Origin of the sequence: Enterobacter cloacae (assembly GCF_013375935.1) — a bacterium.
Lineage (GTDB): Bacteria > Pseudomonadota > Gammaproteobacteria > Enterobacterales > Enterobacteriaceae > Enterobacter > Enterobacter pasteurii.
In genome coordinates, this window is sequence record NZ_CP056117.1 from 4,644,505 (window position 1) to 4,758,934 (window position 114,430).

Sequence of the window (114,430 nt, forward strand, 5' to 3'; positions counted from 1 at the left end):
CCACCTCCCAGCCGCTGCCCGCTTTTTTCACCTCCACCACCGACACGCCCATCGCGTTCTGCCCCTTGCGGGCCTTGTCGAGGCTCCAGTTCGCCGTACCGTCCGTAAACAGCATCCCGTTGTCGATGTATTCATGGTTCATCGCCAGCAGGCCATGATCCGGGTTTTGCTCCCCCTGCGGCAGGCTAAACCACGCCATGCCGTCGTGGTGCATGCCCGCCTGCACGGCCTGCTCGTCCGTGGTGTTGCTGGCGTCCGGCCTAAACGCCGGCATGCTGTTTTTGATCCCCGTCGGGTCACCCCAGCGATAGAACGGGCGGGCAATATAGCCTTCCGGCACTCTGACCGTGTCTTCCGTTGAGACAGCGATACTGGTGAACCCAAGGGAAACCGCTTTTGCCAGCGCGGACGGTTTTGAAACCGCGGCAACGGCATTTTCGGGTTTGATCAGAAAGGGGAATGAAACGGCGGCACCCGCAACGGCGCCCATCTGGAGAAAACGGCGGCGGGAGAGGAACACCTCCGCCACCTCGGAGAATACCGGGTTAGCGCTGCGGTTAGCGATATCGTCTTGATGTTCTTTTTTAAATACGGATTTGAGGGGTCTGCCCATAGCGGCTTCCTGTCATTGGCCAAGAGGTAAGGAGTTGGCGAACAGTGTAAGAAGCTTTTATTACAATTTTATAACACGATACGGAAGGATGGGGGCATCCCTGCCCCGGATAACGAGGTGGAACGCTTAGAACTCGTAGCCCACCGAGACCTTAAAGGTACGCGGTTCGCCCTGAGTGATGTAGGTGCCGGAATCGTCCACGCTTGACCAGTAGTTTTCGTTAGTCACGTTGTCGATGCCCGCGCGCACCGTCATCTGGTTTTCATTGTGGTTCACCGCGAAGCGATAGCGCATGCCCAGATCCAGCGTGGTGTAGCTGTCCAGCTTTTTGGTGTTCGCGAGGTCGGCATACTGCGCGCCGGAGTGGTTAACGCGCGCGGTAGCGGTCAGGCCCTCAATCGGCCTGATGTCGTACTCTGCGCCCAGCACGGCATAGAAGTTCGGGATACCGATCGCGTCGTTGCCCTGGTTCACGCCGTTTTTGGTTTTGGTCAGCTCGGCCTGAAGCCAGGTGGCGCTGGCGTTCAGACGCATCCCGAGCGTTGGCTCGCCGAAGACGTTCAGCTCCACGCCACGGTTACGCTGTTCAGCGTCCAGGCCGTAGTGGCCGCTGTCGTCGAGGATCGCCGACGGCATTTTGATCTCAAACAGCGCCAGGGAGCCGCCCACGCGGCCAAAGTCCGCCTTTACGCCCACTTCATTCTGCTTAGAGTGAACGATACCGGTGCTCTGGCCGTAGTTGTTCGCTGAGCGAGGCGCGGTTTCACCGGGCTGTAACGCTTCGGTATGGTTGGCGTAGAGCGAGATTTCCTCCCACGGTTTATAAACCACGCCATAGGTTGGCATCCAGCGGCTGCCGTCAAAACCGTCCGCGTCGTTTTCCGCACCGGTAATTTTGTTGTACCCGCGAATCACCACTTTCTGATGGCGTGCGCCTGCGGTAAACAGCAGTTTGTCGTCCAGCACGCCCAGGGTATCGCTCAACAGCCAGCCCTGCGTGCGGGTGCGCCCGCTGGTCAGCGGATCGCTGTATTTGCCGCCTGAGCCGTTGAAGTTAGAGCTGTCCGGCATCGCGACGCCGGTGTTGTGGTAAATGTTGGTGGTCGGGTTATCCGCCGTCGCCGACATTTTCCAGGCGATTTTTTCGTTTTTGGTCATCGCGGAGTACCCGACGTTAACCTTGTGCGATACGAAGCCGGTAGTGAAGTTACCGCGAATGCCCGCCATGCCGCTGACGGAATCGCTGATACGGTTGGTATCAAGACGGCTGACCGTCGCATTTCCGCTTTTATCCATCAGCTTCGGCGCGCTGTAGATCCCTTCTTCGTGCGCGTGCTGCGCGCCGAGGCCGGTATAGGCCGTCCAGCTATCGGTGATGTCGTACTCGCTGCGCCACATCCCGAACTCGTTTTCGATATCGCTGTAGGCCCACTTCTGCGAGAAGTTGCGATCGTTCTTCGGTGGTTCAGGCACGAAGTCCACCGCCGAGATGTTGACGCTGGTCGGGCTGCCGTGGAAGGTTTTTTTCTGATAGCCCAGATCCATGGAGGTGCGGAAACGGTCGGCGTTGTAATCCAGACCGGTAGAAAGCAGCGTGGTGCGGCGGCGGTCGTTCGGCACGCCGGTTTCGCCTTCACGATGCACAAGGTTCACCCGCGCGCCAAACTGGTCGTTATCGCCAAAGCGGCGGCCCGCATCCAGCGTGGTGCCAATCTGGGAATCCGAGGTGTAGTCCACGCCCACTTTCGCCTGCGGGACGTCGCCCGCGTGTTTTGGCTCAAGGTTAATCATTCCGCCCACGCCGGAGCTTGCCGCGCCGTTCATCAGGGAGTTTGCCCCTTTGAAGATCTCGATGCGGTCGACCATCTGGGCATCCACCACCTGACGCGGCAGCACGCCGGACAGGCCGCCAAAGGTCATGTCATCGCCGTCAAACTTCAGGCCGCGAATGCGGAAGGTTTCGGCGCTGTTGCCGTACCCCTGAACGAACTGCACGCCCGCGTCGTTAGCGACCACGTCGGCAATGGTTTTTGCCTGCTGATCTTCCACCAGCTTCGAGGTGTAGCTGATGATGCTGAACGGCACGTCCATGGCGTTCTGCTGACCGAGCATCCCCATGCGGCCGCCGTTGGCCACCTGACCGTCGAGGAAGGCGGGTACCAGCTGGTCGCCGCCGGGCGTAAAGTCACTGGCCGGAGACGACTGAACAACAATGGTCTCCTCTTTTTTCTCCTCCGCCGCGAAAGCGGAGTGTGTCACCGCGCCAACGGCAAGCGCCAGCAGCGTTTTGTGCATTGTGGTGTTGTTCATAGTGAGCTCTTAAAGTGCGCGCAAAAATGGCCCGTCGTCGGGCCTTAGAATTTAATAGATGAAATGCAAATGAGAACTATACGTATTATCTATGCGTTATCAAGCGTCGCTGCGCATTTATGGATGAGAAAAAAGTTTAAGCGTTGAGAGGGGCCGGGGAGACGGGTAAACGTGACGCGCAACCACCCCGCGCGCGGGGTGATTGCTAAGTTATTATTTCTTCTTGTAAATATCTGCGGTGCCGTGAATTTTGTTGTTCGTGTTACCGGAAGTCAGCACCAGCACGTCTGCGCCTTCTTTATCGGCTTTCTCGATCAGCTCTTTTTTCGCGTCATCAACCGAGACTTCATTAGACGTATTCACCGTGCCAATTTTTTCATACTGTGATTCTACTTTCTCGAAGTCATTTTTTGTCATCAGTTCAGCGGCAAAAGCGTTAGTGGTGAACAGAAACGCGGTTCCCAGCAAAACAGCAGTCGTTTTTTTCATAACATTTTTCCTTGAGATTAAGCAGCAATTACGAAAAGCCCCGCTATTCAGAGCGAGGTAGTATGAGCATGGTAGAGGAACGGCAGAATTGCCATAGCCTAAGGAAAATACTGTTATAACAGACAATTGTGCTGTCAAAAATGCGCGGTAACTCTATTTTCGGGTAGGGCGTCCCAAATATGTCACTTAAGAGAAATGAGGAGGAAGTAAAGCAGGCGAAATGCTATGAAATTTAATGGCACGCCCTGTAGGATTCGAACCTACGACCTACGGCTTAGAAGGCCGTTGCTCTATCCAACTGAGCTAAGGGCGCACGGAGAAGCGTGTACTTCGCGGTGATGAAACGCCTGGAATTATACGGTCAATGCGTAGTGAGTCAATGCCTTTTCCGTCTTCTCTGCCGATAATAACTAGCTGATTGTAAATACGGCTGTTTTTTCAACATTTACCCCCCTTTCTCCTGCTGCGAAAAGGCTTAGCCGCTTTTAAGTAACGCCTGCTGTTTTCCTGTTTGCTTCGCCTTCACACTGTCCTGCGGTATCCCGGCCGCCAGGAGGCCGGAATAAAACAGGACGACGGAGTGACGGCGCCAAATCAGACATGTTTCCCCTCGTGCGTGCAGCACATCTCACGCGACATTACCAGCATCAAGCTTGAACCCATTGTCGCCCTCTCCTCTTCACGCACCGTGGGGGCCGAAGTGCTCAGCGTGCTGTCAGGGCATCAGCAAAGTGAAGGATTTTTCCGCAACTGGTCCGCAGCCCGCGCGCTTATGCTGCTGGAAGCGCAGATCGCCGCGTTAAAAAACCCCTTTCCCTGTGACAACCTTTTCATAAATTTGCCGATAACAGTTCTGATCATCCCGGAAATGTTCCAGCGTTTACTGGAACTTAACAGCCCGCCGCTGAACATTGAGCTCACAGAGCCAGCCACGTTCTTTTCGCTCTCAGAAACGACGCGTCTGAGGGTGGTTTGTGCGCTTGAGCAGCTGACCGCGCGGGGGCACCGGATCTGGCTGGACGATATTGACGAGGCGTCGGGTCGCGCATTTTTACCCTGCCGTCTACCGTTAAGCGGGATAAAAATCGATAAAATTGCTTTCTGGCGTTTACGTACAACGCCGGCGCTGACGGAGTTGGTCACTCTTTGTTCGAAAATCGCTGCGGATGTCCTTATCGAAGGCATTGAAACGGAAAAGGATCGTGCGTGCGCGCTTCAGGCTGGCGCGCGCTTCGGTCAGGGATATTATTGGCCATCCTGGAGATGGCAGGAGGACTGAACGGTCATCGCCAAGAGGGAAGCTATGCGAATGACAGTACGCCGTTACCGGCGGCGTCGGACAGGAAGTGATTCACTGGGTTTTACGCACTCGCCTTTTGCTCTCCCATTTTTTGATCGTCTCGAATATTTGAGCCAGTCAATCAACCAGACCCGCAAAACCGATGCTCCCTTTATCATTCTGGTCACGCAGGATAATTTTTTCCGTTCCGGTTTTCTGAGCGGACAGTCGCCTCTCAGCAACTGCTGTGACTATCCCACGCTGGAAGCCGCCCTCAGCGATTTAAATCACTGGCCTTCTTCACGTCTGGTGGTCGACATAGAGAGCCGCGCCTCTCCGCTAATCGATCTGCTGGACCGATTAAGACGCCACAGCCTGTTCCCGCCCTACCTGACGCCCTACCTGCTTATCCGCGCTGACGACTACGACACACGCCTGTTTTGCAAAGCGGCCGGCCCTTTCCACGTGCTTGAACGGCAGCTCACGGCCCCCGCCATGCAGCAAGTGCTTCTCGAAACGCCTGCGCCTCCCGGCCAGCGAAAAGAGTGGTTTTCGCGTGAGGAGTGGCCCATCCTCCAGGCGCTGTCGCGGGGAAATTCCCTGCGGCAGATCGCACAGTTACAAAACCGCCCCTACAGCCGCATTATTTACCGTCTCAGCTGCATTCTGGCGAAACTAGGGCTGAATCATCGGCACGAGTTGCTACATCTTCTCAACAACTTATCAGATTTCACGTATTAACGTATTCAGTAACCCTATAATTCCTAAAGGGCTTTAGGAATTTACTTAGGATATATGTTAAATTTATGTTATTTTTAACATAGGTTTCGATTTTATAACTATTCCTAATTTCTCCGTTTGAACCATGTAAAATGCTGCATTTATAAAAAACGCCAGGGCTTTAATCCATGCGTTAAGGATTTGGCGCTTGCGTTAACAGGATGATAATGGTGTAAAAACAATCGATTCAGCTGTAAAAGAAGCCCATGTGACGGTCAGAGAACAGCAGATCCTGCTGTTGAGGTTCCTCAGGCGTCCAGTTGGGATCGGATCTAAAAAAGGGAGAAAAAGCACGCGGGACGGCGGCACTGAAGGGTGTTAAACGTCCGAGGAGGAGGCTATCAAAGCGCCATTTCTGTTAACATTTTTGCAACACACAGGAAGATCGTTTATTTTTTGTTATTACATAAAGACGAAAGCGTGTGGTAAATGCAATATCAGGATAATTTTGCTAATTTTAAAAAATTAGCGTTTCAGATCCAGAAGATAATAATCAGCAATACAGCGATATTAATTTACAGGCTTTTCGGACAATACTTAAGCGGTATAATAAGACGTGTTTGACACACGAATAAGAAAAATCATTTTGCCCTGACCAGCCTTATGAGATAACTGCGCTGAGGCATTGATATCACACTACGTAAACAAGGATGCTTTCGCTCTTCACCGGGACATTTACCGTAGAAGGATCTGCGCAATTATCCTTCCGGCTTTTCGAGAGTTTTTACAAAACTCAGCATAACGCTTTTAACAATCTGAGGCATAAAAAATGAAACCGGCATCCGTTATCATTATGGACGAACATCCTATCGTCAGAATGTCGATAGAAGTCCTGCTACAGAAAAATAAAAATATCCAGGTAAAGCTGAAGTCAGGCGACAGCCACGAAGTGCTTGACTGTATACGTAACCACCCTATCGACCTGGTCATTCTTGATATTGAAATGACAGGCACGGACGGGTTCGTTTTACTCAAAAGAATCAGGAACTTAAACAAAGATATTAAAGTGCTTTTCCTCTCTTCAAAATCGGAAGCCTTCTATGCCGGCCGCGCCATTCGCGCCGGGGCCAACGGTTTTGTCAGCAAGCGAAAAGATTTGGGAGAAATTTATAACGCGGTGGAAATGATCCTGATGGGCTATTCTTTTTTCCCGTCAGAAACGTTGAGCTTTATAAATCATCTGGGCTCCCGAACAGGTGCCGCTGCGGATATGCCATTATCGAACCGTGAGGTGACGGTGCTGCGATACCTGGCGAACGGATTATCAAATAAGGAGATTGCAGATCAATTATTACTTAGCAACAAAACAATTAGTGCCCATAAGTCTAATATCTATTCCAAGCTGGGCGTGCAAAGTATCGTTGAATTAATTGATTACGCGAAAGCGCACGAATTACTCTAACCGGATCCTCTCCCTGCAGCGAATAACCGTTACAGGGAGAGCTGACGTGATTAATTATAATTAATCATAAAGGTTGCATCCGCGTCGGCGCGGCCCGGCTGCGGGTTATCTGCCGTGGCGATATAATTGGCATAAAACGACAGCTCAGCATTTCCCTGCGCATCGATCGCTACCGGCTGGCTGGCCTTCTGCATCGCGAGGCGCGTCTTATCCCTGTCACGGATCTCCACCGCAACGTTGCTGGCCGCGCTGGCATCATTTAACGCGAGCAGGCTGCTGTCGCGCCCGTCAACCTTACCCGTAAACGTTACCGACGCCGCCCCGGGCGGACAGCCGGTTAGCTTAAGGGTGAACGGCACGGGCTGCGTTCGGCTGCCCGTGGTGCTGAGCTGTTTCGTCGGCCAGGTGCCGAGCGTGACGGTTTTATTGCTGTCGTCCCCCTCCGCCACGCAGGTAAAATCCACAATATTGCCGTAGAGCTGAATGTTAATTTCCCCAAGCGCCGTCTCTGCCTGCGCCTGCGCGCAAAGCGTCAGGAGCGCCAGAGAGATATACCGCATCCCGTTTCGCATACCTGCTCCTTAGTCGTAATCGACGCGCAAATAGCCGCGAGAGGTGAAGCGTCCCTCGGCCGGTTTTTTACCCGTGACGCTGACGGGCCACGCGCGGATCCCCACCTTTGCCTGAGCGCTGTCGTCCAGGCGGAACGGGATTTTGCTGGTCAGGTTGTTTGGCGTCAGCGGTACGCCATTTTCATTGGCTATCACAAATCCCACGTCCGCGTTATCGGAGACCAGCGTACTGCCCGACACCTTCTCCGCTTCGACGTGCATCGTGAGCATGGCGTTCGCCTCAACGTTGGTGCATTTGATGGCGATGGTTTTGCTCTGCGCCGAGACCCCCTCCGGCTTGTTCCCGATGCCCGCCTTGCTGAACAGGGACGCGCCAATATCGCCAAAGTCGAACTCCACCACGTTCCCGGCATTAATTTCACAGCTCTGCGGCACCTGAATGATGCCGCTGTAGCTGATGGTATAAACCGGCGTGGTGAGCGGATCCGAGGCCGTCGTGGTGACGTAGACCCGGAACATGGTCGCATGCGGAATAACCACCATATTGATAAAGCGCCGGGTTACCTTCAGACGGAAGACGAGGCTGGAATCCTGTACGCCAAATGGTCTGTTTTTGGAAACATTCGGGTGGCCACCCATCTGAATATATTTTTTTGGGGGGTAAAAGACGCCAGCGTAGCTGTCGGTGATTTTCATGGCCCCGTCAAGATAGTCGTTAAGCTTCAGATACTGGTAGCCGTCGCTGGTGCTGGTGATCGGGTAATCGGTAACGTAGCTGCGCTTGGTGGTGTTGCCTGACGTTCCCTTGGGGCAGACGGCGTTGACGCCCACCCACTGGGATTTCTCGCTAAGCGTGACGACCTGCCCCACCTGGTTATTGGAGCTATTGAATTTGTCCGTCAGGTCGTAATGCACCTCGGTTGGCACGCCTTTTTCATTGACGCAGACGGTGGCGAAGGCGCTAGCTACGGGCATTAACGCCAGAAGGGATAACCCCAGATAACGGATTTTAATCACAGCGGATCCCCTTAAGTGTGATCGCCTGTTGCAGGCTCTGTTCCGGCAAGCTGTAGGGCGCACGGCACTGGGACTGCTTTCCGTCTCCCCACTGAATCAGCAGTTCCCCTTCCAGCGGCAGCCCGCTCAGGTAAATCTGCCCGTCATCTCCCACCATGCTGGTTACGCCGCTTTGCGTCTCGCGCACCACGGCGCCAAACGGCACGGGCTGGTTATCGCGCTTCACGGTGAGCAGCGCGCGCACGCCGATGCGGGTATCGAAGCTGGCGCGCACCAGCGCCCCGTTCGTCGGCACGACGCTGGAGACGTTATTTTCAATGTCGGTATTGTTGCTCATGGTGTTGGTGTCGAGCGCCACGCGGTTGTAGCGGTACACCGTGGCGTACGGCATCACCGCATAGCCACGCCAGTCCGTTTTGACCCCGGTCTGGTTTTCAACGCTTACCCCTGAGGCGCCCGGCGCTTTGATCAGCACGTTGGTATCCCCCAGCGGCTGGCTGAACGTCACGCCGTCTGCGTGCCCCACCACGCCGCCGGAAAGCTGCCAGTTGAAATCGTGACGGTCGCGGGAGTAGTTGTAGCCCGCGCCCAGCGTGCCGTACGTTGCCTGCCAGCTGGCGCTGGCGCTGCCGCTTGCGCCGTTGTTGCTGGTGTGGCCCTGCGTGACGCTGTAGTTCAGGTTACGATCGTCGAGCAGGGTGCCGCTCACGCCGGTCTGCCAGCTGGTATCGCCGTCGCTGCTACGGCTGGCGGAGGCGGTGGCATAGGCCCGGTCGATCGCGCTATCGCGGCGGTAGCCGTGACGGGTGAACAGGCTGAACGGTACCGAGACATTGAACGAGGCGATACGGTCGGTTCCGTCAATCCCGACGGCCTTGTTCCACGACCACGACAGGGAGTAGTTGACCCCCTTCACCCCGCCCGCATAGCCGAGCTGGTACCAGACGTTTGACTCGCTGGTGCCCCAGTAGCTTTGCTGGCTGCCTGACACGTAAACCGAGCCGTAATCCCCGAGCGACTGAGAAATGTTGAGCTGGAAACGTCCTTTTTTATTCAGCGTCAGGTTATGGTAGCTCTGCACGTCCGGCACGCCGTCATCATCCCGATCGTCACCATACTGATAGCCTTCCATAGAGCGCCAGGCCACGTCGTCGAGGGTATAAAAACCTTTGGTGGAGTAGCGGTACCCCAGCAGCTGGAAGTTGGTGCCGAATCCGTTAAGGGATTTGGCGTACAGGAAACGCAGGGACTGCCCTTCATGGCGGCTGTCGTCTGCCAGCTGGCTGCGGGCGTGGGTAAGATCGAGCGAGACCGCGCCCCAGTCACCGAGGTTTTTCCCGGCACCAATGGCAATCGCCGTATACCGCGAGGCCAGCTGCGTCCCGCCGTACAGCGTGTAGCCGTCGGCAAGGCCCGCAATCATTGCCCCCTGAGCGAAGAACGGGGTGTCCTGCTCGCTGTTACCGCTGCGATAGTCCCCCGCCACCAGATCGTACTTCCAGCGTCCTTCACGCTGGAGCAGCGGAACGGTGGAGTACGGGACGGTGTAGCGCTGCTGGCTGCCGCCCTTCTCTTCTACCGTCACCTCCAGGTCACCGCTTGAGGAGGTCGGGTTAAGATCGGTAATGGCAAAAGCCCCCGGCTGCACGTAGCTCTGGTAGATAACGTATCCGTTCTGGCGGATGACGACCTTGGCGGGGGTGCGGGCGATCCCGCGCACGGTAGGCGCGTAGCCCTGAAGGCTGTCCGGGTACATGCTGTCGGACGAGTAGAGTCGCCCGCCGCGAAAACCGACGCTGTCGAAGACGTCGTTACCGGTGTTGCTGTCGCCGAGCACCAGCTCGCTTTTCAGCGGAATAACCGTACGCTGCGCCCAGGTGCCGATATTTTGCCAGCTGCTGTGCCGCTGGCCGTTACTTTCGGTGTAGCGCCACGCGCCGTTGTTGCGTAAACGCCACGCACCGTAGTTCAACCCGCTTTGCAGGTTCAGATAATAGCTGTCGTCGTCGCTGCCGCGGTTGCCGGTAAAGCTGTAGTTTACCAGCGCGGCAGGAATGCCTTCATCCCACTGCTCGGGCGGGATGTAGCCCCGGGCGCTGTTTTGCATCGCCACCTGCGGCAGGCTGACGTTCAAACGCTGCGACGCGAAGTTGAACGCCGTTTCGCTGCCGGGAATAGCCGTGGCAAGCGGAACGCAGGTGTCGCCCTGCACGTTGCTCAGCTCCGGGAAGGCGGCGATATTGACGCCAAAGCGGTCGAGCATCGCGCGCGTAATACAGGGCGCCAGGCCGCCCGCGACCGGCGGCGTGTTGTCGGCTTGCTCAAAACGCACGTCCTGGGTGCCGATAAACTCATCGTTACGCCAGATATCGACGCGATAGACGCCCGGAGCCTGCTGGTGGCCCTTTTCAAAGCGCGACAAATCCGCCACGCTCGCCGCGTCATCGGAGAGAAACGCCGGGTTAAAGTAGCTCTCGCCCCAGCCGGCATGCGGCCAGAGCGTTGCCATCAGTGCCAGTGCAACCGGGCAGTAACGCCATTGAGTGTTCATCGCCCTGTCTCTGCTCACAGGCTGACGCTACGCGCCGGCGTAATGGCGCCATAGTCGTTCACGCTCTGCCAGGAGAGCGTGCCGCTGGCCGCGGACGGCAGCACCTGCTGGGCCGAGCTTTTCGGCGCGACCATCAGGTTGTCCAGCGTCTTACCGCCAAGCTTCAGATTGACCAGCGTGACGTAATACGGCGAGGCATTGCTCACCTTAAGGTGGTTGCCGGCGCGCTCAAAACGCAGCTGCGAGAGCGCCTCTTCTGGCGGCATCGCCAGGTTAGCCGGGCGAACAAACAGCTTGATGCGTGACAGAATGGCCAGCTGCAGTACGTTGTTGCCGTCCTGATTTTTTTTGCTGACGGACGGAATCGCTTTGACGTTCATGTAAAAGAGCGATTCGCGATCGGCGGGCAGCGCCGGGCCGGCGTAAATAATGCGCAGCGTGTTTTCGCTGTCCGGCTCGCTGACAAACAGCGGCGGCGTGACGGCAAAGGTTTTTTCTTTTTGCCCGTTCGCATTTTCAATCCACGCGTTAATTAAATAGCGCTCTTTTTTATTGCTGTTGGTGATCGCCAGCGACGTTTGTTTTGCATCGGCCGGATAAATAACGCGCGTCGCGCCCAGCGCAATTCCGCCGGACGCATTCGCGCTGGCAGAGATCGTCATCAAAATAAAAGTTAAAAACAGTCCAGGTTTAATCAGGGTGTTCATCACAACCGTACCTTTAATAATGGGTTCGCAGGCGTCAGGGATAAATCAGCGTAAACCAGACATTCGACTGAATATTGCCTGGCACAAGGTGTTCGGAAATTACGCGGTAGCGGGCGCTAAAATGAAATGCCAGCTCCGGGGCGTTAACGGGTAACCAGCTGACCGCCGTCGCGTTCGGGATGATCTGCCGCTGTTGGTCGTCAAAAAGCGCCAGCCCGACCCCGCTGCTGACCGCGTTTTCTCCCGGCCGCGATGTCGCCAGGAAAACCTGCGGATCTTCTGCGGGCGTCACCCCCTGGAACTGGATCCCCACGGTGTGGGAGACATCCACGCTGCAATCCAGCAGTCTTACGGTGAAGGGCACGTTAACCGTGGAAAAACTGCCGACGCCGGAAAATGAGTTTGTGCGGTATTGCCCCATATCCACGCGCATGTTCTGGCTGTCCGGAGCCACGGCGCAGCCGCCGTTGACCAGTTCTCCTCTGAGGTGCACTTTGCCGCCGTCAATCACAACGGTATGTGCGTTTACCGCTGGGGCAATCGCAAGGGCAAACAGCAGTATCCCAGTCCTTGTCATCCTTCGCTCCCGGTATCAGCGATTAAAAGACCTCCTCCCTGAGGCCAGCCACGTCCCTGTAAACTGGCATTACTCGTATTTCATTACGAAAGTAGCGTCCGCGTTTGCCTGGCCTGGCGCGGTGGTCGCAGCCGTAGCTTTATAGCGCGCGGTGAAGTTCAGGATGTTGGTTCCTTCGATCAGGCTCTGCGCCGCAGAGAAGGAGGAGCCGTCTGGAGTCAGCGTGGTGGATTTGCTGTCGAGGATCTCAATGCCCACGCCTTTCGCGGAGTTGTCGTTGTTACCGGAGCTTACCGCTAGCAGGGTTTTGTCGGTTGCGTCGATCTGACCGGTGAACGCAACAGCAGCGGTTTTCGCTACCGCAGGATCGCAGTCGTTCAGCTCGATGGTGAACGGAACGTTGGAAGAGGTATCACCGACTTTGGTGAATTTCGCGGTACGGTACTGGCCGAGCTTAACCGTCTGCTCGGAAGAGTCAGTATTTACTGAACACGCGGCATTCACTAATTCACCTTTAAAATGCACGGTACCACCGTTAACGGTGACAGGGGTAACAGGATCTTCTGCGTGAGCGGCACCCGCGACCAGGGCCAAAGTTGCAATAACAGTAGAAGCAATGTTGCTGAGTTTCATGTCTATTCCTTTAAAATGTAAATAACCCTTCCCGTAAACGATCGGGAATAAGAAATACGTTCAATTAAAAAATTGAAGGCTTATTTCGGAGGAAACAAAGTAGCTCAGGAATGTATTTTGTAATATGTCAAAACGCTGCCATTTAGCCAGGTCACATCCTAATCCCGGCTAAGAAATTGACCATGCCCCAGGAAGGGATTTTGCGGTTCGTTGATGAAATCTGGCAAAGGGTGACTGACAGCGGCCCTCGCTTCTGACAAAATACGGGCAATCCCCCCTTTCTAACGTTACAGACGGAATCTTCTCTCTGATGGCAGCAACGATTATTGACGGTAAAACGATTGCGCAGCAGGTGCGCTCTGAGGTCGCGGAAAAAGTGAAGGCGCGTAAAGCGGCCGGATTTCGCGCGCCCGGGCTGGCCGTTGTGCTGGTTGGCAGCAACCCGGCTTCGCAAATTTATGTCGGCAGCAAGCGCAAAGCGTGTGAAGAGGTGGGCTTCGTCTCCCGCTCTTACGATCTGCCGGAAACCACCAGCGAAGCGGAACTGCTGGAACTTATTGACACCCTGAATGCCGATAAAGCAATCGACGGCATCCTGGTTCAGCTGCCGCTGCCTGCGGGCATCGACAATGTGAAGGTGCTGGAGCGCATCGCCCCAGACAAAGACGTTGACGGTTTTCACCCGTATAACGTCGGCCGCCTGTGCCAGCGCGCGCCGCGCCTGCGTCCGTGCACGCCGCGCGGCATCGTAACGCTACTGGAGCGCTATAACATCGACACCTACGGCCTGAACGCCGTGGTGATTGGCGCCTCCAACATCGTGGGTCGTCCGATGAGCATGGAGCTGCTGCTGGCGGGCTGCACCACCACCGTCACCCACCGCTTCACCAAAAACCTGCGCCACCACGTTGAAAACGCCGATCTGCTGATCGTCGCGGTCGGCAAGCCGGGCTTTATTCCGGGCGAGTGGATCAAAGAGGGCGCAATCGTCGTGGACGTGGGCATTAACCGTCTCGAAAACGGCAAGGTGGTCGGCGACGTAGTATACGAAGATGCCGCCGCGCGCGCGTCCTACATTACCCCGGTCCCGGGCGGCGTAGGCCCGATGACGGTAGCAACACTCATTCAGAATACCTTGCAGGCGTGCGAGGAGTATCACGACGTAGAGGACGCGTAATCATGGCAACTTTTTCTTTAGGTAAACACCCGCACGTTGAGCTGTGCGATCTGCTGAAGCTGGAAGGCTGGAGCGAAAGCGGCGCGCAGGCGAAAATCGTGATTGCCGACGGTCTGGTGAAGGTCGACGGCGTGGTGGAAACCCGCAAGCGCTGCAAAATTGTCGCGGGCCAGACCGTAAGCTTTGAAGGTCAGAGCGTGACGGTTACGGCCTGAGCCGTCTAATGCCCTAACCCTAACCCTCTCCCACAGGGAGAGGGGATAAATATCCCCCCACACTCATCACGGTTAATTATCGATCAACTTCAAATAATCACTTTTCCCTCTGGCGAAATGTGAAAATTAAGTTGCACGATTTTCAGACTTTCCCCACGATAAGTAGAACGTTCTACTAAAACGTTCTACTTGCAATAACGGCGCTAAAAAAGCGCTACTCGGGGGAAGTCAGCATGAGTCTGATATCAGGGTTTGTTAAATCGTTGTCTAAGCTATCGATGATTGGTCGCGCCTTAATGCTGCCAATTTCACTGCTTCCCGCCGCTGGCCTGCTGCTGGCCTTCGGCGACAAGTTCCACCTGCCGCTAATGATGAACGCTGGCGGGGTTATTTTTGATAACCTGCCGATGCTCTTTGCTATCGGCTCTGCCGTGGGCCTGGCATCGGAATCGGGCATCGCTGCCCTCTCTGCGGCGGTCTCGGTGTTTGTCACCAACATCACCATTAGCACGGTGCTGAGCATTACGCCGGAAATGGCCGCTCAGGGCGGGAAATACGCCATGGTGGTCGGGATACCGACCTTGCAGATGGGCGTCTTTGGCGGGCTGATCTGCGGTATTCTCGCCGCAGGGTGCTATAACCGCTTTCATACCATGCAGCTGCCGGAGTTTCTCGGCTTCTTCTCCGGCAAGCGTTTTGTGGCAATTGCGACGGCGTTTCTGTCGTTCCTGCTTGGCCTGCTGCTGCCGTACGTCTGGCAGCATATTCAGTCCGGGATAGACGCCCTGTCCGTAGTGGTGAATGGTGATAACCAGGCGGCCTCGACCTTTATCTTCGGATTCGTGGAGCGCGCGCTGATCCCGCTCGGCCTGCATCATATCTGGTATCCGTCCTTCTGGTACTCGTTTGGCGATTACACCACTCAGGCGGGACAGGTGATCCACGGCGACCAGACCATCTGGTTCAAGATGCTTGAAGAGGGGGTGAAATCGTTCAGCAGCGACACCTACCAGAACGCCGGTAAGTTCATGCAGGGTGAGTTCCCGCTCATGCTGTTTGCGCTCCCTGCGGCGTGCCTGGCGATGTACCACGAAGCGCACACTAAAAACAAAAAAATCGCGGCCGGTATTCTGTTCTCGGCGGCGCTGACCTGCTTCCTGACGGGGATCACCGAGCCGGTAGAGTTCACCTTTATTTTCGTGGCCCCGATCCTGTACATCTTCAACGCCGTCATGGCGGGCCTGGCGTACATGACCATGTACCTGATGCACGCGCATATCGCCAAATCCTTCTCGGCGGGCTTTATCGACTACCTGTCGTTCGGGATCCTGCCGTCGTTTAACGGCTATCAGACCAACTTCCTGAACGCCATCATCATCGGCATTCCGATGGCGCTGATCTACTACTTCACGTTCCGCTTTGTGATCCGCCGTTTCGACGTAAAAACACCGGGTCGTACCGAAGTGACCGCTAACGTGAATGACAAGTCCGATTCCGAACTTGCCACCGAAATCATCACACTGCTTGGCGGCGCGCAGAACATCGACTCCGTCGGCGCCTGTATCACCCGCCTGCGTCTTGAAGTGGCGAAGAGCGAGGCGGTGGATAAGGGTGGTCTGAACGGGCTTGGCGCGCGCGGCGTGGTATTCGTCGGCGACAACGGCATACAGGTGATTTTCGGTGCCAGAGCACAGTTTATCGCCCAGACCATGTCCACGATGATTGGCAAATAATAAGATGCCTGAAGGAGGCGTCTCCTGTACGCTGGGGGACGCGTCTTATCCGGCTGATATTCGGTACATTTCAGGGAGCGGTTTTGAAGAAAGTCAGCATTATTGATGTTGCAAAGCATGCGGGCGTGTCGGTCTCCACCGTCTCGCTGGTGCTGCGCCAGAAAGGAAAAATCTCAGAAGCGACGATCGGGAAGGTCAATGCTGCCATCGATACGCTGGGCTATGTTCATAACGTCGCCGCTGCCAACCTCCGCGCCAACACCTCCAACGTAATCGGCCTGATCCTGCGAGACTTTAGCGACAGCTTTTCCATCAAGGTGATGGCGAGCATCGTCCAGGAGCTGGAGAAGCAGGGCTATATGGTTTTTCTCGGTCAGCCGCTGAACGACGGTGAACACCTTGAGCGGACCCTGCTCTCTTTTAAGCAGCAGGGCGTGGCGGGTGTTATCTACCTGGCGTCGGATACCCGCACCGCAGCGCTGCCGGAACACATTCGCCAGTGCCCGCTTCCGCTTGTCGCGGTGTCGCAGTCTTTGCTGGACGAGAAATGCAACCTGGTCATGCGCGATAACCGCCAGGCGGCGAGCCTGGCCGCTCGTTACCTAATCGGGCGCGGGCACCGCAACATCGCCTACATCGGGGGGCGCGACGGCTGCCGCATCCGCGAGGAACGTCTGCTCGGTTTTCGCAGCGCGATGACGCAAAACGGGCTGGTCTGGCGTGACGACTACTCCCCGGCCTGCACCGACGACACGCGGGCGGCTGCACTGGTGACTCGCCAGCTGCTGGAGAAGAACAATACGATTACCGCCCTGCTCTGCCACTCGCCTGATGCAATGATCGGCTCGATAACCGGCATTCACCAGGTGGGGCGTACGGTGGGGAAAGATGTCTTCTTGACGCAGCAGGTGGCGCTGATTGGTTTTGAAGATATGCTCCACGTGAACCTCACGTCACCGTCGTTTACCTACGTTTCGTCTGCCAGTGAAGAGACGGGCCGCCAGGCCGCGGGGTTGATGATCCGCAAGCTAAAAGCACCTGAGCTGCAAACCCAGCGCATTACCCTCTCCGGGCAGCTTATCGCGCGCGAGTCGGCGTAAAATCAGAATTTAGCACGGGTTTGCCGGAAGGAAACTGCTGCTATATTTCCATGATTTGCCATGGATAAATGCAATGCCTACCGTTATCACCCACGCCGCTGTTCCCCTGTGTCTGGGCTTAGGGCTCGGAACAAAAATCATCCCTCCCCGCCTGTTGTTTGTCGGGATCGTCCTCGCCATGCTGCCGGATGCCGACGTGCTGGCGTTTAAATTCGGCGTTGCCTACGGCAATATTTTCGGCCACCGGGGCTTTACCCATTCGCTGCTGTTTGCCTTTGTGGTGCCCATACTCTGCGTGCTGGCGGGTCGACGATGGTTCAGGGCCAGCCTGACGCGCTGCTGGCTGTTTTTAACCGTGTCGCTGCTGTCGCACAGCCTGCTGGATTCTGTTACCACCGGCGGGAAAGGCGTCGGCTGGCTGTGGCCATGGTCAGATGAACGCTTCTTTGCGCCGTGGCAGGTCATAAAAGTCGCGCCGTTTGCGCTGTCGCGCTATACCACGCCGTACGGGCATCAGGTCATTATTTCGGAACTGCTGTGGGTGTGGCTGCCGGGGGCGGTGCTGATGGGATTGCTGTGGTGGAAGCGGAGGTAAAAGCAAAACGGCAACTCACGTTGCCGTTTTTAGTGTTTGCACCCTCTCCCTGTGGGAGAGGGCTGGGGTGAGGGCATCAGCGCGCACCAGACTTACTTACGACGCCAGGTGGTACCCTGCGGGCCGTCTTCCAGAATAATACCCATCTCGGTCAGTCGGTTACGCGCCGCATCCGCTGCCGCCCAGTCTTTCGCCTGACGCGCCTCGAAACGCGCCTTAATCAGCGCTTCGATTTCCGCCACTTCGCCGTCGTCCGCCTGCGCGCCGCTTTGCAGGAACACGTCCGGCTCCTGCTCCAGCAGGCCGAGCACGGAAGAGAGCTTACGCAGATGAGACGCCAGCGCATTGGCCGCTGCCATGTCCTCTGACTTCAGGCGGTTCACCTCACGCGCCATGTCGAACAGCACCGAGTAGGCTTCCGGCGTGTTGAAGTCGTCGTTCATAACCTCAATGAAGCGGGCTTCGAACGCCTCGCCGCCTGCGGCCGGAACAGACCGGTCGGTGCCGCGCAGGGCGGTGTACAGACGCTCGAGCGCAGAGCGCGCCTGCTTCAGGTTCTCTTCGCTGTAGTTCAGCTGGCTGCGGTAGTGGCCGGACATCAGGAAGTAGCGCACGGTTTCCGCGTCGTAATACTTCAGCACGTCACGCACGGTGAAGAAGTTGCCCAGCGATTTAGACATCTTCTCGCGATCCACCATCACCATCCCGGAGTGCATCCAGTAGTTCACGTACTCGCCGCCGTGCGCGCAGGTAGACTGCGCGATTTCGTTTTCGTGGTGCGGGAACATCAGATCCGAACCGCCCCCGTGAATGTCGAAATGGTTACCCAGCTGTTTGCAGTTCATCGCTGAACACTCAATGTGCCAGCCCGGACGGCCTTCGCCCCACGGGGATGGCCAGCTTGGTTCGCCCTCTTTGGACATCTTCCACAGCACGAAGTCCATCGGGTTACGCTTCACGTCAACCACGTCAACGCGCGCACCGGCCTGGAGCTGCTCCAGATCCTGACGGGAAAGCGCACCGTAGGTTGGATCCGTCGGCACCGAGAACATGACGTCGCCGTTGTCCGCCACATAGGCGTGACCGCGCGCGATCAGCTTTTCGGTGATCTCGATAATTTCATGAATGTGGTGGGTTGCGCGCGGCTCGCTGTCCGGGCGCAGAATATTTAAGGCGTCAAAGTCCTTGTGCATTTCAGCGATCATGCGATCCACCAGCGCCACAAAGCTTTCGCCATTTTCATTAGCGCGCTTAATGATCTTGTCGTCGATGTCGGTGATGTTGCGCACATACTTCAGGTTATAGCCCAGGAAGCGCAGGTAGCGTGACACCACATCGAACGCGACAAAGGTACGGCCATGGCCGATATGACAGAGATCGTAAACCGTAATACCACACACGTACATGCCGACTTCCCCGGCATGGATAGGTTTAAATTCCTCTTTTTGGCGCGTCATTGTATTAAAGATTTTTAACATCGAAGATTCCATGTAAACACGTGTGTGGATTGTTTGTTCCTTATAATACCCATAATTGGGAGCACGGTCAGCACACAATGCAAGGTGATCGTGTCCTGTGGTTATGCTATAACAAGCCCCTATATGTGACCCGAGCACGGGTCGACGCACCACAATAACGGAACAGGATGCAAAAATGGTTACTTTCCACACTAATCATGGCGATATCGTAATCAAAACCTTTGATGACAAAGCGCCTGAAACAGTTAAAAACTTCCTGGACTACTGCCGCGAAGGTTTCTACAACAACACTATCTTCCACCGTGTGATCAACGGCTTTATGATCCAGGGCGGCGGTTTCGAGCCTGGCATGCGCCAGAAAGAGACCAAAGAAGCGATCAAAAACGAAGCGAACAACGGCCTGAAAAACACCCGTGGTACGCTGGCAATGGCCCGTACTCAGGCCCCGCACTCTGCAACCGCACAGTTCTTCATTAACGTGGCGGACAACGACTTCCTGAACTTCTCTGGCGAAAGCCTGCAGGGCTGGGGCTACTGCGTGTTCGCCGAAGTGGTTGAAGGAATGGACGTGGTCGACAAGATCAAAGCCGTTTCTACTGGCCGCAGCGGCATGCACCAGGACGTTCCTAAAGAAGACGTTGTGATCACAAGCGTGACCGTCAGCGAGTAATTCGTGGCGACACTCTTTATTGCGGATCTGCATCTGCAAACGGAAGAACCGGCGATTACCGCCGGTTTTCTGCGTTTTTTACGCGGTGAAGCGAAAAGCGCCGACGCGCTGTACATTCTGGGCGACCTGTTTGAAGCCTGGATCGGCGACGACGATCCGAACCCGCTGCACCGTGAAATGGCAGCCGCCATCAAAGCGCTGGTTGATAACGGTGTCCCCTGCTATTTCATTCACGGCAACCGTGATTTTCTGATCGGCAAACGCTATGCCCGCGAGAGCGGCATGCTGCTGCTGCCGGAAGAACAGGTGCTCGACCTCTATGGCCGCAAGGTGTTGATCATGCACGGCGACACGCTTTGCACCGACGATACCGGCTATCTGGCGTTTCGCGCCAGGGTCCACACCCCGTGGATCCAAAAACTGTTTCTCGCTCTGCCGCTCTTTATCCGCAGCCGCATCGCCGCCAGAATGCGCGCGGGCAGCAAAGCCGCCAACAGCAGTAAGTTGATGACCATCATGGACGTTAACCCGCAGGCGGTGGTTAGCGTGATGGAGAAGCATCGCGTCCAGTGGCTGATCCACGGTCATACCCATCGCCCCGACGTGCACTCCCTTGTCGCCAACGGCGAGCCCGCCCATCGCGTGGTTTTAGGCGCGTGGCATAGCGAAGGATCAATGGTAAAAGTCACGCCGGAAGGTGTGGAGCTGATCTCCTTCCCGTTTTAACGGCTTCTCGTCTTTTCGCCCATTTCTCAACCACGCAACCGTTTTCCTTGCCGGTATTACATGCTATTCTCTGTGCCCTCGAAAGCAGTGTGTTCCGCACCACAGGAGTTTTAAGACGCATGTCTTCCCGCAATAATCCGGCGCGTGTCGCCATCGTGATGGGGTCCAAAAGCGACTGGGCTACCATGCAGTTCGCCGCCGAAATCTTTGAAATCCTGAATGTTCCGCACCACGTAGAAGTGGTTTCCGCACACCGCACGCCGGACAAACTGTTCAGCTTCGCCGAAAGCGCCGAAGAGAACGGTTACGAGGTGATCGTTGCCGGTGCGGGCGGCGCGGCACATCTGCCGGGCATGATTGCCGCTAAAACGCTGGTGCCGGTACTGGGTGTGCCGGTACAGAGCGCCGCATTAAGCGGAGTCGACAGCCTCTATTCTATCGTCCAGATGCCGCGCGGCATTCCCGTCGGCACGCTGGCAATTGGCAAAGCGGGTGCGGCAAACGCCGCGCTGCTGGCGGCGCAGATCCTTGCCACCCACGATAAAGACCTCCACCAGGGCCTGGCGGACTGGCGTAAAGCCCAGACCGATGAGGTGCTGGATAACCCGGATCCGCGGGGTGCGGCATGAAGCAGGTTTGCGTTCTCGGTAACGGTCAGCTTGGCCGTATGCTGCGCCAGGCCGGTGAACCGCTGGGTATTTCCGTCTGGCCGGTCGGACTGGATGCCGAACCGGAAGCCGTGCCGTTCCATCAGAGCGTGATCACCGCCGAGATTGAACGCTGGCCGGAAACCGCCCTGACGCGTGAACTGGCGCGCCATAACGCCTTTGTAAACCGCGACGTGTTCCCGATCGTTGCCGACCGCCTGACGCAAAAGCAGCTTTTCGACAAGCTCGGGCTGGCAACCGCGCCGTGGCAGCTGCTGTCCGATAAAAGCGAGTGGAGCGACGTCTTCGCGATGCTGGGCGAGCTGGCGATTGTGAAGCGGCGCGTCGGCGGCTACGACGGTCGCGGGCAGTGGCGTCTGCGCGCGCACGAGACCGCAGAGCTGCCGGATGACTGCTACGGCGAGTGCATCGTTGAGCAGGGGATTAACTTCAGCGGCGAAGTGTCGCTGGTTGGCGCGCGCGGCCACGACGGCCGTACGGTTTTTTATCCCCTCACGCACAACCTGCATCAGGACGGCATTCTGCGCACCAGCGTCGTCTTCCCGCAGGCCAATGCTGACCAGCAGGCGCAGGCGGAGGAGATGCTTTCAGCCATCATGCACGAGCTGGGCTACGTGGGCGTTATGGCGATGGAGTGTTTCGTCACGCCGTCGGGTCTGCTGATTAACGAACTGGCCCCGCGCGTACACAACAGCGGCCACTGGACGCAAAACGGCGCCTCCATCAGCCAGTTTGAGCTGCACCTGCGCGCCATTACCGACCTGCCCCTGCCGCAGCCGGTGGTAACCAGCCCGTCGGTGATGATCAACCTGATCGGCACCGATCTGAACTACGACTGGCTGAAGCTGCCGCTGGTGCACCTGCACTGGTACGACAAAGAGGTTCGCGCGGGCCGTAAGGTGGGCCACCTCAACCTGAACGACACCGATACCGATCGCCTGAGCGCCACCCTGGAAGCGATTGTCCCTCTGCTGCCGCCAGAGTACGCGAGCGGCATTGTCTGGGCACAATCAAAGCTCAGGTAAGCCCTATCTGCGCCGGGGAGTTGACCTTCCCCTTCCCCGGCGTACAATTCCCGCCCATTGCTGCTCAGTTTTCTTCTGGAATCACCATGAACGATGGAACGGACTATCGCGCGATCCTCGCGTCTGATACCCCATTAATCGACGTTCGCGCGCCGATCGAATTTGCCCAGGGTGCGATGCCTGGCGCACTCAACCTGCCCTTAATGAACGACGACGAGCGCGCCGCCGTCGGCACCTGCTACAAGCGTCAGGGTCCCGACGCCGCGCTGGCGCTCGGCCATAGCCTGGTAAACGGCGAAACGCGTGAGGCGCGGATCGGCGCCTGGCGCGAAGCCTGCCTTGCTCACCCTGAGGGCTACCTGTGCTGCGCGCGCGGCGGCCAGCGTTCACATATTTCACAGGCCTGGCTGAAGGAGGCGGGTATCGACTATCCGCTGATCCGCGGCGGCTATAAGGCCCTGCGTCAGACGGCGATTCAGGTCACCGCCGAGCAGTCGCAAAAGCCGATGGTGCTTATCGGCGGCTGTACCGGAAACGGAAAAACGCTGCTGGTGAAGCAGCATGCGCAGGGTATCGATCTGGAAGGGCTGGCGCACCACCGCGGCTCATCGTTTGGCCGCACGCTCACGCCGCAGCTTTCACAGGCGAGCTTCGAGAATCACCTTGCCGTCGCGCTGCTGAAAAAAGACGCCGCGCGCTGGGTGCTGGAGGATGAAGGCCGGATGATTGGCTCTAACCACCTGCCGGAATGCCTGCGTGACCGCATGGCTGAAGCCCCTATCGTGGTGGTCGAAGATTCGTTTGAGATCCGTCTTGAGCGCCTGCGCGAGGAGTATTTCGACCACATGTGGGCAGATTTTTCTGCCGCCTACGGGGATGAAGCAGGATGGAAGGCGTACAGCGAGTATCTCCACCACGGCCTGTTCGCCATTCGCCGCCGGCTCGGGCTGCAGCGCTTCGCGGAGTTTACGGCGCTGCTGGACGCAGCCCTAGCCGAGCAGCAGCGTACCGGCAGCACTGACGCGCACTTCAGCTGGCTTGTGCCGCTCCTGAACGACTATTACGATCCGATGTACGGCTATCAGCTGGAGAAAAAGGCGGAGAAGATTGTCTATCGTGGGACGTATGGCGAGGTCGCTGACTGGCTTAATCGCTAAAAGACGGCAACCACGTTGCCGCTTTAAGCGTTTGTTCCCTCTCCCCGTGGGAGAGGGCCAGGGTGAGGACATCAGGCCGCACCCTGTGGTTCAACCTTAGAAGTCGTAACGCAGACGCACCAGGTTCATATCGCCCAGGTTGTCGGTGCTGGACGTGAACACGTGTTCGTAATCCACGCGGAAACCGTAGTCCAGCTGGAAGCTGATGCCCACGCCGTTATCGGTGCGCTGGTAGTTACGGCCGTTCACGTACTCAATGCGGTCGCCCATGAAGTACGGCTGGATGGATTTCACCGCGTACTGACCGACCGGGAATTTATAGCCGGCAAAGTATTCAATACCCCATGCGTCACCGGCGAAGTAGTCGTTAACCGACACTTTTTTGCTGGTCATAAAGTTCTGATACCAGCCGCCGCCCGCGGAGAAGGTCCAGTTATCCGGCGTCCAGCTCAGCGCGGTACCGAGGATATTCTGGTCGTAGGTTTTGCTGTCGCCGTTGTCCGGGTTACGCATGTCGGCACGGGTGTAGTTCCACGCGGCGCCCCAGGTCAGATCGGTGGTCAGGTGGTAATCGATACCCAGTGAACCGCCGCCTTTACGCTTGTAGCGCAGGCCGTTGCCCGGCAGGTATTCGCTGTCCTCAAACAGGTAAGAGGCATAGATATCTGCATCGCCGACGGTTTTCTTGTATTTCAGCATCTGACGTGAACGATAAGAGCCGTCGTAGTCGCCGTTGATCCCGTTACCCGGTGCCTGACCGATCATGTCGTAGTCCCAGATATCGGTTTTTGCGCCCACCACGTCATAGTACACGCTGTTCTGCTGGCCGAAGGTCAGCGTACCCCAGGTGTCGCTTTTCAGGCCGGTATAGAGCATGCGGCGAGAGGTGTCGTGCGCGCCGTCGGCGTAGTGATTATCCCAGTTAAACTGTGCCGGAATGTTCACACCCAGCTCGTAGTAGGTGATCCAGCTGATGTCATCGAACAGGTAGTAGTCCGCTGCGAAACGGAAGCGGGTGCCGCCGTCAAAGCCGTTACGCTTGTAGCTGTTTTTGCCGTCATCGCCGGTCATGTTCTGGAACTGTGGACGGATACTGCCGCCAACGGTGAAGTTCAGTCGGCTCAGCGGGTTACCCGCCTGCGGATCCTGTTTCAGAATGGTGATTTCCGCCTGAGATGCGAAAGAAGCCAATGCCACTGCTGCGCCGATCGTTGTCGCCAGCGCTGTTTTTCTTATAGTCATTATTTTTCCTTGATAGACACGCTGCTAAATATTTAGCTGGTGAATATTAACCGGAAATATTCGCACTGTGTGGGCGGGTTTTTAATGTTTTGTGCTACTAAACGTAGGGTGATTAACGATTTGTGCCGTTAAAGGGTTACGCACCAGCACATACGCCGGCGCGTAACCATCACGAGGGTAAACTAGCTCACAAACTGGCGGAACAGCGCTTTTCCTTTTAACAGGCGCGTACCGAGCCAGCCGCCGCACAGGGACAGCAGAACGGCGCCGCAGACAGGCAGCGTGAGCCACAGCCGCCAGTCAGGCTGCCATGGGAAATCGAACACTTTCGACTGGAGCACCGCCAGCGCGGTTTCCGCGCCGATGGCCGCCACCAGGCCCGCCACCAGCCCAAGCAGGGCGAACTCGCTCCAGAGCGTGGCGCGCAGCAGTCGCTTGCCTGCGCCCAGCGTGCGGTAGACCACCAGCTCCTGGTGACGCTGACGCATGCCGACCTGCACCTGCGCCAGCAGCAACAGCACGCCGCAGATCGTCACCAGCACCACCATCACCTCCAGCGCTCGGCTCACCTGCTCCAGCACCTGCCCGACCTGTCTGAGGATCGCGCCGATGTCCAGCAGGCTCACCGTCGGAAACTCCCGGTTAAGCTGCGTCAGCATGCCGTTGCCATTTTCCCAGCGGAAGCTGGTCAGCCAGCTCTGCGGCTGCCCGTCCAGCGCGCCCGGCGGGAAGATGAAAAAGAAGTTAGGCCGCAGGCTTTCCCAGTCGACCTTGCGCAGGCTGGTAACCCTGGCGCTGAAGTCCTGCGTGTCGCCGGTAAAGGTCACGGTATCCCCCAGCTTCACGTTCAGGCGCGTCGCCAGCCCCTCCTCCATTGAGACTTCTCCCGCTTCAGGCGGCCAGCTGCCGGCGACAATCGGGTTGTGGTCCGGCCGCTTCGCCTGCCAGGTCAGGTTCAACTCGCGGTTGAGCGACTCATCTTTATTTCCCTCCGTCGACTGGCCGTTGATCTGCGTCAGCCGGGCACGCACGATCGGGTAGAACGACTCGGGGATAATGTGGTGCTCGGACAGGAAGCCCTTCAGCGGCGTCACCTGCTCAGGAGCGATGTTGATCAGGAAATAGTTCGGGCTTTCCGGCGGAAGCTGCTGCTGCCAGCGGTCCAGCAGATCCCCGCGCAGCACCAGCAGAAGCGCCAGCAGCATAAACGACAGCGAAAACGCCGAAAGCTGGCTGAGGGTGGACCACGGCTGATGCAGCAGACGGTTCACCGCCAGCCGCACGGGCAGCGATTTCACGGTCAGCTTTTTGAGCAGGCTGAGCAGCAGCCAGCCCAGCGCGCCGCACAGAAGCGCCAGCACCACCGCGCCCGCCAGCACCGCCCACAGCAGCGTGCTGCCGCCCATCAGCCAGGCCAGCAGCCCGACCGCCACCGCAATTATCACCGGCAGGTAAAACTTCAGCGGCCAGACGTTCGCCACCACATCGCGGCGCAGCACGCGCAGCGGCTGCGTTGCGAGCAGCAGCCGGTACGGGCGTAACCCCACCAGCAGGGAGATCACCGTCATCGCGCCGATGGCCCAGAGCCACGGCCAGAGGCTTGCCGGGGGCAGCGCGGCGGGCAGCACCGGCTTGAGCAGCACCATCAGCAGCTTTTCAAACAGCAGCCCTATCGCCCCGCCGGTAACGGCCGACAGCGCCAGCACCATCAGCCACTGGCCGACGATCAGCCTGCGCAGCTGCGCACGTCCCGCGCCGAGGGTTTTGAGGATCGCCACCAGATCGTAACGGCTGCGGCAGTAGTGCCCCATCGCCACCGCAACGGCCGCTATGGCCAGCAGCAGGGTCAGCAGTGCCGACAGCAGCAGGAACTGCTGAGAACGTTCGAGGGATTTGCCGAGCGCCCCTTCATCCTGCTCCAGCCCGTACCAGCGGTGTTCCGGCTTGAGCTGCGGCTGGAGCCATTTTTCATACGCCTCCAGCTGCGCAGGCGTGCCGCCAAACTTATAGCGCCAGGTAACGCGGCTTCCCGGCTGAACGGCACTGGTTTTCGCCACGTCAGCGGTGTTCATCAGCAGACGCGGCGCGAGCTGAAACGGGTTAAACCCGGAGTCGGGCTCCTGCACTACCTCCCCGGCAATTTTGAGGGTTGCGTCGCCAACGTCGATACTGTCGCCGGGTTTGAGGTTCAATAGCGCCATCAGGCGCGATGCCAGCAGCACCGTACCGGAGGTGGGTTTTAGCCCCGGCGGGCTGGTTTGTAATTCACCGTACATCGGATAGATGTCGTCCACGGCCTTCACGCTGGCAAGCTGCGGCGTATCACCGGCGAAGGTCATGGTCTGGAAGGTGATCTGCTCCCCTACCTTCAGCCCCTCCTTGCGCGCTGCCTCGATCCAGCCCGGCGGCACGGGGCGAGAGCTTTGCAGCGTCCTGTCCCCGGCCATAAACTCCCGGCTCTGCTGGCTGAGCCCTTTTTCCATGCGGTCGCTGACGCTGCCGAGCGCCAGCACGCAGGCTACCGCCAGGCTTAACGCCAGCCAGACAATCAGCAGCGAGGGCGAGCGCCATTCGCGCCAGAACCAGCGGGCAATCATGCTTCCTCCTGAAGAATACCGTTCACCAGCCGCAGGCGGCGGTCGCAGCGGGCGGCCAGCTGCAGATCGTGGGTGACCAGAATCAGCGTGGTGCCGTGCTCGCGGTTGAGCGAAAACAGCAGGTCGGCAATTCTGTCGCCGGTTTTGCGGTCGAGGTTGCCCGTAGGCTCATCGGCAAACAGCACGTCCGGGCGTCCGTTAAACGCCCTGGCCAGCGCCACGCGCTGCTGCTCACCGCCGGAAAGCTGCGCCGGAAGGTGGTCGAGACGTTTCCCCAGCCCCAGCTGTTCCAGCAACGCTCTGGCGTGGTCGCGGCTTTCACGGGTATTTTCACCGCGCAGCAGGCCCGGCAGCTCGACGTTTTCCAGCGCGTTCAGGGTTGGGATAAGCATGAAGGACTGAAACACAAACCCGATATGCCGGGCACGCAGCGCGGCGCGCGCCTCTTCATCCAGCGCATGAAGGGGCTGGCCGACAAGGTTCACTTCCCCACTGCTGCCGTCGTCCAGACCGGCCAGGATCGCCAGCAGCGTGGACTTGCCGGAACCGGATTCACCAATGAGGGCGATGGTTTCGGCACGTTTGACAACGAGTTCAACTCCGGTGAGGATGGAAAGCTCGTGTTCTCCCTGACCGACGGACTTCTTAAGACGATGAACTTCAACAATGTTTTCCGCTGGCATTTGCCCTTCCTGTTTTTGATGCTGATGACCTTCCGCGCGGCGGCTGCGGACACGTTATTGATTCTGGGCGATAGCCTGAGCGCGGGCTATCGCATGGCCGCCAGTGCGGCCTGGCCCGCCCTGCTCAATGACAAATGGCAGTCCCGGACGTCTGTCGTTAACGGCAGCATCAGCGGCGATACGTCGCAGCAGGGCTTATCGCGCCTGCCTGCCCTGCTTAAGCAGCATCAACCGCGATGGGTGCTGGTTGAACTGGGCGGCAACGACGGCCTGCGCGGCTTCCAGCCGCAGCAGACGGAGCAAACGCTGCGTACCATTCTGCAGACGATTAAGGCCGCTAACGCCCGGCCGCTGCTGATGCAAATTCGCCTGCCCGCTAACTACGGTCGTCGGTATAATGAGGCGTTTAGCGCTATCTATCCTAAGCTTGCCAAAGAGTTTGATATTCCGCTGCTGCCATTTTTCATGGAGGAGGTCTACCTCAAGCCCCAGTGGATGCAGGACGATGGTATTCACCCCAATCGCGATGCCCAGCTGTTTATTGCCGACTGGATGGCAACCCGGCTGGCACCTTTAGTAAAACATGACTCGTCAAACAGCTGAGAACCTGACAGGTAAAGTTATGCAAAAATCGGTCTTAATAACAGGATGTTCCAGCGGAATTGGCCTTGAAAGCGCCCTTGAACTGAAGCGTCAGGGGTTTTGGGTGCTGGCAGCCTGCCGCAAACCCGATGATGTGGAACGCATGAGAGGGCTAGGCCTTACCGGCATCCTGCTGGATCTGGATTCGCCAGAGAGCGTGGACCAGGCCGCCGATGAGGTCATCGCCCTGACCAACAATCGTCTTTACGGCCTGTTCAACAACGCGGGCTACGGCGTGTACGGTCCGCTACAGGCCCTCTCACGGGAACAGCTGGAGCAGCAGTTCTCCGCTAACGTCTTCGGCGCGCATCAGCTCACCATGCGCCTTCTCCCCGCCATGCTGCCGCACGGCGAAGGGCGCATCGTGATGACCTCCTCGGTCATGGGCCTGATCTCCACGCCGGGCCGCGGTGCTTACGCTGCCAGCAAGTATGCCCTTGAAGCGTGGTCCGATGCGCTGCGCATGGAGCTGCGCCACAGCGGGATCAAGGTCAGCCTGATTGAGCCTGGTCCCATCCGCACCCGCTTTACGGAAAACGTTAACCAGACGCAGGCGGACAAACCGGTCGAAAACCCCGGTATTGCCGCGCGTTTTACGCTTGGGCCGGAAGCGGTTGTCGCCAAAGTGCGCCACGCTTTTGAGAGCGACAACCCAAAAATGCGCTATCCGGTCACGCTGGTGACCCATGCCGTCGGCTGGTTAAAACGCCTGCTGCCGGGACGGATGATGGACAAAATTTTGCAGGGTTGAGTTGAAGCGACGACGCTTACCCCCATGTAAAGAGTAAACCGACAAAAGAGAATGCCGCATGTCCGTACAGAATATCGTCAACATCACTGAAGCTAACCTGCAACAGACGCTCGAACAGTCGATGACTACACCGGTGCTGTTCTACTTCTGGTCTGAACGCAGCCAACACTGCCTGCAGCTGACGCCAGTCCTGGAAAGCCTTGCAGCGCAATACGGTGGTCAGTTCATCCTGGCGAAGCTGGATTGCGACGCCGAGCCGATGGTGGCCTCCCAGTTTGGCCTTCGTGCGATCCCAACCGTCTACCTGTTCCAGAACGGGCAGCCGGTCGACGGCTTCCAGGGGCCGCAGCCGGAAGAAGCGATCCGCGCCCTGCTGGACAAAGTCCTGCCGCGCGAAGAAGAGCTGAAGGCGCAGGAAGCCATGGCGCTGATGCAGGAAGGTAAATACGACGAGGCGCTGCCGCTGTTAAAAGACGCGTGGCAGCTGTCGAATCAGAACAGCCAGATTGGTCTGCTGCTGGCTGAGACCCAGATTGCGCTGCACCGCCCGGAAGACGCGGAAGCGGTGCTGAAAACGGTGCCAATGCAGGATCAGGACACCCGTTATCAGGGGCTGGTGGCGCAGATTGAACTGCTGAAGCAGGCGGCCGATACCCCGGAAATTCAGCAGCTCCAGCAGCAGGTGGCGGATAACCCGGCGGATGCCGCGCTGGCAAGCCAGCTTGCGCTCCAGCTGCATCAGGTCGGCCGCAACGAAGAGGCGCTGGCCCTGCTGTTCGGCCATCTGCAAACGGATCTGGCCGCCGCAGACGGGCAGGCGCGTAAGGTATTCCAGGATATCCTGGCCGCGCTCGGCACCGGAGACGCGCTGGCGTCGAAGTATCGTCGTCAGCTGTACGCGCTGCTGTACTGATGCCGGATGCCCGGTAGCGCTCGCGCTTACCGGGCCCCCCTCACCGCTCGTTTTTCAACGATGACGCCACAAGCTGGTGACGTGAGTTGTAGAATTTCCGATAGGTTAAGTAGCAGGCAACGATCGTCGACAGGCTCGCCGTTGCGAGCAGCATGAACGTCACCATAATCTGATACTTAATCGCTTTGACCGGATCGATGCCGGCAAAAATCAGCCCTGACATCATCCCCGGTAAGCTCACCAGCCCCACCGTTTTTGCGGAATCCACGGTTGGGATCAGCGATGAACGAATGCTGTCGCGCATCAATTGCGCCGAGGCCACCTTCGGCGTTGCCCCCAGGCTCAGCTTTTCCTGAAGCTGCTGCTGCTCGCTGCTGAAGCGCTGCCCCAGGTTGTTGTAGCACAGCCCCACCGCCACCATCGCATTACCCGCAATCATCCCGGTAATGGGGATCACCTGCATCGGGGTAAACTCGATCGATCCGGACAGTACCAGCACGGCCAGCGTTAATGCGGTTCCGGTAGTAATGGCGATAAGCGAAGAGATAAAGGCTTTATCGATGTATTTACTGCGCTTTTGCGCGTTCCACGCCGCGTTAAAGCAGATAAACAGCACCATCAGCAGGGTCAACACCGCATGGTTGACGTTGAAGATGTATTTCAGCACATAGCCAACGATGATGAGCTGGATCACCGCGCGGGCGATACTCCACAGGATGTCTTTTTCCAGCCCCAGCTTTTCCCGGTAGCTCACTACAATCGCCACCAGCACCAGCACCATCGACAGCGCCAGCGATTCGTTCGTTATATTATGCTCACCCACGGCCAGCCTCCTGCATTTTTCCGCCCTTCGGCACGAGCGTGATGACGTCATCCGCATGGGTAATTTCGTTAGAATCGTGCGTCACCCAGAGTACGGCAATATGCTGTTCCCGGGCGTAGCGATGAATAATGTCGTTGACGTTGCGCTTGTTGGCGTCATCCAGCGCGCTGGTGATCTCGTCCAGCAACAGCACCTTCGGCAAGAACTGCAGGTTACGGATCAGCGATACGCGCTGCTTTTCCCCGCCCGACAGGTCATTGATCGATTTGGTCAGCGTCTCCTTCGAAAGCCCAAACCGGGCCAGATCGGCGGTAAACTTCTCAGGTTCAGGCGTTTGGCTGCGGATTTGCCAGGGAAAAATCAGATTGTCGTAAACCGTATTGCCAAACAGCGACGGCGTTTGCACGCAGTAGGACACCTGCTGGCGATAGCGTTCCGGTGAAAGCGTAGCAATATCCTTGCCTTCAAAAAGGATCGTTCCCTCCGTTGGGCTCAGTAACGACGCCACAATTTTGAGGAGCGTACTTTTGCCGCAGCCGGATGGCCCGGTAATAAGCTTGAACTCACCCGGTGAAAGGCAAAAATCGACGTGCTGAAGGATCGTATTGTCCCCCACGCGAAACCCAACGTCCCTGATATCCAGAAGATTTTTTTTATTATCCATTCCGATTCCATTAACCGCTTTTGTATGAACAGCCTGTAGCATAATCCTTTCAGGTTCACAGTGCGAATAGCCTTAAGCTATGGCTAGTGTTAAACTTTTTGTTTGCTAATTGTCACCTCTATCACTACAGGTAGTAAGCCGCATGACACATATCTTTTACGAGTTTTCTTCCCTGAAGCCAGGCGTTCCTGATGTCGAAACATTAATGGAAGTCATCAATTCTTCGGAACTCACGCGTTTTGTTATGGGTGCAGAGGTGGTCGATTTTGTTAAGAAGGCGCTCATCGTCAACACCACGATTGGCAGCTTTAAGAACTGCTATTTTGCTTTCGATGACGGGGCCTACTTTCTGGAATTTGACGGCAAGGGTAAATCCAGGCGTTTTACCGACGTGCCGGACTGGTTCGTCACGCCTGCGGAATTTGCCCGCTCCCAGTGGCTGATCAACCATGACCTGGCCGAGGTAAAGGCGACCGAGTTTATCGAGGTGCTGATGTCCTACCCGCTCAAAGAGCGCCGCGCGCACTGCAACCTGCTGTTTGGTCTGGACCTGCATAAGGTCAACGTGGTGCCGGCACCCGCGGCGCCTGCCGGAAAAATGGGGAATAAAAACGGCAAAACCACCAAGCCTCGCGTTACGGATCTCGGCTCATTCGAGCTTTTCACCGCGTTCTTCGCGCGTATGAAAGCGGCCGTTAACGCTAACGAATTTCCGACCCTACAGGTGCTGACCGGCCGGGAGGATCTCGCCAGGGCACCGCACAGCTTAAAGCAGGGGATCAGAACCTGGTTTAAGGCGATCGCGGGGGATCTGCCGCCCAATAACAAACGCGTCGGCGCGGGTAATGCAATCCTGTTTTGCACCCCCATTCGTGAGCAGATCCGGCAGATAGAGGCCATCGGGCTGGAAAAATACTATCAGGGGTTATCGAAAGCCATCGCTGACGCCGGTGACGGGTTTATCACCGACTTCAGTTACACCCACTCAGAAAACTAATATTCTGCGCCCTGCTCTCCGGGCGGGGCGTTTTATTTTTACCAGTCCGGTTCCCACCTCTTTACAGGGGCGAAATCCAGCCCGTTAGCCGATATACTTACGTTCAACAATTACGCCGTTTTTCTCGTTACAGCATGCAAAACAGGAGGTTTTTATGCTCATCGTTATACCCGTACTTATTTTCGTTGCGCTGGTTATCGTTGGCGCAGGCGTCAAGATTGTTCCGCAGGGTTACCAGTGGACCGTTGAGCGCTTTGGCCGTTATACCACCACCCTTCAGCCTGGGTTAAGCCTGATCGTCCCGTTCATGGACCGAATTGGCCGCAAGATCAACATGATGGAGCAGGTGCTGGATATCCCTTCGCAGGAAGTCATTTCGAAGGATAACGCCAACGTCACCATCGACGCGGTCTGTTTTATTCAGGTCATTGACGCGCCGAAAGCGGCCTATGAGGTGAGCAACCTGGAGCTGGCCATCGTCAACCTGACGATGACCAACATCCGTACCGTGCTTGGCTCGATGGAGCTGGATGAGATGCTCTCCCAGCGCGACAGCATTAATACCCGCCTGCTGCATATTGTCGATCAGGCAACCAATCCGTGGGGGATTAAGGTCACCCGCATTGAGATCCGCGACGTGCGCCCACCGGCAGAGCTGATCGCCTCCATGAACGCCCAGATGAAGGCCGAGCGTACCAAGCGTGCCTATATTCTGGAAGCCGAAGGGGTGCGTCAGGCCGAGATCCTCAAAGCGGAAGGGGAAAAACAGTCGCAGATCCTGAAAGCCGAGGGCGAGCGGCAGTCCGCCTTCCTGCAGGCGGAAGCGCGTGAACGTTCCGCAGAAGCAGAAGCGCGCGCCACGCAGATGGTGTCAGAGGCGATCGCCGCCGGGGACATTCAGGCGGTGAACTACTTCGTCGCGCAAAAATATACCGATGCGCTGAAGGAGATTGGCTCCGCGAACAACAGCAAGGTGGTGATGATGCCGCTGGACGCCAGCAGCCTGATGGGCTCTATCGCGGGGATTACCGAACTGATCAAAGACAGCGGAAACGAGCGTAAAAAATGATTGAGTTCATCGTTGCACATCCTCATGCGTTCTGGCTAAGCCTTGGCGGCCTGCTGCTGGCCGCCGAGATGCTTGGCGGCAACGGTTACCTGCTCTGGAGCGGCGTTGCCGCGGTGATTACCGGGCTGCTCGTCTGGCTGCTGCCTGTCGGCTGGGAGTGGCAGGGCGCCCTGTTTGCCGGCCTGACGCTGGTGGCCGCCTGGCTGTGGTGGCGCTGGCTGAACAAACGGGTACAGGCGCAGAAACCGGTCGATGCGCATCTCAACCAGCGCGGGCAGCAGATCGTGGGTAAACGGTTTACGCTCGATACCGCGCTGATCAACGGACGCGGCCATATGCGCGTGGGCGACAGCTCGTGGCCGGTGATGGCCGACGATGACCTCAGCGCCGGAACGCGGGTTGAGGTCATTGCGGTGGAAGGGATAACCCTGCGGGTTAAGGCCTGTTAAGCATGCGTTTTACGATGGCAGCAGCCGGAAAGATTATCGATAATCGGGCATTCGGCGCTGTCGTCCCCCGGGCAGGATTCAGCCAGCTGCAGCAGCTGTTCGCGCATCGCCTGTAGCTCGATGATGTGGCGTTCAATCTCCGCGACCTTTTCCAGCGTGCGTTTTTTCACGTCCGCACTGTGGCGCTTCGGATCGTTAAACAGGTTAACCAGTTCGCCGCACTCTTCGAGGTTAAACCCCACCTGTCTTGCCTGGCGCAGTAACGTCAGTTCATCAAGGTGCAGTTGCGTATAGCTGCGGTAGCCGTTCTCACTGCGCAACGGTGGCGTCACCAGCCCTTTTTCTTCATAAAAGCGAATCGCTTTGCTGGTTAAGCCGGTTTTTTTCGCAACATCACTGATATTCACATTTCCCCCCTTGACCTTCCCCTTGATGGAAGGTTTAACCTTCATAACAGTTAGCGAAAAGCGTTACTCCGGTCAACAACTGACCAGACTATTATACGGGAGTTTTGTTATGTCTCACACTATTGACCTGACGCTGGATGGCCTCTCCTGCGGCCACTGCGTCAAACGCGTTAAAGAAAGCCTGGAACAGCGTCCTGACGTCGAAAGCGCAGAGGTGACTATCGATCGTGCCGCCGTAACCGGCAGCGCCAGCGCCGACGCGCTGATTGATACCATTAAGCAGGCCGGTTACGGGGCGGAGTTAAGCCACCCAAAGGCTAAACCGCTGGCAGAGTCATCATCCCCGTCGGAAGCACTGACAGCGGCCACTCCTGAGCTTCCGGCAGCGGATGATATTGATGACAGCCAACAGCTGCTGATCAACGGCATGAGCTGCGCCAGCTGCGTTTCACGCGTACAGAATGCCCTTCAGGCGGTTCCGGGCGTCGCACAGGCACGGGTAAACCTTGCGGAGCGCACCGCGCTGGTGATGGGCAGTGCCTCCGCCGCAGATTTAGTGCAGGCCGTAGAAAAAGCGGGCTACGGGGCTGAGGCCATCGAAGACGATGCCGAGCGCCGCGAGCGCCAGCAGGAAACGGCTATTGCTACCATGAAGCGCTTCCGCTGGCAGGCGATTGTCGCCCTGCTGGTGGGTATCCCGGTGATGGTGTGGGGCATGATGGGTGACAACATGATGGTCACCGCTAATAACCGCACGCTGTGGCTGGTGATTGGCCTCATTACCCTTGCGGTGATGGTATTTGCAGGCGGCCATTTTTATACCAGCGCCTGGAAAAGCCTGAAAAACCGCACGGCGACGATGGATACGCTGGTCGCGCTCGGAACGGGCGCCGCCTGGCTGTACTCGATGAGCGTAAACGTCTGGCCCCAGTGGTTCCCGATGGAAGCCCGCCATCTCTATTATGAAGCCAGCGCGATGATTATCGGCCTGATTAACCTGGGCCATATGCTGGAAGCGCGCGCTCGTCAGCGCTCGTCGAAGGCGCTGGAAAGATTGCTCGATTTAACCCCGCCGACGGCCCGCGTGGTGACGGACGACGGGGAGCAAAGCGTGCCGCTCGCCCAGGTACAGCCGGGTATGACGCTGCGCCTGACCACCGGCGACCGCGTGCCCGTTGACGGTGAAATCACCCAGGGCGACGCGTGGCTTGATGAAGCGATGCTGACCGGGGAACCCGTTCCTCAGCAGAAATCGCAGGGCGACGCGGTGCATGCGGGTACGGTGGTGCAGGACGGCAGCGTGCTGTTCCGCGCCAGCGCCGTCGGTAGCCACACTACCCTGTCGCGCATCATTCGCATGGTCCGCCAGGCCCAGAGCAGCAAGCCGGAGATTGGTCAGCTTGCCGATAAAATTTCCGCCATTTTTGTGCCGGTGGTAGTCGGTATTGCCCTGCTGAGCGCGGCAATCTGGTATTTCTTCGGCCCGGCACCGCAGATTGTCTACACCCTGGTAATCGCCACCACGGTGCTGATCATCGCCTGCCCCTGCGCGCTTGGCCTGGCAACGCCGATGTCGATTATCTCTGGCGTCGGGCGCGCCGCCGAGTTTGGCGTGCTGGTCCGTGATGCCGATGCGCTGCAGCGGGCGAGCACGCTGGATACGATTGTCTTTGATAAAACCGGTACGCTGACCGAAGGCAAGCCGCAGGTGGTGGCGGTAAAAACCGCTGGCTTCCCGGAGGCTGACGCGCTACGCCTTGCCGCCGCGCTGGAGCAAGGTTCCAGCCACCCGCTGGCCCGCGCCATCGCGGAGAAGGCCGGAACTATCCGCCTGCCGCAGGTAAGCAACTTCCGCACGCTGCGAGGTTCAGGCATCAGCGGTGAAGCCGAAGGGCACGCGCTGCTGCTGGGTAATCAGGCGCTGCTGAATGAAAACGGTGTTGATACGTCCGCGTTAGAAGATGAGCTGAACGCGCAGGCTTCTCGGGGCGCGACGCCGGTTCTGCTGGCGATTGATGGTCAGGCGGCGGCGCTGCTTGCCGTGCGCGACCCGCTACGCCAGGACAGCGTGGACGCCCTTCAGCGCCTGCACCATGTGGGCTACCGCCTGGTGATGCTGACCGGCGATAATCCGACCACCGCTAACGCCATCGCCAAAGAAGCAGGCATTGACGAGGTAATCGCTGGCGTACTCCCGGATGGGAAAGCGGACGCCATCAGGAAGCTGCAGGACGAAGGTCGTCAGGTGGCGATGGTGGGTGACGGCATTAACGACGCTCCGGCGCTGGCTCAGGCTGACGTGGGAATTGCCATGGGTGGCGGGAGCGACGTCGCCATTGAAACCGCCGCGATAACCCTGATGCGCCACAGCCTGATGGGCGTGGCGGATGCGCTGGCGATATCGAAAGCCACGTTGCGCAACATGAAGCAAAACCTGCTCGGCGCGTTCGTCTATAACTCGCTGGGCATTCCGATTGCTGCCGGCATTTTGTGGCCGCTGACCGGCACCCTGCTGAACCCGGTGGTTGCGGGTGCGGCGATGGCGCTCTCGTCAATTACCGTGGTGAGTAACGCCAACCGTCTGCTGCGCTTTAAACCGAAGGATTGAACCTTGTTCTCCTACGCGCTAGCATGAACCTTTCCGTTCATGGAGCGCGTATGGGTCTGTTTAATCGTATAAAAGCATCGTTTCGCGCCCTTTTCCCTCGTCGCTATCCCTGGCCCGGTATGGATGTCTCTCTTCCCGGCGGGCAACATCTGCACCTCGTTGGCAGCATCCATATGGGCACGCAGGACATGTCCCCGCTGCCAGCCGGCCTGATAAAACTGCTCAGGAATGCCGACGCGCTGGTCGTTGAGGCCGATATATCGGGTCATGAGTCACCGTTTGCGGGGCTGGAGAGCGACCGCCCTCTTGCGGAACGCCTCAGCGAAGCGCAGCTTAGCGAACTGACGCGCCTCGCGGACGAAACCGGGGTCTCGCTCTCCATGCTCGACACCCTGCCCCTGTGGCAAATTGCCATGGTGTTGCAGGCGACACAGGCGCAGCGCCTTGGGCTACGCGGCGATTACGGAATAGACTATCAGCTGCTTAACGCGGCAAGGGCGCGCAACCTCCCGGTCATCGAACTGGAAGGCACGGACAGCCAGATCGCTCTCCTGCAACAGCTTCCCGATGACGGCCTGATGCTGCTGGATGACACCCTGACCCACTGGCACACCAACGCGCGTCTGCTGCAAACCATGATTGGCTGGTGGCTGGATGCACCGCCCACGGGAAGCAGGCTTGCGCTACCGTCGACGTTCAGCGAATCGCTGTATGACGTACTGATGAACGCGCGCAACCGGGCATGGCGGGAAACGCTGCACGCCCTGCCTGCCGGTCACTATGTTGTCGCGGTTGGCGCGCTGCATTTGTACGGAGAAGGGAACCTGCCGTCGCTGCTGAAATAAAAAAATGGCCAATATCGCTATTGGCCCGTCAAAGAGGAATTTCATCGTTTTTATTATGCCGAAGTGACCTTCGGTTGAGCCGATTGTCGCTCAAAGTGACCATCACTGCCAATACTATTGCGCAAGATGGTGCTATTTTTTAGACAAACGTCAGGCGTATGCTGCTGGCATTAATCGTCTGTCGCAGGAAGGATAGCCATGACTCCCGCCGTTAAATTACTCGAAAAAAACAACATTACTTTCCGGATCCACACCTACGATCACGATCCGAACGAAACCAACTTTGGTGATGAAGTGGTGCGCAAGCTGGGGCTGAACGCGGACCGGGTTTATAAAACGCTGCTGGTCGCGGTGAACGGGGACATGAAGCACCTCGCCGTGGCGGTAACGCCCGTCGCCGGACAGCTTGACCTGAAGAAAGTCGCCAAGGCGCTGGGTGCGAAAAAGGTGGATATGGCGGACCCGACGGTTGCGCAACGTACCACCGGCTACCTCGTGGGCGGCATCAGCCCTCTGGGGCAGAAAAAACGCCTGCCGACGCTGATCGATGCCCCTTCACAGGAATTTGAGACGATCTATATTTCTGGCGGCAAACGCGGGCTGGATATTGAGCTGGCCGCCGGCGATCTGGCGAAAATGCTGGACGCGCAATTTGCGGATATCGCGCGCCGGGATTGAGAACGTTGCCCGGTGGCGGCGATTGAGCCGCCATGGCACGTTCACAAGTCATGCCGTTAAAGAGTAGCAAGGAATTTAAAGTGAACGGAATTACCTCTACAACCATATGTTCCCCCTCACCCCAACCCTCTCCCTCAAGGGAGAGGGAGTCCTCCGTGCAGGCATTATTTTGTGGGGATCCCTCAGCCCGGTGGGCTGAGGGTTGGAGTGAGGGCATCAGGCCGCACAACGCTACTGCCAGCTCACCTCGCCCTTCGGCTCGTACGCGTTCACGTCAATCGGGGAATTTTGCTGGATATACTGCTTCAGCACCTCCGCATCGATAAACCCGGTATTCACGTAGCCCGGTTTGTTATCAATATGCGGATAACCATCGCCGCCGGTGGCGTTAAAGCTTAGCGTTGCCAGACGGTAGGTTTTCGCCGGATCGACCGGCTCGCCTTTGATTTTGAGATCGTTGAGCTTGCCGTCCTTCGCCACGAAGCTGACGTTAGCGAACTGCGGATACGCCCCGGAGTCCGGCTTCATCTGCGCCACGGCGGTGAGGTAGTCAATGACCTCTTTCCCGCTCATATCCGCATACACCACCACGTTGCCAAACGGCTGCACTTTAAGCACGTCTTTGTAGGTGATGTTTCCGCCTTCGATGGAATCGCGGATACCGCCGCCGCTCATCACGGCGAAGTCCGCATTCGTGCGCGCCATTTGCGCGGCCAGCACCAGATGCCCCATGTTGGTCTGCACAAAGCGAACTTTGCTGCGATCGCCCTCCAGCCGACCGTTAAGCGTACCGATCTTTACATCCAGCTGCGCTTTACCCTTGCTCTGGAACGGCGTCAGCAGGGAGAGCATCTGCTGGTTTTCAGCGATTTCCGGGGTATAAAGCACGCGCTCGCTTTTGCCGTCCGGGTAGGTCACTTTTTTCTTCAGATTGACCGGGATAAGCTGATAGTGCACCAGCTTCATCTTGCCGTTACGGAACTCGAAATCCGCGCGGCCAACGTATTTGCCCCACTCGTGGGCCTGCACAATCCAGATCCCGTTCTGACGATCCGGCGCGCACGGCGTGCCCGGCACATAATCCACCTGCTTTTTGTTCTCAGAGGCCATACAGACCGGATCCTGAGAGTGACCGCCCACAATCATCGCCAGCGAGCCAGCCGGGAGGCTGCGCGCCATCTCCACGTCGCCCGGCGCGTTAGAGCCGTGCTGACCGTTGTCGTAGTGCCCCATGTGGGTGGTGGCGATAATCACGTCCGGTTTTTCATTCTGCTGCAATTCCTGAATAACCAGCTTCGCCTCGTCCGCCGGTTTACGGAATTCGATATCGGTAAAATATTCAGGGTTGCCAATTTTAGCCGTGTCGTCAGTCGTTAATCCGATAACCGCAATCTTCAGATCCTGACGCTTGAACAGCGCCCAGGGCTTAAACAGGCGTTCGCCGGTGCTTTTCTGATAAATATTGGCGGAGAGGAACGGGAATTTGGACCACTTCTCCTGCTGGCGCAATACGCTCAGCGGATTATCAAACTCGTGGTTTCCGACGGCCATCGCGTCGTAACCGATTAAATTCATGCCGCGGAAATCAGGCTCCGCATCCTGTAAGTCGGATTCCGGTACGCCGGTATTGATATCCCCGCCCGAGAGCAGCAGCACGCTGCCCCCCTGGGCCGCCACCTCTTTGCGAATGCCGTCCACCAGCGTTTTTTGCGCCGACAGGCCATATTCACCGTATTCGCTGCGCCAGAAATGGCCGTGATGATCGTTAGTATGCAGAATGGTTATTTTATAGGTTTTATCTTTTTCATACGCCTGAGCGGGCAGGCTTGCCAGCCCCCATGCGGCGATGAGCGCCAGCGCGACGCCACGCTTCATTAACTTCATCTTCTCTCTCCCTGACCAATAGACAAACGCAAAAATTACAGTGACTCACAAGAATAGACAAATAAGTTTTCAGAATTGCGACTTTCTTCAAATGTCACGGACGGGTATGTTAGTCGGATAATAATTACACCCTGCATCTCTAATAACAAATCGACGTGGTATTTATGGCAATCAGTGAATCAACCCAGCCCGTCCAGGGCGCTCCGGCGTCGCGCACTTCCTTTAAGGTCTTAGGCGCCATCAGTCTCTCACATCTGCTCAACGACATGATCCAGTCGCTGATTCTGGCGATTTATCCGCTGTTGCAGTCCGAGTTTTCCTTAACCTTCGTCCAGATCGGCATGATCACCCTGACCTTCCAGCTCGCCTCTTCGCTGCTGCAGCCGGTGGTGGGCTACTGGACGGACAAATACCCGATGCCGTGGTCGCTGCCCATCGGCATGTGCTTCACCCTGAGCGGGCTGGTGCTGCTGGCCATGGCGGGCAGCTTTGAGGCGGTGCTGGTTGCCGCGGCGCTGGTGGGAACCGGTTCATCGGTATTCCACCCGGAATCGTCCCGCGTGGCGCGGATGGCCTCCGGCGGGCGGCACGGGCTGGCGCAGTCGCTGTTCCAGGTGGGCGGCAACTTTGGCAGCTCCTTAGGCCCCCTGCTGGCGGCGGTGATTATTGCCCCTTACGGTAAAGGCAACGTCGCGTGGTTTGTGCTGGCCGCGCTGCTGGCGATTGTCGTCCTGGCGCAAATCAGCCGCTGGTATGCCGCACAGCATCGCGTTAACAAGGGTAAGCCGGTGGCGAAGGTCGTCAATCCGCTCCCGCGCAATAAGGTGATCCTCGCGGTCAGCGTGCTGCTGGTGCTGATTTTCTCCAAATATTTCTACATGGCGAGCATCAGCAGCTATTACACCTTCTATCTGATGCAAAAATTCGGATTATCGGTACAAAACGCTCAGTTTCACCTGTTTGCCTTCCTGTTTGCGGTGGCGGCAGGCACGGTGATTGGCGGGCCCGTGGGAGATAAAATTGGGCGTAAATATGTGATTTGGGGCTCTATCCTCGGCGTTGCGCCGTTTACGCTTGTTTTACCGTACGCCAGCCTGGAATGGACCGGCATTTTAACGGTGATCATTGGATTTATACTGGCATCGGCCTTCTCAGCCATTCTGGTTTACGCGCAGGAGCTGCTGCCGGGACGTATCGGTATGGTTTCCGGGCTGTTTTTCGGCTTCGCCTTTGGCATGGGTGGCCTTGGAGCCGCTGTGTTAGGGATGGTGGCGGACCATACCAGCATCTTCCTGGTTTACAAAATCTGCGCTTTCCTGCCACTTCTGGGGATGTTGACCATATTCCTGCCTGACAACCGTCATAAAGCGTAGTTTCCCGGCTGCCAAAGTTAAACTTTGGCAGCCGGATAACCTGATGCCATAAGGCTTTCCTCTCCCTCCCCTCGGCAAATTTACCAAAACCTGCCCTTTTTCACGCTTATTGCTCTTTTATTCTGATTTCAACAATTATTCATAAACATAAGCGTAAAAATTGTCATAAACTATTACTCGGCTTTTTGGTATTTACGCCAAAAATGGATCACTCACCACGAAAGGAGACGGAATGCACCACGCCACACCGCTTATTACCACCATTGTTGGTGGACTTGTGCTCGCTTTTATTCTCGGCATGATTGCCAACAAACTGCGTATCTCCCCTCTCGTCGGCTATCTGTTAGCGGGTGTACTGGCGGGGCCCTTCACGCCCGGTTTCGTGGCAGATACCAAGCTGGCACCTGAACTGGCGGAATTAGGCGTGATCCTGCTGATGTTTGGCGTAGGTCTGCATTTTTCACTCAAGGATCTGATGGCGGTAAAGTCGATCGCCATACCGGGAGCCATCGCCCAGATAGGGGTAGCGACGCTGCTGGGGATGGCGCTTTCCGCGGTGCTGGACTGGTCGCTGATGACCGGTATCGTATTTGGGCTGTGTCTTTCAACCGCCAGTACCGTGGTGCTGCTGCGCGCGCTTGAAGAGAGGCAGCTGATAGACAGCCAGCGCGGACAAATCGCGATAGGCTGGCTGATTGTGGAAGATCTGGTGATGGTGCTGACGCTGGTGCTGCTGCCCGCCGTCGCCGGAATGATGGAAAAAGACAACGTCGGCTTCGCCTCGCTGGCGCTGGATATGAGCATTACCATCGGTAAGGTTGTCGCGTTTATCGCCATCATGATGCTGGTGGGCCGCCGTCTGGTGCCGTGGATCATGCCCCGCAGCGCCGCCACCGGTTCGCGTGAGCTATTTACGCTCTCCGTCCTTGCGCTGGCGCTGGGTATTGCCTTTGGCGCCGTAGAGCTGTTTGACGTCTCCTTCGCGCTGGGCGCGTTCTTTGCCGGGATGGTGCTGAACGAATCCGAGCTGAGCCACCGCGCCGCGCATGACACCCTGCCGCTGCGTGATGCGTTTGCGGTCCTGTTCTTTGTCTCCGTCGGGATGCTGTTTGACCCGATGGTGCTTATCCAGCAGCCGCTGGCCGTGCTGGGCACGCTGGCGATCATCATCTTTGGTAAGTCCGCTGCCGCCTTCTTCCTGGTGCGGATGTTCGGCCACTCGCCGCGTACGGCGCTGACCATTGCCGCCAGCCTGGCGCAGATTGGCGAGTTTGCCTTTATTCTGGCCGGTCTGGGTATGGCGTTAGACCTGCTGCCGCAGGCGGGACAAAACCTGGTGCTGGCGGGGGCGATCCTCTCCATCATGCTCAACCCGGTGCTGTTTGCCCTGCTGGAGAAATACCTCGAGAAGACCGAAACCCTCGAAGAGCAGACCCTGGAAGAGGCGATCGAGGAGGAAAAGCAGATCCCCGTGGATATCTGCAACCACGCGCTGCTGGTCGGTTTTGGCCGCGTCGGCAGCCTGCTGGGTGAGAAGCTAATCGAGCAGGGTATTCCGCTGGTGGTCATTGAAACCTCCCGTACCCGCGTGGACGAGCTGCGCGAGCGCGGTATCCGTGCGGTGCTCGGCAATGCGGCGAACGAAGAGATTATGAATCTCGCGCACCTCGACTGCGCCCGCTGGCTGCTGCTGACCATTCCGAACGGCTATGAGGCCGGCGAGATTGTGGCCACGGCGCGAGAGAAATGCCCGAATATTGAGATTATTGCCCGCGCCCATTATGACGACGAAGTGGAGTACATTACCGAGCGCGGCGCGAATCAGGTGGTGATGGGCGAGCGTGAGATCGCGAACACGATGCTGACGCTGCTGGCGAAACCGCCGGTTGCTGAGGCGGTGACGGGTTAAGTTTTGCGGCGGATCCCCTAACCCCGCCCTCTCCCCACAGGGGCGAGGGCGAAAAGACGGCTCTGTGCTATCCCCTCTCCCCTGTGGGGAGTGTTAGGGTGAGGGGTCAACTTTTACCTGTCCCAGTACGCCTCTTCGAGGCTGTCTTCCCGCTCCGGCAATCCGCGCGTTAAGCGCGGCGAATGCTGGTTCAGCACCTGATAACTCACGCGGTTCGCGTACTTACACACCTGCGCCAGCGAGGAGTAGGTCAGCCAGCTGAACCGGTGCTTGCTGGAGTTTGGCACGTTAGTTTTGTGGTAGGCGTTAGCGGTAATGTCGTGCAGCAGCGCGGCCAGCGCGCCATCGCCCGCGCCGTTGGTGTTCATGATCTTCTCAGGTCCGCCCATATACGGTGCGATGTGGGAGAAAATGCGCAGCGGGTTGATGCAGTCTTTATGACGCATGGCGCGGCTGAACTCGTACTGGTTAAATTCGGCAATCGCTCCCGGCAGCAGCGGATGCTGGGTTTTGCGTTTGCTCTCCTCTTCCGTGAAGCCCGCCATGTACAGCCCGACCGGGCCGGCAGTGCAGAGCACCAGATCCACCCAGTCCAGCGCCTTATCAGACGCCAGCAGCGGATCGCTCTCGCCGGTCAACGCTTCGGCTTCTTCTTCGTTCATCGCCAGAATGGAGACGTGCTCTTTCAGGAAGGCCTGCCACCACTCCGGGTTGTCGGCGATGACAAATTTCGTGCCCAGCGTCAGCACCACCGGCACGTTGTATTTCTTCGCATACTCTACCGCCTTCATGGTCGCTTCCGGCATCGGCTCGCCCGGCTTGCAGCGCACCAGATAGGAGGTCAGCACCAGTGCAGACGCGCCCGCAATCACCTCTTCAGGAATGCTGTCAGCGCACAGCTGGTTCATATGGCCCGGGCTGATGGCAAACGTACGTTCGCCAGAATCGCTAATCAGCGTAAAGCAGCGGCCAATCGGCCCGTCAACGCCCTGCAGATAGTTCAGATCGGTACGGCTGGAGGTATTGCACAGGTAGCGGTAGGCATAGCCACCGATTTCGATATTGCTGCACATCACGCCGAGCAGGACCGAGCGGTCATCAGCCAGTACGGAATAGTTGTGCATGGTGTTGCCGATGGTTCCGCCGGCAAACTGGTGGGTAATGAGATTTTCGCGCACCAGCTCCTGGTACAGCGCCTCGGCAACGTCGTCCTCAATCACCAGCGAGTGCCCGGCGCTCAGACCGTAACGTGCGACAAACGCATCATCCACTTTGGCTTCAATATCCACCAGCGTCTGATCGATACCGACCACCCAGGCAGCGCTGGTTTCGCTTTCTGGCTGAATTTGCTGAAGCAGCGGATCGCGGGCATCGACAGGGAAATAGTGTTTGGACTTGCGTTTACCGGGAAATTTCATGGTCTGAACTGTGCATTGAATACGGGCCGGGAATGGTAGCACAAACCCGGCCGTTAACGCGATCAGCGGCTGGTGGTGACCAGCGACACCATCATGTCAATGTGTTCAGGGGAGTCGTTAAGCGCCGGAATATACTCGTATTTTGTTCCGCCAGCCTCCATGAAGAACTCTTTGTTCTGGACGGCAATCTCCTCCAGCGTTTCCAGACAGTCCGCCGAGAAGCCCGGCGACATCACCTGAATATGCTTCACGCCCTTCTCGCCCAGCATCTTGAGGGTTTCATCGGTGTACGGGGTTAGCCACGGCTCGCGCCCAAAGCGCGACTGGAAGGTCATCATCACCTTCTCCGGCGGCAGGCCGAGGGCGGACACCAGCTCGCGGGTGGTATCGCGACAGCGCTGGGGATAATCATCCCCTTCGTTAGCGAAACGCTGCGGAATGCCGTGATAGGAGAGCAGCAGCAGATCCGGCTCGCCGTGTTTTTCAAACGACGCGCGCGCGCTGCTGGCAAGGGCTTTAATATACAACTCGTTATCAGCGTAGTCGCGAATAAAGGTAACCCCCGGAATACGGCGACGGGTCGCCAGAATGCGGGCCAGTTCGTCCCAGACTGCCGCTACCGTGGAGCAGGAGTACTGCGGATACAGGGCCAGCACCACAATATGCTCTACGCCCTGGGCCAGCAGCGTGTCTACGGCGCTCTCCAGGGAGGGCTTGCCGTAGCTCATGCCGAGGGCTACGGGCATGTCCGGCAGGCGGGCGGCCAGCGCTTTCTCCTGACGACGGCTGTAGACCATCAGCGGCGAGCCCTCTTCCATCCACACGGACTGGTAGAGCTTTGCCACGCGCGGCGAACGAATCGGCAGAATGACACCGCGCAGCAGTGGCCACCACAGCAGCCTTGGCGTATCCACGACGCGCGTGTCGCTTAAAAATTGTCGCAGGTAGCGTTTTACCGCCGCTGGAGTAGGTGCTTCTGGGGTACCCAGATTGGCAAGCAGGATGCCGGTTTTCGCCTGACTCATTCACGCCTCTTAACCATTTGATAGGTTGTCAATTGTAGCGGAAATGCGTTTAAACGAAACCCATTGCTGTAATAGGTAAGATGAGAATTTTTCTCACCCGGGAGTCCGGGTGAGAGGGATGCCGTTAGCCGAGGATCTTTTCCAGCTCTGCACGTACGTCAGCCACGGCTTTGGTGCCGTCAACTTTTGCGTATTTGGTGTTACCCGCCTGCGCTTCTTTGGAGTAGTAGCCGATCAGCGGAGCGGTCATCTGATGGTATTCCACCAGGCGCTTACGCACGGTCTCTTCCTGATCGTCTTTACGGGTGGTCAGCTCTTCGCCGGTCACGTCGTCTTTGCCTTCAACCTTAGGCGGGTTGAATTTGATGTGGTAAACGCGGCCAGAGGCAGCGTGCACGCGGCGGCCAACGATACGGTCAACGATCAGCTCGTCCGGCACGTCGAACTCCAGCACGTAGTCCACGTTGATGCCCGCTTCTTTCATGGCGTCAGCCTGAGGAATGGTGCGCGGGAAGCCGTCCAGCAGGAAACCGTTGCGGCAGTCTTCCTGCGCAATGCGCTCTTTAACCAGCGCGATAACCAGTTCATCGGTTACCAGCTTGCCTGCGTCCATGATGTCTTTAGCTTGTTTGCCCAGCTCGGAGCCAGATTTAACAGCGGCACGCAGCATGTCACCGGTAGAGATTTGCGGAATACCGTATTTCTCCATGATGAACTGAGCCTGAGTTCCCTTACCCGCGCCCGGAGCGCCAAGCAGAATAATACGCATTGCGAAAATCCCCTCAAATGTCGATTCAATTTTTCAAAAGCGCTAAACAATACCACCAGAACGGGTATCGCTCAAGGAAGGCGGGGAAGCTGAAACGGTTAACGGGGGGAGATTATTTGGGGGAGTGCGAGAATGCCCCCTCACCCTAACCCTCTCCCCAAAGGGGAGAGGGGACGATTATACCCTCTCCCCTTTGGGGAGAGGGCCAGGGTGAGGGGCAGGTGTTGAATTACGCCAGCAGCAGCGCATTCACGCGTTTAATGAACAGGTTAGGATCTTCCAGCGTGCCGCGCTCGGCCAGCAGAGACTGATCCAGCAGCAGTTCAACCCACTCGGCTAAGCGCGCGTCGTCCTGGGTATCCGCCGCGCGTTTCACCAGCGGATGATCCGGGTTCAGCTCGAAGATATATTTCACTTCCGGCACCGCCTGGCCCGCCGCGGCGAACAGTTTCGCCATCTGGGTGCTCATTTCATCCGCATCGGTCGTGACGATGGCCGGGGTATCGGTCAGACGGTGCGTGAAGCGCACCTCTTTAACGCGGTCGCCCAGCAGGGTTTTCACGCGCTCAACGAACGGCTCCAGCGCCTTCTCGGCTTCTTTCGCGCTTTCATCCACCTCGTCCGCCAGCTTGTCGATAGATTCGTCGGCTTTGGCAACGGACTGGAAGGATTTACCGTCGAACTCGGTCAGGTAGTTCATCATCCATTCGTCGATGCGGTCAGAAAGCAGCAGCACTTCGATGCCTTTCTTACGCAGCAGCTCCAGATGCGGGCTGCTCTTCGCTGCCGCGTAGCTGTCGGCAGTGATGTAGTAGATCTTCTCCTGCCCTTCCTTCATGCGGGAGACGTACTCTTCCAGCGACACGGTCTGCGCGGATGAGTCGTTGTGCGTAGAGGCGAAGCGCAGCAGCTTAGCGATAGCCTCCACGTTCGCGGTGTCTTCCGCCGGGCCTTCTTTCAGCACCAGGCCGAACTGTTTCCAGAAGGTCTGGTATTTTTCCGCATCGTCTTTCGCCAGTTTTTCCAGCATCTGCAGCGCACGTTTGGTCAGGGCGTTACGCAGGTTACGGGTGACGGTGCTGTCCTGCAAAATTTCACGGGAGACGTTCAGCGGCAGATCGTTGGAATCTATCAGGCCACGTACAAAGCGCAGGTAGTTCGGCATGAACTGCTCGGCATCGTCCATAATGAACACGCGCTGCACGTACAGCTTCAGGCCGTGCTTGTGATCGCGGTTCCACATGTCCCACGGCGCCTGCGCAGGGATATACAGCAGGCTGGTGTACTCCTGCTTGCCTTCCACGCGGTTGTGGCTCCAGGTCAGCGGATCGGTAAAGTCGTGGGCGATGTGCTTGTAGAACTCGTTGTATTCTTCGTCTTTAATCTCAGACTTGCTGCGCGTCCACAGCGCCTGGGCCTTGTTGATTTTCTCCCAGGAAACCACGGTTTCACCGTCTTTTTCTTCCTGTTTTTCAATCTCTACCGGCAGCGCAATGTGGTCGGAATATTTGCTGATGATGGAGCGCACGCGCCAGTCGTTCAGGAAATCATCTTCGCCTTCACGCAGGTGCAGGGTGATTTCGGTGCCGCGATCCGCTTTGGTGATGTCATCAACGGTGTATTCGCCTTCCCCTTTGGATTCCCACAGCACGCCGTTCTCGGCGCTATCGCCCGCCGCACGGGTCCGCACGGTGACTTTGTCCGCCACGATGAACGCCGAGTAGAAGCCAACGCCGAACTGGCCGATCAGCTGGCTGTCTTTCGCCTGGTCAGAGCCCATGGACTCGAGGAACGCTTTGGTGCCGGATTTAGCGATGGTCCCGAGATGGTCGATCACCTCGTCGCGGTTCATACCAATACCGTTATCGGCAATGGTCAGGGTGCGGTTCTCTTTATTGAAAGAGACGCGCACGCGCAGCTCGCCGTCGCCTTCATACAGATCCGGGTTGGACAGCGCGCGGAAGCGCAGCTTGTCCGCCGCATCGGAGGCGTTGGAAATCAGCTCGCGCAGGAAAATTTCTTTGTTGGAATACAGGGAATGGATCATCAGATGCAGAAGCTGTTTTACTTCTGACTGGAAACCACGGGTTTCTTGTCCTTTCATCTAAGTCGACCTCAACAATGCCATTTAATGGGGTTGTAAAACGTTGAGTGAGAGATGGGGATAAGGGGGGAAATTTTCAAGCGGAGGCCGCGCGCGCAGCCTCCGTTTGGTCAGAAAATAATCTTGTGGCGTCCGGCCAGAGAGTGCGACAGCGTGGTGCCGTCGACCATCTCCAGCTCACCGCCAACCGGCACGCCGTGGGCGATGCGGCTGGCGTCAACGCCGTACTGCGCGCACAGCTCGGCGATATAGTTGGCCGTGGCTTCCCCTTCCACCGTTGGGTTGGTGGCGAGAATCACCTCTTTGATCGTTTCCGATTCAAGGCGCTGTTCCAGGCGATCGAGACCGATATCGTCCGGGCCGATGCCGTCCAGCGGGGAGAGATGCCCCATCAGCACGAAATAGCGGCCGGAAAACTGCCCGGTTTGCTCAATGGCGTAGATGTCCGCCGGACTCTCCACCACGCAAATCTGGCCGTTTTCCTGACGGCGCGGGTTCGTGCAGATGTTACACACGTCCTGCTCGGTAAAGGTACGGCAGTCCGCACAGTGACCAATTTCTGACATGGCGCGGGTCAGAGCCTGCGCCAGGCGCATCCCGCCGCTGCGGTCGCGCTGCAATAGCGTAAACGCCATGCGCTGCGCCGACTTCGGGCCAACGCCCGGCAGGCAGCGCAGCGCTTCCATTAACTGCGTGAGCAGCGGACTGGTTTGCATCAGAATGGCATCTTAAAGCCCGGCGGCAGCTGCATACCGCTGGAAACAGAGGCCATTTTCTCTTTCTGGGTTTCGTCGATACGGCGAGCGGCATCGTTGAATGCGGCTGCAACCAGATCTTCCAGCATCTCTTTGTCGTCTTCGAGCAGGCTTGGGTCAATTTCAACGCGACGGCAGTTGTGCGCACCGTTGATGGTCACCTTGACCAGACCGGCACCGGATTCGCCCGTGACTTCCAGCTGAGCGATCTCTTCCTGCATCTTCTGCATTTTTTCCTGCATCTGCTGAGCCTGCTTCATCAGGCCACCCAGACCGCCTTTTCCACCAAACATAGGCTTCTCTCTTCTTTCACGTTAAGGATTACAACCGTAAGTCAGACTCACGATCAAATGGGGCGAATACTCTCTTCATCCAGGTCCGCGTCGAAGAACCGTCGCAGGGTCTGGATGTTGTTATCCGCGATAATCGACTCGCGCGCCTGCGCGAGCTTCTCTTCATAAATGGCCTGTCGCCACTCCAGCGGCGTGCGCACCGCCGGATTATCATCTTCAATGATAGTCAATTCAACCGGCGAGCCCTGCAATGTGGCGAGCGCCTCGGCCAGCGCCTTTTGTGCGCCGGGGGAATTGAGGTGCCGCTGGCCCGGGCGCAGGTGCAGACGCACCTGATTGCCGTCCTGCTCTTTCCAGGCGTTCAGCGCGACCTGCTCCACCAGCTTCGGCAGCTGAAGTTTACTGACCTCAGCGGCCCAGGCGTCGCGCTCGATGGACTCTTCGGCCAGCTTCGCGGACAGCTCCGGCGTTTTTTCATGCTCCAGCGCCTTTTTCAGCGCCTTCGGCGTGGCGACCACTTCCTTGACCGTTTCAACAACGGTGGTCGCCTTCCAGCGGTAAGCCTCTTCTTTTGCCGGGGCTTTCTGCTCGAGCGCGGACGGCGCCGGACGCGACTGCACGCGCTCCGTTACCGAGGCCAGTCGTTCAAGCGCGGCGTTGTTCACCGGCCGCGCTCTTCCTGGCGCTGCCGGTTCACTCTTTTTTGGTTTGGTTGCTCCCTGCGCACGCTGCAGCTGGCTTCGTGCGGCAAGCACCGAACTGGTGGCATCCGACAGCGGCACGTTTTGCGGCGGAGGCGGCGTCGGCTGCGGTGGCACCTGCTGCGGTGACATCACCGCGGTCGGGGCGACCGGCGCAAAAGACTGCCTGGGAGCTTCCGGCTCCGGCAACGGCATGCGCGGATGGAAGGCCAGCGCGCGCAGCAGCGTCATTTCAACGCCCATCCGGCGATCCGGTGCAAACGGCAGCTCTTTGCGGCCAATCAGCAGCGTCTGATAATAAAGCTGTACGTCAGCCGGCGGCACGGTTCGCGCAAGTTCACGCATCCGCTGTTCAATGGTCGCCATGTCCGCGCCGATGGCCGACGGAGACAGCTGCAGCATCGCCACGCGGTGCAGCAGGCTGAGCATCTCGACCAGCAGCGCTTCCCATTCAACGCCACGGGCAGCGGCGGCGTTGACGAGCGACATCACCCGCTCACCGTTGGCGGCAATCATCGCTTCGATAAGCGAGAGCGCCTGGTCGTCATCCAGCGTGCCGAGCATGGTGCTGACCGCGTCGGTAGAAAGTTTACCGTCACCGCTGGAAATGGCCTGGTCGGTGAGGCTCAGCGCATCACGCAGGCTGCCGTCAGCCGCGCGGGCCAGCAGCTGAAGCGCGCGCGGCTCGTGGACAATCTTCTCTTCATCGAGAATGTGCTCAAGCTGAGCGCGGATCTGCTCGACGTCCAGCGCCTTCAGGTGGAACTGCAGGCAGCGCGACAGGATCGTGACCGGCAGCTTTTGCGGATCGGTGGTCGCCAGCAGGAACTTCACGTGCGCAGGCGGCTCTTCCAGCGTTTTCAGCAGGGCGTTAAAGCTGTGGCGCGACAGCATGTGCACTTCATCGATCAGATAGACCTTGAAGCGGCCGCGCGCCGGGGCGTACTGCACGTTGTCGAGCAGATCGCGGGTGTCTTCCACCTTGGTGCGCGAGGCGGCGTCAATCTCGATCAGATCGACAAAACGCCCCTGCTCGATCTCGCGGCAGTTATCGCATACGCCGCACGGGGTGGCGGTGATCCCGGTTTCGCAGTTCAGACCTTTTGCCAGCAGGCGGGCAATAGAGGTTTTACCGACGCCGCGGGTGCCGGAAAAAAGATAGGCGTGATGGATGCGACCTAGCGACAAGCCGTTCGCCAGGGCCGTCAGCACATGTTCCTGACCGACAACGTCAGCAAAGGTTTGTGGTCGCCATTTACGGGCTAACACCTGATAACTCATGGGCAGGCTCTGCAACGCTGGAAGGTGAATTAATGGAGGGGAATGCTATCACAACCTCACCCATTGAGCGAGGTTGTGAGAAACGGGATTAATGACCCGGGAATGGCACCAGGCTGTAGCTGGTAATGCCCTGTTTTTCCAGGCGCTGTTCGCCGCCAAGATCGAACAGGTTGATGATGAATGCCGCGTCGGTCACTTCACCACCCAGACGACGGATCAGCTTCACGGTCGCTTCGATAGTACCGCCGGTTGCCAGCAGATCGTCCACCACCAGCACTTTGTCGCCTGGCTTGATAGCGTCAACGTGGATTTCCAGCTGATCGGTGCCGTACTCCAGCTCGTAGCTCTCAGCGATGGTTTCACGCGGCAGTTTGCGCGGCTTACGCACCGGCACAAAGCCCACACCCATTGCCAGCGCAACCGGAGCGCCAAACAGGAAGCCACGGGCTTCGGTACCTACTACTTTGGTGATCCCGGCGTTTTTATAACGCTCGACCAGCAGTTCAATGCTGAGCGCGTACGCTTTCGGGTCTTCCAGCAAGCTGGTGACATCGCGGAAAAGAATGCCAGGTTTCGGATAGTCCTGGATACTTTTGATGCTGTTTTTCAGATATTCAAGCTGCTGTGCAGTTGCGGTCATCGGTTTGTGCCTAAATGAAACAGTGTTACTCACGGCGCGCGACGAGTCGGTCAAAGTAAAAGTTGTTTAACCTTTGACCAGGCGCACCTGTGCTCGAAAACGGTCGAATTTACTGGCTGTGCGCCATAATTGCAACAGCCATGATGAGGCTTCAGTGCTTTTGTTGCTTTTCATCAACCACCGGGATCCGCCACATAAAGATCAGCAGACATGCCAGGATCGCCAGCAGCAGAATGCGTACCCACATCATTTTCACCAGCCATAGCGAGACGGCGAAGGTGATAAGTATGAAGACAATGGCGCGCGGCTTGGCTCCGGGCGGCATTGCCCGGTGTTTTTGCCAGTAGCGCAGGTAGCCGCCAAACCACGAGCGGTACAGCAGCCAGTGGTGAAAACGCGGCGACGAGCGGGCGAAGCACCAGGCCGCCAGCAGGATAAACGGGGTGGTCGGCAGCAAGGGCAAAACCACGCCCAGCGTACCCAGCACTACCGCGAGCCAGCCAATGATGATTAAAATAGTACGCTGCATAATGCGAATCGTTATCAAACTGAACGGCTACTTTACCACTGGAGAGCGCATTGAAAACAGCACTGCTTCTTGAGAAGCTGCAAAATCAGCTGATCGCTCTGCGCGCGCAGGCCACACCGCTGATGGGACATGCCACGCTGAAACCGCGCTTTGACCGACAGCTTTTCCGCACCCGCAGCACCGTCCTTCAGGATTACCTTGCTGAGGCGCAGACGAGCCTTGACGAGCTTCGCCATGCGGTTGAGGGTGAACAGCGGGAACAGGTGGCGTGGCTTGCGGAGCATCTGGCCGAGCAGATCGCTGCCCTGCATCGCGAAATCGCCGCCTGGTCGCTACGCGCCTGGGACAGCGCCTCGCCGGGCCTCGGCAAATGGCAGCGCAGGCGGCTGGAAAACCAGGAGTTTGAGCGCCGTTTGTATGAGATGAAGCGCGAGCGCGAATCCCGACTGAACGACAGCGAAACGCTGGAAGAGCAGCAGTTATTAATGCGTGAAATCAGCGCGCTGGAAGGCCGCATCGTCCGCTGCCGCCAGGCGCTGGATGAGATTGAACGCGTGATTGAACGCCTGACCCGTTAACAGGAGCCACACTGATGTCACTGGAAAATGCACCCGACGAGGTCAAGCTGGCCGTCGATTTAATTATGCTGCTGGAGAATCATGAGATCCCGGCGGAGACGGTGCTTAAAGCGCTGGAGATTGTGCGGCGCGATTTTGAGGGAAAGGTGAAGGCCGGTTGCCCTCACCCTAACCCTCTCCCACAGGGAGAGGGAAAATAGTTCAGGCGGGAGTCGGATCGTCACCCTTAATCTCGCGCTTCACTTCCGTATGTTCGTCACCTTTTTCGTTACGCAGGTGAACCTCCAGCTGGTTGAAGGCGATATTAATGTTGTTTTCACGGCACAGACGGTCAATGGTGCGGTTCAGCTCATCGACGGTATAGCTGCGGTCGCGCAGCTCGCGCACGTATAGGCGCAGCTCATGATCCAGCGTGCTTGGCCCGAAGGTGGTGAAGAACACGTCTGGCGCAGGATCGTGCATCACTTTCGGGTGCGTATTCGCCGCTTTCAGCAGTACCTCTTTGACCTTGTCCAGATCTGAGCCGTAGGCTACCCCAAGTCGGATCACCACGCGGGTGGTGGTGTCAGAGAGCGACCAGTTGATCAGACGCTCGGTCACAAAGGCTTTGTTCGGGATGATCACCTCTTTGCGATCGAAGTCGGTGATGGTGGTCGCACGAATACGGATCTTGCTGACGGTCCCGGAGAAGGTGCCGATGGTGACGGTATCGCCAATACGCACCGGACGTTCGAACAGGATTATCAGGCCAGACACAAAGTTACCGAAAATCTCCTGCAAGCCGAAGCCCAGGCCCACCGACAGCGCGGCCGCCAGCCACTGGAGCTTATCCCACGAGACGCCGAGCGAGCCGAATACCGTCATCGCCCCAACGATAATAATGACGTAATTAAGGATGGTGGTAATGGCATACGACGCCCCCTGGCGCAGGTTCAGCCTTGAGAGCACCAGCACTTCCAGCAGACCCGGCAGGTTGCGAATCAACGCCCACGCAACCACCGACGACACCAGCGCAAAAAGCAGGCTGCCCATGGTTACGCTTTTCATTACCGCCGCGCCCGCTTCGGTACCGTTGTACTGCCAGAGGGTAATACTGTCGAGATAGGCGAAGACGGTAATTAGATCAGACCAGATAGCCCAGAACATCACCGCAAACAGCGCGATCATCACCAGCATGGTGATACGCAGGGTTTGCTGGTTGACCTGCTCCAGCGCAATGGTCGGCTCCTCCTGCGGCTCGGCCCCTTCCGCCCCCTCTTTCACCTGATTCTGACGACGCGCAACGGCGCGGCGATAGGCGATACGGCGCGCCGCCACGCTCAGGCCGCGCAGTACGGTCTGGTAGAGCAGGTTCCAGATAATGACCAGATAGACGGTTTCAATCCAGCGGCCGGACAGGCGCAGCGTGGTATAGAAGTAGCCCGTTGCGGTGAGCACCATCAGTGCCAGCGGAACGATCGCCAGCACCGTCACGGTGAGCAGGCGAATATTGTGCGACTCTTTATCGCGCCAGCTGTCGCGGCACATCGGCCACATCAGGACGGCAATCAGCAGCAGGTTCAGCATGATCGCCAGCTGGCCCAGCACGTCGTCCATTAAATGCAGCGGAGAAAGCTCCGCAACCACGGACCAGAAGTGCAGCGGCAGCAGCGCGAGGCTAATGCGCACAATCTGGCGACGCCAGTGGCTGGTGAGTTTCTCCGGCATGTTGAAGTGGCGAACGGCGACCCCGTCTTTTTCGAGCACTTTCCAGCACACGCCAAACACCAGCCAGAACAGCGCCAGCTTCTTGCTGAACGCCCACAATAGATCGCTGATATTAAGCTGCATGGTCAGCAGGATCAGCCCGGCGGCAAGGATGAGCAGGCAGACCGGCAGGGCTCGAACGAGATCGATAAGGATCGCTTTCGGCGTGTGCAGCTGGCTGTCGTTACGCAGCTGCCCCACTTCCGAGGCCAGCTTCGCCTGGTACTGCTTCAGCCACTTCAAACGCCAGCGAATTAATCCGGCGATGAGCAATAGCGGCAGGCCAGCAAGGAAGGCAATCATCACCGCAGGCCAGGCTTTCTCCCAGTTCACGGTGATTTTCATGCCCTGGATCTGGGATTTCAGCGTTTCAGGGAAAGATTTAAACCAGTCCCAGTCCATCGGTTTATTGCTGTTCACCCAGAAAATCTGCTGGGTCAGGATCTCCTGCAAGCTTTTGGAGACGCTCACCAGCTGCTGCTGGTTTATTTGCAGGTTGATCGCCATCATCAGCTGGTTGCCCAGCTGCTTGTTGAGCTGATCCAGCAGTTCGCGGCGCATATCCACCACCTGCAACAGCGCGTCGTGAACCTCTGCGTTCACTTCACCTGAATGGCCCTCCTCCACTTTGGCGACGAACGCGTCGGTCTGGAAAAGCGCATCGCGCTGCTGGTTGATGTCAAACTGTTCAAGGCGCAAATCCGCAATGCGGTTGGTCATGTCTTCCAGCTCGTCGGCGGACGGCAGCGTCTGCTGCTGCTGGTAAAGAATACGCGACAGCAGCAGGCTGCCCTTCAGAACGGCAATCTGCTCCTTAACGTTGCGCTCGGCCTGCAAGGCGCGATCCAGCCAGTTTTTGACTTTGATATTCTGCTGCACCAGGGTGCTGCCGTTTTCCGTCGCCTGAATCAGACGCTCGCTGAGCTGATGGTTAATCTCCAGCTCCTGCTTCACCAGCGGGTTGGCCTGAATGCGCGCCGTTTCATCCGGCGAGACCGCCTCCTGCGCCGTTTTTTCTGTGAGCGTCAGGCGCTTGCTGTTCACCGCTTCCTGCAGCAGCTGGAGCTGATGCTCAAGCCGGTTGATGTTAGCGGTCACGTAGTCACGCTGCTTTTGCAGCGCGTCCTGCAATACGGTATTGCCTTCCAGGCTCTTACGCTGCTGTTCAATCTCAGCATTGAGCAGCGTTTGCTGAATGGTCAGCAACGTTTGCTGCGTCGGGCGGAGCGACCCTTCCCCAACGGTGGTGCCGTTCAGACGGTTACGAATTTGCTGTAGCTGCTGCGACGCGGAATACATCGCGTTCTGCACGCGCTCCGGCTGGGTTTGCAGGGAAACCAGCTGGCTGTTGTAGGTTGAAAGATCGGACTGGGCCGTTTGCAGATCGTCCAGCAGCTGCGCCACGCGCGACTCAAGCTGGCGCAATGACAGCGTGGCGAGCGTTTTCCGGGTCTCTTCGTCATTATCGACGTCGCTGAGCGCGCTTAGGGCCTCGGTGGCCTTGCGCATGTTTTCCGGCGCCTGAGCAACCTTCTGGCGCAGCTGGGCCGTTTCGGTTTTTATGCGTTCGATCTTATCAAGCGTATCCAGAGTTTCCGTCAGATCCTGCTGAACGAGTTTGTCCTGGGCGGTGAGATCTTTCTGCTTATTCAGGGTGTCGAGTTGCGACTGGACCTCGGCACGGGTGGGAACGTCACTGCCGTTGTCTGCACGGGCGTATGAATGCGGTGCGGCTGCAAAGAAAAACAGCAGGATCAAAAAAACGGCCAGAACAGGATGTTTCGAGCGATTGGTGTGCAGCATAGTCGTGAATGTGATCTGAGAAATGACCGAAAATAGTCGGGCGTGAAGAATATCACGCCCGACTGAAGCAGAATAGTACGACGGAAAGGGTCTGCGAATTTTCTCAGGCGCGATCAGGCAGAATGCTGAGGATGCTTGCCCTGAAGGGTCGGACAGAGCCGGCACATCTCCAGGAATATCTCGACGTAGCTGCGCGCCTCCGCGTGCAGATCGAACGACTGCGGCGCGAAAAGCCAGTTTTCCATCAGGCCGGAAATATAGCTGCGCATCAGGATCGCTGCCCTGCGGGTCAGCAGCGTGGCGGGAAGCATGTCGGCCTGCATGCATTCCGTGAGAACCTGCTCGATGCGATCGTAGCTTTCCAGACACAGGTCGCGCTGCGCCTGCTGGACCACCGCCATTTCGCCAACGAACTCACATTTATGAAAGATGATTTCCATCATCAGACGGCGACGCTCTTCAACAACTGTCGCTTCAAGGATATATACTAGAATTTCTCTTAGCACTGAGAGTGGATCATGAGGGAATTTTGCCCGATACTCACTCTCAAGATCGCTAATGCTGGACTCTGAAAGCTCCCAGATTTCACCGAACAGATCTGACTTGTCTTTAAAATGCCAGTAAATCGCTCCCCGCGTGACGCCCGCGGCCTGAGCAATCTGTGCCAGCGAGGTTGACGAAACACCCTGCTGTGAGAACAAACGCATTGCCACATCCAGAATGTGTTGTCGGGTTTCCAGCGCTTGTTGTTTGGTTTTTCGTGCCATACGTTGATGAATTTACAGGAGTCAGATTTACATACATTTATGAATGTATGTACCATAGCATGACGATAATATAAACGCAGCAATGGGTTTTTAGACTCAGGACCCTTGATCAATTTGAAATCGGACACTCGAGGTTTACATATGAACAAAAACAGAGGGTTAACGCCTCTGGCGGTCGTTCTGATGCTCTCAGGCAGCTTAGCGCTTACAGGATGTGACGACAAACAGGCTCAACAAGGAGCGGAGCAGGTGCCAGAAGTTGGCGTCGTGACGCTCAAATCCGAACCTCTCCAGATCACAACAGAACTACCGGGCCGCACCAGCGCTTACCGCATTGCGGAAGTGCGTCCTCAGGTGAGCGGCATCATCCTGAAACGTAACTTCACCGAAGGCGGTGATGTGAAAGCAGGTGAGTCTCTGTATCAGATTGATCCAGCAACCTACCAGGCGTCTTATGAGAGCGCTAAAGGCGATTTGGCGAAAGCAGAAGCGGCAGCCAAAATTTCGCAGCTGACGTTGAATCGTTACAAGAAACTGCTCGGCACGCAGTACATCAGTCAGCAGGATTACGATACTGCACTGGCCGATGCACAGCAGACCAATGCGGCCGTTGTGGCAGCGAAAGCGGCGGTAGAAACCGCGCGCATTAACCTGGCCTACACCAAAGTGACCTCCCCTATCAGCGGTCGCATTGGTAAGTCCGCCGTCACCGAAGGTGCGCTGGTACAAAACGGCCAAACCAACGCGCTGGCCACCGTGCAGCAGCTTGACCCGATCTACGTTGACGTCACGCAGTCCAGTAACGATTTCCTGCGTCTGAAACAGGAACTCGCCAGCGGCCAGCTGAAACAGGAAAACGGCAAAGCCAAAGTTGAGCTGGTTACCAACGACGGTATCAAGTTCTCACAGACCGGCACACTGGAATTTTCTGATGTGACCGTCGATCAGACCACCGGCTCAATCACTATCCGGGCCATTTTCCCGAATCCGGATAAAACGCTGCTGCCGGGTATGTTCGTACGCGCCCGCCTTGAAGAAGGGACTAACCCAACCGCACTGCTGGTTCCTCAGCAGGGTGTGACCCGTACGCCACGCGGCGATGCGAGCGCGCTGGTTGTGGGTGCCGATAACAAAGTCGAAACGCGCAATATCACTGCAACGCAGGCGATTGGCGACAAGTGGCTGGTGACGAAAGGTCTGAAAGATGGCGATCGCGTGATTATTACTGGTTTGCAAAAAGTTCGTCCTGGCGCGCAGGTAAAAGCGCAGGAAGTGAAATCTGACGACAAACAACAAGCGTCTGCCGCTGGCCAGTCAGAACAAACCAAGTCTTAACTTAAACAGGAGCCGTTAAGACATGCCTAATTTCTTTATCGATCGCCCCATATTTGCGTGGGTGATCGCCATTATCATCATGCTGGCCGGGGGACTTGCGATCCTGAAGCTGCCTGTTGCGCAATATCCAACGATTGCGCCACCGGCGGTTACGATCTCCGCAACCCACCCGGGTGCTGATGCGAAAACGGTGCAGGATACCGTCACGCAGGTTATCGAACAGAACATGAACGGTATCGATAACCTGATGTACATGTCCTCAAACAGTGACTCAACCGGTACGGTACAAATCACCCTGACGTTTGAATCCGGTACGGATGCGGACATTGCGCAGGTTCAGGTGCAGAACAAACTGCAGCTGGCGATGCCGCTGCTGCCGCAGGAAGTACAACAGCAGGGTGTGAGCGTCGAGAAATCGTCCAGCAGCTTCCTGATGGTTGTCGGCGTAATCAACACCAACGGCACCATGACGCAGGAGGATATTTCCGACTACGTGGGCGCCAACATGAAGGACGCCATCAGCCGTACGTCTGGTGTGGGTGACGTTCAGCTGTTCGGTTCCCAGTACGCGATGCGTATCTGGATGGACCCGAATAAGCTGAACAACTTCCAGCTGACGCCGGTTGACGTGATTAACGCCATCAAAGCGCAGAACGCCCAGGTGGCAGCCGGTCAGTTGGGCGGCACGCCGCCGGTGAAAGGCCAGCAGCTTAACGCGTCCATCATCGCGCAAACGCGTCTGACCTCGGCGGATGAGTTCAGCAAAATTCTGCTGAAGGTGAATCAGGACGGCTCTCAGGTCCGCCTGCGTGACGTGGCGAAAGTGGAGCTGGGCGGCGAGAACTACGACGTTATCGCGAAGTTCAACGGCAAACCGGCTTCTGGTCTGGGTATCAAACTGGCGACAGGCGCTAACGCCCTGGACACCGCGACGGCTATCCGTGCAGAGCTGAAGAAGATGGAACCTTTCTTCCCGTCAGGTCTGAAAATCGTTTATCCGTATGACACCACGCCGTTCGTAAAAATTTCGATTCACGAAGTGGTAAAAACGCTGGTTGAGGCGATTATCCTCGTCTTCCTGGTAATGTACCTGTTCCTGCAAAACTTCCGTGCAACGCTGATCCCAACCATCGCCGTGCCGGTGGTACTGCTCGGGACCTTCGCGGTTCTGGCGATATTTGGCTACTCGATAAACACCCTGACGATGTTCGGGATGGTGCTCGCCATCGGCCTGCTGGTGGATGACGCCATCGTGGTGGTTGAAAACGTCGAGCGTGTGATGGCGGAAGAAGGCCTGCCGCCGAAGGAAGCAACCCGTAAATCCATGGGCCAGATCCAGGGCGCGCTGGTCGGTATCGCGATGGTACTGTCTGCGGTATTTATCCCGATGGCCTTCTTCGGGGGGTCAACCGGTGCGATTTACCGTCAGTTCTCAATCACCATCGTTTCAGCGATGGCGCTGTCGGTGCTGGTTGCGCTGATCCTGACGCCAGCCCTGTGTGCAACCATGCTGAAGCCGATTAAGAAAGGCGGTCACGGCGAGCACAAAGGGTTCTTCGGCTGGTTTAACCGCATGTTTGACAAGAGCACGCACCACTACACCGACAGCGTGGGTAATATCCTGCGCAGCACCGGTCGTTACCTGCTGCTCTACATCATCATCGTGGTGGGAATGGCCTTCCTGTTCGTTCGTCTGCCAAGCTCGTTCCTGCCAGATGAAGACCAGGGCGTGTTCCTGAGTATGGCCCAGCTTCCGGCAGGTGCGACGCAGGAGCGTACGCAGAAAGTGCTGGATGAGATGACCGACTACTTCCTGACGAAAGAGAAAGACAACGTTGAATCCGTGTTTGCGGTTAACGGCTTTGGCTTCGCGGGTCGTGGTCAGAACACCGGTATTGCCTTCGTTTCTCTGAAAGACTGATCTGAACGTCCGGGCGATGAGAACAAAGTTGAAGCCATCACCGGCCGTGCAATGGCTACCTTCTCGCAGATTAAAGACGCGATGGTCTTCGCCTTTAACCTGCCAGCGATTGTTGAGCTGGGTACGGCGACCGGCTTCGACTTCCAGCTGATCGACCAGGGCGGTCTGGGCCACGAAAAACTGACCCAGGCGCGTAACCAGCTGTTTGGCGAGGTGGCAAAACACCCTGACCTTCTGGTGGGCGTGCGTCCTAACGGTCTGGAAGATACGCCGCAGTACAAGATCGACATCGACCAGGAGAAAGCTCAGGCGCTGGGCGTTTCCATCAGCGACATCAATACCACGCTGGGCGCAGCCTGGGGCGGTAGCTACGTCAACGACTTCATCGACCGCGGTCGTGTGAAGAAAGTGTACGTGATGTCTGAAGCGCAATACCGCATGTTGCCGAACGATATCAACAACTGGTACGTTCGCGGCAGCAATGGTCAGATGGTGCCGTTCTCCTCCTTCTCAACCTCGCGCTGGGAATACGGTTCGCCGCGTCTGGAGCGCTATAACGGCTTGCCGTCCATGGAAATTCTCGGTCAGGCGGCTCCGGGCCGAAGCACCGGTGAAGCCATGAACCTGATGGAAGAGTTAGCCAGCAAGCTGCCAGCGGGTATCGGCTATGACTGGACCGGCATGTCCTATCAGGAACGTCTGTCCGGTAACCAGGCCCCTGCCCTGTACGCCATTTCACTGATCGTGGTGTTCCTGTGTCTGGCAGCGCTGTATGAGAGCTGGTCGATACCGTTCTCCGTTATGCTGGTGGTGCCGTTGGGGGTTATCGGTGCGCTGCTTGCCGCAACCTTCCGCGGGCTGACCAACGACGTTTACTTCCAGGTGGGCCTGCTCACAACCACTGGCCTGTCGGCGAAGAACGCGATACTTATCGTTGAATTCGCCAAAGATCTGATGGAGAAAGAAGGTAAAGGCCTGATTGAAGCAACGCTGGAAGCGGTTCGTATGCGTCTGCGTCCAATCCTGATGACGTCCCTGGCGTTTATCCTCGGCGTTATGCCGCTGGTTATCAGCTCAGGCGCAGGTTCCGGCGCGCAGAACGCGGTAGGTACCGGCGTAATGGGTGGTATGGTCACCGCGACCGTTCTCGCCATCTTCTTTGTACCGGTGTTCTTCGTGGTGGTACGTCGCCGCTTTAGCCGCAAAAATGAAGATGTGGAGCACAATCATTCGGTAGAACATCACTGATACCGGTTTCACATGATAAAAAGGCCGCATTTGCGGCCTTTTTCATTTTCAGAAAAATTCATAAAATAGACTTATTGTGGTTTTATTTATTTTCACCCGTCCTGATAAGTCTTATCATAATAATCCGATAAGCTAATCGTAGAATTCAGCGTTGTTTTATTATCAATTCATCGCCTAAAATATTCGGACAATTCCTAAACCATCGTAAATACCGAAGATATCTGAATCCGGACTTCAAATGAAACGTTGCGCTAACTCAATGAATCTTAAGGAACGGATTAAAAAAAGTGTTTTCTAGGATAAAATTGTTCGCGTTAGTGGCCACATTTGCGTAAGCGCTCGCAGGGTAACGTTTTAATTGTAATTTTTCGTAATAGCGCGATGAAATCTTGATCAGAGTGGCTTATAGTTAGAGTTATCAGGAACACAGCACCCGTGTGGCTAAGTAAGTTGTATCCATCCCGACATGATGTTCGGTGAGTAAGAAATCACTCAAAAGGGGATGCGCTATGGACGAGTACTCGCCAAAAAGGCATGATATCGCGCAGTTGAAATTTCTCTGCGAATCCTTGTACCATGACTGCCTCGCCAACCTTGATGAAAGTAACCATGGCTGGGTGAACGATCCAACGTCTGCTATCAACTTACAGCTAAACGAGCTGATTGAGCATATCGCGACCTTCGCACTTAATTATAAAATTAAGTACAATGAAGATAATAAGTTGATAGAACAAATTGATGAATACCTGGACGACACCTTTATGTTGTTCAGCAGCTACGGCATTAACGCACAGGATTTGCAGAAATGGCGTAAATCAGGAAACCGTCTATTTCGCTGCTTCACGAATGTCAGCAGAGCTAATCCGGTTAGTCTTTCCTGTTAAAATTATTACAAATACTAAGGTGAATTTATGTCTGATAAACCATTAACTAAAGTCGATTATTTGATGCGCCTGCGACGCTGTCAGTCAATTGACACGCTCGAACGCGTTATAGAAAAAAATAAATATGAGCTGTCTGATAATGAACTGGCTGTATTTTATTCAGCCGCCGACCATCGTCTTGCAGAACTGACGATGAATAAACTGTATGACAAGATCCCCTCTTCGGTATGGAAGTTTGTCCGTTAATCCCTGAAGAGGCAGCAAAGGCATTACGACCATTGTTAAGCTGAATTTACCTTTCGAATTACGCTTCACGTGCAAAAGCCAGGCTCCCGTGTAAAACGTCTGTACCCGCAATAATGTTGTGACTTCCGTCACAGCCATTTTTAGGGAACGTTCCCTTTCTGGTTAATCCTCATTACGCTACGTAAAACGATCCCAGAGAGGTTTCCCATGAGTGAAGAAAAACAGAAGATGATTGCGGGTCAATATTACCGCCCTGGCGATAACACGCTGAGGTCAGACCGTTTACGCGCGCGTCATCTTGTTCACCGCTATAATCATACCGCGCCCGATCAGAAAGCCGAGCGTAGCGCGCTGCTGGCCGAGCTGCTGGGGCAAAGTGAAGGTGCCTACATCGAGCCGAGCTTCCGCTGCGATTACGGCTATAACATCTATCTGGGTAAAAATTTTTACGCCAACTTCGACTGCGTCATTCTCGACGTCTGCCCTGTTCATATTGGTGATAACTGTATGCTCGCGCCGGGTGTCCATATTTATACTGCCACCCATCCTCTGGATGCGGCCGAACGCAACAGCGGGCTTGAGTACGGTAAGCCGGTCACGATTGGGCATAACGTGTGGATCGGCGGGCGTGCGGTTATTAACCCGGGCGTGACGATTGGTGATAATGCGGTTGTGGCCTCCGGGGCCGTGGTGACCAAAAGCGTGCCGGCCAATGCCGTCGTGGGCGGGAATCCGGCGAAAATCATAAAAATGCTCTAAACGTTCCCTGAGTAACTGTTATGCATTTTCCCGGCATAACTGTTACTTTCTTCGCGCAGATCCCTCTCATAAAATAGGCAGATCACCTGTATTTTCAACAATCATAAAGGCAAAAAATGACCGAGATACAGCGCCTGCTCATCGCCACCATCGACGATCTTAATATTCGCGAAAAACGTGACAACCGCCCGCGCTTTAGCATCAGCTTTATTCGTAAGCATCCCGGTTTGTTTGTCGGCATGTATGCAGCCTGGCTGGCAACGCTTATCGTGATGCTGAGGTCCGACACGCTGGCAGATTCCGTCTGGCTGCTGGTTGTGCTGTTCGTGGTGTTTAACGCGTTCTTCTTTTTCGACGTCAATCCGCGTTACCGGTATGAAGACATCGACGTACTCGATTTCCGCGTGTGCTACAACGGGGAATGGTATAACACGCGCTATGTGCCGCCTGAACTTATCGACACCATAATGCGCTCACCTTCAGTCGAACCCGGTCTTAAGGAAAAGCTGAAAAAAATGGTTTCGACCAAAGGTGAACTCTCGTTTTATGACGTTTTCACGCTCTCCCGCCCTGCCAACGGCTAGCGGGACCCTCCCTGGAAGAGGCGCTAAGCGTTCGTTTAGCGCCTTTTTTTACCCCCCTGAACCGCTTTAAAGCGCGGGTTGGATTTGCAAATAACGTACAGACGCCCTTTGCGCTTCACGATCTGACAGTCAGGATGGCGCTGTTTTGCGCTGCGCAGCGAGTTAAGTACCTGCATGGCTAGCCTCGCTTCGCGTCAAGAAAACCGCCAAAACGCTTGCGGAAGCGTGCCGCGCTACCGTCCGTCGAAAAGGTCTTCTGCTTCCCGGTATAGAACGGATGTGACTTTGACGAGACGTCAAGGGTGACGTAAGGATACGTGTTGCCATCGAGCTCAATCTCGCGGTCTGTCTTAATCGTCGAACCGACCTTAAAGAATTCATTGGCCGTGGTGTCGTGAAACACAACGGTACGATAGGTTGGATGGATATTGGGTTTCATTTCAGGCTCTCATGTATTGTTATAACATAACAAAATACTATCCGAGCCTTGATGCAAAAACAACCCTTCTGATAATGCAGCGGATCGCGGTATTTTTATGAAAGGCTTATCCGAGTACCTGCCTGAGAATTTCGCATGCTATAACTATATCATTTAGCGATAAAATCTTTCTTCACTGGCGAGCAGACTCAGAGCCTCCGGCGGGCAGATAAGAAGGAAACAGCAGCATGAAAACCCGACACCTGGTCAGTCTGGTAACAGGCGTACTGATCTTTTCTGTGCTGGTCCCGGTTTGCCTCAGCATCTGGCTGGCTCATCGCCAGGCAGAGGAAAAATTTGTGGATGCGCTGGACAACTATGCCTCACGCGTTCTGGTACGTACCGACAGGGTTGTCGCTCAGGCAAAGCAGGCGCTTACACACCTGCAAACCTTTGACGCCCCGCCCTGCAGTCCCCTGCATTTACATGAAATGCGTCGGGTCGCCTTTTCATGGCGCTACGTTCAGGAAGTCATGTACATCGACAGCCTGAAACCGCTCTGCTCTTCGCTTGAACAGTCCAGTAATACCGCGACCTTACCGCCCCCTTTGCGCATCACCGGGGATGGCTACAGCGCGTGGCTCACCTCGCAAAACGATCTGGGCATTCACCGCTATATGGTTGTGATGGGGAAAGGACACTACGTGGTAATGATCGATCCGGCGTCGCTTGTGGACGTCGTCCCGTTCGGCGAAATTACGACGGATGCGGCTCTGGTGGGCAGCACAACCCATCTTATCTTCGCCAGCAGCAACCGCCTCGATCCGCATCTTCTCAGGTATGTTAAGGATCGGCAGGATGTGACGAGCGTCCAGTACAACGGCTCAATGTACATTCTTAAGCCCGTACCCGAGCTGGGCTTTACGGTGATTGCCTGGGCGTCGCTAAAACCCCTGGCGGAAACCTGGCACCAGCAGCTGTTCATCTGGCTACCGGTGGGTATGCTGATAAGTCTGCTCGCAGCCCTTATTGTCCTGCGGATCCTCCGCCGCCTGCAGTCCCCGCGCAACCGCCTGATCGACGCGATCAACAACCGCGAGATCCAGGTTCACTATCAGCCTATCGTGGCGCTTTGCAGCGGCAGGCTGGTGGGGGCTGAAGCCCTGATGCGCTGGCCGCAGCCGGATGGCAGCAACCTGGCGCCGGATCTTTTTGTGCCCCTGGCCGAGGAAACGGGGCTCATCTCTCAGCTGACGCAGCTGGTGGTCAGCAGGGTATTTGAGGATCTGGGATACTGGCTGCATCTTCACCCGGAGCTGCACATATCGATCAACCTTGCGCCCGGTGATTTAACCTCTCCCGAGCTGCCCCGTCAGTTGAGCAAGCTTCTGAACAAATGGGAAGTTCATCCGCAGCAAATCGCCCTTGAATTAACCGAGCGCGGGTTTGCCGATCCCGCCGTCAGCGCGCCTGCCATCGCCGCGTTTCGCCGTTCCGGGCACGCCATCTATATTGATGATTTCGGTACGGGCTACTCCAGCCTGAGCTATTTGCAGGATCTGGACGTGGATATTCTGAAGATCGATAAATCCTTCGTGGATGCGCTGGAGTATAAAAACGTCACGCCGCATATCATCGAAATGGCAAAATCGCTAAAGCTGGCGATGGTGGCGGAAGGGATTGAAACGGAGGGGCAGCTGGCATGGCTGCACCGCCACGGCGTGCAGTACGGACAGGGCTGGTACTACAGCAAGGCGCTGCCAAAAGAGGATTTCATCCTCTGGGCCGGGCAAAATATCAGCAAGCCTTCCTGCTGAGCGGAGTGACGCGGCCACTGGCGTGGCCGCGCGTTACGTCTCAGCCGTTCTGCTGCCAGCTAAAGCTGTAGCGCAGCTGGCGGCTTTGCAGGATGAAGGCCGGCGCCACGCTCGGGCTCCAGGAGTCATCTCCCCCAACGCCCATGTGAAAGGCATCCAGGTTCAGCCAGCAGCCCGCCTCTTCCCGCAGCAGATGCTGATGCGTTGCCTCAGTCAGCTGCCGCTGGCCGTAGCGGCTCAGGGAGAAATGGAACTGCCCCTGCAGCTGATGCGAGCCAAACGACAGCTCGCGGGCGTCGCAGCGCAGGCCATTTTCCGACGGAAAGATATACGGCGTATGCATGGCCTTCAGCGGTAACGCCCAGCGTCCCTGCTGCGCCACCAGCTTTCTGTCCGGATAGTTTTCCAGCGGACCCAGCCCCAGCCAGCGTACCGTTTCCGGAATATCCACCAGCATAACGCTCAGGCCCACCCGGGCAGGCTCCGGAATATCGGACGCCACCGTCACCTGCACATCACCGTGCAGCACGCCGTGGTCATCAACCCGCCAGATCTTGCGGCTCACGAACAGCGCTCTATCCCGGAATTCCCAGACGTGCTGCGTGGTCACCACGGCTTCACGCTCGTGCTGCTCCGCTTCACACCGGAGCAGGCGTGGCGACATCTCATACATACCCGCCGCCTTCCAGCGCTCCACCCATGCGTTCGGATCGATGCGGGTCGCCTCGCTGACGCCAATATCATTGTCCAGCGGCGCGCGGGTAAAGTTATCCGTGACCGGAGTAAGCAGCGTTTCAGCGCCCGCATTCCACCACTGGATCAGGTTCCCGGTGATGCGGCAAAACTGCCAGCGCTGCTGCTGATGGATGATATCCAGCACCTCGTCCTGCACCGTTAGCTGCGGGGCCGTCCCGCCCGCTTCCGGTGGCGCAACGTACAGCGGAGCCGGTAGCGGCCATTGATCCCAGGCACAGCGGTGGCCTGACGGCGACCATGGCGTGCTCTTAGGTTGAACGATCTCAACGTCGAGCCAGACCTCACCCGGTCCGGCGGCAAGCGCAGGCAAAGGGATCTCAACGCGCTGTACTTCCTGCGGTGCGACAGAGAGCGCAATCTCGCCGGAGGCCACCGCCGCCCCGTCACGCGCTACGGACCAGTGCAGCTGTTCGTTGTCGGTATGACGGAACAGATAGTCGCTTTGTACTTCAACCACCAGCGGAGAAGTACTCACCAGCGTAAAGGTGAAAAACTGCTGGGCACGCTGCGCCTCGTAAAGGGCTGGATGCGGAGTGCGGTCCGGGAACACCAGCCCGTTGAGGCAGAACTGACGATCGTTAGGCTTATCGCCAAAATCCCCGCCGTAGGCCCAGAATGGCGTGCCGTTCTCGTCTTCCTTCGTCAGCGCCTGATCGACCCAGTCCCAGACAAAGCCTCCCTGCAGCCGGGGATGGCTGCGGAACGCCTGCCAGTAGCTGGCGAAGCCGCCAAAGCTGTTGCCCATCGCGTGCGCATACTCGCACAGGATCAACGGACGCGCTTCGTCCGGCATGCCGATCCACTTTTTAATCGACCACTTCGGCACCGCCGGGAACGGCTGATCCCAGTCGACGCGGGCATACATCGGGCAAACGATATCGGTTGCCGCCGTATTGGCCCCTCCGCCTTCATACTGCACCGGACGCGTGGGATCGGTGGTTTTCAGCCAGCGGTACAGCGCGTCGTGGTTCGCTCCATGACCCGACTCATTGCCCAGGGACCAGATGATAATTGACGGGTGGTTACGGTCACGCTGGACCATACGGGTAACGCGCTCGCTCATGGCAGGCAGCCAGCGCGGATCGTCCGCGAGGCGGCTCATCGGCACCATGCCGTGGGTTTCGATATTCGCCTCGTCGACCACGTACAGGCCATAGCGATCGCACAGCGTGTACCACAGAGGATGGTTCGGGTAGTGCGAACAGCGCACGGCGTTGAAGTTGTGCTGCTTCATCAGCTCAATGTCGCGGCGCATGGTGGCTTCGTCCATCACCTGACCCTTTTCAGGATGGTGCTCGTGGCGGTTCACGCCGCGGATCAGCAGCGGTTTGCCGTTGAGCTTCAGCAGGCCGTTGCTGATTTCAACGCGCCTGAAGCCGATATCGCAGGCCTCGGTCTCCAGCACGGTGCCCTGCGCATCCCTGAGCGTTATGGTCAGGCGATAAAGTGCCGGCGTTTCGGCGCTCCACAGCGCGGGGTTGTTTACCGGTATCGCAACCGTAAGCCGCTCCGCCCAGCTGCCGCGCTCGTCCACGACGGCCGAGCCTGGCTTTTGAACGGCGCGCGCGCAGGCTTCGCCATTACGCCACAGGGTAAACGCCACCTCGCACCCGGCGTAGCGTGAACCTTCCAGCGCAACGTCTGCCCGGAGTACCACCCGATCGCATTCGGCATTCAGGTCGGTCACAATCCGGTAATCGGCGATCCGCGTTTCTGGCTTGTGCAGCAGCGAGACGTCGCGGAATATGCCGCTCATCCGCCACATATCCTGATCTTCCAGATAGCTGCCGTCGCACCAGCGCAGCACCATCACCGCCAGGCGGTTCTGGCCCGGACGCAGCACGGCGCTGAGATCGAACTCGGCAGGCAGGCGGCTGTCCTGTGAATAGCCAATCCACGTGCCGTTACACCACAGATGAAAAGCCGAATTAACTCCGTCAAAGACGATGCGGGTTTGCCCGCCGTGCAGCCAGGCCTCCTCCACGTCAAATGTGAGCGAGTAACAGCCGGTTGGGTTTTCAGCCGGAACATACGGCGGGTTCACCGGAAATGGGTAGGTGACGTTGGTATAAATGGGGGTATCGAACCCCTGCATCTGCCAGTTTGACGGCACGGGCATCCCGACGGCGTCAGCGAGATCGTCCGTCACCCACGCCTCGGGCACCAGCTCTGGCGCGGCGTAGAAATTAAATCGCCAGAGGCCGTTAAGCGAGCGCTTACTCAGCGAAGGCTTATCCTCCCGGGCGAACGTTTCTTCACGCCAGCTGTGAAAAGGCGCGTGTGCGGGCAGACGGTTCCACTGCGTCACGCCTGGGTTTTCCCAGTCACGACGAGCGAGAAGTGCGCTGAGGGTCAGCGGGAGGATAGAAGACATATTAACCTCTTTGCGAAGCGCTCACAATTTACAGCCAACATGCCCTGGTAAACGGTCGCCGTAAAGGCCGAGATCGTCACCAGGCGAGCCCGATCACAAAAGCGTCAGCCTCGGGCCAGTTTCTCCGCCAGCAGCGCCAGCGCTCTGAGCTGTTGCGCCAGCGCTTCACGATCGGCCTGCAGCCCGGCGCGCGGTGCAGTGGAATGGCGAACGATCAACGTAACGGGAAGTTGTTTCTGCCAGCGCGCTTCGCTACGGGCTGGTGCCAGAAGCCATTCCACGCTGCGCTCGCCGGCTTCACGGAACGCCTGCCGAACGGTGGTAAGCGGGGGTGAAAACCAGGCGCTGTCGGCGGTATCATCAAACCCGACCACCGAAATCTGACCCGGTATCGCTATGCCTTTTTCCGCACAGGCGCGCATGACGCCGAGCGCCATCTGATCGTTTGCGACGAGTATCGCCTCCGGCAGCGTCGGGCCCGCCAGCAGGTGATGCCCTTTCTCATAGCCAGAGGCCGCGCTCCAGTCACCGTGCGCCAAAGCCAGCGCGTCCACGCCTGCCTTAGCCAGCGTGGTTTTCCATCCCGCCAGACGTGCCCGGGCAGAGACAGAACTTTCCGGCCCGGCGAGCAGAGCGATTCGCCGGTGCCCGAGCGAAAGCAGATGCTCCGCCCCCAGGCTGGCACCCTGCCCCGCATCGAACACGAGGCTGTTCACCCGCGCGGAAGGGGACACGTCGAGAAAAAGCACCGGAACCGGCGAAGCCATGTCCTGTAGCGCTTCTGCCTGCGTATCCTCCAGCGGAACGTTCACCAGCAGCGCCTCCACGCACTGGGCCAGCAGCTCCTGCAGGGCGGCCCCGCACCGGGCAGGCCGATCCACCATTGAGATAAGCACGCTTGCCCCCTGCTCCACCGCGCGGGATTTTACGGCTGAGGCAATTTGCGACGGCGCGTGCAGCGCAAGATCGGCCGTGATCAGCCCCAGCGTGCGGGTGCGCTTTCCGGCCAGCTGCTGCGCGCCGCGGTTAGGCACATAGTGCAGCTCCGCCATGGCCTGCCGGACCTTTTCCCGCGTGCGGGGAGAAACGTGCTCCGCGTCGTTAATCACGCGGGAAACGGTCTGATAAGAAACGCCCGCCACGCGGGCAACGTCATAAAGAGTGATGGCTTTCATGCATTCTGACATCGCAAAAAGAGAAGCCGCTATTCTGGCACAGTTACGCCATTAAAGCCTGTGAGCGCTTCGCAAAATCAAACAATGCGCTCCGGCCGCGGTGCGGTCAGCCCCCGTGGCTTCTGGCGAAACCACGGCAAACAGAGCTGGATCAGCGGGCCGATGGTTAACGCATACAGCACGGTTCCTACGCCAAACGTTCCGCCGAGCAGGCAGCCGATGAGTAACACGCTCACCTCAATGGCGGTGCGCACGCTGCGAATCGACCAGCCCAGCCGGGCGTGAATGCCGGTCATCAGGCCGTCGCGCGGGCCTGCGCCAAACCCCGCGCCGATATACATCCCGGTGGCAATGGCGTTCACCACGATGCCGGATACCAGCAGGGTAATGCGGACGGGCATCGAGGTAAGTTCCGGCAAAAGCGCCATCGACGCGTCTGCCGCCAGGCCGATACAAATGACGTTACTGAGGGTTCCGAGACCGGGACGCTGGCGCAGCGGGATCCACAGCAGCAGCACCGCGGCCCCGGTCAAAATAATCACCGTGCCGATGCTTAACCCGGCCTGGATTGCCACTCCAAGGTGAAACACGTCCCAGGGATCGACCCCGAGATCCGAGCGTATGAACATGGCGGTTGATAGCCCGTAGAGGCCTAAGCCGACATAAAGTTGTACCAGACGACGTACCATTTTATCTTCTCCGAAGAACCAGGCTTCCATCTTCGGTGAAAATGGCACTATGATTAATGTCCAGTTTTCAAATAGTGGACTGCACATGTCATCACGTCGTTTTGGGAGCCAGTCTCTGGCACGTCTGTTAGGCCACTGGCAGCATGCCGCTTCCCGTACTCCGCTGTGGCGCCAGCTGGCCGATGCGCTACGGCTGTTAATTCTCGACGGCAGGCTGACGCTGTATACCCGTCTGCCCGGCGAGCGGGAGCTGGCAGCCGCGCTTGACGTCAGCCGGACCACCATCAGCAGCGCGCTGGCCCACCTGCGGGACGAAGGGTATCTGGAGAGTCGTCACGGCAGCGGTTCGCGGGTGATCCTGCCAGACAGCCGCGCCGTGCCCACCCTCTCTACGCCAAGCGCCGCGCTCGATCTCTCTACCGCCGCACTCAACGCGGGGCCCGAGATCCATCAGGCTTACACCCACGCGCTTGCGGCCATCACGCCGCATCTGGCGCTGACGGGGTACGAAAGGCTTGGCCTGCCGGCGCTGCGTGAGGCCATCGCCATCCGCTATACCGCGCGTGGACTGCCAACCCGGGCAGACGAAGTGATGGTGGTAAACGGCGCCGTCAGCGGCTTTGCCCTGGTCTTACGCATGTTGACCGGCCCCGGCGATCGCGTGGTGGTAGATCATCCAGGCTACCCGCTGGCGATAGCCGCTATTCAGGGCGCGCTCTGCCGTCCCGTGGGCGTCTCGCTTCCTGAGACGGGCTGGGATACCGATGGTTTTGCCGCAACGCTTGCCCAGACCTCTCCTCGTCTGGCCTATCTGATGCCGGATTTTCATAATCCGACGGGGCGCTGCATGGACGCCGCAACGCGCCAGACGCTAGCCGACATCGCCGCGCAAACCCGCACCACGCTGGTGGTGGATGAAACCATGGTCGATCTCTGGTTTGACGCGCCCCCACCGCCGCCGTTGGCCGCGTTTAACCCGCAGGCCGACGTGATTACGCTGGGTTCCGCTGGAAAAAGCTTCTGGGGCGGGCTACGCCTCGGCTGGATCCGCGCCTCGTCCCGCACTATCGCCACGCTCGCCCAGACGCGCGACGCGCTGGATCTGGGCTCGCCTGTGCTCGAACAGCTGGCCACGCTCTGGCTTATCGAAAACGGTGAGACGTTCCTGCCCGCTCGCCGAAAAATGCTGGCTGAACGGCGCGACCGCTGCGGACAGATGCTGCGGGAACATTTTCCCGAATGGCGCTTTCATGAGGCGGAAGGCGGGCTTTCATACTGGATTGAGCTACCCGGCCCGCTGGCAACCCAGCTGGCCGCGCGTGCGGAATCAATCGGGATCACCATGGGTACCGGCACGCGCTTTGGGCTTTCAGGGGCGTTTGACCGCTACCTGCGGATGCCCTTCTCGCTCAACCCGCCCGAACTTGAAGCGGCATTACTGCGGATCAAACCCCTGTGGCTTGCCCTAAATAACAGCACGCCACCGGTAAAGCGGAGCCTGGTGTAAATTATTCGACAGAAACAATAAAAACTGCTGACTGTAACGCATGCAGTCAGCAGTTTTCATAACGGCAAGCTTAATGTTGAGGAGGGATCGGGAAGCCTTTCAGGGAAATAATAAAATTATCCCCTTCTTTCTTTATTTTTGCACCGGTATCACACCAGTCAGATGCAATTCTAAAGAACTCATCGCTTCCTACATTCCAGCCGAGACGGACGTGCTTCACGTAGCCGGAACGCAACAGGCTGCAGGCCTCGTTGTAGTCACTGGCAGTCGACAGTTGTTGTTTCATTTTCTCTTCTTCAGAAGTTTACGTAGTGCTTTGATTTCTTTAGGAGTAAATGGAGTTACGCTCTCTTCTTCCGTATGCTGATTATCAATATCCTCTTCCGATACTCCCGCCTCTTCTACTGCTTCAAATGCCAGCAGCAGCAGTTTCTCCGTGGTCACGCTTAAATTCTCATTATTTACTTCCGCATAGTGGCGAAGTCTTTCTTTTAGCGCTTCATCAATTTTAACGTTTAATACCGCAGTCACCATGATTGTCACATCCCTTCGGAATACGTGTTTTATTTAATACACGAAGATAACATTCTTATCCAGATATATATTTTTTGCTTATAACAACAAAAAGACGCCCGATAATAAAATGACAGTCTATTATTACAGGTTTATGACAATATTATTTCAATTGAATGAAAGATATATTACGCAGCCCGTAACAGGCACAGTAATAACAGGGATATTCTGAAGAAAAGATTGGGGAAGTATAAATGGGCGGGGGCCCTGCCAGCTACATCCCGGCACCCACGTCGTCTGCCCTGGCTGCTTCCTTCCGGACCTGACCTGGTGAACAGAGTAGCGTTGCGGGAGAACCAACAGAGCCCCCATTGAGAGCGTTGATAACCAACGCGCTGGCGCATTATCCCTGTGGCGCACCTCAATTGCAAGCCGTCGGCAACCGGATGCTGGATTATTGCGCAAACTGGCGAAGCAATCCGCGTTATCTTCGTTTACCATTGCCCTTCGCGGATTATTCCTCAGGAGTAACGATGGACGAACATGACACTTTTCCGCAGCGAGTATGGCAGATTGTGGCCTCTATCCCCGAAGGCTGCGTGACGACCTACGGCGAGGTCGCCCGGCTGGCGGGTTCTCCGCGCGCGGCGCGTCAGGTAGGCGGTGTGCTGAAACGGCTGCCGGAGGGGAGCACGTTACCCTGGCATCGGGTGGTCAACCGACATGGAGAAATCTCCCTCACCGGGCCAGATTTGCAGCGTCAGCGTCAGGCTTTACTGTCTGAGGGGGTGCAGGTAACCGCATCGGGCAGGATTGATATGCAGAGGTATCGCTGGGAGTACTGACGCCCTCTTCAGAAAGATGAAGAGGGCGAGAGGAAATTACAGCTGCGTTGGCGCCGTTGGCAGCGTCGGCTGATTGGTCTGCGTTGCAACAGGCACTTCAGTTTGCTGTACCGGGACCAGGGTCAGGTCGATTTTAGTGCCGCCTTTGTTGACCGCTTCCTGCACGGTATCGGTGATAAAGACCAGCTTATCGTTGATCGTTACCGCCGCGCTCAGGAGGATACGCGCGTTTGGCTGCACGTCAGACGGGTTGTACGGCAGTACGAAGCTGAACGGTGCCTGTTTACCCTCTGTACGAACTGCACGCTGTGCAAGCACTTTAGACGGTGCATCCGCCAGAGACGCATCGGATAACGTGACCGTTAAAACCGCGTCCGGCGGCAGAGCAACTTTCTGTTTGATCCAGATGGTACCGGACACGTTAGGCTGTCGAATAGCTTGCTGTGAAAGGGTGTTAATCCCGTTTGGGGTCGCCGTTGGTACCGCTACATCGGCACTCTTATCCGCACAGGCGGACAACGCCACCGCCATTGCAACACCGCTTAACATAGGCACGAGTTTCATTGAAGTCTCCTTATCATCAATGCACCGGCGGGATCGATCCCATCCGATGTCGTTTTATTCACATAACGTAAACAAGTGTGGCACAAATCACGGATTTATGCCTAATTTTGCCCAGGTATTAAGATAATTCCACCCATCGGACCACTATCGTTTCTGCGTTATACTCAGCCTATCTTTCGCCACGGCGTTTATTGAGGACGACTATGAGTCAGGCACTGAACAATCTGCTGACATTACTGAACCTGGAAAAAATAGAAGAAGGGCTTTTTCGCGGGCAGAGCGAAGATCTGGGGTTACGCCAGGTATTTGGCGGCCAGGTCGTAGGACAGGCGCTTTATGCAGCAAAGGAGACGGTTCCGGCAGACCGACTGGTGCACTCGTTCCACAGCTATTTTTTACGCCCCGGTGACAGCGCTAAGCCGATTGTGTACGACGTGGAGGTTCTGCGTGACGGCCAAAGCTTCAGCGCGCGCCGCGTCGCCGCCGTTCAGCATGGAAAACCCATCTTTTACATGACCGCCTCGTTCCAGGCGCCAGAGCCGGGTTATGAGCATCAAAAAACGATGCCCCCTGCCCCGTCGCCGGACGATCTGAAATCGGAAACCGACATCGCCCGCGCGCTGGCCCACCTGCTGCCTCCGCAGGTGAAGGAGAAGTTTCTGTGCGATAAGCCACTGGAGATCCGCCCCGTCGAATTTCATAACCCCATGAAGGGGCACACCGCTGAGCCCGCTCGCCAGGTGTGGATCCGCGCCAACGGCAGCGTACCGGCAGATTTGCGCGTGCATCAGTACCTGCTGGGCTATGCGTCAGATTTCAACTTCCTGCCGGTTGCGCTACAGCCCCACGGCGTCGGTTTCCTGGAAAAAGGGATGCAGGTCGCCACCATCGACCACTCCATGTGGTTCCACCGCCCGTTCGACATGAACGAGTGGTTGCTCTACAGCGTGGAAAGCACCTCAGCGTCCAGCGCCCGCGGGTTTGTTCGCGGGGAGTTTTATACCCAGGATGGCGTGCTGGTAGCGTCGACGGTTCAGGAAGGGGTCATGCGTAACAGGGGATGATGTTGCCCTCACCTCTCCCGCGGGTAAGGGAATAGAGACTAAAACGGCAACCAAAGGTTGCCGTTTCGCTTTTTATTATGCGTTATACGCATTCTCACCGTGGCTGTTGACGTCCAGGCCTTCGCGCTCCTGCTCTTCCGGCACGCGCAGCCCAACGGTCATATCCGCCAGCTTGTAGCCGATAAAGGCCACAACCCCCGACCAGACAACGGTAATGGCGATGCTTTCCAGCTGTACCAGCACCTGATGCATCATGGTCACGCCTTCCGCGTAGCCGACGCCGCCCAGGGACTGCGCGGCAAAGATGCCTGTCATTATGCAACCGATGATGCCGCACACGCCGTGCACGCCGAATACGTCACACGGATCGTCCACGCGCAGAACGCGTTTCAGCGCGGTAACGCCCCACAGCCCTGCCAGTCCGGCGACGATACCAATCAGCAGCGCGCCGCCGACGCCCACGTAGCCACACGCCGGGGTGATACCCACAAGGCCGGCAATCGCCCCTGAGCAGGCTCCCAGCAGCGAGGGCTTGCCGCGAACGGCCCACTCGCCGAATACCCAGGAGAGGATAGCGCCAGCCGTTGCCACAACGGTATTCACGAAGGCCAGCGCGGCGATTTCGTTGGCGGCACTGGCGGAACCGGCGTTAAAGCCGAACCAGCCAAAGTAGAGGATAGCGGTACCGGTGAAGACCATCGGCAGGTTGTGCGGCTTGAACGCTTCCTTCCCGAAGCCCACGCGTTTGCCAATGAGGTAGGCGCCCACCAGGCCTGCTACCGCGGCGTTAATATGCACAACGGTACCGCCCGCAAAGTCCAGCGCGCCATGAGAAGCCAGCAGACCACCGCCCCAGACCATGTGCGCGATCGGGATGTAGGAGAGGGTCAGCCAGACCACCACGAAAATCAGTACCGCAGAGAAGCGAATTCGCTCGGCCAGCGCCCCCACAATCAGCCCCACGGTGATGCAGGCGAACGAGCCCTGGAACGCGACATGGATATACTGATAGAAGCTGCCCATCACCGCGGTCAGCTCGATGTTTTTCAGCATCGCCCAGTTAACGTTGCCGAAGAAGGCGTTACCCTCGCCGAAGGCCAGCGAGTAGCCATAAACCACCCACAGCACGCACACCAGCGCGAACGTGACGGCAACCTGCGTCAGCATGGAGAGTACGTTTTTGCCGCGGATCAGGCCGCCGTAAAACAGCGCGATGCCCGGAATAGTCATGAACAGCACCAGCGCGGTGCAGATCATCATAAAGGCGTTATCGGCTTTGTCTGCCACGGCAGGTGCCGCCATTGCCAGGCCCGGCAGCAGCGCCAGCGACCCCAGACCCGTTTTGATTGTTGCTATCTTCATTTTCTCGATCCCTATCACTGTGTGCCAGGAGTTACTTACAACGCCGCTTCGTCGGATTCGCCGGTACGGATGCGAATGACGCGCTGAAGTTCGGCAACGAAAATTTTGCCGTCGCCAATTTTGCCGGTGTAGGCCGCTTTGCTTACGACATCAATCACTTCATCGAGCTGATCGTCCGCAATCGCCACGTCAATCTTCACTTTTGGCAGGAAGTTAACGCTGTATTCTGCCCCGCGATAAAGCTCGGCATGACCTTTCTGACGCCCAAAGCCTTTCACTTCGGTGACAGTCAGTCCCTGAATACCCATGGAAGACAGCGCTTCACGCACGTCTTCGAGTTTGAATGGTTTGATTACCACCGTAACCAGCTTCATAAATCCTCTCCTGTCAGAATTCGGTAATGGCCGCAGCTAACACGAAGGGGATATTGCAAAGGGTGTGCCAGAAATGAAATACGAGCAGGAAAGCGGCGCGGTGCCCGGTGCCCGGAGAAAGGCGAAAAAAAACGCACCATGACGGTGCATGGCGCGTTTCGGTTTTGCACCAACAGTTGAGTCTGTTAGCGCATTGCCTTGTTATGGTGCATCAGGCGCTGAGCGACTCTTCCTCGCGCGCGCTGGCGGCCAGCTCGTCGCCTGCCAGCTGCAACTGATACATCTGCCAGTAGCGTCCTTTTGCCTCCAGCAGCTGACGGTGCGTTCCCCGCTCAACGGCCTGTCCGCGGTGCAGCACCAGAATAGTATCCGCATCGACGATCGTTGAGAGGCGGTGGGCGATCACCACAAGCGTAGTGTGATCCCGTACGGCAGCCAGCGCCTGCTGGATCGCCTGCTCGGTGCCGGAGTCGATGCTGGCGGTGGCTTCGTCCAGAATCAACACCTGCGGCGTTTCAATCAGCACGCGCGCCAGCGCCAGAAGCTGCTTTTGCCCGACGGACAGGTTGTTGCCCTGTTCACCCAGTCTGGTATTGATTCCCTCGCTTAACCCGCGCGCCAGATCCGCCAGCTGCACGGTTTCCAGCACTTCCCAGACCTGCTCCTGGGTAAAGGGCCGCCCCAGCGTAACGTTGGCGTAGAACGTATCGGCAAGCACCACCGGATCCTGCTGCACCATCGCGACGCCCCTGCGCAACGCGGCGTGGCTAAGCGACGAAAGCGGACGTCCATCCAGACGGATCTCCCCCTGCGTCAACGGATAGTAGCCCATCAGCAGGCTGGCGAGCGTGCTTTTGCCGCTGCCGGTGTGCCCGACCAGCGCGACGAACCCGCGCGACGGCACGTTAAGGTTGATATCCTGCAAAACAAGCTGGTCGTCTCGGTAGGCGAACGAGACATTATCAAACGCGATGGATCCGCTTTCCAGCGGGCGTTCGTCACTGCCGTAGGTCTGGCGCGGCCTGTCCATCAGTTCGAACACGCGCTCGCCCGCAACCACCGCCTGTTGCAGCATCGATTGCTGCGTGGTGAGTTCAATCAGTGGTTCATTAAGGCGGCCAAGGTAGCTGATAAACGCGTACAACACCCCAACTTCAATGGTTCCGCGCGTCGTCAGGCCGAACAGCATCAGCAGCCCGCACAGCACCAGCGCCGAGAAGAGGCTCAGCAGCGGGCGTAAAAGGAAACCGTCCAGGCGTAACGTCTGCATCCGCGCCATATAGTGCGAGCGGCTGGCTTCCCCCATTCGCTCGCCAAAACGCGCCTGCTGGCGAAACTGCTGAATAACGCTCATGCCGTTGATCACTTCGTTGAAGCCATCATTGATATCCGCAAGGTAAGCGCGCACGCGGCGCACGATTGGCGTGCTGTAGCGCTGGTAAATCACCATCACGATCAGCACCGCCGGGAAAATGGTGATTGCCACCAGCGCCATCCGCCAGTCCAGGCTGAACATCGCCACCAGCATCGCGCCAATCAGCGCGGCACTGCGCAGAACCGTTGCGACAACGGTGACGTACAGGTCGCGGATTACTTCGGTGTCGTTGGTGACGCGCGAAATCACCTGCCCGACCGGCTGGGTATCAAACTCGCTCAGCGGCTGGCGCAGCGCGGCATCCATCACGTCCGTGCGCAGCTGCTGCACCACGCCCACGGCGGCCCGGTTAAACAGCAGTGACTGCGCGTAATGCAGCCCCGCCGCCGTCAGTTGTAGCCCGACGTATGCCACGCCCAGCCCGGCGACCAGGCCGAGAGGCAGATAGCTCTTCGCCACCATGTTATCGATGAAATAGCTGATAAGCAGCGGGCCGGTCACCTCCGCAATCGCGGCGATCCACAGCAGCAGCACGGCGATGGAAAGCGGCTTACGCCACGGTGAGCCGTAGGCCAGCAGACGTTTTAGCGTCGGCCACATCTTTCCAAACTTACGCATCGACGACCTCCTCATCCAGCGCGGCCTCAAGCTGCTGATAGCGGTACATATCCCGATACCAGCCGGCCTGCTCTGCGAGCTGGTCATGCTGACCGCGCTGGGCAATATGCCCGTGCTGAAGCACCAGAATTTCGCTGGCTTCGGTAAGCGCCGACAGACGGTGCGCGCTGATGATGACCGTGCGCCCCTCTCCCCACTGGCGAAGGTTATGAAGAATTTGATGCTCGGTACGCCCGTCAACCGCCGACAGCGCGTCATCCAGAATCAGGATCTCAGCGTCCAGCAGCAGCGCGCGGGCAATGGAGATGCGCTGCTTTTGTCCGCCGGAGAGCATCACGCCCCGCTCTCCGACCTCCGTATCGTAGCCCTGCGGCAGGCGCAAAATATCCTCGTGGACGCTGGCCAGGCGCGCAACATGCTCGATCTCCTGCCGGGTGGCCGTTGGGCACCCGAGCGCGATGTTGTTGGCAATCGTGTCGGAAAACAGGAACGGCGTCTGGCTGACGACCGCCAGGCGGCTGCGCCAGTCGTCCAGCAGCAGCCGCGGCAGCGGGACAGCGTGGAAGCGAATATCGCCTTCGCTCACGTCAAAATGGCGCTGAATAAGCGACAGGATCGTGCTTTTACCGGCCCCCGTCGGGCCACAGATGCCCAGCATCTGACCGGGCTGCAGCGTGAAGCTGACGTTTTCGAGCACCGGCTGCTCCGTTTGCGGATAGATAAAGGCGCGGATATTGGCCTTCAGCACCCCCGGCCCTTCCGGCACCGGCTCGCTGCCATCGTTCACCACCGGCACCTCTGCCAGCATGGCGCGTATGCGGCTATAGGCGGCGCTCCCGCGCTCAACGATGTTAAACATCCAGGCCAGCGCCAGCATCGGCCAGATCATCAGCCCGAGGTACATCGCAAAGCTGGTTAACTGCCCGAGGGTCATGGTGCCTCGCACGACCATCCAGCTGCCGCCGCCCACCGCCAGCAGGTTCGCCATGCCAATCGCTACGTAGATTGTCGGATCGAAACGGGCGTCGATGCGCGCCACGCGCATATTTTTCGCGCCGGTGTCGGCGGCGTCTGCGGCAAACAGCGCCGATTGCCGGTCTTCCAGACCAAACGCCTTGATCATGCGGATGCTGGTCATGCTCTCCTGGGTGCGATCGTTGAGCGATGAAAACGCCGCCTGCGCCAGCTTAAAGCGTTCATGAAGCTGTTCGCCGTAGCGGTTAATCGCCAGCGCCATCAGCGGCATCGGCAGCAGCGCCAGCAGAGTAAGCTCCCAGCTGATCTGGGTAGACATTACAATCAGTACCGCACAGCCCATCACCAGTGAATCCACCAGCGTTAACACCCCTTCTCCGGCGGCAAACACCACGCGGTCCACGTCGTTCGTGGCGCGGGCAATAAGGTCTCCGGTACGGTGACGCAGATAAAATTCGGGATGCTGGCGGCTCAGTTGACGATAGAAATCTTCGCGCAGCTCAACGGCGAGCTGGTAGGACGCGCCGAACAGCAGCACGCGCCAGACGTAGCGCAGCAGGTAAACCACCACGGCCGTCAGCACCAGCGTACCGACCCACATCATCACCCGTGCGGCGGTGTAATGTTGTTCCGTAACGCCATCGACGACGTATCCCACCACTTTTGGCGGGATCAGCTGCAGGACGGCAATGATAATAAGCAGGGCCACCGCGCCGAGGTAGCGTTGCCACTCCCGACGAAAGTACCAGCTTAATTGGGCAAATAATCGCACGCGGTATTTTCCTGAAGGTATTTTATGAAGTTATTCAATGGGTAACGCTGTGGTGTATTTAATCTGTTCCATAGCGAAGCTGGAGGTGACATCGGACAAGCCCGGTACGCTGTTGACCAGCCGCTTGTAAAAATCATCGTAGCGCTTCATGTCCGCCACCTGAACGCGCATCAGATAGTCATATTCCCCCGCCATGCGCCAGAAGCCGAGCACTTCCGGCATTTCGGATACCTGCGTGACAAAACGACAGTACCATTCGCTGCTGTGATGCTGCGTTTTTATCAGGACGAAGGCGGTCAGCCCAAGCCCCAGTTTTTCGGGATCCAGCAGCGCCACGCGCCCCAGCAGAATGCCATCATCTTCCAGCTTTTTGAGGCGCTTCCAGCACGGGGTGGTGGTCAGATTAACGGCATCTGCCAGCGCCTGCAAAGAGAGGGTGCAGTCGTTTTGCAGCAATGAAAGCAGCTTGCGGTCAATTTTATCTAGCATGTCCACCTCGCAGAGAAAATTTTTCTCCCTTCATTCTATTTTAAAGGCCAGATAGCAACAATTTTTTCTGTGCTTTTCGCTATGCTGGGCACAAAATGACAAACGGATAATCACGATGAATAGCACCTGGGTCAAACATGCCATCAGCGAAATTAACGCCGACTATCAGCGCTCGGCAGATACCCACTTAATCCGCCTGCCTCTGCCCGGATTTCCCGGTATTCAGCTTTACCTGAAGGATGAGAGTACCCATCCTACCGGCAGCCTGAAGCATCGCCTGGCGCGTTCACTCTTTTTATACGGCTTGTGTAACGGCTGGATTAAAGAGGGCACCACGATTATTGAATCCTCGTCCGGTTCAACGGCCGTTTCCGAAGCCTACTTTGCCCGCCTGCTGGGCCTGCCGTTCATCGCCGTCATGCCTTCCTGCACGGCAAAGCGTAAGGTAGAACAGATCGAATTTTACGGCGGGCGCTGCCACTTTGTGGAAAGCGCCTGCGAAATCTATGCCGCCTCCGAAATGCTGGCCCGCGAGCTGAACGGCCACTATATGGACCAGTTCACCTTCGCCGAGCGCGCCACCGACTGGCGCGGCAATAACAACATCGCGGACAGCATTTTCCGCCAGATGACCCACGAGCCGCACCCCGTTCCCGCTTACATCGTCATGAGCGCGGGCACGGGCGGTACCTCCGCCACCATCGGGCGTTATATCCGCTGCCAGGGTTATGATACGCAGCTGATGGTCGTTGATCCGCAGAACTCGGTATTCCTCGACTACTGGCAATCACGCGACGCCAGCCTGCGCAGCCCGGTGGGCAGCAAGATCGAAGGGATTGGTCGCCCTCGCGTCGAACCCTCGTTCATTCCGGACGTGGTGGATGAGATGCTCCGCGTCCCGGACGCTGCCAGCGTCGCAACGGCGCACTGGCTGGAAACACAGCTTGGCCGCAAGGTCGGGGCTTCTACCGGCACCAATATGTGGGGCGCGCTACAGCTGGCCGCGCGGATGCGCGAAGAAGGCCGTACTGGCTCCATCGTTACGCTACTGTGCGACAGCGGGGAGCGCTACCTCGACACCTACTACAATACAGACTGGGTGCAGGCCAATATTGGCGACGTTGAACCGTGGAAAGCGCAGATTGCGCAGCTGGTGAAATAAAAAAAGCCAGACCGAAGCCTGGCTTGCTGGAAGGATCTCGCTATTCGGGGGAATAAGGGAGGTTGTTATTGTCCAGCCAATGCGTCAAAAAATGGGACACCGCTTCGTTACGGCAGTGTCCGATAACCGGAAGATGGGGGAGCGCGGCAATAAGCTGCGGCATCGCGTTCCCCATGATCAAACCACGGCCAACGCTGCTCAGCATCTCGTGGTCGTTCATGGCGTCGCCAAACGCCATACAGTCCTGCATCGTCAGCCCGAGATGGTCGCTCAGAACCGCAAGCGCGGAACCTTTGTTACAGCCCACCGGCAGCACTTCGAGACAATCCACCGCAGAGAAAGTCAGATGCGCCCGGACGCCCAGCGCCTCGTTCAGTTGAATGCGCAGGCGGCAGAGATCGTCATGATCGCCGCAGAAGCAGATCTTGGTCACCTTATGTGCCGGGATCCGGCGCAGATCGATAAGCTGATATTTAAAGCCGCTATAAACATGAGCGTGCAGCAGGTCCGGAATGTCGCGTCCGGTAAACCAGCCCTCGTCGTTAAATACGTGCACGCTGGCCCGCGTATCCCATGAGCTATGCAGGACAATATCCGCCACTTCCGGATCAAGATCCTGACGGTGCAGCACGTCACCGTTGACGGCGTGGATCCTCGTCCCGTTACCGGTTATCAAAAACGCGTTCAGGGAAAAGGCTCCCAGCAGATGGCGCATCTCCAGCACGTGGCGACCGGTAGCAAACGTCAGGGTAACGTCACGCTCGCGCAGGCGCTTAAGCGTGCTCAGGGTTTTCTCCCCCAAACGGTGATCCGGCATTAACAGCGTGCCGTCCATATCAAATGCAGCGAGCCGAGCCATGAATACTCCCGAAATGTGATGCGGTTAACTTGTGCATCAGTATTGCGTGGGATATACGGAAGTAATAGTGAATAGATGATAATTATTGTTCCGGGTTTTTCATGCGCCAGCTTAACCGTCTTAACCAGTATCAACGCCTGTGGCAACCTTCCGCTGGCGCTCCGCAGCAGGTGACCATCAGCGAGCTTGCCAGCCGCTGCTTTTGCAGCGAGCGACACGTTCGCACCCTGCTGCGCCAGGCGCAGGACGCGGGCTGGCTGAGCTGGCACGCCCGGTCCGGACGAGGGAAGCGCGGAGAGCTAACCTTTCACGTAACCCCGGATTCGCTGCGTAATACCATGATGGAAGACGCGCTTAAAAGCGGACAGCAGCACAACGTGCTGGAGCTGGCTCAGCTCGCGCCTGAAGATTTGCGCTCGCTGCTGCACCCGTATCTGGGTGGGCAGTGGCAAAACGATACGCCGACGCTGCGTATCCCCTACTATCGCTCGCTGGAGCCGCTTCATCCGGGGTTTTTACCCGGCCGTGCCGAGCAGCATCTGGCGGGACAGGTATTCTCGGGCTTAACGCGTTTTAACGGTAACAGCAGCGAGCCCGCGGGCGATCTGGCGCATCACTGGGACGTTTCTGCTGACGGCCTGCGCTGGCATTTTTACATTCGCTCCACCCTGCACTGGCATAACGGCGATAAAATCGCGACGGCGCAGCTCCAGCGAAGCCTGACGGCGCTGCTGGCACAGCCCGTCATGCGCACGCTTTTCCAGAGCGTCTTGCGTATCGAAACCACGCATCCCCAGTGCCTGACGTTTATTCTGCATCAGCCGGACTACTGGCTGGCGCACAGGCTGGCAACCTACTGTAGCCGTCTGGCGCATCCCGATATTCCCGGTGTCGGCAGCGGTCCCTTCCGTCTGAGCGTTTTTGAGCCTGAACTGGTGCGCCTGGAAAGTCACGAGCAGTATCACCTGAGCCATCCGCTGCTCAAGGCTATCGAGTACTGGATCACCCCCCAGCTTTTTGACTACAGTCTGGGCACCAGCTGTCGCCACCCGGTGCAAATCGCCATAGGCGAAGCCGATGAGCTGGAAAGCCTGCGGCTGGTCAGCAACAGCACCAGTCTGGGCTTCTGTTACCTCACGCTGAAGCAGAGCCCCCGTCTGAGCGAGCTACAGGCGAAGCGGCTTATCAACATCATTCATCTCTCCAGGCTTCTGCACACGCTTCCGCTGAACGAAGGGCTTATTACCCCTACCGGGGAACTGCTTCCCGGCTGGGCGATCCCGCAATGGCCTGATTTAACGGACGTTGCGCTGCCGGAGTCATTGACGCTGGTCTACCACCTGCCGGTTGAGCTTCACACGATGGCCAGCCAGCTTAAGGCCTACCTTGCGCTACAGGGCTGTGAACTGACCGTCATCTTCCACGATGCCAAGACGTGGGACGGATGTCAGCAGCTTGCCGATGCAGACATCATGATGGGAGACAGGCTGATTGGCGAAGCGCCGGAATATACGCTTGAGCAATGGCTCCGCTGCGATGCGCTCTGGCCGCATCTGCTGAGCGCACCGGCATACGCCCACTTGCAGGCCACGCTGGACGCGGTGCAAACGCAGGCCAACGATCGCGACCGACACGCGGGCCTGCAGGCTATTTTCAGCCGGTTGATGGAAAATGCCGTCCTGACGCCGCTGTTTAACTACCAGTATCAAATCAGCGCCCCGCCGGGCGTGAACGGTATCCGTCTTAACACCCGTGGCTGGTTTGACTTCACCGAAGCCTGGCTTCCGGCCCCCAAAGCGTGAAGAAGCTGGTCGTCGCTTTAGCCAGGCGTTAACATGACGCTTTTACCGTAACTGTCGAGATGATTTATGAAACGTGCCGTCGTCGTGTTCAGCGGAGGACAAGATTCCACAACCTGCCTGATTCAGGCGCTTCACCAGTATGATGAAGTTCACTGCGTCACTTTTGATTATGGTCAGCGTCATCGTGCTGAAATCGACGTTGCCCGTGAACTGGCCCTGAAACTGGGGGCCCGCGCGCACAAGGTGCTGGACGTGACGCTGCTGAACGAACTGGCCGTTAGCAGCCTGACCCGCGACAGTATTCCGGTTCCAGATTACGAACCGGACTCCAGCGGCATTCCGAACACCTTCGTACCGGGCCGCAACATTCTCTTCCTGACCCTGACGGCAATATACGCTTATCAGGTGAAGGCCGAAGCGGTCATTACGGGCGTGTGCGAAACCGACTTCTCTGGCTACCCGGACTGCCGGGACGAATTTGTCAAAGCGTTAAACCATGCCGTGGATCTGGGAATGGCAAAAGAGACCCGCTTCGAAACGCCGCTGATGTGGCTGGATAAAGCAGAAACCTGGGCGCTGGCCGACTACTGGGGCAAGCTGGACGTGGTTCGCAACGACACCCTCACCTGCTACAACGGTATTAAAGGGGATGGCTGCGGTCAGTGCGCCGCCTGCAACCTGCGCGCAAACGGGCTGAATCACTATCTGGCGGATAAAGCGGGCGTAAAGACCGCAATGCAGAAAAAAACCGGGCTGAAATAAGTTACTTCACCGTGCTGTCGAACAGTTTAACGCCGGCAGCACGCGTCACTTTCATGAGCGTTGTTAGCGTTGGATTGCCGTTATCAGACAAGGTACGGTATAGCTGCTGACGTGATAAACCGGCTTTGGCCGCAATTTCACCAATACCGCCGCGAGATTCGATGACGCGTCGTAATGCGATTAAATATGCAGGGATCCCCTGGTCTTCATAAATCTCTTCCAATGCAACCTGCAGATATAGCTGAGCATAAGATGGGTTTTCACGAAGCATTTTCACAACGGCGTCATCATGACTAACGGAACTCGAAAATTTTCGTTGGCTTTTACTCATCCGGTTTATCCTTTTGATAATCTTTCCAGTAGTCTATTGCCAGCTTCACATCAGTACGTTGACTCTTTTTGTCGCCCCCGATTAGCAACAATAAGATCTCCCGATGCCGTACTGCAAAATAGATGCGATAACCGGGACCACAATTCATTTTCAACTCCCAGATGCCGTCTCTGAGATAGCGATAATCACCGAAATTCCCCTTTTCCGCCCGGTCAACTCGTAAAAGGATCCGAAACGCTAACTCCGGATCCTTCCTTTGCATCCTCGCCACCCACTCCTCAAACGGCACTTTTCCGTCACGGGTCCGGTAGCGTTCAACAACGTAGTCCCTGTTCATTATTTTATCCCTGAAAAACCTTTTTGTCTTTTATAAAAGACAAAAATTTACGCGATCATCAGCTCCAGCTTTTCGCGCAGCTCCCCTTCCAGCGGCAATGCTTTCTGGGTTTTGAGATCGATACAGACAAAGGTGATTAGCGCATCGGCCACCACCTGCCCTTCTGGCTCCAGCGTTACGACCTGGCTCAGTACACCGCTTTTTCCATTCAGCTGCTGGACCTGGCTGGTCACGGTAAGTACATCCCCCAGCACGGCCGGGCGGCGGTAGTTGATATTGATATTGGCGACCACAAAAGCGATGTTGTGAGCGGTCAGCCACTGAAAGTTTTCGCTGTTCTCCAGGCCGTCCCAGCGCGCCTCTTCCAGAAATTCAAGGTAACGGGCGTTATTAACGTGCTGGTAAACATCGAGGTGATAACCACGGACTTTGATTTGTGTCTGCATAGCGCAATAGCCTTTCGTTGTTATAGGTTCAGAGGTCATAACTGGTATGACCTCTTTATCCTGGCAAATTTTTGCCGCAGTGCAAGTTATTGCGCGATTACAACGTCAGGTGTGCGAGGTTGCGCTCAACCAGCGCGCTTCCCATACCCGGCACCTGTTTGAGATCGTCAACGGTTTTGAAAGGACCATACTCTTCGCGATAGCTGACGATGGCCTGCGCTTTTTTGAGACCTACGCCATTCATCGCCCGGGCCAGCTCTTCTGCGGAGCCAGTATTGATGCTGACCCGCGTACCCTCCTCTTCGCCAGCTTTCGGGCTGGTCGTCACATTAGCTTTAGCATTTCCCTGGGGCGCTGCCTCCGCCTGGTTTTGGACGGCCTGCGCCTTAGCCGCAGGTGCCGCCAGCGCTCCCGCGCTCATCCCGCAGGTGGCAATAGCCAGCGTAATAAAGAGTGCTTTGATTCCACGTTTCATGCTGTTTTCTCCTTGTTTGTTGACAGCCACGCCACGATAGCCGCAAGGAAAAGCCGGGACAAACAGCAGATTGCAGAAATGGAAAAGGCCGCGAAAGCGGCCTTTGGTTGTTGCAGAGCGTTACGAAAATCTGCGAGCAGACGCGTAATTATTGCTCCTGAGTGACCACATCACCCAGCTTGATTTTGGCTTCTTTACGCAGGTTGCTCATCATCGCTTCGAAAGCAATCTGGGCATTGTTCTGGGTGATTCCCTGAACCATAGCCTTCTTCTGCGCTTCTGGCAGCGTGCCGGCCTTAACTTCGTCCAGCGCCAGAAGAACAACATTACCCTGCATATCGGTCGTGGTGCCGAAGACAGGTTTGTCCTTCGCCGGAAGGCTAAGACCAAACGCCGCCTGGCTGACTGGATCCTGACCGGTACGGCTCAGCGTTTTCGGCTCGCCAAAGCTCAGGCCAGCCGCTTTCAGCGCATCACTCTTGCCTGCTTTCAGCTCGGCTACGATCTTCTCGGCATCCAGTTTTGCCTGATGTTCCGCTTTATTGTGCTTCACCAGCGCCACAATCCGATCTTTCACTTCCGCCAGTGGTTTCACTGCTTCAGCTTTATGCTCGCTGACGCGCAGAACGAACGCACGGTCACCGTCAACGGTGATGATATCTGAGTTGCTACCCGGCGTACCGTTCTCGCCCACCAGACCACCATTGAAGATGGCGTCTGAAACCGGCTTGAAGTTCAGCTCTTCAGGCAGGTTTTCGTGGCTGAACCAGCCAGTCTCAACCGCCTTCACGCCAGCAGCCTGCTCAGCTCCCGCCAGAGATTCATTGTCGTTACTCGCGGCATCGCTTACTTTCTGCTGAAGGGCATAGAAGGCGTCCAGCGCTTTCTCCTGCTTCACTTTCGCAGCGATATCATCACGAACCTCAGCCAGCGGCTTGGTTTTCGCAGGCGTGATATCGTCCAGGCGCGCCACCAGGAAACCGACGGAGGATTTGATCACGCCAGACAGCTGGCCTTTTTCTTTCAGGCCCGCATTTTTCAGCTCGTCCGGGGTGGTAGCGTCTTCCAGCCAGCCCATATCACCGCCATTTTTGGCAGAAATGATGTCGGTGGATTTTGCTTTCGCCACGGTTGCGAAATCCGCGCCCTTGTTCAGCTCGTCAAGCACGGCTTTAGCTTCAGCTTCCGTTTTGGTCTGAATCACGCTGTAGCGGTTACGCTGCGGCTGAGTAAACTGATCCTGATGCTGGTCGTAGTAAGACTGGATATCCGCGTCAGTGGCGTTTTCCTGCATTGCAGCCGCATCCAGCTTGATGTAGCTTACGCGGAACTGTTCAGGAGAGACGAAGTTGTTCTTGTTCTGCTCGTAGTAAGCATTAACTTCAGCGTCGCTGACCTGCTGCTTCGCCGCCAGCGCGTTAACATCAATCGTCGCTTCACGCACTACGCGCTGCTGAGCCACCAGCGCCGCCAGCTCTTCGGTTTCGCCTTTCAGCATGAAATCGGTGCCCACGACGGCATTGATCAGCTGCTGCGTGGTCAGCTGGTTACGCAGCGCCTGAGCGTACTGGTCAGCCGTCATGCCCATCTGGTTAACAATGCTGTTATAACGCGCGTTGTCGAACTTGCCTTCAGACTGGAAAGCCTGCGTTGAGAAGATGGCTTTTTTAACCTGCTCATCGCTGATGCTCAGCCCCAGACTTTTCGCGTACTGGTCCAGCAGCGCTTCGTCGATAAGGCGGTTCAGCGTCTGCTGACGCAGGTTTTTCATATAGCCTTCGTTGGCTGCCAGTTCAGAGTATTGGTCGCCCAGCTGTTGCTGCATGCGGTTACGTTCCCCGGCAAAAGCGTTCTCGAACTGCCCACGGCTGATTTCCTGGCCATTCACTTTTGCGGCGTAGTTCGCGCCACCGCCGATGAGGTAACTACTCACACCGGTCAATATGAACGACACGATAATGATACCGAAAATAATCTTGAGCACGAGACTGTTAGCAGCCGTGCGTAAGCTGTCCATCATGGTGTAACAACACTCCGCTGTAGGTGACTGGTTACCTGACGCTGACGGAAAATCCTGACCGTCGCGCGTAAAGGCGTATTGTGACAAGAAAACAGGGCAATTGTCAGCCCACAACTCGCATAAACTCGCACAAATCAGGTCTGGACAAACAAAAAAGGCACATCAAATGATGCGCCCTTGTACTTTTCAGCTTCCCTGAAGCGGGAAAGCAATCAGTTTACCGCGTCTTTCAGCGCTTTACCTGCACGGAAACCCGGCACTTTAGCGGCAGCAATGGTGATCTCTTTACCGGTCTGAGGGTTGCGGCCAGTACGGGCAGCACGCTCTTTAACCGCGAAAGTACCGAAGCCTACCAGTGCAACGTCGTCCCCAGCCTGCAGAGATTCAGTAACAGAAGCAATTAAAGCATCTAAAGCACGTCCAGCTGCAGCTTTAGAAATATCAGCACCCGCAGCAATTTTGTCAATCAGTTGAGATTTATTCACTGTTCTCTTCCTCTCTTTATAATTTATATCGCACCTGAATCCTTCACAGCGCGACCGCGCAGCAGTTATATCAGTCCTGCTATGACCTTACAACACCCGTTGTTGATGGCTTACCCAATCAGCAATCTAAATTAGCTATACAAAAAAAGGCTGGCAAGTACGAAATGACTTACCAGCCTTGTTTTTATTGACGCTCTTTGCGCGAGGTCACTATTTTGCGGTTACAACCTGCATTCCGGACGGCTCATTTTGCAGTGCGAGAGTCAGAACTTCCTCAATGCGCTTCACCGGATGGATCTGAAGATCGGCAATAACGTTGTCCGGAATCTCTTCCAGATCGCGTTTATTCTCGTAAGGAATCAATACGGTTTTGATCCCACCACGGTGTGCCGCCAGCAGTTTTTCTTTTAACCCACCGATTGGCAGTACCTGACCACGCAGGGTTATTTCACCGGTCATTGCCACATCAGCGCGTACCGGGTTACCTGTCAGACAGGAGACCAGCGCCGTACACATGGCAATACCCGCGCTTGGACCATCTTTAGGCGTCGCCCCTTCCGGAACGTGAACGTGGATGTCGCGTTTCTCGTAGAAATCCGGGTTGATGCCCAGTTTTTCCGCGCGCGCGCGCACCACGGTCAGCGCAGCCTGAATAGACTCCTGCATTACTTCACCGAGCGAGCCGGTGTAGGTCAGCTTGCCTTTGCCCGGTACGCAGGCGGTTTCGATGGTCAGCAGATCGCCACCCACTTCCGTCCATGCCAGGCCGGTAACCTGGCCCACGCGGTTTTCGTTGTCCGCACGGCCATAGTCGAAGCGCTGAACGCCCAGATAAGCGTGCAGATTGTCGCCGTTAATCACAATGTGTTTCAGGCTCTTATCCAGCAGCAGCTGTTTCACCGCCTTACGGCACAGTTTTGAGATTTCTCGCTCAAGGCTACGCACGCCCGCTTCACGGGTGTAGTAACGAATGATGCCAACAATAGCGCTGTCCTCAACGGTCAGCTCGTTAGCTTTCAGCGCGTTGCGCTCAATCTGCTTCGGCAGCAGGTGCTGTTTAGCGATGTTCAGCTTCTCGTCTTCGGTATATCCGGACAGACGGATCACTTCCATACGGTCCAGCAGCGGTGCTGGAATGTTCATGGAGTTCGAGGTCGCCACGAACATCACGTCGCTGAGGTCGTAGTCCACTTCCAGATAGTGATCGCTGAACGCGACGTTCTGCTCTGGATCGAGCACTTCCAGCAGCGCCGACGCCGGATCGCCACGCATGTCCGAGGACATTTTGTCGATCTCATCGAGCAGGAACAGCGGGTTTTTGACCCCCACTTTCGCCATCTTCTGGATCAGTTTGCCCGGCATCGAGCCAATATAGGTACGACGGTGGCCGCGGATTTCCGCTTCATCACGTACGCCGCCCAGCGCCATACGGATATACTTACGTCCGGTCGCTTTGGCGATGGACTGGCCCAGAGACGTTTTACCTACCCCCGGTGGCCCTACCAGGCACAGGATTGGGCCTTTAATTTTGTTCACGCGGCTCTGTACCGCGAGGTACTCAAGAATACGGTCTTTCACGCGTTCCAGACCGTAGTGGTCGGTATCCAGGATCTCCTGGGCCTGACGCAGGTCTTTTTTGACCTTGCTGCGGGTGTTCCACGGAACCTGTACCATCCACTCAATGTAGCCGCGCACAACGATTGCTTCTGCCGACATCGGAGACATCATTTTCAGCTTCTGCAATTCAGCTTCCGCTTTCTCTTTCGCCTCTTTCGGCATCTTCGCCGCGTCGATCTTGCGCTTCAGCGCTTCGTTTTCGTCCGGAGCGTCGTCCATCTCGCCGAGCTCTTTCTGAATGGCTTTCATTTGCTCGTTCAGATAGTACTCACGCTGCGATTTTTCCATCTGCTTTTTAACGCGGTTGCGAATGCGCTTCTCAACCTGCAGCAGATCGATTTCTGACTCCATCATCGCCATCAGATATTCCAGACGTTCGTTAACGTCGGACATTTCCAGCACGGACTGTTTGTCAGCCAGCTTCAGCGGCATATGTGCAGCGATGGTGTCAGCCAGACGCGCCGGATCGTCGATGCTGTTCAGCGACGTTAGCACTTCTGGTGGGATTTTCTTGTTCAGCTTGATATAGCCTTCGAACTGGCTGATCGCGGTGCGCACCAGCACTTCCTGCTCGCGCTCATCAAGCTCAGGTGAATCAAGGTACTCTGCCTTCGCAGAGAAGTGCTCGCCATCATCTGACAGAGTGGTAATACGCGCACGCTGCAGGCCTTCCACCAGTACCTTTACGGTGCCGTCTGGCAGCTTCAGCATTTGCAAAATAGAGGCCACGGTCCCGACGGTGAAAAGATCGTTTACACCCGGCTCATCCGTAGATGCTTCCTTCTGCGCGACCAACATGATTTTTTTATCATGATCCATGGCGGCTTCGAGGCAACGGATAGATTTTTCCCGCCCTACAAATAAGGGTATGACCATGTGCGGATAAACCACCACATCGCGCAACGGCAATACGGGGATTTCAATGCGTTCAGAACGCTCAGGATTCATAGAGCTCTCTCTTAGTTTAGTGTCCGCCAGGTAAACTGGTCATGTAACTGTGCTTCACACAACCATTAACATGTAATCCAGTATATGGGGATGTTTCCCATACATTCAACGCCACGAATACGGAAAAAGTAAAGGGGAGATAAAATCCCCCCTTTTTGATTAACTGATTGTATGAATTGGTGAATTATTCGCCAGATGCCTGTTGCGCTTCCGGTTTACCGTAAATCAGTAACGGCTTGGTCTGGCCACCGATTACGGACTCGTCGATAACCACTTTTTCGACGTCTTCCATAGAGGGCAGATCGTACATCGTGTCGAGCAGGGCTGCTTCGACGATAGAACGCAGGCCACGTGCACCGGTTTTACGCGCCATCGCTTTCTTGGCAATAGCGTCCAGCGCTTCGTCACGGAATTCCAGCTCAACGCCTTCCAGATTGAACAGCGCCTGATACTGTTTGGTCAGCGCATTTTTCGGCTCTTTCAGGATCTGAATCAGCGCGTCTTCGCTCAGTTCGTTCAGGGTTGCCACCACCGGCAGACGGCCAATAAACTCTGGGATCAAACCGAACTTGATCAAGTCTTCCGGTTCCACCTGAGCCAGCAGCTGGCCTTCGTTTGGTTTTTCAGACGTGGATTTTACCGTCGCGCCAAAACCAATGCCGGAGCCGGTTTCAACGCGGTGAGAAATCACTTTGTCCAGGCCTGCAAACGCACCGCCACAGATAAACAGGATCTTGGAGGTATCAACCTGCAGGAACTCCTGCTGCGGATGCTTACGTCCGCCCTGAGGTGGAACAGCCGCGACCGTACCTTCGATAAGCTTCAGCAGCGCCTGCTGTACGCCTTCGCCCGACACGTCACGGGTAATGGACGGGTTGTCAGATTTACGGGAGATTTTGTCGATCTCATCAATATAGACAATCCCGCGCTGGGCCTTCTGCACGTCGTAATCGCATTTCTGCAACAGCTTCTGGATAATGTTTTCAACGTCTTCACCCACGTAACCGGCTTCGGTCAGGGTGGTGGCATCCGCCATGGTAAACGGCACATCCAGCAGGCGCGCCAGGGTTTCAGCCAGCAGCGTTTTACCGGAGCCGGTTGGCCCGATCAGCAGAATGTTACTTTTACCCAGCTCCACGCCGTTGCTGGTATCGCCGTTGCGCAGGCGTTTGTAGTGGTTGTATACCGCCACCGCCAGCACTTTTTTCGCCTGTTCCTGACCAATGACGTAGTCATCCAGGTGGTGGCGGATTTCGTGTGGCGTTGGTAACGCGCTGCGCTCGCGGTGCGGCGCGACTTCTTTAATCTCTTCGCGAATGATGTCGTTACATAAATCGACGCATTCGTCGCAGATATACACGGACGGCCCGGCAATCAGTTTACGCACTTCATGCTGGCTTTTGCCGCAAAAAGAGCAGTACAGCAGTTTGCCCGAACCATCTTTGCGTTTATCTGTCATGAGTCCAAACCTCTTTTTAAGTTCTATGTGCCGCACATGACGACGCAAATGCCATTTTCAGACGCAAGCTGCTTACTGGCAACGTGCCGCCCTACCTTAGTATAGCGGCACACTCGCGTCGCGGGCATCAATTACGATGGGTCAAAATGGAGTCGACTAAGCCGTACTCAACTGCCTCTGGTGCAGAGAGGAAGCGATCGCGCTCGGTATCGCGCTCGATCTGCTCAAGAGGTTGACCCGTATGCTGCGCCATAAGTTCATTCATGCGCGCTTTTACTTTCAGAATTTCTCGGGCGTGGATTTCGATATCCGTCGCCTGGCCCTGGTAACCACCCAGCGGCTGGTGAATCATCACGCGGGAGTTTGGCAGGCAGAAGCGCTTACCTTTCGCCCCTGCGGTTAACAGGAAGGCGCCCATGGATGCCGCCTGTCCCATACAGATAGTGCTGACATCCGGCTTGATGAATTGCATGGTGTCATAAATAGACATACCCGCCGTAATAACACCGCCTGGCGAGTTGATGTACAGGTAAATGTCTTTTTCCGGGTTTTCCGCTTCCAGGAACAGCATCTGCGCCACGATCAGGTTAGCCATATGGTCTTCCACCTGGCCGGTCAGAAAGATAACGCGTTCCTTGAGCAGACGGGAGTAGATATCGAAAGAGCGCTCACCACGTGAGGTCTGTTCAATAACCATCGGCACCAGCGCCATATGGGGTGCAAAGTTATCTCGTTCGCCACTGTATGACATTTCCGTCTCCTGGTTCAAAATTGAAAACACCTGCTGTACTGATTGTAACCTTATGGACGGATTATCAGCCAGTCTCAATCATCTCGATTACATACTTATGGGGTTCGCCACGCCCTATTTCAAGCATAACAATCTTTTGTTGTAACGCTAACACTGAAAAGGCGTTTTAGCACCCTTCCAGGACTCAAGCTGTGATAAAAAAAACCCGTCGCCGGAGGGCAACGGGTTTTTTGTTCAAACTTTAAACCGTTGGGGCGAAATTACGCCTGCTGGTTCATCAGCTCGTTGAAAGAGGTCGCTTTTTCGGTCACTTTCGCTTTCGCCAGTACCGCTTCAACAGCCTGCTCTTCCAGTGCGACGTTGCGCATGTTGTCCATCAGCTCTTTGTTCTTACCGTAGAACTCGATCACTTCTGATGGATCTTCGTATGCAGACGCCATCTCTTCGATCAGGCCCTTCACACGCTCTTCGTCAGCTTTCAGCTCGTGGGTACGAATCACTTCGCCCAACAGCAGGCCAACAACAACGCGGCGTTTCGCTTGCTCTTCAAACAGCTCGCGTGGCAGTTCCATCGCTTGCTGCTGGTTGCCACCGAAACGCTGTGCAGCCTGACGGCGCAGAACGTCGATTTCGCTGTCGATCAGGGCTGCTGGAACGTCGATGTCGTTCGCTTTCACCAGACCGTCAATCGCCTGAGACTTCACACGGTTACGTACAGCACCGTTCAGCTCGCGCTCCATGTTTTTACGCACTTCGGTACGCAGGCCAGCGATAGAACCATCCTCAACGCCGAAACGCTTGATGAATTCTTCCGTCAGTTCTGGCAGTTCGCGCTCTTCCACTTTCTTCAGGTTAATCACGAACTTCGCTGCTTTACCCTTCAGGTTTTCAGCGTGGTATTCTTCTGGGAAGGTCACGTCGATAGTGAACTCTTCACCCGCTTTGTGGCCTTTGATACCGTCTTCGAAGCCTGGGATCATACGACCCTGGCCCATCGCCAGTACGAAGTCAGACGCTTTACCGCCTTCGAACTCTTCGCCGTCTACGGAACCGGTAAAGTCGATAGTTACGCGGTCTTCTGCGTCAACTGCACCTTCTTTCTCTTTCCAGTTCGCCTGCTGCTTGCGCAGGGTATCCAGCATGCCGTCAACGTCTTCGTCAGTTACGGAAACGATCGGTTTTTCAACTTCGATAGATTCCAGACCTTTCAGCTCAACTTCCGGGTACACTTCGAACTCTACGGAGTAGGTGAAGTCTTCGCCCATTTTGTATTCGCCCGGCACGTAGTTTGGCGCGCCAGCTGGATTGATTTTTTCTTTGATGATCGCGTCGATAAAGTTGCGGCTCATCAGTTCACCCAGCACATCCTGACGCACGGAAGCGCCATAACGCTGAGCAACAACATTCATTGGTACTTTGCCCTTACGGAAGCCGTCAATACGTACTTTCTTTGCTACGTTGACCAGCTCGCTTTTCACAGCAGTTTCGATGCTGTCAGCAGCGATAGTAATCGTTACACGGCGGCCAAGGCCTTGAGTGGTTTCAACTGAAACTTGCATCTTGTTACCTCAAAAAAATCACAGTGCTCGGTCAACTCTGAATCTGTCTGTTATACCGGGATGCTCTCTTATGTGCAGATTCACATTCCCTGTCGCCAGAATCATCCCGAAGACATTCATTAAGACGCGGCATTATAGCGGCATCACTTAGGTGAGTCGAGAACGGTTGGGGCATGTTGCTGCGGCTTTTTTCACACTTTAAGGCTATTTTTAGCCTTAAAATCGCGCCATCCGCTCAAAACTCAGACAAAACAAAACGGCCCGAAGGCCGTTTTGAGGAAATCTGTAAGCAACATACTGGAAAAACTCCGGCGGTTGCAAATCCGATTTATCAGGCGATGGTGCCTGCACCACGACAAGGCGGTGATGCGAATACCGTATCCTGCAGCCCTTCCCATTCCTTAATGGTGTAGGTATGCAGAGCAAGCGCATGTACGGTTGTGGAGAGTTCTTCCGTCAAGGTGCTGTAGATCAGGCGGTGTCGGTTCAGGAAACGTTCTCCCATGAAGCGATCGCTGACCAGAACCACTTTGAAGTGGCTTTCAGAACCTGCCGGCACGTTATGACGATAGCTTTCGTCGACAACTTCGAGAAACACAGGGTTGAACGCTGCCCTTAATTTTTCTTCTATCTGCTCACGTATCATCATGAAATCACTCCTCCGACAACGCTAAGATGTCACCCATCCCTTTAAATATTAGCCGCTTTTACCGGTTCCATTACAACAAGACAACAAATATTTAGCTTTCGTCTGATTTTCTCATTCAAACGAATGAAGTTCACTATGAGACTCATACGTTTTGTCACTCATGCGTGGAGAAAAGCGGAAAGGTGGTCAGTTTTCAGACAAGGCGATGAATTTACATGCGTTGACCACTTCCCCTGGCCGTTGGCGATGTTATGATGGCGGCAATTTTTCTCTATTTGCTTACGATTCGTTGAGAACCCGAAAATGTTAAAAAAACTCTTCTTTCCGTTGGTAGCGCTCTTTATGCTCGCCGGCTGTGCAACCCCGCCGACGACCATCGATGTTTCCCCAAAAATTACCCTGCCTCAGCAGGATCCAAGCCTGATGGGCGTAACGGTCAGCATTAACGGCGCCGATCAGCGTCAGGACCAGGCGCTGGCGAAAGTCACTCGCGACAACCAGCAGGTCACCCTGACCGCATCCCGCGACCTGCGTTTCCTGTTACAGGAAGTGCTCGAGAAGCAGATGACCTCCCGCGGCTACATGATTGGCCCAAGCGGCGCGGTTGACCTGCAAATCATCGTGAACAATCTGTACGCTGACGTGTCCCAGGGCAACGTTCGCTACAACATCGCAACCAAAGCCGATATCGCCATCATCGCGACCGCGAAGAACGGCAATAAGATGAACAAAAACTACCGTGCGAGCTATTCCGTTGAGGGCGCGTTCCAGGCCTCCAACAAAAATATCGCTGACGCGGTTAACAGCGTGCTGACTGACACCATTGCCGATATGGCACAGGACACCAGCATTCACGAATTTATCAAGCAGAACGCCCGTTAATCCTGCTGACTGGCCCGGTGCTTCACCGGGTCAGTTCATAAGAACATGTCCAGTCACTACTTACGCATTTTCCAGCAACCGAAATCAGCTATTCTGCTGATCCTTGGTTTCGCCTCCGGTTTACCGCTTGCGCTCACCTCCGGCACGCTGCAGGCGTGGATGACGGTCGAGAACATCGACCTGAAAACCATCGGCTTCTTCTCGCTCGTGGGCCAGGCCTACGTCTTTAAATTCCTCTGGTCGCCGGTCATGGACCGCTATACCCCGCCGTTCCTCGGGCGGCGTCGCGGCTGGTTAGTGATGACGCAGGTGCTGCTGCTGCTGGCGATTGCCGCCATGGGCTTCCTTGAGCCGTCAACGCAGCTCCGCTGGATGGCCGCGCTTGCGGTAGTTATCGCCTTTTGTTCCGCCTCCCAGGACATTGTTTTTGACGCCTGGAAAACGGACGTCCTGCCTGCGGAGGAACGCGGTGCTGGCGCGGCGATCAGCGTGCTCGGCTATCGTCTCGGTATGCTTGTCTCCGGCGGGCTGGCGCTGTGGCTCGCCGACCGCTATCTCGGCTGGCAGGGTATGTACTGGCTAATGGCGGCCCTGCTGATCCCCTGCATTATTGCCACCCTCTTCGCACCAGAACCGAGCGAGGTCATTCCGGTTCCGCGCTCGCTGGAGCAGGCCGTGGCAGAACCGCTGCGCGATTTCTTTGGCCGTAATAATGCCTGGCTGATCCTGCTGCTTATTGTCCTTTATAAGCTCGGCGATGCCTTTGCCATGAGCCTGACGACAACCTTCCTGATCCGCGGTGTCGGGTTTGATGCGGGGGAAGTCGGCGTGGTCAACAAAACGCTGGGGCTGTTTGCCACGATCGTCGGCGCTCTGTACGGCGGCGTGTTGATGCAGCGCCTGACGCTGTTTCGTGCGCTGCTGATCTTCGGCATTCTTCAGGGCGCATCGAATGCCGGTTACTGGCTGCTGTCGATTACCGACAAGCATATGATCAGCATGGCGACGGCCGTATTCTTTGAGAACCTGTGTGGGGGTATGGGCACGGCGGCATTTGTTGCGCTGCTGATGACGCTGTGCAATAAGTCATTTTCCGCCACCCAGTTTGCCCTGCTCTCTGCCCTCTCCGCCGTCGGGCGCGTGTACGTAGGTCCCGTCGCGGGCTGGTTTGTTGAAGCCCACGGCTGGCCGACATTTTATCTCTTCTCGGTGGTGGCCGCCGTGCCGGGGATTTTATTGCTGCTGGTCTGTCGCCAGACGCTGGAATATACCCAGCGCACGGAACACTTCATGCCGCGCACGGAATACCATGCCGCCTATCGGTTTGCCCTCCGCCTGCTGATGGTGGGCTGCGTTGTGCTGGTTCTGTGGCTCGTGGTGCTCATTATTAACGCCACCACCGGGCTATCGCTGCCCTATGAAACCGTGCTGCTTGATGCAGGCGTGCTTCTCGCCGTTGCAGGTATCCTGACAGGCGGAACGCTGGATTTCATGTCCTTGCGGAAAACGCAGATGACCTGAAGCAAAAAGCGAAAGGTTATTTCCCGTTGTAATAACCGTGCGAAATTATAACGGTGAAATAACCGCCATCGGATAAAAAAAATATTTGTTGTTTTGTGCGGGATAGCATTCGGAAATTATTGGAGCTTAATTCGCTACGCTATTTTCCGTTAAACGATTCAGCTTTCGAAAGATTGTATTTTCGTTTTTTATTTGTCTTTTTATTGATAATTAATTGTTAATTATTTGTATATTTTTAGCAATGGTTATACCAATTGCCCCATTTGGGGTAGGCTAAAGCGGCCTTTCGTTATAACGCCCACGCTGTGCGGCTTTCCTCCAAAAATGCGACATAATTTGCAACACATGTGACATGTGCGGCAGAACCCAGTAACACCTTCCTGACACAGGGCTAATGATGTTTACAGTAATGTAACCTTCCCGTAAAATGCCCCCACACTTTAAACGCCACCAGACTCCCGTGGAATTGAGGTCGTTAAATGAGACTCAGGAAATACAATAAAAGTTTGGGATGGTTGTCATTATTCGCAGGCACTGTATTACTCAGTGGCTGCGATTCTGCACTACTAGACCCCAAAGGACAGATTGGACTGGAACAACGTTCATTGATACTGACGGCTTTTGGCCTGATGTTGATTGTGGTTATTCCTGCCATCTTGATGGCTGTTGGTTTCGCCTGGAAGTATCGTGCGAGCAATAAAGATGCGAAGTATAGCCCTAACTGGTCACACTCCAATAAAGTGGAAGCTGTGGTCTGGACGGTACCTATTCTGATCATCCTGTTCCTTGCCGTACTGACCTGGAAAACCACTCACGCACTTGAGCCGAGCAAACCGCTGGTTCACGATGAAAAACCGATTACCATTGAAGTGGTCTCCATGGACTGGAAATGGTTCTTCATCTACCCAGAGCAGGGCATTGCTACCGTGAATGAAATCGCCTTCCCGGCGAACACTCCGGTTCAGTTCAAAGTGACCTCCAACTCCGTAATGAACTCCTTCTTCATCCCACGTCTGGGCAGCCAGATTTACGCGATGGCCGGTATGCAGACTAACCTGCACCTGATCGCGAATGAAGCAGGCACCTACGACGGTATCTCCGCCAGCTATAGTGGCCCGGGCTTCTCGGGTATGAAGTTTAAAGCTATCGCTACGCCAGACCGCGCGACTTTCGACCAGTGGGTTGCAAAAGCGAAGCAGTCTACCAACACCATGCCTGACATGGCGGCGTTCGAAAAAGTGGCTGCACCTAGCGAATACAACAAGGTGGAGTACTTCTCTAACGTGAAACCGAATTTGTTTAAAGACGTTATTGGCAAATTTATGGACCACGGTATGAGCATGGACATGACCCAGCCTGAAGGCGAGCACAACGCGCACCAGGGTATGGAAGGCATGGACATGAGCCACGCGGAAACCGCTCACTAAGGGGCCGAGGAAGAAAATGTTCGGAAAATTGACATTGGATGCGGTGCCGTACCATGAACCCATTATCATGGTTACGATTGCTGCAATTATCATTGGTGGCGCAGCCCTACTGGGCCTGATTACTTACTTCGGTAAGTGGAGCTACCTGTGGAATGAGTGGCTGACTTCGGTTGACCACAAAAAACTCGGCATCATGTACTGCATCGTCGGTATCGTCATGTTAATTCGTGGCTTTGCGGATGCGATCATGATGCGTAGCCAGCAGGCGCTCGCTTCTGCGGGTGAAGCAGGTTTCCTGCCGCCGCACCACTACGATCAGATCTTTACCGCCCACGGCGTTATCATGATCTTCTTCGTAGCAATGCCGCTGGTTATCGGTCTGATGAACGTTGTCGTTCCGCTGCAAATTGGCGCACGCGACGTTGCCTTCCCGTTCCTGAACAACCTGAGCTTCTGGTTCACCGTTGTTGGCGTTATCCTGGTTAACCTGTCGCTGGGCGTGGGCGAATTTGCTCAGACTGGCTGGCTGGCTTATCCACCGCTCTCGGGAATTGAGTACAGTCCGGGCGTAGGGGTCGATTACTGGATTTGGGCGCTTCAGCTCTCCGGTGTTGGTACCACCCTGACCGGTATCAACTTCTTCGTGACCACCCTCAAGATGCGTGCTCCTGGTATGACGATGTTCAAGATGCCGGTATTTACCTGGGCATCTCTGTGCGCCAACGTACTGATTATCGCGTCGTTCCCAATTCTGACCGTCACCATCGCGCTGCTGACCCTGGATCGTTATCTGGGCACCCATTTCTTCACGAATGATATGGGTGGCAACATGATGATGTACATCAACCTGATTTGGGCCTGGGGTCACCCGGAAGTGTACATCCTGGTTCTGCCAGTCTTCGGTGTATTCTCCGAAATCGCGGCAACCTTCTCGCGTAAACGCCTGTTTGGTTACACCTCGCTGGTGTGGGCAACCGTGTGTATTACCGTTCTGTCGTTCATCGTTTGGCTGCACCACTTCTTCACCATGGGTGCGGGCGCGAACGTAAACGCCTTCTTCGGTATCACCACGATGATCATCGCCATCCCAACTGGGGTGAAGATCTTCAACTGGCTGTTCACCATGTACCAGGGTCGTATTCAGTTCCACTCAGCAATGCTGTGGACTATCGGCTTCATCGTTACCTTCTCCGTAGGTGGGATGACCGGCGTACTGCTGGCGGTACCGGGCGCTGACTTTGTACTGCACAACAGTCTGTTCCTGATTGCGCACTTCCATAACGTTATCATCGGTGGCGTCGTCTTCGGCTGCTTCGCGGGTGTGACCTACTGGTGGCCTAAGGCGTTTGGCTTCACGCTGAACGAAACCTGGGGTAAACGCGCCTTCTGGTTCTGGATTATCGGCTTCTTCGTGGCGTTTATGCCGCTGTACGTGCTGGGCTTCATGGGTATGACCCGTCGTCTGAGCCAGCAGATTGACCCGCAGTTCCACCCAATGCTGATGGTTGCAGCGGGCGGTGCGGTTCTGATTGCGTGCGGTATCGCGTCTCAGCTGATTCAGTTCTACGTTTCTATTCGCGACCGCGATCAGAACCGTGACCTGACCGGTGACCCATGGGGTGGCCGTACGCTGGAGTGGGCGACCTCTTCTCCGCCTCCTTTCTATAACTTCGCCGTTGTGCCGCAGATCCATGAACGCGACGCATTCTGGGAAATGAAGGAAAAAGGTGAAGCGTACAAGCAACCTGAGCATTACGAAGAGATCCACATGCCGAAAAACAGCGCGGCGGGCATCGTGATTGCCGCTTTCGCAACGGTATTTGGTTTCGCAATGATCTGGCACATCTGGTGGATGGCGATTGTTGGCTTCGCTGGCGTCGTAATCAGCTGGATTGTGAAAAGCTTTGACGAGGACGTGGACTACTACGTACCAGTCCGTGAAGTTGAAAAGCTGGAAAATCAGCATTTCGACGAGATTTCTAAAGCGGGGCTGAAAAATGGCAACTGATACTCTGGCGCACTCAACTGCCCACGCGCATGAACATGCGCACCACGATGCAGGACCGAACAAAGTCTTCGGTTTCTGGATCTACCTGATGAGCGACTGCATCCTGTTCTGCTGTCTGTTCGCGACCTATGCCGTTCTGGTGAACGGCACAGCGGGCGGCCCGACCGGTAAGGACATTTTTGAGCTGCCGTTCGTTCTGGTTGAAACCGCACTGCTGTTATTCAGCTCCATCACCTACGGCATGGCGGCTATCGCCATGTACAAAAACAACAAGAGCCAGGTTGTCTCCTGGCTGGCGTTGACCTGGCTGTTTGGTGCTGGATTTATCGGGATGGAAATCTATGAATTCCATCACCTGATCGCGGAAGGTTTCGGCCCGGATCGCAGCGGCTTCCTGTCAGCGTTCTTCGCGCTGGTTGGTACCCACGGTCTGCACGTTACCTCGGGTCTGATCTGGATGGCAGTGCTGATGTTCCAGATCTCCCGTCGTGGCCTGACCAGTACTAACCGTACCCGTATCATGTGCCTGAGCCTGTTCTGGCACTTCCTTGACGTGGTATGGATCTGTGTGTTCTCTGTTGTCTATCTGATGGGGGCGATGTAATGAGTCATTCTAACGATCATGGCGCTTCCCACGGCAGCGTAAAAACCTACATGACAGGTTTCATCCTGTCGATCATCCTGACGGTGATCCCGTTCTGGATGGTGATGAGCGGTTCTGCATCCAAGCCGGTTATCCTGGGCGTAATCCTGGTAACCGCGGTGATTCAGATTCTGGTGCATCTGGTTTGCTTCCTGCACATGAACACCAAGTCCGATGAAGGCTGGAACATGACGGCCTTTATCTTTACCGTGATTATCATCGCTATCCTGGTAGTCGGTTCCATCTGGATTATGTGGAACCTCAACTACAACATGATGGTTCACTAAGAGCGGCGAGTATGTTTAAGCAATACCTGCAAGTCACGAAACCAGGCATCATCTTTGGCAACCTGATCTCCGTAATCGGAGGGTTCCTGCTGGCCTCTAAAGGCAGCATTGATTACACCCTCTTTATTTACACGCTGGTCGGTGTGTCACTGGTGGTTGCGTCCGGTTGTGTATTTAACAACTACATCGACATGGATATCGACAAGAAGATGGAAAGGACCAAAAATCGGGTGCTGGTTAAAGGCCTGATTGCCCCTTCCGTCTCGCTGGTGTACGCCACCTTGCTGGGTATTGCTGGCTTTATGCTGCTGTGGTTTGGTGCTAATCCGCTGGCCTGCTGGCTGGGGGTGATGGGGTTCGTGGTGTATGTAGGCGTCTACAGCCTGTATATGAAACGACACTCCGTCTACGGCACGCTGATTGGTTCTCTCTCCGGCGCTGCGCCGCCGGTGATTGGCTACTGCGCCGTCACGAACGAGTTCGACAGCGGTGCGCTCATCCTGCTGGCTATCTTTAGCCTGTGGCAGATGCCGCACTCCTACGCCATTGCGATTTTCCGCTTTAAGGATTATCAGGCGGCGAACATTCCGGTTCTGCCGGTCGTGAAAGGTATCTCGGTTGCCAAGAACCACATCACGCTGTACATCATCGCTTTTGCCGTGGCAACCCTGATGCTCTCTCTGGGCGGTTACGCCGGATATAAATATCTGGTAGTAGCGGCTGCGGTGAGCGTCTGGTGGCTCGGCATGGCCCTGCGCGGCTACAAAGTGGAGGATGACAAAGTCTGGGCACGTAAGCTGTTTGTGTTCTCGATTGTCGCCATCACCTCGCTGTCCGTGATGATGTCCGTAGACTTTATGGTGCCGGATTCACAAAACCTGCTGACTTACGTCTGGTAAGCCATAGCAAGGACATAAAGGGGTGCTTCGGCACCCTTTTTTATTCATGAAATCTATTAGTTACGCATGTAATATTTGTTAAATAACCCTTTATTTACCCCGCCCCTTCCCCGCACTACACTATGGCCTGCTTTTGAACTGAGGTGGTAATGAACGATTATAAAATGACGCCAGTCGAGCTGCGCGCGACATGGGGTTTAGGGACTGTTTTCTCGCTGCGGATGCTTGGCATGTTTATGGTCCTGCCTGTTCTGACCACGTACGGTATGGCGTTGCAGGGTGCCAGCGAAGCGCTGATTGGCCTGGCGATCGGTATCTACGGCCTGGCGCAGGCCATTTTCCAGATCCCCTTTGGTCTGCTCTCTGACCGCGTGGGCCGTAAGCCGCTGATCGTCGGCGGGCTGCTGGTATTTGTGCTCGGCAGCGTCATAGCCGCCCTCTCCCACTCCATCTGGGGCATTATTCTTGGCCGCGCCCTGCAGGGTTCCGGGGCCATTGCTGCCGCCGTGATGGCGCTTCTGTCAGACCTGACCCGCGAGCAAAACCGCACCAAAGCGATGGCGTTTATTGGCGTCAGCTTCGGTGTCACCTTCGCCATCGCCATGGTGCTTGGTCCGATTATCACCCATGCGCTCGGCCTGCACGCCCTGTTCTGGATGATTGCCGTCCTGGCGACCGTCGGGATCGCGCTTACGCTGTGGGTCGTGCCGGACAGTAAAAACCACGTCCTCAACCGCGAGTCCGGGATGGTCAAAGGCTGCTTCAGCAAAGTCATCGCCGAGCCGCGCCTGCTTAAGCTCAACTTCGGCATCATGTGCCTGCACATTCTGCTGATGTCGACCTTTGTCGCCCTGCCCGGCCAGCTTGCCGCTGCGGGATTTCCGGCGGCTGAGCACTGGAAAATTTATCTGGTGACCATGCTCATCTCGTTTGTTTCCGTCGTGCCGTTCATTATTTACGCCGAAGTGAAGCGCAGGATGAAGCGCGTCTTCGTGGGCTGCGTCGCGTTACTGCTGATTGCCGAGATTGTTTTGTGGGGCTCCGGCCCGCACTTCTGGGAGCTGATCGCAGGCGTACAGCTATTCTTCCTGGCGTTTAACCTGATGGAAGCCCTGCTGCCGTCGCTTATCAGCAAAGAGTCTCCGGCAGGATACAAAGGCACCGCGATGGGCATTTATTCCACCAGCCAGTTTCTCGGCGTGGCGATAGGCGGCTCTCTGGGAGGCTGGGTAGACGGCCTGTTTGATTCGCAAACCGTATTCCTGACGGGCGCGCTGCTGGCGATGGTCTGGCTGTTTGTGGCCAGCACCATGAAAGAGCCACGCTACGTGAGTAGCCTGCGGGTAGAAATTCCGGATGACGTAGAGGTTAGCGACGCCTTAATACAGCGTCTGGAAACGACGGCGGGGGTGAGCGAGGTGCTGGTTGTCCCGGAAGAGCGCAGCGTTTACGTTAAAATTGACAGCAAGGTGACTAACCGCTTTGAGGTGGAACAGGCGCTGAAGGCCTGAAAAAGCCCGGTAAAACCGGGCTTTTTTTGTTTAATCGCGGAAGTTTTTGAACTGGAAAGGCTGACCCAGATCGCCGCCGCGCACCAGCGCCATAACCGACTGGAGATCGTCGCGGGATTTCCCCGTCACGCGGATCTCTTCCCCCTGAATCTGCGCCTGCACCTTCAGCTTGCTGTCTTTGATGAGCTTAACGATTTTCTTCTGCACCGCGCTCTCAATGCCCTGCTTCAGCTTCGCTTCTACAAACCAGGTTTTGCCGCTGTGGACAAAATCTTCCGGCACATCGAGCGACGTGCCTTCAATGCCGCGCTTCAGCAGCTTGGCGCGCAGGATATCCAGCAGCTGGTTAACCTGGAAATCTGACTCGCTCAGCACCTTGATGGTCTTATTCGCGTCGTTCAGCTCAATGGTCGCCTCTACGCCACGAAAATCGAAACGTGATTCAACCTCACGGATAGCATTATCTACGCCGTTACGCGCTTCCTGCAAATCAACTTCAGAAACAATATCGAAAGATGGCATCTTTTCTTCTCCCTTCATTTTTGTTGCGTTGCATAATACCTGCAACGAGGCATAACGAGAAGCTTAGCTGATGCCGCTATACTTAGCGTCATAGCACCTGGCGCAGTTCCGGGTGAGGAGGAACAATGAAAGTAACAGTGCTTGGATGCGGCGCACTTGGTCAACTCTGGCTTAGCGCGCTATGCAAACAGGGACATAGCGTTCAGGGCTGGCTGCGTATTCCCCAGCCCTATTGCAGCGTGAACGTGATTGGAACCGACGGTTCCATTTTTAACGAGTCTTTGACGGCAAACGATCCGGAATTTCTCGCCAGCAGCGACCTGCTGCTGGTTACGCTGAAGGCCTGGCAGGTTTCCGATGCGGTGAAAAGCCTTGCCGCTCAGCTGCGTGAGAGCACGCCCATCCTGCTGATCCACAACGGAATGGGCACCATTGAAGAGCTGAAAGCCGTCCGTCAGCCGCTGCTGATAGGCACCACGACCCACGCGGCGCGTCGTGACGGTAACGTCATCATTCATGTTGCCAGCGGCGTCACCCATATCGGCCCGGCGCGTGAACAGCGCGGCGATTACAGCTACCTTGCGGATACCCTTCAAGGCACGTTGCCAGACGTCGCCTGGCACAATACTATCCGCGCCGAACTGTGGCGCAAGCTGGCGGTAAACTGCGTGATTAACCCGCTTACCGCACTGTGGGATTGCCCCAACGGCGAGCTGCGCCATCATCCCGATGAGGTTGCGCTGATTTGCCGGGAGGTCGCCGCCGTGATTGAACGCGAAGGCCACCACACCTCCGAGGACGATTTACGCTATTATGTCGACCAGGTTATTGAGAGTACGGCAGAAAATATCTCCTCGATGTTGCAGGATATCCGGGCTATGCGGCATACCGAAATTGATTACATCACCGGTTATCTGTTAAAGCGTGCCCGGGCACACGGTATTACCGTTGCGGAAAACAGCCGTCTGTTTGAGTTAGTAAAACGAAAGGAGAGTGAGTATGAGCGCATCGGCACTGGTATGCCTCGCCCCTGGTAGCGAAGAGACGGAAGCGGTTACTGCCATTGATTTGATGGTACGTGGCGGCATTAAGGTGACTACCGCCAGCGTCGCCAGCGACGGAAGTCTGGCGATTACCTGCTCGCGCGGGGTGAAGATCCTGGCGGATGCACCGCTTGTACAGGTAGCGGACGGTGATTACGACATTATCGTTCTGCCGGGTGGCCTGAAGGGTGCAGAGTGTTTTCGCGACAGCCCGCTGCTGGTTGAAACCGTTCGCCAGTTTCACCTTTCCGGCCGCATCGTCGCGGCCATTTGCGCTGCCGCAGGTACGGTGCTGGTTCCGCACGACATTTTCCCCATCGGCAATATGACCGGTTTCCCTGGGCTAAAGGACACGATCCCGGAAGACCAGTGGGTAGATAAGCGTGTGGTCTGGGATCCGCGCGTTAACCTGCTCACCAGCCAGGGACCGGGCACCGCCATTGATTTTGGCTTGAAGATTATTGACCTGCTGGTCGGGCGCGAGAAAGCGTACGAGGTGGCGTCATCGTTAGTGATGGCTGCGGGAATTTATAATTATTACGAATGAAGCAAAACGGCAACCGCACAGGTTGCCGTTTTTAATGTTTGCGCCCTCTCCCCGTGGGAGAGGGTCGGGGTGAGGGCATCAGGCCGCACTCCCCGACAATGAACTACGGGCGATACACCTTCACATTCGCAAAGCCCTGCTCGCGCAGGTACAGCGCCTGTAAGCGGCTCATCACACCGCGCTCACACCACAGCAGATAGGTTTTGCCCTGGTCGAGGTCGCCAAATTTGGTGCTCAGCTTGTAGAACGGCAGAGAAACCACCTCCACGCCATCCACCTGCAGCGGTTTGTCATCCTGCTCATCAACAGAGCGAATATCCAGAATCGCATCGTTAGCGCCGAAGCCGCTGACGGTTTCCACCTCAACCACGTCCTGCTCGGTCTGCTGGGCAATCTCGCGGATGTCGATGTTGGTCGCTTCCGCCACCACGTTGTCCAGGATGCTGAAATCGAAATTCTCTTCTTCCGCTTCGATCTTTGCCTTCACCGCTTTCACGGTCGGGCTTTTTGAGATCACGCCGCAGTATTCCGGCATGGTGCGGGCAAAATCTTCGGTACCGATTTCTCGGGCCAGATCGATGATGTGCTCTTTATCGTGAGAAATCAGCGGACGCAGGATCAGGGTATCGGACACGTTGTCGATAAGACGCAGGTTGGTCAGCGTCTGGCTGGAGACCTGGCCCAGCGCTTCGCCGGTGACCAGCGCCTGCACGCCGTAGCGCTCGGCCACTTTGGATGCCGCGCGCACCATCATACGCTTGAGGATGACGCCCATCTGGCCGTCATCCACTTTTTCGAGGATTTCGCCCACCACCGGCTCAAAGTTAATTGCCACAAAACGCACGCGGTGGGAGCTACCGAAGCGGTTCCACAGGTAATGCGCCACCTGACGAACGCCGATTTCATGCGCCGCGCCGCCCAGGTTGAAGAAGCAGTAGTGCACGCGACAGCCGCGACGCATCAGCATATAGCTGGAGACGCCGGAGTCGAACCCGCCGGAGATCAGCGACAGCACATCTTCCTGCGTACCGATTGGGAAACCGCCAATACCCTCGTAGCGGCCTTTTACCAGCAGCAGACGATCGTTTTCGATCTCAAGATTAACGGTCACGTCCGGATTCGTCAGACGCACGCGCGCCGTCTCAACGTGCTGGTTCAGACCGCCGCCGACGTAGCGCTCGACTTCAATCGAGCTAAACTCATGCTTACCGCGACGCTTCACGCGCACGCAGAAGGTTTTGCCTTCGATTTGGTCGCGGTACTGCACCAGCGCTTTTTCGAAGATGTCATGCATATCGGTGAACGGAACATCTTCCACTTCCAGGATATGGTGAATGCCCGGGATACGGGTCAGCGCGTCGCGGATATCCTGACGTTTGTTTTCGTCTTTCGCGCGGACTTCAACGTGGTCCCAGTGGCGCACCACGGCGAGGGTGTCGTCGTAGTGTTTTAATACGTTACGAATGTTCCCGGTGAGAATTTTAATAAAGCGCAAACGCACAGATTGGCTTTTGATGGTGATTTCAGGGAACAATTTAATGATAAACTTCATGGCGGCAATGTTTCTTAGGCAAGCGGTTGGGCTTGTAATGGAAAAGTACAGCAGCCCCTATAACCGAAGACTGCTTCCAGGCGCGCAAGTATACCACCATCGCGCGGCTCCTGTGCACATTGCGCGTTATTTGATAATTGCCCCGAGTCCGTTACCATGGCGGGGCTAAAAGATAAGAGTCAATTCACTATGCCGAAGAAGAACGACGCACCGGCCAGTTTCGAAACTGCGCTGAGTGAGCTTGAGCAGATTGTTACCCGCCTTGAGAGCGGCGATTTACCGCTGGAAGAGGCGCTGAACGAATTTGAACGCGGCGTGCAGCTAGCGCGCCAGGGGCAGGTAAAGCTCCAGCAGGCCGAGCAGCGCGTGCAGATCCTGCTTTCCGACAGCGAAGACGCTAAAACCACGCCATTCACACCGGACGCCGAGTAAATGGATTTTGCCAACGCGCTTCAGGCGCGCGTCGCTCGCGCCAACGACGCCCTGCGCCGTTTTATTGAGCCGCAGCCTTTTCAGAACACTCCACTGGTTGAAGCCATGCACTATGGCGCACTCTTGGGTGGTAAACGTCTGCGCCCGTTCCTCGTCTATGCCACGGGAAATATGTTCGGCATCAGCGATAACACGCTGGACGCCCCGGCAGCCGCCGTGGAGTGCATCCATGCCTACTCGCTGATCCATGACGATTTGCCGGCCATGGACGATGACGATTTGCGTCGCGGTCAGCCGACCTGCCATATCAAATTTGGCGAAGCGAATGCGATTCTGGCGGGTGATGCCCTGCAAACCCTGGCCTTCTCGATTCTGAGCGATGCGCCGATGGTTGAGGTAAGCGACCGTGACCGTCTGGCGATGGTGTCCGAACTGGCCATGGCCAGCGGCGTCGCCGGCATGTGCGGCGGTCAGGCGCTGGATTTAGAGGCTGAAGGTCGTCAGGTTAATCTGGAACAGCTGGAGCGTATTCACCGTCATAAAACGGGCGCACTGATTCGTGCAGCCGTTCGCCTGGGCGCACTGAGTGCGGGTGAACGCGGGCGGAAAGCCCTGCCGATTCTGGACAGATACGCAGAAAGTATCGGTCTGGCATTCCAGGTTCAGGATGACATTCTGGATGTGGTGGGCGATACTGCAACATTGGGAAAACGTCAGGGTGCAGATCAGCAGCTTGGCAAAAGTACCTACCCCGCCCTGCTGGGCCTTGAGCATGCCCAACGTAAAGCCCGGGATCTGATAGACGATGCCCGCCGCTCGCTGAACAAGCTGGCCGCGCAATCGCTGGATACCTCGGCACTGGAAGCGCTAGCGGACTACATAATCCAGCGTGATAAATAAACTATATATCTCGATGAGCCTTTGATGAGTTTTGATATTGCCAAATACCCGACACTGGCGTTAGTTGACTCCACTCAGGAGTTACGTCTGTTGCCGAAAGAGAGTCTGCCGAAGCTGTGTGACGAGCTGCGTCGCTACCTGCTCGACAGCGTTAGCCGCTCCAGCGGCCACTTCGCCTCCGGACTTGGCACGGTTGAGCTGACCGTGGCGTTACATTACGTCTACAACACGCCGTTCGATCAGCTGATCTGGGATGTGGGCCACCAGGCCTACCCGCACAAAATTCTGACCGGTCGTCGCGATAAAATTGGCACCATTCGCCAGAAAGGTGGCCTGCACCCGTTCCCGTGGCGCGGTGAGAGCGAATATGACGTGCTCAGCGTCGGCCACTCCTCCACGTCCATTTCGGCGGGTATCGGTATTGCCGTTGCCGCCGAAAAGGAAAATAAGCAGCGCCGCACGGTCTGCGTGATTGGCGACGGGGCGATCACCGCCGGGATGGCCTTCGAGGCCATGAACCACGCGGGCGATATCAAGCCGGACATGCTGGTTATCCTCAACGATAACGAAATGTCGATCTCCGAGAACGTCGGCGCGCTGAACAACCACCTGGCGCAGCTGCTTTCCGGCAAGCTTTACTCCTCGCTGCGGGAAGGCGGTAAAAAAGTCTTCTCCGGCGTCCCGCCGATTAAAGAGCTGCTCAAGCGTACCGAAGAACACATCAAAGGCATGGTCGTGCCGGGTACGCTTTTTGAAGAGCTGGGCTTTAACTATATTGGCCCGATTGACGGCCACGACGTGCTGGGTCTGGTGACGACGCTTAAGAACATGCGCGACCTGAAAGGCCCGCAGTTCCTGCACATCATGACCAAAAAGGGGCGTGGCTACGAGCCGGCGGAAAAAGATCCGATCACGTTCCACGCGGTACCAAAATTCGACCATACCAGCGGCTGTCTGCCGAAAAGCAGCGGCGGCATGCCGAGCTATTCAAAAATCTTCGGCGACTGGCTGTGCGAAACGGCGGCGAAAGACAACAAGCTGATGGCGGTCACGCCCGCCATGCGCGAAGGCTCCGGCATGGTGGAGTTTTCCAAAAAATACCCGGATCAGTACTTCGACGTTGCGATTGCCGAGCAGCATGCGGTCACCTTCGCGGCGGGCCTGGCGATTGGCGGATACAAACCGGTGGTGGCGATTTACTCCACGTTCCTGCAGCGCGCCTACGATCAGGTTATCCATGACGTTGCCATTCAGAAGCTGCCGGTGCTGTTTGCTATCGATCGCGCGGGCATCGTGGGGGCTGACGGCCAGACGCACCAGGGGGCGTTTGACCTCTCCTTCCTGCGCTGCATCCCGGACATGATTATCATGACGCCAAGCGACGAGAACGAGTGTCGTCAGATGCTCTTTACCGGCTACCACTATCAGGACGGCCCCTGCGCGGTGCGTTATCCGCGCGGCAATGCCCTGGGCGTTGAGCTTAAGCCGCTGGAAAAGCTGGACATCGGTAAAG

The 114,430-nt window shown here is 56.6% G+C and carries 106 protein-coding genes, 1 tRNA gene, 1 other RNA gene, 1 pseudogene and 1 other annotated feature (2 of these 110 running past the window's edge); of the genes and pseudogenes, 52 read left to right on the forward strand and 57 right to left on the reverse strand.

Features of this window, described 5'->3' with window-relative positions; genetic code table 11:
* The 4 genes from HWQ14_RS21840 to HWQ14_RS21855 form a co-directional block, all read right to left on the reverse strand.
* Positions 1–613, reverse strand: partial view of a PhoX family protein gene (locus HWQ14_RS21840; RefSeq protein WP_176610991.1) — the start only. Its footprint begins 1,361 nt before the window's first position; 613 of the gene's 1,974 nt are visible here — the first part of the coding sequence; it begins with the start codon at positions 611–613; its stop codon lies beyond the left edge, outside the window.
* Positions 614–739: 126 nt separating this feature from the next.
* Positions 740–2,923 carry a TonB-dependent receptor gene (locus HWQ14_RS21845; RefSeq protein WP_176610992.1) on the reverse strand — a complete coding sequence of 728 codons (2,184 nt, stop codon included), beginning with the start codon at positions 2,921–2,923 and terminating at the stop codon, positions 740–742.
* A 213-nt stretch (positions 2,924–3,136) separates the two neighbouring features.
* Positions 3,137–3,412 carry a DUF1471 family periplasmic protein YahO gene (gene yahO, locus HWQ14_RS21850; protein WP_148419378.1) on the reverse strand — a complete coding sequence of 92 codons (276 nt, stop codon included), beginning with the start codon at positions 3,410–3,412 and terminating at the stop codon, positions 3,137–3,139.
* A gap of 236 nt (positions 3,413–3,648) precedes the next feature.
* Positions 3,649–3,725, reverse strand: a tRNA-Arg gene (locus HWQ14_RS21855).
* Between the two features lie 303 nt (positions 3,726–4,028).
* On the opposite strand from HWQ14_RS21855, the gene HWQ14_RS21860 reads away from it, so the two are divergent.
* The 3 genes from HWQ14_RS21860 to fimZ all read left to right on the forward strand — a co-directional run bounded on the left by HWQ14_RS21860 (position 4,029) and on the right by fimZ (position 6,873).
* On the forward strand, positions 4,029–4,691 hold the full coding sequence (locus HWQ14_RS21860) for an EAL domain-containing protein (RefSeq protein WP_176610993.1): 663 nt from the start codon (positions 4,029–4,031) through the stop codon (positions 4,689–4,691).
* Between the two features lie 24 nt (positions 4,692–4,715).
* On the forward strand, positions 4,716–5,432 hold the full coding sequence (locus tag HWQ14_RS21865) for a helix-turn-helix transcriptional regulator (RefSeq protein WP_148419379.1): 717 nt from the start codon (positions 4,716–4,718) through the stop codon (positions 5,430–5,432).
* An 808-nt stretch (positions 5,433–6,240) separates the two neighbouring features.
* Entirely contained in the window at positions 6,241–6,873 is a 633-nt protein-coding gene (gene fimZ / locus HWQ14_RS21870; RefSeq protein ID WP_148419380.1) for a fimbria biosynthesis transcriptional regulator FimZ, read from the forward strand.
* A 50-nt stretch (positions 6,874–6,923) separates the two neighbouring features.
* On the opposite strand, the gene sfmF is transcribed toward fimZ, so the two are convergent.
* The 6 genes from sfmF to fimA all read right to left on the reverse strand — a co-directional run bounded on the left by sfmF (position 6,924) and on the right by fimA (position 12,930).
* Complete coding sequence (gene sfmF / locus HWQ14_RS21875; RefSeq protein WP_176610994.1) at positions 6,924–7,445, reverse strand: fimbria assembly protein; 522 nt, start codon at positions 7,443–7,445, stop codon at positions 6,924–6,926.
* A gap of 9 nt (positions 7,446–7,454) precedes the next feature.
* Positions 7,455–8,462, reverse strand: coding sequence for a type 1 fimbria D-mannose specific adhesin FimH (fimH, locus tag HWQ14_RS21880; RefSeq protein WP_176610995.1), 1,008 nt, complete (start codon positions 8,460–8,462; stop codon positions 7,455–7,457).
* Positions 8,455–11,013: a fimbrial biogenesis usher protein gene (locus HWQ14_RS21885; RefSeq protein WP_176610996.1), complete on the reverse strand. Its 2,559-nt coding sequence runs from the start codon at positions 11,011–11,013 to the stop codon at positions 8,455–8,457. The genes fimH and HWQ14_RS21885 overlap by 8 nt, the downstream gene beginning before the upstream one ends.
* Positions 11,014–11,027: 14 nt before the next feature.
* Complete coding sequence (gene fimC, locus HWQ14_RS21890; protein WP_176610997.1) at positions 11,028–11,720, reverse strand: type 1 fimbria chaperone FimC; 693 nt, start codon at positions 11,718–11,720, stop codon at positions 11,028–11,030.
* 34 nt (positions 11,721–11,754) lie between these two features.
* Positions 11,755–12,297, reverse strand: coding sequence for a type 1 fimbrial protein subunit FimI (fimI, locus tag HWQ14_RS21895; RefSeq protein WP_176610998.1), 543 nt, complete (start codon positions 12,295–12,297; stop codon positions 11,755–11,757).
* 69 nt (positions 12,298–12,366) lie between these two features.
* Positions 12,367–12,930, reverse strand: a complete 564-nt coding sequence (gene fimA / locus HWQ14_RS21900) for a type 1 fimbrial major subunit FimA (RefSeq protein WP_148419385.1) — start codon at positions 12,928–12,930, stop codon at positions 12,367–12,369.
* Between the two features lie 310 nt (positions 12,931–13,240).
* Here fimA and folD point away from each other — a divergent pair, with 310 nt between their 5' ends.
* The 5 genes from folD (at position 13,241) to HWQ14_RS21925 (ending at position 17,750) form a co-directional block, all read left to right on the forward strand.
* Positions 13,241–14,107 (forward strand): bifunctional methylenetetrahydrofolate dehydrogenase/methenyltetrahydrofolate cyclohydrolase FolD, encoded by an 867-nt coding sequence (gene folD / locus HWQ14_RS21905; RefSeq protein WP_148419386.1) that lies wholly within the window; start codon positions 13,241–13,243, stop codon positions 14,105–14,107.
* A gap of 2 nt (positions 14,108–14,109) precedes the next feature.
* Entirely contained in the window at positions 14,110–14,322 is a 213-nt protein-coding gene (gene ybcJ, locus HWQ14_RS21910) for a ribosome-associated protein YbcJ (protein WP_023334767.1), read from the forward strand.
* Between the two features lie 233 nt (positions 14,323–14,555).
* Positions 14,556–16,055 (forward strand): PTS transporter subunit EIIC, encoded by a 1,500-nt coding sequence (locus tag HWQ14_RS21915; protein WP_176610999.1) that lies wholly within the window; start codon positions 14,556–14,558, stop codon positions 16,053–16,055.
* 83 nt (positions 16,056–16,138) lie between these two features.
* On the forward strand, positions 16,139–17,155 hold the full coding sequence (gene malI / locus HWQ14_RS21920; protein WP_176611000.1) for a Mal regulon transcriptional regulator MalI: 1,017 nt from the start codon (positions 16,139–16,141) through the stop codon (positions 17,153–17,155).
* Positions 17,156–17,228: 73 nt separating this feature from the next.
* The gene (locus tag HWQ14_RS21925) at positions 17,229–17,750 is read left to right on the forward strand and encodes a metal-dependent hydrolase (protein WP_148419389.1); all 522 of its coding nucleotides are present in this window, start codon (positions 17,229–17,231) and stop codon (positions 17,748–17,750) included.
* 92 nt (positions 17,751–17,842) lie between these two features.
* Here HWQ14_RS21925 and cysS read toward each other — a convergent pair whose 3' ends face one another.
* Positions 17,843–19,228 carry a cysteine--tRNA ligase gene (gene cysS, locus HWQ14_RS21930; RefSeq protein WP_176611001.1) on the reverse strand — a complete coding sequence of 462 codons (1,386 nt, stop codon included), beginning with the start codon at positions 19,226–19,228 and terminating at the stop codon, positions 17,843–17,845.
* A 175-nt stretch (positions 19,229–19,403) separates the two neighbouring features.
* Here cysS and ppiB point away from each other — a divergent pair, with 175 nt between their 5' ends.
* The 5 genes from ppiB to mnmH all read left to right on the forward strand — a co-directional run bounded on the left by ppiB (position 19,404) and on the right by mnmH (position 23,474).
* On the forward strand, positions 19,404–19,898 hold the full coding sequence (gene ppiB, locus HWQ14_RS21935; protein ID WP_000256009.1) for a peptidylprolyl isomerase B: 495 nt from the start codon (positions 19,404–19,406) through the stop codon (positions 19,896–19,898).
* Between the two features lie 3 nt (positions 19,899–19,901).
* A complete protein-coding gene (gene lpxH / locus HWQ14_RS21940; protein ID WP_176611002.1) occupies positions 19,902–20,624 on the forward strand; it encodes a UDP-2,3-diacylglucosamine diphosphatase in 723 nt (240 codons plus the stop codon).
* A 119-nt stretch (positions 20,625–20,743) separates the two neighbouring features.
* A complete protein-coding gene (gene purE / locus HWQ14_RS21945; RefSeq protein ID WP_176611003.1) occupies positions 20,744–21,253 on the forward strand; it encodes a 5-(carboxyamino)imidazole ribonucleotide mutase in 510 nt (169 codons plus the stop codon).
* Positions 21,250–22,317 carry a 5-(carboxyamino)imidazole ribonucleotide synthase gene (gene purK / locus HWQ14_RS21950; protein WP_176611004.1) on the forward strand — a complete coding sequence of 356 codons (1,068 nt, stop codon included), beginning with the start codon at positions 21,250–21,252 and terminating at the stop codon, positions 22,315–22,317. The genes purE and purK overlap by 4 nt, the downstream gene beginning before the upstream one ends.
* An 86-nt stretch (positions 22,318–22,403) precedes the next feature.
* Positions 22,404–23,474 (forward strand): tRNA 2-selenouridine(34) synthase MnmH, encoded by a 1,071-nt coding sequence (gene mnmH, locus HWQ14_RS21955; RefSeq protein WP_176611005.1) that lies wholly within the window; start codon positions 22,404–22,406, stop codon positions 23,472–23,474.
* 96 nt (positions 23,475–23,570) lie between these two features.
* Here the strand turns inward: mnmH and HWQ14_RS21960 are convergent, their stop codons facing one another.
* The 3 genes from HWQ14_RS21960 to ybbA all read right to left on the reverse strand — a co-directional run bounded on the left by HWQ14_RS21960 (position 23,571) and on the right by ybbA (position 27,996).
* Positions 23,571–24,716 carry a porin gene (locus tag HWQ14_RS21960; RefSeq protein WP_176611006.1) on the reverse strand — a complete coding sequence of 382 codons (1,146 nt, stop codon included), beginning with the start codon at positions 24,714–24,716 and terminating at the stop codon, positions 23,571–23,573.
* Between the two features lie 182 nt (positions 24,717–24,898).
* Complete coding sequence (gene ybbP / locus HWQ14_RS21965) at positions 24,899–27,313, reverse strand: putative ABC transporter permease subunit YbbP (RefSeq protein WP_176611007.1); 2,415 nt, start codon at positions 27,311–27,313, stop codon at positions 24,899–24,901.
* Positions 27,310–27,996 carry a putative ABC transporter ATP-binding protein YbbA gene (ybbA, locus tag HWQ14_RS21970; protein WP_176611008.1) on the reverse strand — a complete coding sequence of 229 codons (687 nt, stop codon included), beginning with the start codon at positions 27,994–27,996 and terminating at the stop codon, positions 27,310–27,312. The genes ybbP and ybbA overlap by 4 nt, the downstream gene beginning before the upstream one ends.
* Here ybbA and tesA point away from each other — a divergent pair.
* The 3 genes from tesA to HWQ14_RS21985 are packed head-to-tail and all read left to right on the forward strand — an operon-like array spanning position 27,967 to position 30,302.
* On the forward strand, positions 27,967–28,599 hold the full coding sequence (gene tesA / locus HWQ14_RS21975) for a multifunctional acyl-CoA thioesterase I/protease I/lysophospholipase L1 (RefSeq protein ID WP_176611009.1): 633 nt from the start codon (positions 27,967–27,969) through the stop codon (positions 28,597–28,599). The two genes, ybbA and tesA, sit on opposite strands and share 30 nt — an antisense overlap.
* Positions 28,580–29,389 (forward strand): SDR family oxidoreductase, encoded by an 810-nt coding sequence (locus tag HWQ14_RS21980; RefSeq protein ID WP_176611010.1) that lies wholly within the window; start codon positions 28,580–28,582, stop codon positions 29,387–29,389. The genes tesA and HWQ14_RS21980 overlap by 20 nt, the downstream gene beginning before the upstream one ends.
* A 58-nt stretch (positions 29,390–29,447) precedes the next feature.
* On the forward strand, positions 29,448–30,302 hold the full coding sequence (locus HWQ14_RS21985) for a co-chaperone YbbN (protein ID WP_148419400.1): 855 nt from the start codon (positions 29,448–29,450) through the stop codon (positions 30,300–30,302).
* 40 nt (positions 30,303–30,342) lie between these two features.
* Here HWQ14_RS21985 and fetB read toward each other — a convergent pair whose 3' ends face one another.
* The gene (gene fetB / locus HWQ14_RS21990) at positions 30,343–31,125 is read right to left on the reverse strand and encodes an iron efflux ABC transporter permease subunit FetB (RefSeq protein ID WP_176611011.1); all 783 of its coding nucleotides are present in this window, start codon (positions 31,123–31,125) and stop codon (positions 30,343–30,345) included.
* Positions 31,118–31,789 (reverse strand): iron efflux ABC transporter ATP-binding subunit FetA, encoded by a 672-nt coding sequence (fetA, locus tag HWQ14_RS21995; protein ID WP_176611012.1) that lies wholly within the window; start codon positions 31,787–31,789, stop codon positions 31,118–31,120. Before fetA ends, fetB begins: the two co-directional genes overlap by 8 nt.
* A 142-nt stretch (positions 31,790–31,931) precedes the next feature.
* Here fetA and HWQ14_RS22000 point away from each other — a divergent pair, with 142 nt between their 5' ends.
* The 3 genes from HWQ14_RS22000 (at position 31,932) to HWQ14_RS22010 (ending at position 34,304) form a co-directional block, all read left to right on the forward strand.
* Positions 31,932–32,786 (forward strand): hypothetical protein, encoded by an 855-nt coding sequence (locus HWQ14_RS22000; RefSeq protein ID WP_176611013.1) that lies wholly within the window; start codon positions 31,932–31,934, stop codon positions 32,784–32,786.
* Positions 32,787–32,940: 154 nt separating this feature from the next.
* The gene (locus HWQ14_RS22005; protein WP_148419404.1) at positions 32,941–33,855 is read left to right on the forward strand and encodes an SPFH domain-containing protein; all 915 of its coding nucleotides are present in this window, start codon (positions 32,941–32,943) and stop codon (positions 33,853–33,855) included.
* The gene (locus tag HWQ14_RS22010) at positions 33,852–34,304 is read left to right on the forward strand and encodes an NfeD family protein (protein ID WP_176611014.1); all 453 of its coding nucleotides are present in this window, start codon (positions 33,852–33,854) and stop codon (positions 34,302–34,304) included. Before HWQ14_RS22005 ends, HWQ14_RS22010 begins: the two co-directional genes overlap by 4 nt.
* Here the strand turns inward: HWQ14_RS22010 and cueR are convergent.
* Positions 34,301–34,711, reverse strand: a complete 411-nt coding sequence (gene cueR, locus HWQ14_RS22015; protein ID WP_017383222.1) for a Cu(I)-responsive transcriptional regulator — start codon at positions 34,709–34,711, stop codon at positions 34,301–34,303. The two genes, HWQ14_RS22010 and cueR, sit on opposite strands and share 4 nt — an antisense overlap.
* Before the next feature lie 109 nt (positions 34,712–34,820).
* Between cueR and copA the strand changes: the two genes are divergently transcribed.
* The 3 genes from copA (at position 34,821) to ybaK (ending at position 38,842) form a co-directional block, all read left to right on the forward strand.
* Entirely contained in the window at positions 34,821–37,319 is a 2,499-nt protein-coding gene (copA, locus tag HWQ14_RS22020) for a copper-exporting P-type ATPase CopA (protein WP_176611015.1), read from the forward strand.
* A gap of 50 nt (positions 37,320–37,369) precedes the next feature.
* Positions 37,370–38,164: a TraB/GumN family protein gene (locus HWQ14_RS22025; protein ID WP_176611016.1), complete on the forward strand. Its 795-nt coding sequence runs from the start codon at positions 37,370–37,372 to the stop codon at positions 38,162–38,164.
* A gap of 198 nt (positions 38,165–38,362) precedes the next feature.
* Positions 38,363–38,842 carry a Cys-tRNA(Pro)/Cys-tRNA(Cys) deacylase YbaK gene (gene ybaK, locus HWQ14_RS22030; RefSeq protein WP_176611017.1) on the forward strand — a complete coding sequence of 160 codons (480 nt, stop codon included), beginning with the start codon at positions 38,363–38,365 and terminating at the stop codon, positions 38,840–38,842.
* A 231-nt stretch (positions 38,843–39,073) separates the two neighbouring features.
* Here ybaK and ushA read toward each other — a convergent pair whose 3' ends face one another.
* Entirely contained in the window at positions 39,074–40,726 is a 1,653-nt protein-coding gene (gene ushA, locus HWQ14_RS22035; protein WP_176611018.1) for a bifunctional UDP-sugar hydrolase/5'-nucleotidase UshA, read from the reverse strand.
* A 164-nt stretch (positions 40,727–40,890) separates the two neighbouring features.
* Between ushA and HWQ14_RS22040 the strand changes: the two genes are divergently transcribed.
* On the forward strand, positions 40,891–42,099 hold the full coding sequence (locus HWQ14_RS22040; protein WP_176611019.1) for an MFS transporter: 1,209 nt from the start codon (positions 40,891–40,893) through the stop codon (positions 42,097–42,099).
* A 232-nt stretch (positions 42,100–42,331) separates the two neighbouring features.
* Positions 42,332–44,008, forward strand: coding sequence for a YbaL family putative K(+) efflux transporter (ybaL, locus tag HWQ14_RS22045; RefSeq protein WP_176611020.1), 1,677 nt, complete (start codon positions 42,332–42,334; stop codon positions 44,006–44,008).
* Positions 44,009–44,121: 113 nt separating this feature from the next.
* Here ybaL and HWQ14_RS22050 read toward each other — a convergent pair whose 3' ends face one another.
* From HWQ14_RS22050 to HWQ14_RS22090, 9 genes are all read right to left on the reverse strand, one after another.
* Positions 44,122–45,426, reverse strand: coding sequence for an inosine/guanosine kinase (locus HWQ14_RS22050; RefSeq protein ID WP_176611021.1), 1,305 nt, complete (start codon positions 45,424–45,426; stop codon positions 44,122–44,124).
* A gap of 62 nt (positions 45,427–45,488) precedes the next feature.
* Entirely contained in the window at positions 45,489–46,451 is a 963-nt protein-coding gene (gene hemH, locus HWQ14_RS22055) for a ferrochelatase (RefSeq protein ID WP_176611022.1), read from the reverse strand.
* Between the two features lie 124 nt (positions 46,452–46,575).
* Positions 46,576–47,220, reverse strand: a complete 645-nt coding sequence (adk, locus tag HWQ14_RS22060; RefSeq protein WP_022647279.1) for an adenylate kinase — start codon at positions 47,218–47,220, stop codon at positions 46,576–46,578.
* 229 nt (positions 47,221–47,449) lie between these two features.
* Positions 47,450–49,324 (reverse strand): molecular chaperone HtpG, encoded by a 1,875-nt coding sequence (htpG, locus tag HWQ14_RS22065; protein WP_176611023.1) that lies wholly within the window; start codon positions 49,322–49,324, stop codon positions 47,450–47,452.
* A gap of 110 nt (positions 49,325–49,434) precedes the next feature.
* Entirely contained in the window at positions 49,435–50,040 is a 606-nt protein-coding gene (gene recR, locus HWQ14_RS22070) for a recombination mediator RecR (protein WP_006809843.1), read from the reverse strand.
* Positions 50,040–50,372 carry a YbaB/EbfC family nucleoid-associated protein gene (locus tag HWQ14_RS22075; RefSeq protein ID WP_003858972.1) on the reverse strand — a complete coding sequence of 111 codons (333 nt, stop codon included), beginning with the start codon at positions 50,370–50,372 and terminating at the stop codon, positions 50,040–50,042. The genes recR and HWQ14_RS22075 overlap by 1 nt, the downstream gene beginning before the upstream one ends.
* A 53-nt stretch (positions 50,373–50,425) precedes the next feature.
* A complete protein-coding gene (gene dnaX / locus HWQ14_RS22080; RefSeq protein WP_176611024.1) occupies positions 50,426–52,354 on the reverse strand; it encodes a DNA polymerase III subunit gamma/tau in 1,929 nt (642 codons plus the stop codon).
* Positions 51,032–51,096: a sequence feature (DnaX frameshifting element), on the reverse strand. It overlaps the preceding gene by 65 nt.
* Before the next feature lie 88 nt (positions 52,355–52,442).
* Positions 52,443–52,994, reverse strand: a complete 552-nt coding sequence (apt, locus tag HWQ14_RS22085; RefSeq protein WP_000127359.1) for an adenine phosphoribosyltransferase — start codon at positions 52,992–52,994, stop codon at positions 52,443–52,445.
* 151 nt (positions 52,995–53,145) lie between these two features.
* Positions 53,146–53,523: a DUF454 family protein gene (locus tag HWQ14_RS22090; protein ID WP_176611025.1), complete on the reverse strand. Its 378-nt coding sequence runs from the start codon at positions 53,521–53,523 to the stop codon at positions 53,146–53,148.
* A gap of 50 nt (positions 53,524–53,573) precedes the next feature.
* On the opposite strand from HWQ14_RS22090, the gene priC reads away from it, so the two are divergent.
* Both priC and rsmS read left to right on the forward strand, forming a co-directional pair.
* Positions 53,574–54,101 (forward strand): primosomal replication protein N'', encoded by a 528-nt coding sequence (gene priC / locus HWQ14_RS22095; RefSeq protein WP_176611026.1) that lies wholly within the window; start codon positions 53,574–53,576, stop codon positions 54,099–54,101.
* A 14-nt stretch (positions 54,102–54,115) separates the two neighbouring features.
* Positions 54,116–54,301: a pleiotropic regulatory protein RsmS gene (gene rsmS, locus HWQ14_RS22100; protein ID WP_023620091.1), complete on the forward strand. Its 186-nt coding sequence runs from the start codon at positions 54,116–54,118 to the stop codon at positions 54,299–54,301.
* Position 54,302: 1 nt separating this feature from the next.
* Here rsmS and mscK read toward each other — a convergent pair whose 3' ends face one another.
* Positions 54,303–57,650, reverse strand: coding sequence for a mechanosensitive channel MscK (gene mscK, locus HWQ14_RS22105; protein WP_176611027.1), 3,348 nt, complete (start codon positions 57,648–57,650; stop codon positions 54,303–54,305).
* Positions 57,651–57,763: 113 nt separating this feature from the next.
* On the reverse strand, positions 57,764–58,417 hold the full coding sequence (gene acrR / locus HWQ14_RS22110; protein WP_148420312.1) for a multidrug efflux transporter transcriptional repressor AcrR: 654 nt from the start codon (positions 58,415–58,417) through the stop codon (positions 57,764–57,766).
* Between the two features lie 141 nt (positions 58,418–58,558).
* Here acrR and acrA point away from each other — a divergent pair, with 141 nt between their 5' ends.
* From acrA to HWQ14_RS22140, 6 genes and pseudogenes are all read left to right on the forward strand, one after another.
* Positions 58,559–59,752: a multidrug efflux RND transporter periplasmic adaptor subunit AcrA gene (gene acrA / locus HWQ14_RS22115; protein WP_176611028.1), complete on the forward strand. Its 1,194-nt coding sequence runs from the start codon at positions 58,559–58,561 to the stop codon at positions 59,750–59,752.
* 22 nt (positions 59,753–59,774) lie between these two features.
* A pseudogene (gene acrB / locus HWQ14_RS22120) lies at positions 59,775–62,921 on the forward strand (multidrug efflux RND transporter permease subunit AcrB).
* Positions 62,922–63,430: 509 nt separating this feature from the next.
* On the forward strand, positions 63,431–63,805 hold the full coding sequence (tomB, locus tag HWQ14_RS22125) for an Hha toxicity modulator TomB (RefSeq protein WP_176611029.1): 375 nt from the start codon (positions 63,431–63,433) through the stop codon (positions 63,803–63,805).
* Between the two features lie 27 nt (positions 63,806–63,832).
* Positions 63,833–64,051, forward strand: a complete 219-nt coding sequence (locus HWQ14_RS22130; protein ID WP_015571250.1) for an HHA domain-containing protein — start codon at positions 63,833–63,835, stop codon at positions 64,049–64,051.
* 207 nt (positions 64,052–64,258) lie between these two features.
* Entirely contained in the window at positions 64,259–64,810 is a 552-nt protein-coding gene (gene maa, locus HWQ14_RS22135; RefSeq protein WP_176611030.1) for a maltose O-acetyltransferase, read from the forward strand.
* A gap of 116 nt (positions 64,811–64,926) precedes the next feature.
* Positions 64,927–65,394 carry a YlaC family protein gene (locus tag HWQ14_RS22140; RefSeq protein WP_148420307.1) on the forward strand — a complete coding sequence of 156 codons (468 nt, stop codon included), beginning with the start codon at positions 64,927–64,929 and terminating at the stop codon, positions 65,392–65,394.
* A gap of 35 nt (positions 65,395–65,429) precedes the next feature.
* Here HWQ14_RS22140 and ykgO read toward each other — a convergent pair whose 3' ends face one another.
* Together ykgO and HWQ14_RS22150 are read right to left on the reverse strand one after the other, a co-directional pair.
* On the reverse strand, positions 65,430–65,570 hold the full coding sequence (ykgO, locus tag HWQ14_RS22145; protein WP_034458060.1) for a type B 50S ribosomal protein L36: 141 nt from the start codon (positions 65,568–65,570) through the stop codon (positions 65,430–65,432).
* Positions 65,571–65,572: 2 nt separating this feature from the next.
* Positions 65,573–65,833, reverse strand: coding sequence for a type B 50S ribosomal protein L31 (locus tag HWQ14_RS22150; RefSeq protein WP_148420306.1), 261 nt, complete (start codon positions 65,831–65,833; stop codon positions 65,573–65,575).
* Positions 65,834–66,060: 227 nt separating this feature from the next.
* On the opposite strand from HWQ14_RS22150, the gene HWQ14_RS22155 reads away from it, so the two are divergent.
* A complete protein-coding gene (locus HWQ14_RS22155; RefSeq protein WP_148420305.1) occupies positions 66,061–67,629 on the forward strand; it encodes an EAL domain-containing protein in 1,569 nt (522 codons plus the stop codon).
* Between the two features lie 40 nt (positions 67,630–67,669).
* Here HWQ14_RS22155 and HWQ14_RS22160 read toward each other — a convergent pair whose 3' ends face one another.
* The 3 genes from HWQ14_RS22160 to HWQ14_RS22170 all read right to left on the reverse strand — a co-directional run bounded on the left by HWQ14_RS22160 (position 67,670) and on the right by HWQ14_RS22170 (position 72,623).
* Positions 67,670–70,759, reverse strand: coding sequence for a beta-galactosidase (locus tag HWQ14_RS22160; RefSeq protein WP_176611031.1), 3,090 nt, complete (start codon positions 70,757–70,759; stop codon positions 67,670–67,672).
* Between the two features lie 104 nt (positions 70,760–70,863).
* Positions 70,864–71,934, reverse strand: coding sequence for a LacI family DNA-binding transcriptional regulator (locus tag HWQ14_RS22165; RefSeq protein WP_176611032.1), 1,071 nt, complete (start codon positions 71,932–71,934; stop codon positions 70,864–70,866).
* A gap of 77 nt (positions 71,935–72,011) precedes the next feature.
* Positions 72,012–72,623 (reverse strand): YczE/YyaS/YitT family protein, encoded by a 612-nt coding sequence (locus HWQ14_RS22170; protein WP_176611240.1) that lies wholly within the window; start codon positions 72,621–72,623, stop codon positions 72,012–72,014.
* A gap of 85 nt (positions 72,624–72,708) precedes the next feature.
* Between HWQ14_RS22170 and HWQ14_RS22175 the strand changes: the two genes are divergently transcribed.
* Positions 72,709–74,130 (forward strand): PLP-dependent aminotransferase family protein, encoded by a 1,422-nt coding sequence (locus HWQ14_RS22175; RefSeq protein WP_176611033.1) that lies wholly within the window; start codon positions 72,709–72,711, stop codon positions 74,128–74,130.
* Positions 74,131–74,200: 70 nt separating this feature from the next.
* Here the strand turns inward: HWQ14_RS22175 and HWQ14_RS22180 are convergent, their stop codons facing one another.
* The 3 genes from HWQ14_RS22180 to ffs all read right to left on the reverse strand — a co-directional run bounded on the left by HWQ14_RS22180 (position 74,201) and on the right by ffs (position 75,005).
* Positions 74,201–74,416, reverse strand: coding sequence for a hypothetical protein (locus HWQ14_RS22180; protein WP_148420302.1), 216 nt, complete (start codon positions 74,414–74,416; stop codon positions 74,201–74,203).
* Positions 74,413–74,664, reverse strand: a complete 252-nt coding sequence (locus tag HWQ14_RS22185) for a hypothetical protein (RefSeq protein ID WP_148420301.1) — start codon at positions 74,662–74,664, stop codon at positions 74,413–74,415. Before HWQ14_RS22185 ends, HWQ14_RS22180 begins: the two co-directional genes overlap by 4 nt.
* A 244-nt stretch (positions 74,665–74,908) precedes the next feature.
* An RNA gene (gene ffs, locus HWQ14_RS22190) (signal recognition particle sRNA small type) lies at positions 74,909–75,005 on the reverse strand.
* 84 nt (positions 75,006–75,089) lie between these two features.
* On the opposite strand from ffs, the gene HWQ14_RS22195 reads away from it, so the two are divergent.
* A complete protein-coding gene (locus tag HWQ14_RS22195) occupies positions 75,090–75,488 on the forward strand; it encodes an MGMT family protein (protein WP_176611241.1) in 399 nt (132 codons plus the stop codon).
* 36 nt (positions 75,489–75,524) lie between these two features.
* Here the strand turns inward: HWQ14_RS22195 and HWQ14_RS22200 are convergent, their stop codons facing one another.
* Positions 75,525–76,052, reverse strand: coding sequence for a YbaY family lipoprotein (locus HWQ14_RS22200; protein WP_148420299.1), 528 nt, complete (start codon positions 76,050–76,052; stop codon positions 75,525–75,527).
* A 203-nt stretch (positions 76,053–76,255) separates the two neighbouring features.
* Between HWQ14_RS22200 and tesB the strand changes: the two genes are divergently transcribed.
* The gene (tesB, locus tag HWQ14_RS22205) at positions 76,256–77,116 is read left to right on the forward strand and encodes an acyl-CoA thioesterase II (RefSeq protein WP_148420298.1); all 861 of its coding nucleotides are present in this window, start codon (positions 76,256–76,258) and stop codon (positions 77,114–77,116) included.
* A gap of 75 nt (positions 77,117–77,191) precedes the next feature.
* Here the strand turns inward: tesB and amtB are convergent, their stop codons facing one another.
* From amtB to HWQ14_RS22230, 5 genes are all read right to left on the reverse strand, one after another.
* On the reverse strand, positions 77,192–78,478 hold the full coding sequence (gene amtB, locus HWQ14_RS22210; RefSeq protein WP_148420297.1) for an ammonium transporter AmtB: 1,287 nt from the start codon (positions 78,476–78,478) through the stop codon (positions 77,192–77,194).
* Between the two features lie 35 nt (positions 78,479–78,513).
* Entirely contained in the window at positions 78,514–78,852 is a 339-nt protein-coding gene (gene glnK / locus HWQ14_RS22215; protein ID WP_006809867.1) for a P-II family nitrogen regulator, read from the reverse strand.
* 211 nt (positions 78,853–79,063) lie between these two features.
* Positions 79,064–80,845: a SmdB family multidrug efflux ABC transporter permease/ATP-binding protein gene (locus HWQ14_RS22220; RefSeq protein ID WP_176611034.1), complete on the reverse strand. Its 1,782-nt coding sequence runs from the start codon at positions 80,843–80,845 to the stop codon at positions 79,064–79,066.
* Positions 80,838–82,592 carry a SmdA family multidrug ABC transporter permease/ATP-binding protein gene (locus tag HWQ14_RS22225; RefSeq protein WP_176611035.1) on the reverse strand — a complete coding sequence of 585 codons (1,755 nt, stop codon included), beginning with the start codon at positions 82,590–82,592 and terminating at the stop codon, positions 80,838–80,840. The genes HWQ14_RS22220 and HWQ14_RS22225 overlap by 8 nt, the downstream gene beginning before the upstream one ends.
* Positions 82,593–82,622: 30 nt before the next feature.
* Positions 82,623–83,081: an Lrp/AsnC family transcriptional regulator gene (locus tag HWQ14_RS22230; RefSeq protein WP_023310581.1), complete on the reverse strand. Its 459-nt coding sequence runs from the start codon at positions 83,079–83,081 to the stop codon at positions 82,623–82,625.
* Positions 83,082–83,196: 115 nt separating this feature from the next.
* Here HWQ14_RS22230 and HWQ14_RS22235 point away from each other — a divergent pair, with 115 nt between their 5' ends.
* Positions 83,197–84,243, forward strand: coding sequence for a PLP-dependent cysteine synthase family protein (locus HWQ14_RS22235; RefSeq protein ID WP_176611036.1), 1,047 nt, complete (start codon positions 83,197–83,199; stop codon positions 84,241–84,243).
* Between the two features lie 40 nt (positions 84,244–84,283).
* On the opposite strand, the gene cof is transcribed toward HWQ14_RS22235, so the two are convergent.
* Positions 84,284–85,102 carry an HMP-PP phosphatase gene (gene cof, locus HWQ14_RS22240; protein WP_176611037.1) on the reverse strand — a complete coding sequence of 273 codons (819 nt, stop codon included), beginning with the start codon at positions 85,100–85,102 and terminating at the stop codon, positions 84,284–84,286.
* 101 nt (positions 85,103–85,203) lie between these two features.
* Here cof and HWQ14_RS22245 point away from each other — a divergent pair, with 101 nt between their 5' ends.
* Positions 85,204–86,904: an SgrR family transcriptional regulator gene (locus HWQ14_RS22245; RefSeq protein WP_176611038.1), complete on the forward strand. Its 1,701-nt coding sequence runs from the start codon at positions 85,204–85,206 to the stop codon at positions 86,902–86,904.
* Between the two features lie 66 nt (positions 86,905–86,970).
* Positions 86,971–87,666, forward strand: a complete 696-nt coding sequence (gene queC, locus HWQ14_RS22250) for a 7-cyano-7-deazaguanine synthase QueC (protein ID WP_176611039.1) — start codon at positions 86,971–86,973, stop codon at positions 87,664–87,666.
* Position 87,667: 1 nt separating this feature from the next.
* On the opposite strand, the gene HWQ14_RS22255 is transcribed toward queC, so the two are convergent.
* The 11 genes from HWQ14_RS22255 to bolA all read right to left on the reverse strand — a co-directional run bounded on the left by HWQ14_RS22255 (position 87,668) and on the right by bolA (position 98,743).
* A complete protein-coding gene (locus tag HWQ14_RS22255) occupies positions 87,668–87,997 on the reverse strand; it encodes an addiction module antidote protein (RefSeq protein ID WP_176611040.1) in 330 nt (109 codons plus the stop codon).
* Entirely contained in the window at positions 87,990–88,334 is a 345-nt protein-coding gene (locus tag HWQ14_RS22260) for a type II toxin-antitoxin system RelE/ParE family toxin (protein WP_176611041.1), read from the reverse strand. Before HWQ14_RS22260 ends, HWQ14_RS22255 begins: the two co-directional genes overlap by 8 nt.
* A gap of 47 nt (positions 88,335–88,381) precedes the next feature.
* Positions 88,382–88,780: a YbgC/FadM family acyl-CoA thioesterase gene (locus tag HWQ14_RS22265; RefSeq protein ID WP_176611042.1), complete on the reverse strand. Its 399-nt coding sequence runs from the start codon at positions 88,778–88,780 to the stop codon at positions 88,382–88,384.
* 97 nt (positions 88,781–88,877) lie between these two features.
* A complete protein-coding gene (locus tag HWQ14_RS22270; protein WP_176611043.1) occupies positions 88,878–89,255 on the reverse strand; it encodes a helix-hairpin-helix domain-containing protein in 378 nt (125 codons plus the stop codon).
* Between the two features lie 148 nt (positions 89,256–89,403).
* Positions 89,404–91,275, reverse strand: coding sequence for a peptidylprolyl isomerase (ppiD, locus tag HWQ14_RS22275; protein WP_176611044.1), 1,872 nt, complete (start codon positions 91,273–91,275; stop codon positions 89,404–89,406).
* Between the two features lie 212 nt (positions 91,276–91,487).
* Positions 91,488–91,760 (reverse strand): nucleoid-associated protein HU-beta, encoded by a 273-nt coding sequence (gene hupB / locus HWQ14_RS22280; RefSeq protein ID WP_002444653.1) that lies wholly within the window; start codon positions 91,758–91,760, stop codon positions 91,488–91,490.
* A gap of 210 nt (positions 91,761–91,970) precedes the next feature.
* On the reverse strand, positions 91,971–94,325 hold the full coding sequence (gene lon, locus HWQ14_RS22285; RefSeq protein WP_176611045.1) for an endopeptidase La: 2,355 nt from the start codon (positions 94,323–94,325) through the stop codon (positions 91,971–91,973).
* A 184-nt stretch (positions 94,326–94,509) separates the two neighbouring features.
* Positions 94,510–95,784, reverse strand: coding sequence for an ATP-dependent protease ATP-binding subunit ClpX (clpX, locus tag HWQ14_RS22290; RefSeq protein ID WP_148420286.1), 1,275 nt, complete (start codon positions 95,782–95,784; stop codon positions 94,510–94,512).
* A 127-nt stretch (positions 95,785–95,911) separates the two neighbouring features.
* Entirely contained in the window at positions 95,912–96,535 is a 624-nt protein-coding gene (gene clpP / locus HWQ14_RS22295) for an ATP-dependent Clp endopeptidase proteolytic subunit ClpP (protein ID WP_006809880.1), read from the reverse strand.
* A 260-nt stretch (positions 96,536–96,795) separates the two neighbouring features.
* Positions 96,796–98,094: a trigger factor gene (gene tig, locus HWQ14_RS22300; protein WP_148420285.1), complete on the reverse strand. Its 1,299-nt coding sequence runs from the start codon at positions 98,092–98,094 to the stop codon at positions 96,796–96,798.
* Between the two features lie 331 nt (positions 98,095–98,425).
* Positions 98,426–98,743: a transcriptional regulator BolA gene (gene bolA, locus HWQ14_RS22305; protein WP_148420283.1), complete on the reverse strand. Its 318-nt coding sequence runs from the start codon at positions 98,741–98,743 to the stop codon at positions 98,426–98,428.
* Positions 98,744–99,046: 303 nt separating this feature from the next.
* Here bolA and HWQ14_RS22310 point away from each other — a divergent pair, with 303 nt between their 5' ends.
* The 8 genes from HWQ14_RS22310 (at position 99,047) to HWQ14_RS22345 (ending at position 107,921) form a co-directional block, all read left to right on the forward strand.
* Positions 99,047–99,625, forward strand: coding sequence for a lipoprotein (locus tag HWQ14_RS22310; RefSeq protein WP_176611046.1), 579 nt, complete (start codon positions 99,047–99,049; stop codon positions 99,623–99,625).
* 45 nt (positions 99,626–99,670) lie between these two features.
* Positions 99,671–101,146 (forward strand): muropeptide MFS transporter AmpG, encoded by a 1,476-nt coding sequence (ampG, locus tag HWQ14_RS22315; RefSeq protein ID WP_176611047.1) that lies wholly within the window; start codon positions 99,671–99,673, stop codon positions 101,144–101,146.
* A gap of 479 nt (positions 101,147–101,625) precedes the next feature.
* The gene (gene cyoA, locus HWQ14_RS22320) at positions 101,626–102,573 is read left to right on the forward strand and encodes a cytochrome o ubiquinol oxidase subunit II (RefSeq protein ID WP_176611048.1); all 948 of its coding nucleotides are present in this window, start codon (positions 101,626–101,628) and stop codon (positions 102,571–102,573) included.
* A gap of 16 nt (positions 102,574–102,589) precedes the next feature.
* A complete protein-coding gene (cyoB, locus tag HWQ14_RS22325) occupies positions 102,590–104,581 on the forward strand; it encodes a cytochrome o ubiquinol oxidase subunit I (protein WP_176611049.1) in 1,992 nt (663 codons plus the stop codon).
* Positions 104,571–105,185, forward strand: coding sequence for a cytochrome o ubiquinol oxidase subunit III (locus tag HWQ14_RS22330; protein ID WP_063451697.1), 615 nt, complete (start codon positions 104,571–104,573; stop codon positions 105,183–105,185). The genes cyoB and HWQ14_RS22330 overlap by 11 nt, the downstream gene beginning before the upstream one ends.
* Positions 105,185–105,511: a cytochrome o ubiquinol oxidase subunit IV gene (locus HWQ14_RS22335; RefSeq protein ID WP_176611050.1), complete on the forward strand. Its 327-nt coding sequence runs from the start codon at positions 105,185–105,187 to the stop codon at positions 105,509–105,511. Before HWQ14_RS22330 ends, HWQ14_RS22335 begins: the two co-directional genes overlap by 1 nt.
* Before the next feature lie 11 nt (positions 105,512–105,522).
* Positions 105,523–106,410 carry a heme o synthase gene (gene cyoE, locus HWQ14_RS22340; protein WP_003859062.1) on the forward strand — a complete coding sequence of 296 codons (888 nt, stop codon included), beginning with the start codon at positions 105,523–105,525 and terminating at the stop codon, positions 106,408–106,410.
* 149 nt (positions 106,411–106,559) lie between these two features.
* The gene (locus HWQ14_RS22345) at positions 106,560–107,921 is read left to right on the forward strand and encodes an MFS transporter (RefSeq protein ID WP_176611051.1); all 1,362 of its coding nucleotides are present in this window, start codon (positions 106,560–106,562) and stop codon (positions 107,919–107,921) included.
* A gap of 30 nt (positions 107,922–107,951) precedes the next feature.
* On the opposite strand, the gene HWQ14_RS22350 is transcribed toward HWQ14_RS22345, so the two are convergent.
* Positions 107,952–108,443 carry a YajQ family cyclic di-GMP-binding protein gene (locus tag HWQ14_RS22350; RefSeq protein ID WP_022647233.1) on the reverse strand — a complete coding sequence of 164 codons (492 nt, stop codon included), beginning with the start codon at positions 108,441–108,443 and terminating at the stop codon, positions 107,952–107,954.
* Between the two features lie 125 nt (positions 108,444–108,568).
* Here HWQ14_RS22350 and panE point away from each other — a divergent pair, with 125 nt between their 5' ends.
* Positions 108,569–109,480, forward strand: coding sequence for a 2-dehydropantoate 2-reductase (gene panE, locus HWQ14_RS22355; RefSeq protein WP_176611052.1), 912 nt, complete (start codon positions 108,569–108,571; stop codon positions 109,478–109,480).
* Complete coding sequence (yajL, locus tag HWQ14_RS22360; RefSeq protein ID WP_176611053.1) at positions 109,443–110,033, forward strand: protein deglycase YajL; 591 nt, start codon at positions 109,443–109,445, stop codon at positions 110,031–110,033. Before panE ends, yajL begins: the two co-directional genes overlap by 38 nt.
* A 103-nt stretch (positions 110,034–110,136) precedes the next feature.
* Here the strand turns inward: yajL and thiI are convergent, their stop codons facing one another.
* Entirely contained in the window at positions 110,137–111,585 is a 1,449-nt protein-coding gene (gene thiI / locus HWQ14_RS22365; RefSeq protein ID WP_176611054.1) for a tRNA uracil 4-sulfurtransferase ThiI, read from the reverse strand.
* 189 nt (positions 111,586–111,774) lie between these two features.
* On the opposite strand from thiI, the gene xseB reads away from it, so the two are divergent.
* The 3 genes in view from xseB to dxs are tightly spaced (at most 24 nt apart) and all read left to right on the forward strand, a layout consistent with a single transcriptional unit that may run on beyond the window.
* A complete protein-coding gene (xseB, locus tag HWQ14_RS22370) occupies positions 111,775–112,017 on the forward strand; it encodes an exodeoxyribonuclease VII small subunit (protein ID WP_008503331.1) in 243 nt (80 codons plus the stop codon).
* Positions 112,018–112,917 carry a (2E,6E)-farnesyl diphosphate synthase gene (gene ispA, locus HWQ14_RS22375; protein WP_176611055.1) on the forward strand — a complete coding sequence of 300 codons (900 nt, stop codon included), beginning with the start codon at positions 112,018–112,020 and terminating at the stop codon, positions 112,915–112,917.
* A 24-nt stretch (positions 112,918–112,941) separates the two neighbouring features.
* Positions 112,942–114,430, forward strand: the 5' portion of a protein-coding gene (gene dxs / locus HWQ14_RS22380; protein WP_176611056.1) for a 1-deoxy-D-xylulose-5-phosphate synthase. 374 nt of this gene lie beyond the right edge of the window; only the first 1,489 of its 1,863 coding nucleotides appear in the window; the start codon lies at positions 112,942–112,944; its stop codon lies beyond the right edge, outside the window.

Coding starts and splice junctions, on each gene's coding strand:
- HWQ14_RS21845 (WP_176610992.1), bottom strand. CDS start 2,923: ATGAACAACACCACAATGCACAAAACGCTGCTGGCGCTTGCCGTTGGC.
- yahO (WP_148419378.1), bottom strand. CDS start 3,412: ATGAAAAAAACGACTGCTGTTTTGCTGGGAACCGCGTTTCTGTTCACC.
- HWQ14_RS21865 (WP_148419379.1), top strand. CDS start 4,716: ATGCGAATGACAGTACGCCGTTACCGGCGGCGTCGGACAGGAAGTGAT.
- fimZ (WP_148419380.1), top strand. CDS start 6,241: ATGAAACCGGCATCCGTTATCATTATGGACGAACATCCTATCGTCAGA.
- sfmF (WP_176610994.1), bottom strand. CDS start 7,445: ATGCGAAACGGGATGCGGTATATCTCTCTGGCGCTCCTGACGCTTTGC.
- HWQ14_RS21885 (WP_176610996.1), bottom strand. CDS start 11,013: ATGAACACTCAATGGCGTTACTGCCCGGTTGCACTGGCACTGATGGCA.
- fimC (WP_176610997.1), bottom strand. CDS start 11,720: ATGAACACCCTGATTAAACCTGGACTGTTTTTAACTTTTATTTTGATG.
- fimI (WP_176610998.1), bottom strand. CDS start 12,297: ATGACAAGGACTGGGATACTGCTGTTTGCCCTTGCGATTGCCCCAGCG.
- fimA (WP_148419385.1), bottom strand. CDS start 12,930: ATGAAACTCAGCAACATTGCTTCTACTGTTATTGCAACTTTGGCCCTG.
- folD (WP_148419386.1), top strand. CDS start 13,241: ATGGCAGCAACGATTATTGACGGTAAAACGATTGCGCAGCAGGTGCGC.
- ybcJ (WP_023334767.1), top strand. CDS start 14,110: ATGGCAACTTTTTCTTTAGGTAAACACCCGCACGTTGAGCTGTGCGAT.
- HWQ14_RS21915 (WP_176610999.1), top strand. CDS start 14,556: ATGAGTCTGATATCAGGGTTTGTTAAATCGTTGTCTAAGCTATCGATG.
- HWQ14_RS21925 (WP_148419389.1), top strand. CDS start 17,229: ATGCCTACCGTTATCACCCACGCCGCTGTTCCCCTGTGTCTGGGCTTA.
- cysS (WP_176611001.1), bottom strand. CDS start 19,228: ATGTTAAAAATCTTTAATACAATGACGCGCCAAAAAGAGGAATTTAAA.
- ppiB (WP_000256009.1), top strand. CDS start 19,404: ATGGTTACTTTCCACACTAATCATGGCGATATCGTAATCAAAACCTTT.
- purE (WP_176611003.1), top strand. CDS start 20,744: ATGTCTTCCCGCAATAATCCGGCGCGTGTCGCCATCGTGATGGGGTCC.
- purK (WP_176611004.1), top strand. CDS start 21,250: ATGAAGCAGGTTTGCGTTCTCGGTAACGGTCAGCTTGGCCGTATGCTG.
- mnmH (WP_176611005.1), top strand. CDS start 22,404: ATGAACGATGGAACGGACTATCGCGCGATCCTCGCGTCTGATACCCCA.
- HWQ14_RS21960 (WP_176611006.1), bottom strand. CDS start 24,716: ATGACTATAAGAAAAACAGCGCTGGCGACAACGATCGGCGCAGCAGTG.
- ybbP (WP_176611007.1), bottom strand. CDS start 27,313: ATGATTGCCCGCTGGTTCTGGCGCGAATGGCGCTCGCCCTCGCTGCTG.
- tesA (WP_176611009.1), top strand. CDS start 27,967: ATGAACTTCAACAATGTTTTCCGCTGGCATTTGCCCTTCCTGTTTTTG.
- ybbA (WP_176611008.1), bottom strand. CDS start 27,996: ATGCCAGCGGAAAACATTGTTGAAGTTCATCGTCTTAAGAAGTCCGTC.
- HWQ14_RS21980 (WP_176611010.1), top strand. CDS start 28,580: ATGACTCGTCAAACAGCTGAGAACCTGACAGGTAAAGTTATGCAAAAA.
- HWQ14_RS21985 (WP_148419400.1), top strand. CDS start 29,448: ATGTCCGTACAGAATATCGTCAACATCACTGAAGCTAACCTGCAACAG.
- fetA (WP_176611012.1), bottom strand. CDS start 31,789: ATGGATAATAAAAAAAATCTTCTGGATATCAGGGACGTTGGGTTTCGC.
- HWQ14_RS22000 (WP_176611013.1), top strand. CDS start 31,932: ATGACACATATCTTTTACGAGTTTTCTTCCCTGAAGCCAGGCGTTCCT.
- HWQ14_RS22005 (WP_148419404.1), top strand. CDS start 32,941: ATGCTCATCGTTATACCCGTACTTATTTTCGTTGCGCTGGTTATCGTT.
- HWQ14_RS22010 (WP_176611014.1), top strand. CDS start 33,852: ATGATTGAGTTCATCGTTGCACATCCTCATGCGTTCTGGCTAAGCCTT.
- copA (WP_176611015.1), top strand. CDS start 34,821: ATGTCTCACACTATTGACCTGACGCTGGATGGCCTCTCCTGCGGCCAC.
- HWQ14_RS22025 (WP_176611016.1), top strand. CDS start 37,370: ATGGGTCTGTTTAATCGTATAAAAGCATCGTTTCGCGCCCTTTTCCCT.
- ybaK (WP_176611017.1), top strand. CDS start 38,363: ATGACTCCCGCCGTTAAATTACTCGAAAAAAACAACATTACTTTCCGG.
- ushA (WP_176611018.1), bottom strand. CDS start 40,726: ATGAAGTTAATGAAGCGTGGCGTCGCGCTGGCGCTCATCGCCGCATGG.
- HWQ14_RS22040 (WP_176611019.1), top strand. CDS start 40,891: ATGGCAATCAGTGAATCAACCCAGCCCGTCCAGGGCGCTCCGGCGTCG.
- ybaL (WP_176611020.1), top strand. CDS start 42,332: ATGCACCACGCCACACCGCTTATTACCACCATTGTTGGTGGACTTGTG.
- HWQ14_RS22050 (WP_176611021.1), bottom strand. CDS start 45,426: ATGAAATTTCCCGGTAAACGCAAGTCCAAACACTATTTCCCTGTCGAT.
- hemH (WP_176611022.1), bottom strand. CDS start 46,451: ATGAGTCAGGCGAAAACCGGCATCCTGCTTGCCAATCTGGGTACCCCA.
- adk (WP_022647279.1), bottom strand. CDS start 47,220: ATGCGTATTATTCTGCTTGGCGCTCCGGGCGCGGGTAAGGGAACTCAG.
- htpG (WP_176611023.1), bottom strand. CDS start 49,324: ATGAAAGGACAAGAAACCCGTGGTTTCCAGTCAGAAGTAAAACAGCTT.
- recR (WP_006809843.1), bottom strand. CDS start 50,040: ATGCAAACCAGTCCGCTGCTCACGCAGTTAATGGAAGCGCTGCGCTGC.
- HWQ14_RS22075 (WP_003858972.1), bottom strand. CDS start 50,372: ATGTTTGGTGGAAAAGGCGGTCTGGGTGGCCTGATGAAGCAGGCTCAG.
- dnaX (WP_176611024.1), bottom strand. CDS start 52,354: ATGAGTTATCAGGTGTTAGCCCGTAAATGGCGACCACAAACCTTTGCT.
- apt (WP_000127359.1), bottom strand. CDS start 52,994: ATGACCGCAACTGCACAGCAGCTTGAATATCTGAAAAACAGCATCAAA.
- HWQ14_RS22090 (WP_176611025.1), bottom strand. CDS start 53,523: ATGCAGCGTACTATTTTAATCATCATTGGCTGGCTCGCGGTAGTGCTG.
- rsmS (WP_023620091.1), top strand. CDS start 54,116: ATGTCACTGGAAAATGCACCCGACGAGGTCAAGCTGGCCGTCGATTTA.
- mscK (WP_176611027.1), bottom strand. CDS start 57,650: ATGCTGCACACCAATCGCTCGAAACATCCTGTTCTGGCCGTTTTTTTG.
- acrR (WP_148420312.1), bottom strand. CDS start 58,417: ATGGCACGAAAAACCAAACAACAAGCGCTGGAAACCCGACAACACATT.
- acrA (WP_176611028.1), top strand. CDS start 58,559: ATGAACAAAAACAGAGGGTTAACGCCTCTGGCGGTCGTTCTGATGCTC.
- tomB (WP_176611029.1), top strand. CDS start 63,431: ATGGACGAGTACTCGCCAAAAAGGCATGATATCGCGCAGTTGAAATTT.
- HWQ14_RS22130 (WP_015571250.1), top strand. CDS start 63,833: ATGTCTGATAAACCATTAACTAAAGTCGATTATTTGATGCGCCTGCGA.
- maa (WP_176611030.1), top strand. CDS start 64,259: ATGAGTGAAGAAAAACAGAAGATGATTGCGGGTCAATATTACCGCCCT.
- HWQ14_RS22140 (WP_148420307.1), top strand. CDS start 64,927: ATGACCGAGATACAGCGCCTGCTCATCGCCACCATCGACGATCTTAAT.
- ykgO (WP_034458060.1), bottom strand. CDS start 65,570: ATGCAGGTACTTAACTCGCTGCGCAGCGCAAAACAGCGCCATCCTGAC.
- HWQ14_RS22150 (WP_148420306.1), bottom strand. CDS start 65,833: ATGAAACCCAATATCCATCCAACCTATCGTACCGTTGTGTTTCACGAC.
- HWQ14_RS22155 (WP_148420305.1), top strand. CDS start 66,061: ATGAAAACCCGACACCTGGTCAGTCTGGTAACAGGCGTACTGATCTTT.
- HWQ14_RS22160 (WP_176611031.1), bottom strand. CDS start 70,759: ATGTCTTCTATCCTCCCGCTGACCCTCAGCGCACTTCTCGCTCGTCGT.
- HWQ14_RS22165 (WP_176611032.1), bottom strand. CDS start 71,934: ATGAAAGCCATCACTCTTTATGACGTTGCCCGCGTGGCGGGCGTTTCT.
- HWQ14_RS22170 (WP_176611240.1), bottom strand. CDS start 72,623: ATGGTACGTCGTCTGGTACAACTTTATGTCGGCTTAGGCCTCTACGGG.
- HWQ14_RS22175 (WP_176611033.1), top strand. CDS start 72,709: ATGTCATCACGTCGTTTTGGGAGCCAGTCTCTGGCACGTCTGTTAGGC.
- HWQ14_RS22180 (WP_148420302.1), bottom strand. CDS start 74,416: ATGAAACAACAACTGTCGACTGCCAGTGACTACAACGAGGCCTGCAGC.
- HWQ14_RS22185 (WP_148420301.1), bottom strand. CDS start 74,664: ATGGTGACTGCGGTATTAAACGTTAAAATTGATGAAGCGCTAAAAGAA.
- HWQ14_RS22195 (WP_176611241.1), top strand. CDS start 75,090: ATGCTGGATTATTGCGCAAACTGGCGAAGCAATCCGCGTTATCTTCGT.
- HWQ14_RS22200 (WP_148420299.1), bottom strand. CDS start 76,052: ATGAAACTCGTGCCTATGTTAAGCGGTGTTGCAATGGCGGTGGCGTTG.
- tesB (WP_148420298.1), top strand. CDS start 76,256: ATGAGTCAGGCACTGAACAATCTGCTGACATTACTGAACCTGGAAAAA.
- amtB (WP_148420297.1), bottom strand. CDS start 78,478: ATGAAGATAGCAACAATCAAAACGGGTCTGGGGTCGCTGGCGCTGCTG.
- glnK (WP_006809867.1), bottom strand. CDS start 78,852: ATGAAGCTGGTTACGGTGGTAATCAAACCATTCAAACTCGAAGACGTG.
- HWQ14_RS22220 (WP_176611034.1), bottom strand. CDS start 80,845: ATGCGTAAGTTTGGAAAGATGTGGCCGACGCTAAAACGTCTGCTGGCC.
- HWQ14_RS22230 (WP_023310581.1), bottom strand. CDS start 83,081: ATGCTAGATAAAATTGACCGCAAGCTGCTTTCATTGCTGCAAAACGAC.
- HWQ14_RS22235 (WP_176611036.1), top strand. CDS start 83,197: ATGAATAGCACCTGGGTCAAACATGCCATCAGCGAAATTAACGCCGAC.
- cof (WP_176611037.1), bottom strand. CDS start 85,102: ATGGCTCGGCTCGCTGCATTTGATATGGACGGCACGCTGTTAATGCCG.
- HWQ14_RS22245 (WP_176611038.1), top strand. CDS start 85,204: ATGCGCCAGCTTAACCGTCTTAACCAGTATCAACGCCTGTGGCAACCT.
- queC (WP_176611039.1), top strand. CDS start 86,971: ATGAAACGTGCCGTCGTCGTGTTCAGCGGAGGACAAGATTCCACAACC.
- HWQ14_RS22255 (WP_176611040.1), bottom strand. CDS start 87,997: ATGAGTAAAAGCCAACGAAAATTTTCGAGTTCCGTTAGTCATGATGAC.
- HWQ14_RS22260 (WP_176611041.1), bottom strand. CDS start 88,334: ATGAACAGGGACTACGTTGTTGAACGCTACCGGACCCGTGACGGAAAA.
- HWQ14_RS22265 (WP_176611042.1), bottom strand. CDS start 88,780: ATGCAGACACAAATCAAAGTCCGTGGTTATCACCTCGATGTTTACCAG.
- HWQ14_RS22270 (WP_176611043.1), bottom strand. CDS start 89,255: ATGAAACGTGGAATCAAAGCACTCTTTATTACGCTGGCTATTGCCACC.
- ppiD (WP_176611044.1), bottom strand. CDS start 91,275: ATGATGGACAGCTTACGCACGGCTGCTAACAGTCTCGTGCTCAAGATT.
- lon (WP_176611045.1), bottom strand. CDS start 94,325: ATGAATCCTGAGCGTTCTGAACGCATTGAAATCCCCGTATTGCCGTTG.
- clpX (WP_148420286.1), bottom strand. CDS start 95,784: ATGACAGATAAACGCAAAGATGGTTCGGGCAAACTGCTGTACTGCTCT.
- clpP (WP_006809880.1), bottom strand. CDS start 96,535: ATGTCATACAGTGGCGAACGAGATAACTTTGCACCCCATATGGCGCTG.
- tig (WP_148420285.1), bottom strand. CDS start 98,094: ATGCAAGTTTCAGTTGAAACCACTCAAGGCCTTGGCCGCCGTGTAACG.
- bolA (WP_148420283.1), bottom strand. CDS start 98,743: ATGATGATACGTGAGCAGATAGAAGAAAAATTAAGGGCAGCGTTCAAC.
- HWQ14_RS22310 (WP_176611046.1), top strand. CDS start 99,047: ATGTTAAAAAAACTCTTCTTTCCGTTGGTAGCGCTCTTTATGCTCGCC.
- ampG (WP_176611047.1), top strand. CDS start 99,671: ATGTCCAGTCACTACTTACGCATTTTCCAGCAACCGAAATCAGCTATT.
- cyoA (WP_176611048.1), top strand. CDS start 101,626: ATGAGACTCAGGAAATACAATAAAAGTTTGGGATGGTTGTCATTATTC.
- cyoB (WP_176611049.1), top strand. CDS start 102,590: ATGTTCGGAAAATTGACATTGGATGCGGTGCCGTACCATGAACCCATT.
- HWQ14_RS22330 (WP_063451697.1), top strand. CDS start 104,571: ATGGCAACTGATACTCTGGCGCACTCAACTGCCCACGCGCATGAACAT.
- HWQ14_RS22335 (WP_176611050.1), top strand. CDS start 105,185: ATGAGTCATTCTAACGATCATGGCGCTTCCCACGGCAGCGTAAAAACC.
- cyoE (WP_003859062.1), top strand. CDS start 105,523: ATGTTTAAGCAATACCTGCAAGTCACGAAACCAGGCATCATCTTTGGC.
- HWQ14_RS22345 (WP_176611051.1), top strand. CDS start 106,560: ATGAACGATTATAAAATGACGCCAGTCGAGCTGCGCGCGACATGGGGT.
- HWQ14_RS22350 (WP_022647233.1), bottom strand. CDS start 108,443: ATGCCATCTTTCGATATTGTTTCTGAAGTTGATTTGCAGGAAGCGCGT.
- panE (WP_176611052.1), top strand. CDS start 108,569: ATGAAAGTAACAGTGCTTGGATGCGGCGCACTTGGTCAACTCTGGCTT.
- yajL (WP_176611053.1), top strand. CDS start 109,443: ATGAGCGCATCGGCACTGGTATGCCTCGCCCCTGGTAGCGAAGAGACG.
- thiI (WP_176611054.1), bottom strand. CDS start 111,585: ATGAAGTTTATCATTAAATTGTTCCCTGAAATCACCATCAAAAGCCAA.
- xseB (WP_008503331.1), top strand. CDS start 111,775: ATGCCGAAGAAGAACGACGCACCGGCCAGTTTCGAAACTGCGCTGAGT.
- ispA (WP_176611055.1), top strand. CDS start 112,018: ATGGATTTTGCCAACGCGCTTCAGGCGCGCGTCGCTCGCGCCAACGAC.